General features: G+C 67.6%; 106 protein-coding genes, 1 pseudogene and 1 other annotated feature (1 of these 108 only partly in view). Of the genes and pseudogenes, 68 read left to right on the top strand and 39 right to left on the bottom strand.

The window, feature by feature from the left end; translation table 11 throughout:
* The 7 genes from KHC24_RS01915 to KHC24_RS01940 form a co-directional block, all read left to right on the top strand.
* The coding region (locus tag KHC24_RS01915; protein ID WP_271180502.1) for a pirin-like C-terminal cupin domain-containing protein at nt 1-169 on the top strand (169 nt) is incomplete at its 5' end.
* 165 nt (nt 170-334) lie between these two features.
* Entirely contained in the window at nt 335-505 is a 171-nt protein-coding gene (locus KHC24_RS24915) for a Clp protease/crotonase-like domain-containing protein (RefSeq protein WP_246546051.1), read from the top strand.
* Nucleotides 506-541: 36 nt separating this feature from the next.
* Nucleotides 542-1,168, top strand: a complete 627-nt coding sequence (locus tag KHC24_RS01920) for an enoyl-CoA hydratase/isomerase family protein (RefSeq protein WP_246546053.1) — start codon at nt 542-544, stop codon at nt 1,166-1,168.
* Between the two features lie 211 nt (nt 1,169-1,379).
* The gene (locus tag KHC24_RS01925) at nt 1,380-2,033 is read left to right on the top strand and encodes a hydrolase (protein ID WP_213358894.1); all 654 of its coding nucleotides are present in this window, start codon (nt 1,380-1,382) and stop codon (nt 2,031-2,033) included.
* A 250-nt stretch (nt 2,034-2,283) separates the two neighbouring features.
* Nucleotides 2,284-3,351 carry an Atu2307/SP_0267 family LLM class monooxygenase gene (locus KHC24_RS01930; protein ID WP_213358896.1) on the top strand — a complete coding sequence of 356 codons (1,068 nt, stop codon included), beginning with the start codon at nt 2,284-2,286 and terminating at the stop codon, nt 3,349-3,351.
* Nucleotides 3,351-5,126 carry a monovalent cation:proton antiporter-2 (CPA2) family protein gene (locus KHC24_RS01935; RefSeq protein ID WP_213358898.1) on the top strand — a complete coding sequence of 592 codons (1,776 nt, stop codon included), beginning with the start codon at nt 3,351-3,353 and terminating at the stop codon, nt 5,124-5,126. Before KHC24_RS01930 ends, KHC24_RS01935 begins: the two co-directional genes overlap by 1 nt.
* A gap of 210 nt (nt 5,127-5,336) precedes the next feature.
* Complete coding sequence (locus KHC24_RS01940; RefSeq protein ID WP_213358899.1) at nt 5,337-6,467, top strand: alpha/beta hydrolase; 1,131 nt, start codon at nt 5,337-5,339, stop codon at nt 6,465-6,467.
* Between the two features lie 631 nt (nt 6,468-7,098).
* Here the strand turns inward: KHC24_RS01940 and KHC24_RS01945 are convergent.
* Both KHC24_RS01945 and KHC24_RS01950 read right to left on the bottom strand, forming a co-directional pair.
* Nucleotides 7,099-7,275, bottom strand: coding sequence for a hypothetical protein (locus KHC24_RS01945; protein ID WP_213358900.1), 177 nt, complete (start codon nt 7,273-7,275; stop codon nt 7,099-7,101).
* A 194-nt stretch (nt 7,276-7,469) separates the two neighbouring features.
* Nucleotides 7,470-7,676 carry a type 1 glutamine amidotransferase family protein gene (locus KHC24_RS01950; protein ID WP_213358902.1) on the bottom strand — a complete coding sequence of 69 codons (207 nt, stop codon included), beginning with the start codon at nt 7,674-7,676 and terminating at the stop codon, nt 7,470-7,472.
* Between the two features lie 3 nt (nt 7,677-7,679).
* Between KHC24_RS01950 and KHC24_RS01955 the strand changes: the two genes are divergently transcribed.
* Nucleotides 7,680-7,835 (top strand): hypothetical protein, encoded by a 156-nt coding sequence (locus KHC24_RS01955; RefSeq protein WP_213358903.1) that lies wholly within the window; start codon nt 7,680-7,682, stop codon nt 7,833-7,835.
* Nucleotides 7,836-7,992: 157 nt separating this feature from the next.
* On the opposite strand, the gene KHC24_RS01960 is transcribed toward KHC24_RS01955, so the two are convergent.
* From KHC24_RS01960 to KHC24_RS01980, 5 genes are all read right to left on the bottom strand, one after another.
* A complete protein-coding gene (locus tag KHC24_RS01960; RefSeq protein ID WP_213358904.1) occupies nt 7,993-8,484 on the bottom strand; it encodes a hypothetical protein in 492 nt (163 codons plus the stop codon).
* 18 nt (nt 8,485-8,502) lie between these two features.
* Nucleotides 8,503-9,078, bottom strand: a complete 576-nt coding sequence (locus KHC24_RS01965) for a DUF924 family protein (protein ID WP_373878546.1) — start codon at nt 9,076-9,078, stop codon at nt 8,503-8,505.
* Complete coding sequence (locus KHC24_RS01970) at nt 9,075-10,880, bottom strand: monovalent cation:proton antiporter-2 (CPA2) family protein (RefSeq protein ID WP_213358905.1); 1,806 nt, start codon at nt 10,878-10,880, stop codon at nt 9,075-9,077. Before KHC24_RS01970 ends, KHC24_RS01965 begins: the two co-directional genes overlap by 4 nt.
* A 3-nt stretch (nt 10,881-10,883) precedes the next feature.
* Nucleotides 10,884-11,153 carry a hypothetical protein gene (locus KHC24_RS01975; RefSeq protein WP_213358906.1) on the bottom strand — a complete coding sequence of 90 codons (270 nt, stop codon included), beginning with the start codon at nt 11,151-11,153 and terminating at the stop codon, nt 10,884-10,886.
* Between the two features lie 80 nt (nt 11,154-11,233).
* Nucleotides 11,234-12,007 carry an SDR family oxidoreductase gene (locus KHC24_RS01980; protein ID WP_213358907.1) on the bottom strand — a complete coding sequence of 258 codons (774 nt, stop codon included), beginning with the start codon at nt 12,005-12,007 and terminating at the stop codon, nt 11,234-11,236.
* A gap of 142 nt (nt 12,008-12,149) precedes the next feature.
* Between KHC24_RS01980 and KHC24_RS01985 the strand changes: the two genes are divergently transcribed.
* Nucleotides 12,150-13,052 carry a LysR family transcriptional regulator gene (locus KHC24_RS01985; protein ID WP_213358908.1) on the top strand — a complete coding sequence of 301 codons (903 nt, stop codon included), beginning with the start codon at nt 12,150-12,152 and terminating at the stop codon, nt 13,050-13,052.
* Between the two features lie 233 nt (nt 13,053-13,285).
* On the opposite strand, the gene KHC24_RS01990 is transcribed toward KHC24_RS01985, so the two are convergent.
* Nucleotides 13,286-14,185, bottom strand: a complete 900-nt coding sequence (locus KHC24_RS01990; RefSeq protein ID WP_213358910.1) for a LysR substrate-binding domain-containing protein — start codon at nt 14,183-14,185, stop codon at nt 13,286-13,288.
* Between the two features lie 169 nt (nt 14,186-14,354).
* Here KHC24_RS01990 and KHC24_RS01995 point away from each other — a divergent pair, with 169 nt between their 5' ends.
* The 3 genes from KHC24_RS01995 to KHC24_RS02005 are packed head-to-tail and all read left to right on the top strand — an operon-like array spanning nt 14,355 to nt 16,093.
* Nucleotides 14,355-14,900 carry a sugar ABC transporter gene (locus KHC24_RS01995; RefSeq protein WP_213359031.1) on the top strand — a complete coding sequence of 182 codons (546 nt, stop codon included), beginning with the start codon at nt 14,355-14,357 and terminating at the stop codon, nt 14,898-14,900.
* 6 nt (nt 14,901-14,906) lie between these two features.
* Nucleotides 14,907-15,233, top strand: a complete 327-nt coding sequence (locus KHC24_RS02000) for a hypothetical protein (RefSeq protein WP_213358912.1) — start codon at nt 14,907-14,909, stop codon at nt 15,231-15,233.
* 17 nt (nt 15,234-15,250) lie between these two features.
* On the top strand, nt 15,251-16,093 hold the full coding sequence (locus KHC24_RS02005) for an MBL fold metallo-hydrolase (protein WP_246546056.1): 843 nt from the start codon (nt 15,251-15,253) through the stop codon (nt 16,091-16,093).
* A 52-nt stretch (nt 16,094-16,145) separates the two neighbouring features.
* Here KHC24_RS02005 and KHC24_RS02010 read toward each other — a convergent pair whose 3' ends face one another.
* Complete coding sequence (locus tag KHC24_RS02010) at nt 16,146-17,033, bottom strand: LysR family transcriptional regulator (RefSeq protein ID WP_213358914.1); 888 nt, start codon at nt 17,031-17,033, stop codon at nt 16,146-16,148.
* Nucleotides 17,034-17,134: 101 nt separating this feature from the next.
* On the opposite strand from KHC24_RS02010, the gene KHC24_RS02015 reads away from it, so the two are divergent.
* Both KHC24_RS02015 and KHC24_RS02020 read left to right on the top strand, forming a co-directional pair.
* Nucleotides 17,135-17,842 (top strand): type 1 glutamine amidotransferase domain-containing protein, encoded by a 708-nt coding sequence (locus tag KHC24_RS02015; RefSeq protein ID WP_213358916.1) that lies wholly within the window; start codon nt 17,135-17,137, stop codon nt 17,840-17,842.
* Nucleotides 17,839-19,038: an MFS transporter gene (locus tag KHC24_RS02020; protein ID WP_213358918.1), complete on the top strand. Its 1,200-nt coding sequence runs from the start codon at nt 17,839-17,841 to the stop codon at nt 19,036-19,038. The genes KHC24_RS02015 and KHC24_RS02020 overlap by 4 nt, the downstream gene beginning before the upstream one ends.
* Nucleotides 19,039-19,073: 35 nt before the next feature.
* Here KHC24_RS02020 and KHC24_RS02025 read toward each other — a convergent pair whose 3' ends face one another.
* A complete protein-coding gene (locus KHC24_RS02025) occupies nt 19,074-19,976 on the bottom strand; it encodes a LysR family transcriptional regulator (RefSeq protein ID WP_213358920.1) in 903 nt (300 codons plus the stop codon).
* 143 nt (nt 19,977-20,119) lie between these two features.
* Here KHC24_RS02025 and KHC24_RS02030 point away from each other — a divergent pair, with 143 nt between their 5' ends.
* Nucleotides 20,120-21,328 (top strand): MFS transporter, encoded by a 1,209-nt coding sequence (locus KHC24_RS02030; RefSeq protein WP_246546058.1) that lies wholly within the window; start codon nt 20,120-20,122, stop codon nt 21,326-21,328.
* A gap of 614 nt (nt 21,329-21,942) precedes the next feature.
* Here KHC24_RS02030 and KHC24_RS02035 read toward each other — a convergent pair.
* A pseudogene (locus KHC24_RS02035) lies at nt 21,943-22,642 on the bottom strand (IS3 family transposase); the annotation flags it as partial.
* Nucleotides 22,568-22,641 (bottom strand) — a sequence feature (AL1L pseudoknot). (Overlaps the previous pseudogene by 74 nt.)
* A 345-nt stretch (nt 22,643-22,987) precedes the next feature.
* Between KHC24_RS02035 and KHC24_RS02040 the strand changes: the two are divergent.
* Nucleotides 22,988-23,482: a hypothetical protein gene (locus KHC24_RS02040; protein WP_213358924.1), complete on the top strand. Its 495-nt coding sequence runs from the start codon at nt 22,988-22,990 to the stop codon at nt 23,480-23,482.
* Between the two features lie 371 nt (nt 23,483-23,853).
* On the opposite strand, the gene KHC24_RS02045 is transcribed toward KHC24_RS02040, so the two are convergent.
* The 3 genes from KHC24_RS02045 to KHC24_RS02055 form a co-directional block, all read right to left on the bottom strand.
* A complete protein-coding gene (locus tag KHC24_RS02045) occupies nt 23,854-24,138 on the bottom strand; it encodes an integrase core domain-containing protein (protein WP_246546060.1) in 285 nt (94 codons plus the stop codon).
* Nucleotides 24,138-24,551, bottom strand: coding sequence for a hypothetical protein (locus tag KHC24_RS24920; RefSeq protein WP_246546062.1), 414 nt, complete (start codon nt 24,549-24,551; stop codon nt 24,138-24,140). The genes KHC24_RS02045 and KHC24_RS24920 overlap by 1 nt, the downstream gene beginning before the upstream one ends.
* Nucleotides 24,552-24,880: 329 nt before the next feature.
* Nucleotides 24,881-26,212, bottom strand: a complete 1,332-nt coding sequence (locus tag KHC24_RS02055) for an MFS transporter (RefSeq protein WP_213358927.1) — start codon at nt 26,210-26,212, stop codon at nt 24,881-24,883.
* Between the two features lie 215 nt (nt 26,213-26,427).
* Here KHC24_RS02055 and cyoA point away from each other — a divergent pair, with 215 nt between their 5' ends.
* From cyoA to KHC24_RS02125, 14 genes are all read left to right on the top strand, one after another.
* The gene (gene cyoA / locus KHC24_RS02060; RefSeq protein WP_213358928.1) at nt 26,428-27,645 is read left to right on the top strand and encodes a ubiquinol oxidase subunit II; all 1,218 of its coding nucleotides are present in this window, start codon (nt 26,428-26,430) and stop codon (nt 27,643-27,645) included.
* Between the two features lie 8 nt (nt 27,646-27,653).
* On the top strand, nt 27,654-29,663 hold the full coding sequence (gene cyoB, locus KHC24_RS02065) for a cytochrome o ubiquinol oxidase subunit I (RefSeq protein WP_213358929.1): 2,010 nt from the start codon (nt 27,654-27,656) through the stop codon (nt 29,661-29,663).
* A 10-nt stretch (nt 29,664-29,673) separates the two neighbouring features.
* Nucleotides 29,674-30,300 carry a cytochrome o ubiquinol oxidase subunit III gene (gene cyoC / locus KHC24_RS02070; RefSeq protein ID WP_213358930.1) on the top strand — a complete coding sequence of 209 codons (627 nt, stop codon included), beginning with the start codon at nt 29,674-29,676 and terminating at the stop codon, nt 30,298-30,300.
* Nucleotides 30,297-30,680 (top strand): cytochrome o ubiquinol oxidase subunit IV, encoded by a 384-nt coding sequence (cyoD, locus tag KHC24_RS02075; RefSeq protein ID WP_213358932.1) that lies wholly within the window; start codon nt 30,297-30,299, stop codon nt 30,678-30,680. The genes cyoC and cyoD overlap by 4 nt, the downstream gene beginning before the upstream one ends.
* Nucleotides 30,677-31,438, top strand: coding sequence for an SURF1 family protein (locus KHC24_RS02080; protein WP_213358934.1), 762 nt, complete (start codon nt 30,677-30,679; stop codon nt 31,436-31,438). The genes cyoD and KHC24_RS02080 overlap by 4 nt, the downstream gene beginning before the upstream one ends.
* Nucleotides 31,432-32,706: an ATP-binding protein gene (locus KHC24_RS02085; protein ID WP_213359036.1), complete on the top strand. Its 1,275-nt coding sequence runs from the start codon at nt 31,432-31,434 to the stop codon at nt 32,704-32,706. The genes KHC24_RS02080 and KHC24_RS02085 overlap by 7 nt, the downstream gene beginning before the upstream one ends.
* A gap of 3 nt (nt 32,707-32,709) precedes the next feature.
* On the top strand, nt 32,710-33,288 hold the full coding sequence (locus KHC24_RS02090; RefSeq protein WP_373878547.1) for a response regulator transcription factor: 579 nt from the start codon (nt 32,710-32,712) through the stop codon (nt 33,286-33,288).
* 119 nt (nt 33,289-33,407) lie between these two features.
* Entirely contained in the window at nt 33,408-35,021 is a 1,614-nt protein-coding gene (locus KHC24_RS02095; RefSeq protein WP_213358936.1) for a methyl-accepting chemotaxis protein, read from the top strand.
* A gap of 16 nt (nt 35,022-35,037) precedes the next feature.
* On the top strand, nt 35,038-35,502 hold the full coding sequence (locus tag KHC24_RS02100; RefSeq protein ID WP_213358938.1) for a chemotaxis protein CheW: 465 nt from the start codon (nt 35,038-35,040) through the stop codon (nt 35,500-35,502).
* Nucleotides 35,499-36,800: a CheR family methyltransferase gene (locus KHC24_RS02105; protein WP_246546065.1), complete on the top strand. Its 1,302-nt coding sequence runs from the start codon at nt 35,499-35,501 to the stop codon at nt 36,798-36,800. The genes KHC24_RS02100 and KHC24_RS02105 overlap by 4 nt, the downstream gene beginning before the upstream one ends.
* Nucleotides 36,797-37,486: a chemotaxis protein CheW gene (locus KHC24_RS02110; RefSeq protein ID WP_213358939.1), complete on the top strand. Its 690-nt coding sequence runs from the start codon at nt 36,797-36,799 to the stop codon at nt 37,484-37,486. The genes KHC24_RS02105 and KHC24_RS02110 overlap by 4 nt, the downstream gene beginning before the upstream one ends.
* Nucleotides 37,483-39,747: a hybrid sensor histidine kinase/response regulator gene (locus KHC24_RS02115; RefSeq protein ID WP_213358940.1), complete on the top strand. Its 2,265-nt coding sequence runs from the start codon at nt 37,483-37,485 to the stop codon at nt 39,745-39,747. Before KHC24_RS02110 ends, KHC24_RS02115 begins: the two co-directional genes overlap by 4 nt.
* A gap of 33 nt (nt 39,748-39,780) precedes the next feature.
* Complete coding sequence (gene cheB, locus KHC24_RS02120; RefSeq protein WP_213358941.1) at nt 39,781-40,797, top strand: chemotaxis response regulator protein-glutamate methylesterase; 1,017 nt, start codon at nt 39,781-39,783, stop codon at nt 40,795-40,797.
* A 13-nt stretch (nt 40,798-40,810) separates the two neighbouring features.
* Nucleotides 40,811-41,824: a response regulator gene (locus KHC24_RS02125; protein WP_213358942.1), complete on the top strand. Its 1,014-nt coding sequence runs from the start codon at nt 40,811-40,813 to the stop codon at nt 41,822-41,824.
* Nucleotides 41,825-41,910: 86 nt separating this feature from the next.
* Here KHC24_RS02125 and KHC24_RS02130 read toward each other — a convergent pair whose 3' ends face one another.
* Nucleotides 41,911-42,369, bottom strand: a complete 459-nt coding sequence (locus KHC24_RS02130; protein WP_213359042.1) for a YbaK/EbsC family protein — start codon at nt 42,367-42,369, stop codon at nt 41,911-41,913.
* Nucleotides 42,370-42,565: 196 nt separating this feature from the next.
* On the opposite strand from KHC24_RS02130, the gene KHC24_RS02135 reads away from it, so the two are divergent.
* The 13 genes from KHC24_RS02135 (at nt 42,566) to KHC24_RS02195 (ending at nt 54,902) form a co-directional block, all read left to right on the top strand.
* Nucleotides 42,566-43,900 (top strand): ABC transporter substrate-binding protein, encoded by a 1,335-nt coding sequence (locus KHC24_RS02135; protein WP_213358944.1) that lies wholly within the window; start codon nt 42,566-42,568, stop codon nt 43,898-43,900.
* A 297-nt stretch (nt 43,901-44,197) separates the two neighbouring features.
* Nucleotides 44,198-45,133, top strand: a complete 936-nt coding sequence (locus tag KHC24_RS02140) for a carbohydrate ABC transporter permease (RefSeq protein ID WP_246546076.1) — start codon at nt 44,198-44,200, stop codon at nt 45,131-45,133.
* On the top strand, nt 45,130-46,107 hold the full coding sequence (locus KHC24_RS02145) for a carbohydrate ABC transporter permease (protein ID WP_213358947.1): 978 nt from the start codon (nt 45,130-45,132) through the stop codon (nt 46,105-46,107). Before KHC24_RS02140 ends, KHC24_RS02145 begins: the two co-directional genes overlap by 4 nt.
* The gene (locus KHC24_RS02150) at nt 46,104-46,310 is read left to right on the top strand and encodes a hypothetical protein (RefSeq protein WP_213358949.1); all 207 of its coding nucleotides are present in this window, start codon (nt 46,104-46,106) and stop codon (nt 46,308-46,310) included. The genes KHC24_RS02145 and KHC24_RS02150 overlap by 4 nt, the downstream gene beginning before the upstream one ends.
* 4 nt (nt 46,311-46,314) lie before the next feature.
* Nucleotides 46,315-47,457, top strand: a complete 1,143-nt coding sequence (locus tag KHC24_RS02155) for an ABC transporter ATP-binding protein (protein WP_213358951.1) — start codon at nt 46,315-46,317, stop codon at nt 47,455-47,457.
* Complete coding sequence (locus tag KHC24_RS02160) at nt 47,450-48,481, top strand: ABC transporter ATP-binding protein (protein WP_213358953.1); 1,032 nt, start codon at nt 47,450-47,452, stop codon at nt 48,479-48,481. Before KHC24_RS02155 ends, KHC24_RS02160 begins: the two co-directional genes overlap by 8 nt.
* A gap of 156 nt (nt 48,482-48,637) precedes the next feature.
* Nucleotides 48,638-50,287: a dihydroxyacetone kinase subunit DhaK gene (locus tag KHC24_RS02165; RefSeq protein ID WP_213358954.1), complete on the top strand. Its 1,650-nt coding sequence runs from the start codon at nt 48,638-48,640 to the stop codon at nt 50,285-50,287.
* Nucleotides 50,288-50,316: 29 nt separating this feature from the next.
* Entirely contained in the window at nt 50,317-50,931 is a 615-nt protein-coding gene (gene dhaL / locus KHC24_RS02170) for a dihydroxyacetone kinase subunit DhaL (protein WP_213358955.1), read from the top strand.
* Nucleotides 50,928-51,350, top strand: a complete 423-nt coding sequence (gene dhaM / locus KHC24_RS02175; protein ID WP_213358956.1) for a dihydroxyacetone kinase phosphoryl donor subunit DhaM — start codon at nt 50,928-50,930, stop codon at nt 51,348-51,350. The genes dhaL and dhaM overlap by 4 nt, the downstream gene beginning before the upstream one ends.
* Nucleotides 51,350-51,700: an HPr family phosphocarrier protein gene (locus KHC24_RS02180; protein ID WP_213358957.1), complete on the top strand. Its 351-nt coding sequence runs from the start codon at nt 51,350-51,352 to the stop codon at nt 51,698-51,700. Before dhaM ends, KHC24_RS02180 begins: the two co-directional genes overlap by 1 nt.
* Nucleotides 51,672-53,435: a putative PEP-binding protein gene (locus tag KHC24_RS02185; RefSeq protein WP_246546066.1), complete on the top strand. Its 1,764-nt coding sequence runs from the start codon at nt 51,672-51,674 to the stop codon at nt 53,433-53,435. The genes KHC24_RS02180 and KHC24_RS02185 overlap by 29 nt, the downstream gene beginning before the upstream one ends.
* Nucleotides 53,436-53,438: 3 nt before the next feature.
* Nucleotides 53,439-53,846, top strand: a complete 408-nt coding sequence (locus KHC24_RS02190; protein ID WP_213358958.1) for a hypothetical protein — start codon at nt 53,439-53,441, stop codon at nt 53,844-53,846.
* Between the two features lie 54 nt (nt 53,847-53,900).
* Complete coding sequence (locus tag KHC24_RS02195; RefSeq protein ID WP_213358959.1) at nt 53,901-54,902, top strand: dihydroxyacetone kinase subunit DhaK; 1,002 nt, start codon at nt 53,901-53,903, stop codon at nt 54,900-54,902.
* Here the strand turns inward: KHC24_RS02195 and KHC24_RS02200 are convergent.
* Complete coding sequence (locus KHC24_RS02200; RefSeq protein ID WP_213358960.1) at nt 54,851-55,483, bottom strand: NAD(P)H-dependent oxidoreductase; 633 nt, start codon at nt 55,481-55,483, stop codon at nt 54,851-54,853. The genes KHC24_RS02195 and KHC24_RS02200 overlap by 52 nt on opposite strands.
* 90 nt (nt 55,484-55,573) lie before the next feature.
* On the opposite strand from KHC24_RS02200, the gene KHC24_RS02205 reads away from it, so the two are divergent.
* On the top strand, nt 55,574-56,479 hold the full coding sequence (locus KHC24_RS02205) for a LysR family transcriptional regulator (protein WP_213358961.1): 906 nt from the start codon (nt 55,574-55,576) through the stop codon (nt 56,477-56,479).
* Between the two features lie 7 nt (nt 56,480-56,486).
* Here the strand turns inward: KHC24_RS02205 and dmeF are convergent, their stop codons facing one another.
* The 3 genes from dmeF to KHC24_RS02220 form a co-directional block, all read right to left on the bottom strand.
* The gene (dmeF, locus tag KHC24_RS02210) at nt 56,487-57,431 is read right to left on the bottom strand and encodes a CDF family Co(II)/Ni(II) efflux transporter DmeF (protein ID WP_213358962.1); all 945 of its coding nucleotides are present in this window, start codon (nt 57,429-57,431) and stop codon (nt 56,487-56,489) included.
* The gene (locus KHC24_RS02215; protein ID WP_213358963.1) at nt 57,428-57,700 is read right to left on the bottom strand and encodes a metal/formaldehyde-sensitive transcriptional repressor; all 273 of its coding nucleotides are present in this window, start codon (nt 57,698-57,700) and stop codon (nt 57,428-57,430) included. The genes dmeF and KHC24_RS02215 overlap by 4 nt, the downstream gene beginning before the upstream one ends.
* Before the next feature lie 100 nt (nt 57,701-57,800).
* Nucleotides 57,801-59,045, bottom strand: coding sequence for an MFS transporter (locus KHC24_RS02220; protein ID WP_213359044.1), 1,245 nt, complete (start codon nt 59,043-59,045; stop codon nt 57,801-57,803).
* A 187-nt stretch (nt 59,046-59,232) separates the two neighbouring features.
* On the opposite strand from KHC24_RS02220, the gene KHC24_RS02225 reads away from it, so the two are divergent.
* The 10 genes from KHC24_RS02225 to KHC24_RS02270 all read left to right on the top strand — a co-directional run bounded on the left by KHC24_RS02225 (nt 59,233) and on the right by KHC24_RS02270 (nt 73,328).
* Nucleotides 59,233-60,150, top strand: coding sequence for a LysR family transcriptional regulator (locus tag KHC24_RS02225; protein ID WP_213358964.1), 918 nt, complete (start codon nt 59,233-59,235; stop codon nt 60,148-60,150).
* Nucleotides 60,151-60,722: 572 nt separating this feature from the next.
* Nucleotides 60,723-62,285, top strand: coding sequence for an alkaline phosphatase family protein (locus tag KHC24_RS02230; protein WP_213358966.1), 1,563 nt, complete (start codon nt 60,723-60,725; stop codon nt 62,283-62,285).
* A gap of 297 nt (nt 62,286-62,582) precedes the next feature.
* Nucleotides 62,583-63,662, top strand: a complete 1,080-nt coding sequence (locus KHC24_RS02235) for an ABC transporter substrate-binding protein (protein ID WP_246546068.1) — start codon at nt 62,583-62,585, stop codon at nt 63,660-63,662.
* A 34-nt stretch (nt 63,663-63,696) separates the two neighbouring features.
* The gene (locus KHC24_RS02240; protein ID WP_213358970.1) at nt 63,697-64,869 is read left to right on the top strand and encodes a YncE family protein; all 1,173 of its coding nucleotides are present in this window, start codon (nt 63,697-63,699) and stop codon (nt 64,867-64,869) included.
* A gap of 10 nt (nt 64,870-64,879) precedes the next feature.
* The gene (locus KHC24_RS02245; protein ID WP_271180497.1) at nt 64,880-66,091 is read left to right on the top strand and encodes an isochorismate synthase; all 1,212 of its coding nucleotides are present in this window, start codon (nt 64,880-64,882) and stop codon (nt 66,089-66,091) included.
* Nucleotides 66,088-67,725 (top strand): (2,3-dihydroxybenzoyl)adenylate synthase, encoded by a 1,638-nt coding sequence (locus KHC24_RS02250; RefSeq protein ID WP_213358972.1) that lies wholly within the window; start codon nt 66,088-66,090, stop codon nt 67,723-67,725. The genes KHC24_RS02245 and KHC24_RS02250 overlap by 4 nt, the downstream gene beginning before the upstream one ends.
* Before the next feature lie 2 nt (nt 67,726-67,727).
* Nucleotides 67,728-68,375 carry an isochorismatase family protein gene (locus tag KHC24_RS02255; protein WP_213358974.1) on the top strand — a complete coding sequence of 216 codons (648 nt, stop codon included), beginning with the start codon at nt 67,728-67,730 and terminating at the stop codon, nt 68,373-68,375.
* Complete coding sequence (locus KHC24_RS02260; RefSeq protein ID WP_213358976.1) at nt 68,372-68,653, top strand: phosphopantetheine-binding protein; 282 nt, start codon at nt 68,372-68,374, stop codon at nt 68,651-68,653. Before KHC24_RS02255 ends, KHC24_RS02260 begins: the two co-directional genes overlap by 4 nt.
* A gap of 5 nt (nt 68,654-68,658) precedes the next feature.
* Nucleotides 68,659-72,612, top strand: a complete 3,954-nt coding sequence (locus KHC24_RS02265; protein WP_213358978.1) for a non-ribosomal peptide synthetase — start codon at nt 68,659-68,661, stop codon at nt 72,610-72,612.
* Complete coding sequence (locus KHC24_RS02270) at nt 72,552-73,328, top strand: 2,3-dihydro-2,3-dihydroxybenzoate dehydrogenase (RefSeq protein ID WP_213358980.1); 777 nt, start codon at nt 72,552-72,554, stop codon at nt 73,326-73,328. Before KHC24_RS02265 ends, KHC24_RS02270 begins: the two co-directional genes overlap by 61 nt.
* A 2-nt stretch (nt 73,329-73,330) precedes the next feature.
* Here the strand turns inward: KHC24_RS02270 and KHC24_RS02275 are convergent, their stop codons facing one another.
* Entirely contained in the window at nt 73,331-74,146 is an 816-nt protein-coding gene (locus KHC24_RS02275) for an ABC transporter ATP-binding protein (RefSeq protein ID WP_213358981.1), read from the bottom strand.
* On the bottom strand, nt 74,146-75,255 hold the full coding sequence (locus KHC24_RS02280) for a FecCD family ABC transporter permease (RefSeq protein ID WP_213358982.1): 1,110 nt from the start codon (nt 75,253-75,255) through the stop codon (nt 74,146-74,148). The genes KHC24_RS02275 and KHC24_RS02280 overlap by 1 nt, the downstream gene beginning before the upstream one ends.
* A gap of 237 nt (nt 75,256-75,492) precedes the next feature.
* On the opposite strand from KHC24_RS02280, the gene KHC24_RS02285 reads away from it, so the two are divergent.
* Complete coding sequence (locus tag KHC24_RS02285; protein WP_213358983.1) at nt 75,493-76,326, top strand: alpha/beta hydrolase; 834 nt, start codon at nt 75,493-75,495, stop codon at nt 76,324-76,326.
* Between the two features lie 156 nt (nt 76,327-76,482).
* Complete coding sequence (locus KHC24_RS02290; protein WP_213358984.1) at nt 76,483-77,004, top strand: disulfide bond formation protein B; 522 nt, start codon at nt 76,483-76,485, stop codon at nt 77,002-77,004.
* A gap of 66 nt (nt 77,005-77,070) precedes the next feature.
* Here the strand turns inward: KHC24_RS02290 and KHC24_RS02295 are convergent, their stop codons facing one another.
* From KHC24_RS02295 to KHC24_RS02310, 4 genes are all read right to left on the bottom strand, one after another.
* Nucleotides 77,071-77,628 carry an HNH endonuclease gene (locus KHC24_RS02295; protein ID WP_213358985.1) on the bottom strand — a complete coding sequence of 186 codons (558 nt, stop codon included), beginning with the start codon at nt 77,626-77,628 and terminating at the stop codon, nt 77,071-77,073.
* A gap of 157 nt (nt 77,629-77,785) precedes the next feature.
* The gene (locus tag KHC24_RS02300) at nt 77,786-78,469 is read right to left on the bottom strand and encodes an alpha/beta hydrolase (protein ID WP_213358987.1); all 684 of its coding nucleotides are present in this window, start codon (nt 78,467-78,469) and stop codon (nt 77,786-77,788) included.
* Nucleotides 78,470-78,477: 8 nt separating this feature from the next.
* A complete protein-coding gene (locus KHC24_RS02305) occupies nt 78,478-80,460 on the bottom strand; it encodes a M23 family metallopeptidase (protein ID WP_271180498.1) in 1,983 nt (660 codons plus the stop codon).
* A gap of 236 nt (nt 80,461-80,696) precedes the next feature.
* A complete protein-coding gene (locus KHC24_RS02310; RefSeq protein ID WP_246546069.1) occupies nt 80,697-81,869 on the bottom strand; it encodes a CE1 family esterase in 1,173 nt (390 codons plus the stop codon).
* Nucleotides 81,870-82,105: 236 nt separating this feature from the next.
* Between KHC24_RS02310 and sdhC the strand changes: the two genes are divergently transcribed.
* The 6 genes from sdhC (at nt 82,106) to KHC24_RS02340 (ending at nt 88,376) form a co-directional block, all read left to right on the top strand.
* The gene (gene sdhC / locus KHC24_RS02315) at nt 82,106-82,507 is read left to right on the top strand and encodes a succinate dehydrogenase, cytochrome b556 subunit (RefSeq protein ID WP_373878548.1); all 402 of its coding nucleotides are present in this window, start codon (nt 82,106-82,108) and stop codon (nt 82,505-82,507) included.
* Nucleotides 82,508-82,510: 3 nt separating this feature from the next.
* Entirely contained in the window at nt 82,511-82,918 is a 408-nt protein-coding gene (gene sdhD / locus KHC24_RS02320; RefSeq protein WP_213358988.1) for a succinate dehydrogenase, hydrophobic membrane anchor protein, read from the top strand.
* A 5-nt stretch (nt 82,919-82,923) separates the two neighbouring features.
* On the top strand, nt 82,924-84,780 hold the full coding sequence (gene sdhA / locus KHC24_RS02325; RefSeq protein ID WP_246546070.1) for a succinate dehydrogenase flavoprotein subunit: 1,857 nt from the start codon (nt 82,924-82,926) through the stop codon (nt 84,778-84,780).
* Between the two features lie 76 nt (nt 84,781-84,856).
* The gene (locus tag KHC24_RS02330; protein WP_213358989.1) at nt 84,857-85,639 is read left to right on the top strand and encodes a succinate dehydrogenase iron-sulfur subunit; all 783 of its coding nucleotides are present in this window, start codon (nt 84,857-84,859) and stop codon (nt 85,637-85,639) included.
* A gap of 386 nt (nt 85,640-86,025) precedes the next feature.
* Nucleotides 86,026-86,922, top strand: a complete 897-nt coding sequence (gene gluQRS, locus KHC24_RS02335; protein WP_213358990.1) for a tRNA glutamyl-Q(34) synthetase GluQRS — start codon at nt 86,026-86,028, stop codon at nt 86,920-86,922.
* A gap of 206 nt (nt 86,923-87,128) precedes the next feature.
* Entirely contained in the window at nt 87,129-88,376 is a 1,248-nt protein-coding gene (locus KHC24_RS02340) for a glycerophosphodiester phosphodiesterase family protein (RefSeq protein WP_213358991.1), read from the top strand.
* Nucleotides 88,377-88,502: 126 nt separating this feature from the next.
* Here the strand turns inward: KHC24_RS02340 and KHC24_RS02345 are convergent, their stop codons facing one another.
* From KHC24_RS02345 to KHC24_RS02365, 5 genes are all read right to left on the bottom strand, one after another.
* A complete protein-coding gene (locus KHC24_RS02345; protein WP_213358992.1) occupies nt 88,503-89,459 on the bottom strand; it encodes an AEC family transporter in 957 nt (318 codons plus the stop codon).
* A gap of 7 nt (nt 89,460-89,466) precedes the next feature.
* Nucleotides 89,467-89,775 (bottom strand): hypothetical protein, encoded by a 309-nt coding sequence (locus KHC24_RS02350; protein ID WP_246546071.1) that lies wholly within the window; start codon nt 89,773-89,775, stop codon nt 89,467-89,469.
* A 255-nt stretch (nt 89,776-90,030) separates the two neighbouring features.
* On the bottom strand, nt 90,031-90,615 hold the full coding sequence (locus KHC24_RS02355) for a disulfide bond formation protein B (RefSeq protein ID WP_213358994.1): 585 nt from the start codon (nt 90,613-90,615) through the stop codon (nt 90,031-90,033).
* Between the two features lie 9 nt (nt 90,616-90,624).
* Complete coding sequence (locus KHC24_RS02360) at nt 90,625-90,780, bottom strand: DUF5993 family protein (RefSeq protein WP_213358996.1); 156 nt, start codon at nt 90,778-90,780, stop codon at nt 90,625-90,627.
* Between the two features lie 148 nt (nt 90,781-90,928).
* Complete coding sequence (locus KHC24_RS02365) at nt 90,929-93,142, bottom strand: primosomal protein N' (protein ID WP_213358997.1); 2,214 nt, start codon at nt 93,140-93,142, stop codon at nt 90,929-90,931.
* A 105-nt stretch (nt 93,143-93,247) separates the two neighbouring features.
* On the opposite strand from KHC24_RS02365, the gene KHC24_RS02370 reads away from it, so the two are divergent.
* From KHC24_RS02370 to KHC24_RS25380, 3 genes are all read left to right on the top strand, one after another.
* On the top strand, nt 93,248-94,261 hold the full coding sequence (locus tag KHC24_RS02370; protein WP_213358998.1) for a tyrosine recombinase XerC: 1,014 nt from the start codon (nt 93,248-93,250) through the stop codon (nt 94,259-94,261).
* A gap of 2 nt (nt 94,262-94,263) precedes the next feature.
* On the top strand, nt 94,264-94,731 hold the full coding sequence (locus tag KHC24_RS02375) for a VOC family protein (protein WP_373878549.1): 468 nt from the start codon (nt 94,264-94,266) through the stop codon (nt 94,729-94,731).
* Nucleotides 94,732-94,840: 109 nt separating this feature from the next.
* Nucleotides 94,841-94,969 (top strand): hypothetical protein, encoded by a 129-nt coding sequence (locus KHC24_RS25380; RefSeq protein WP_271180500.1) that lies wholly within the window; start codon nt 94,841-94,843, stop codon nt 94,967-94,969.
* A gap of 97 nt (nt 94,970-95,066) precedes the next feature.
* Here KHC24_RS25380 and lpdA read toward each other — a convergent pair whose 3' ends face one another.
* The 7 genes from lpdA to zapE form a co-directional block, all read right to left on the bottom strand.
* Nucleotides 95,067-96,467: a dihydrolipoyl dehydrogenase gene (gene lpdA, locus KHC24_RS02380; protein WP_213358999.1), complete on the bottom strand. Its 1,401-nt coding sequence runs from the start codon at nt 96,465-96,467 to the stop codon at nt 95,067-95,069.
* A gap of 27 nt (nt 96,468-96,494) precedes the next feature.
* Nucleotides 96,495-97,136, bottom strand: a complete 642-nt coding sequence (locus KHC24_RS02385) for a LysE family transporter (RefSeq protein WP_373878550.1) — start codon at nt 97,134-97,136, stop codon at nt 96,495-96,497.
* Nucleotides 97,137-97,163: 27 nt separating this feature from the next.
* Entirely contained in the window at nt 97,164-98,426 is a 1,263-nt protein-coding gene (gene odhB / locus KHC24_RS02390) for a 2-oxoglutarate dehydrogenase complex dihydrolipoyllysine-residue succinyltransferase (RefSeq protein ID WP_213359000.1), read from the bottom strand.
* A gap of 86 nt (nt 98,427-98,512) precedes the next feature.
* Nucleotides 98,513-101,494 (bottom strand): 2-oxoglutarate dehydrogenase E1 component, encoded by a 2,982-nt coding sequence (locus tag KHC24_RS02395; protein ID WP_213359001.1) that lies wholly within the window; start codon nt 101,492-101,494, stop codon nt 98,513-98,515.
* 315 nt (nt 101,495-101,809) lie between these two features.
* Nucleotides 101,810-102,775: a malate dehydrogenase gene (mdh, locus tag KHC24_RS02400; RefSeq protein WP_213359002.1), complete on the bottom strand. Its 966-nt coding sequence runs from the start codon at nt 102,773-102,775 to the stop codon at nt 101,810-101,812.
* A 288-nt stretch (nt 102,776-103,063) separates the two neighbouring features.
* Complete coding sequence (locus tag KHC24_RS02405; RefSeq protein ID WP_213359004.1) at nt 103,064-103,795, bottom strand: DUF1003 domain-containing protein; 732 nt, start codon at nt 103,793-103,795, stop codon at nt 103,064-103,066.
* A gap of 52 nt (nt 103,796-103,847) precedes the next feature.
* Nucleotides 103,848-105,062 (bottom strand): cell division protein ZapE, encoded by a 1,215-nt coding sequence (gene zapE, locus KHC24_RS02410; RefSeq protein WP_213359006.1) that lies wholly within the window; start codon nt 105,060-105,062, stop codon nt 103,848-103,850.
* 399 nt (nt 105,063-105,461) lie between these two features.
* Between zapE and KHC24_RS02415 the strand changes: the two genes are divergently transcribed.
* The 3 genes from KHC24_RS02415 (at nt 105,462) to KHC24_RS02425 (ending at nt 109,558) form a co-directional block, all read left to right on the top strand.
* Nucleotides 105,462-106,103 carry a GNAT family N-acetyltransferase gene (locus KHC24_RS02415; RefSeq protein ID WP_213359008.1) on the top strand — a complete coding sequence of 214 codons (642 nt, stop codon included), beginning with the start codon at nt 105,462-105,464 and terminating at the stop codon, nt 106,101-106,103.
* Between the two features lie 175 nt (nt 106,104-106,278).
* A complete protein-coding gene (locus KHC24_RS02420; RefSeq protein WP_246546072.1) occupies nt 106,279-108,762 on the top strand; it encodes a DUF3772 domain-containing protein in 2,484 nt (827 codons plus the stop codon).
* A 160-nt stretch (nt 108,763-108,922) separates the two neighbouring features.
* Nucleotides 108,923-109,558 carry a CAP domain-containing protein gene (locus tag KHC24_RS02425; protein WP_213359010.1) on the top strand — a complete coding sequence of 212 codons (636 nt, stop codon included), beginning with the start codon at nt 108,923-108,925 and terminating at the stop codon, nt 109,556-109,558.
* Between the two features lie 68 nt (nt 109,559-109,626).
* Here the strand turns inward: KHC24_RS02425 and KHC24_RS02430 are convergent, their stop codons facing one another.
* A complete protein-coding gene (locus KHC24_RS02430; protein ID WP_213359011.1) occupies nt 109,627-110,769 on the bottom strand; it encodes a CobW family GTP-binding protein in 1,143 nt (380 codons plus the stop codon).
* 12 nt (nt 110,770-110,781) lie between these two features.
* A protein-coding gene (locus KHC24_RS02435) for a D-alanyl-D-alanine carboxypeptidase family protein (RefSeq protein WP_271180501.1) crosses the window boundary here: on the bottom strand, nt 110,782-112,062 show its 3' portion. It continues 201 nt past the right edge of the window; only the last 1,281 of its 1,482 coding nucleotides appear in the window; the start codon falls outside the window, past its right edge; the stop codon is at nt 110,782-110,784.

Here is a 112,062-nt window from a genome sequence, read left to right on the forward strand (position 1 = left end):
CGGCGGCGCGACCCTTTCGGGTCCCCGCTATATCTGGTGGAATTTCGTCGCGTCCTCAAAGCAGCGCATCGAAGCGGCCAAGGTCGAATGGCGCGCGCAGAACTGGGGAAAGGGCCGCTTCGATCTCCCGGCCGATGACCGGGACGAGCATATTCCCCTTCCGGACTAACCGGTGCAGGCGACCCGATCGCCGGACACGGCTTGGGCGGTCGAGGACACGGATCTTGCGGGATTAGGCTGAATCGGCGGGCGAATAACGTGGATTCCCGCCGGAGGTGGCCGTTAGCGCGTCAAAACAGGGCTCTGCAGCCCTTGAAAAATAACGAGATTCGCCATGACGGACACGGATTTCCGCACGCTTCGTATTTCTCGGGCCGGCGGCATCGCGACGATCACGATCTACAATCCATCGGTCAATGTCCTCGACGTTCCGTTGATGAGCGAGATTCGCAGCATTTTCCTCTTCCTGCGCGACGACCCGAACGCCCGCGTCATCGTGTTCTAGAGCGCAGATCCAGAGTTCTTCATCGCCCATGTCGACATGACATTGATCGACGAGCCGCACGCCTTCGACGACCTCGCGCGCGACGTGCCCGACGACCTCAATCCGTTCCAAGCGTTCGGGGAGCTTCTGCGCCAGCAGCCGCAGGTGACGATCGTCAAGCTCGCAGGGCTCGCCCGCGGCGGCGGCGCGGAGTTCGTCGCGGCAGCCGACATGGCGTTTGCCGCCGAGGGACATGCAGGGCTTGCTCAGTGCGAGGCGTTGATGGGCATCACGCCCGGAGGAGGCGCCACCCCATATCTGTCCCGTCGGATGACGCGCGGTCGTGCACTTGAAGTCATCCTCGGCAGCGAGCTGATCGACGCTACGACGGCAGAACGCTATGGCTGGATCAATCGCGCGCTGCCTGCGGCGGAGTTCGACGGCTTTGTTGATCGGCTGGCGCGCAACATTGCCGCCTTGCCCGAAGGCGTTATTGCAGCGGCCAAGAAGGCCGTGCCACTCGCGGACCTTGGAGACGGGTATCGTCGCGAGCACGACGCATGGGCGAGCCTCTTTCAGCGTCCCGCGGCTGAAAAGCTGATTCGAGGCGGGCTCAAGGCTGGAGCGCAGACCAGGGATGGTGAGCGAAATCTGGAAGGCTTGCTCCGTGCATTGGAGATCTAACGCGCTCCCCGCCGGCATCGGCCACGGCGACGAATGTCTGCAGATCCTCGATGTCCAAGTCGGCGTTCCTCGTTTCGCGACACAGTGTGCCGGAATATGGCACTACCTCGTCCCCTGACGGAACGGCAAGTTGCGCCCGGCAGCGTCGCCCGGCGGCGCATGTCTCCCGTGATCTCATCGCCGTCCGTGGCGGCAGAGAAAGGAAGCCTTGATGACTTTTCGTAACGGCCTCGCTTCGCTTCTTCGTCCCGAAGACTCGGTGCTCGTTCTGATCGACCACCAGCCCTACCAGCTCGCGAACCTGAACAGCCACGAGCCGCAGATGGTGATCAACAATACGGCGGCCCTTGCGAAGACCGCCAAGGCCTTCGGCGTCCCCACCATCCTGACCTCCGTGATCGCCGAGCGGGGCGGGCTTCTCTTCCCGCAGATCACCGACGTGTTTCCGGGCCAGGAGGTGATCGATCGCACGCTCATCAACACCTGGCAGGACCCAAAGGTGGTGGATGTGGTCAAGGCGACCGGCCGCAAGCAATTGATCATCGCCGGCCTGTGGACCGAGGTGTGCGTGGCGATACCGGTGATCCAGGCTCTCGGCGAGGGCTGGGATGTAACAGTGGTCACCGATGCGTCCGGCGGCGTTTCGGTCGAGGCGCACGAGGTCGCCATAAAGCGCATGATCGCCGCCGGCGCGAATGTGATGACCTGGATGGCTGTGGCCGGCGAATGGCAGCGCGACTGGGCCCGGCTCGATACGGCCGCCAAGCTGACCGAGGTGCTCGTGCAGCACGGCGGAGGCAGCGGCATCGCCTATTTGTGGGAGCAGCAGCTGCTCAAGACGCCGGTGTCGAAAGCCGCCGGCTGATCGAAGCGGCATCGGGATGACAAGCATCCTGCGCAAGGCATTCCGCTGGAACGGAATGCTCGGCAGGATCCGTCATCCCATCCCGAGGCTCAGCCGGAGTGGGCACGCCCGGCATGAATCGCATCCATCCAGCGAGAGCGGCTGGCGATTGCCGGTGACGTCAAACGACCGCTCCTGACATGCGGTCGCCCACTGCTCTCAACCTCGTCTTCCCTCTCCGCGCCCCTGGATGGCTCTGCAAGGATCACTCATGGAAATCGGTATCGACAGTTTCGCTGCCATCCTCCCCGACCCGGCAACGGGCAAGCTTCCTTCGGCAACCGATCGCATGGCTGATCTCCTCGAGGAGGTCGAGGTCGCCGACCGGTCCGGGCTCGATGTCTTCGGCATCGGCGAGCACCATCGCGCCGAGTTTCTCGATTCCGCGCCAGCAATCATCCTTGCCGCCACCGCGGCCCGCACCAGCCGGATCCGGCTGACGAGCGCCGTGACGGTGCTGAGCGCCGCCGACCCGGTCCGGATCTTCCAGGAGTTCGCGACCCTCGACCTGATCGCAAGGGGCCGAGCCGAGATCGTCGTCGGGCGAGGGTCGTTCGGCGAAGCCTATCCGCTGTTCGGTGCGGACCCGCGGGACTATGACGAGCTCTTCGCCGAGAAGCTCGCTCTACTCCTGAAGCTGAACGAGACGACCTATCCGATCTGGAAGGGTCGTTTCCGCGCGGCGCTGGAGGGACAGGGCGTCTATCCGCGTCCCCATCAGCCGCGGCTGCCGCTCTGGGTCGGCGTCGGCGGCACGCCGCAATCCTTCGCCCGCGCCGGCACGCTCGGCCTGCCGCTGATGGTGGCGATCATCGGCGGTACCTTCGAGCGCTTCCGCCCGCTCGTCGATCTCTACCGGGAATCCGGCACGAGCGCCGGACATGGCCCTGACAAGCTCAAGGTCGGCGTCCACGCGATGGGCTTCGTCGGCGAGACGAACACGGCGGCCAGGGAGGCGTTCTTCCCCGGCTGGGCGCATCTGACGGGGAGGATCGGCCGCGAACGCGGCTGGCCGCCGCCGTCGCGCCAGCAGTTCGACGCCATGGCGGGGCCGGAAGGCGCGTTCCTGATCGGCGATCCGGCGACGGTCGCAGCCAAGATGCTTCAGGCAAGCGAGGTGCTGGGCGGTGTCTCGCGCATCACCTTCCAGATGAGCACCGCCTCGCTCGAAACGGCGGCGATGAAGCGTTCGATCGAACTTCTGGGCACGGACGTCGCGCCGATCGTCCGCGCGGCCCGACCAACCGCTTCAATGCACGAAACCGAGAAGGCGACCTGATGGCTGAAGCGAGCTTGGGGCAGACGATCGCTCCTGCGATTGTCCTGATGGGAGCGGCCGTGGTAGCCGTGCCGCTGTTCCGACGGCTCGGCCTCGGTTCGGTCCTCGGTTACTTCGCCGCCGGCGTGCTGGTGGGCCCATCGGTGCTCGGCCTGTTCACCGATGCCCGGTCCATCCTGCATTTCTCGGAGCTCGGCGTGGTGATGTTCCTGTTCGTGATCGGACTGGAACTGCGCCCGCCCAAGCTCTGGGCCATGCGTGGCCAGATCTTCGGGCTGGGGCTTGCCCAGGTCGCCAGCGCGATCGCGGGCCTGGGGCTGACGGGCGCAGTGGTGTTCGGGCTGTCAGGTCCGGTCGCCTTCATCGCCGGGGCGGGCTTCGTCCTGTCCTCGACCGCCGTCATCATGTCGGTGCTGCAGGACCGTGGCGAGATTGCGAGTGCGGAAGGACAGAAGTCGGTCGCGATCCTCCTGTTCGAGGACCTGATGATCGTGCCGCTCCTGGCGATCGTCGCCTTCCTGTCACCTCTTGCTCAAGGACAGGCGGGATGGACCGGCGTTCTGATCGCGGCCGCCGCGCTGGTCGTGCTGCTGGCGGTGTCCCGCTGGGGGCTGAACCCGTTCTTCGCCCTGCTGGCGCGGGCGCGGACACGCGAAGTCCTGACGGCGGGCGCGCTGCTGGTGGTCCTCGGTGCAGCGCTGCTGATGGAGGTTGCTGGGCTGTCCATGGCGATGGGCGCGTTCCTCGCCGGGGTGATGCTGTCGAGTTCGAGCTACCGGCACCAGATCGAAAGCGACATCGAGCCGTTTCGCGGCCTGCTCATGGGGCTGTTCTTCCTGGCCGTAGGCATGTCGCTCGACCTCACCGTCGTCGCGGCCGAATGGGGACTTCTGCTGGGTATGCTGGCCGCCTTCACGGTCGCGAAGGGCGTCGTGGTCTATGCGGTCGCCCGGCTGTTCGGCAGCTCCAATCACCAGGCTCTGCACCGAACCTCGATGTTCCTGCAGGGCGGCGAGTTCGCTTTCGTGCTCTATGCCGCGGCGACGTCGGGCGGCGTGATCGATCCGCGGGAGAACGCGCTGTTCTCCACCGTCGTGATCCTGTCCATGGCACTGACCCCGTTGCTGATGATCGCGGCCGACCGGCTGCTGCGGGTCGGCATATCCATGGACGGCGTCGATGCCGCCCGCGACCTGAAGGGACGGATTCTGCTGATCGGCTTCGGCCGTTTCGGCCAGATCGCCTCGCAGGCGCTGCTGTCGAGGGGCGTCGACCTCGCCGTGATCGACAAGGAGCCCGACCGAATCCGCGATGCGGAACGATATGGCTTCAAAGTCTATTTTGGCGATGGCACGCGTCTCGACACCCTGCGGCACTCCGGCGCGGCCGAGGCCGATGCGATTATGATCTGCATCGACGACCCGAAGGCCGCGATGCAGGTCGTGGAACTGGCGCGGCATGCGTTTCCGCAGGCCAGGCTTTTGGTGCGCAGCTACGATCGCGGGCATGCCGTCGACCTGATCCGGGCGGGCGTCGACTATCAGGTCCGCGAGACGGTCGAGTCCGCCTATCTGATGGGAGCGGAAGGCCTGCGGGCGCTGGGCTTCGCCGAGGTCGACATCGACGAGGCTGCCGAGGATATCCGTCGACGCGATGCCGAGCGGCTGGCCGAGCAGGTCCAGGGTGACGCCATGTCGGGCCGCGACAGGTTGCTCCTCCAGCCCGTCCCGGAACCGCTGAGTGGAACGTCGGGTCAAAGTGGCCCTCACAACTGACGAACTGCACGACATTCAGGATTCGACGGGGAGCGTATCGGCTCGCCTCGATCCGGCGGTGCAGCGGTTGCTGGCGCGCGAAATGGCCGCCGCACGTGAGAAGCGAGAGGCCTGACGGTCGCAGGCTCACGGGGCTCTGGAAACACCGTGAGACAGGGGGGAGAGCGGAGAGCGACGATGACAAGGGGCCGGCGGCAATCCATGCGATACATGGCGGTCGCGCTGATCGCAATGCTGGCGCTCACGTTGGGCGCCTGCGCCTCGCGACCCGGCTCATCCGCCCTCACTCCGGTGGCCGGCATCGAGGGTGCGAAGCGTGTCACCATCTTCGTGGCGAGCACGCGAGCGGCCGAGCCGAGCGCATCAACCTTCTTGACCAATGGGATTGCGACGACAACCAACTACTTTCGCTATGTCGTCTCCATTCCGCCGATCCATCGGCCGACCGAGATCGAGTGGCCGACCGGTGTGCCGGACCCGGCCAGGCATTTCGCGGTCGTCTCGTCCGAGCGCCTCGATGAAAGGAGGTTCTTGGCGGAAGTCGGAGCCTCTGCCGCACGCGGGGAAGCGCTGGGTCGGGATGTAGCCATCTTCGTCCATGGTTTCAACAACAATTTCCAGGAGTCGCTGTTCCGTACGGCACAGCTCACCGTCGACGTAAATATCGCCCAGTCAGCGGTGCTGTTCTCATGGCCTTCAAAGGCCGCGGTTGCCGGCTATCTTGCAGACAAAGAAGCGGTGACCTTCTCGCGCGATGCGCTTGCCCGGTTGGTCGAGCGGGTCGCTGCCGACCGCCGTGTGAGGGGGGTGAAGCTTTACGCCCACAGTATGGGGGCGTGGCTGACGATGGAAAGTATTCGGCAAATACGCATCGCCAAGGACGGTCGCACCATCGCGAAGCTCCTCGACCTCACGCTCGCGGCGCCGGATATCGACGCCGAGGTGTTCCTTCAACAACTCCGGATCGTCGGCCGACTGCGCTCTCCTGTCACCGTTCTGGTCTCGAAAGATGATCAGGCGCTGTCGCTATCCAGGCTCATCGCCGGAGGGCAATTCCGCGCTGGCGCAGCCGACATCGACGACTCCCGAGTTTTCGTGGAGGCGCGGAATGCGAACCTCCGCGTGATCGACATAACTAGTCTGGCCACGCAGGCGGGGTCTGGCCACGATGGTTTCACGGCCTTCGCCTCGATCTACGGACGCCTCCCACAGAGCCCAGACGGACGAGTTGCTCCCGAGGTCGGTCCAGGCGCCTACACGCTCGATGTGTCCAACAGGCTCAAGACGCTCGACGCCCGGCTGGTCCAAAGGGTCGCCGGTCCAATGCCCACCGAACCTTAGCGCCCGGGTCAGCGAAGCGCGGGTCCCGCTCGGACATCTCGATCAGCAATTCGGTCAGTACTCCCGCGCCTCCTGCTGGAGAGGAGAAGTGGCAAAGACGGTGAGCGCGCTTTGCCGTGCAAGCGGACCATCGCCTCAGCGAGCCCGCGCGCGCCGACCTGTCATTGGCACTCTCCCATTTCGCTGACGGATGAGCACTGACGGCGGCTCGCTCGTCACAGAGAGCGAACGCGACCAATGAGAGAGGCGACGGCCAAAAACATGTCATATTTCGATATCTTATGGCCTATTTCCGGAGATCATTTTGGAGGGCTATAGCGTAAATGTAGCTATCATCCTCACCCGGTGCGGCGCGCCAAATACCGTCGATTGCCCTCCACAATACGCTGTAGCCGCCGAACGTACTCCTATGCATAGAACGAAGGACAGTCGGCGCGCGAGAAGGCGTAGAAACGACGGCGTTCGGCGGTAAAAAAGTTCGAATCGTTTACGGTCGAACTACACATTTGGCCCATCGCTGACACCGGGAATCTATGTGCATCGCCCCATCAGCACGCTGTCTGAGGTAGCTGAATGAGCGAACGGGTCGGATCCAGGCGCCGACCCCAATCCGTCGCTCGCGTAATCATCACTACTCGTCGAGCGCCTCCAGTACGAGTTCCGCCGTAAGCGCGCTGCTGTACTGCTGCTGGCCGGTGATGAGACGTCCGTCGCGAATGGCGAATGGTTCATTGGCACCGCGGCACAGGAAGCCGGTGCCCTTGATGCGAGCGGCCTCGCTCTGAATGGTGTATTCGTTCAGCGTCATGCCGAAGGCGGCGTTGACCTCCTCTTCCTCCTCGTCGGTGAAGCCGGTCCATTTCTTGCTGTCAGCCAGCAGCTTGCCGTCGGAGAGACGCGTCCACAGCAGAAGGCCGGAGCCGTGGCAGATCAGCGTGACGATTTTGACCTTCTCATAGAAGGACGCGATCAGGGCGTGCAGCGCGGTGTCATCCTTGAAGGTCAGCAGCGGCCCGCCACCCAGACCGCGTCATAGTCGTCCACCGACACGGCGCCGATCGGCAGGGTGTTCTTCAGCATCGCACCGAATTTCGCATGATGCATAAAGCCCAGGCTGATGAGGTCGTCGGCATAGGCGCCGCCCGGCGTGCGTGGATCGCTATGGGTGTCGAACGTCACCTCGCCGCCTTTCGGCGAGGCAAGATCCACCCGATGCCCGGCTTCCGTGAACATCAGGAAAGCCCGCGTCATTTCCTCGGCGAAGAAGCCGACCGGAAAGCCCTTGAGCTCGGTCGTGTTGGAAACGATCTACAGGATGCGACGTGGCTTGCGCTTAACGCCGATGCAGGTTTCGATTTTCAGGTCTGATGCTGGCATTTGAAAGGGCCTTTTCTTGTTTCGTTTTGCAGGATGGCCGGAGAGCGCCGTGCCGTGGTCATGGTTGCGGCGCGCGGGAAGCGCCCCTGAGCGTCGCACGAGGCTGCGATGGCCTCGGCATGCCCCCGAAAGCTATTTGTCAGCGATGCTATTTCAGCGTGAATGTGTCGGCACTGCACGCGCCTAAGGCGTCCGGCTTGTATTTGCGCCAGTCGTCGATGCTGAGCATCCCGATGCGAACGGCCCCATCACCGAGCTGATTGCTCATGTCCATAACGGTAAGCCATCGCACAGGCTGGTCGCAAAAGCCGTTCTTGCCCTTGTTCTGCGAGAAGAACGCGTCGGCGTTGAGGACCTTATATACATTTCCGCCGTAATCCGTGTCGTTTCCGTTGTTCCAGACGTCGGCATACTGGAGCGTCAGTTCTCCTTTAAGCTTCGAGAAACTCGCCGAGGTGCGACTGAGCTTCATTGTTCCCAAGGTCGAGGACGTGCCGTTGGACAGGGCGGAATAGGAGCGCGCGCTGTCGGTGGGCATGGGGTCGACTTTTGATTTTGCGGCGGCGCCGAAGGCCAACAGCAAGCCAACGGGAGCTGCGACGAGTAGGCCGGTCAACGTTCTGCGTCTGGATTTTGTCATGGATTTCCCTCTCTATCACTATCCCTGAAAGCCGCTTGCTTCGAGAAACCCTGCTTCCTGCGCAGTTGTGGCGCGGCCCAGCATGAAATTGCGGTGCGGAAAGCGTTCGAAACGGCGGACGATGTCGCGGTGGCCTTTAGCGTGATCGAGCCATGGCTGCCCCAATCGGGCATTGAGTTTCACCGAGATGTCCTGGTCGGCGATATCCTCCGAATGCGCGAAGGGCAGGCAGAAGAACAGCCGTAAATCCGGCTCGACCCGCTCCATGTGCCCGGCATCGAGCGCCAGACGGGCGAAGTGCCGCGCCAGAGGATCGGTCGCATACATGTGGCCGGTGCCACGAAACGCGTTGCGCGGAAATTGGTCGGTGAGGATCAGCAAGGCGAGCGCGCCTTTCGCGTTTTCGATCCAGTCGTCATATCGTCGCGCCGCCACCGCCATGTGAAGATCGAGGTAGCGGTCACGGAAGATGCGATCGAATCCCTCATCCTTGTCGAACCAATGACCTTGGGCACCGGCGTCCTTCCAGAAGCCGACGACGTCCGAAATCAGCTCCTCGTCTCCTCGGGGTCGCATCCTGAGCGCGGCGATCATGACGATGCCTCCGGCTCCATGGGCTGGCCCTTGCCTGGAGCATTGCCATGGATCAGTTCGCGGCCGGCACAGATGCCGTCGGCGGTCTCCAGAGCGAAGCGCTCGCTATCGCGTCGACGAATGTCCACCATCACGCGCCCATGTTCGTCCTCATCCACATCCATCAGTTCAAGCGCCTTCCGGCTGAGAGCCAGCGCCGATTCGAAGGCATCGCGGATCTGGAATTCCACGCCTGCATGGATCAGTTCGATGGCATGCTCGCGGTCGAAGGAGCGCGCCAGCACCGGAACCAGCGGGAACTCCGCCTTGACCAACTCGGCGACCTTCAGGCTCGCTTCGCGGTCGTAGACGGCGATGACGATGAGGCGGGCGTCGTGCGCGCCGGCAGCATGAAGGATGTCGAGGCGCGCGCCGTCGCCAAAATAGACCTTGAACCCGAAATCCTGCGCATCGCGAATGGTGTCGGTGTCGGTGTCGATGATGGAGATCGAGCAACCATTCGCCAGCAGAGGCTGGCTGACAATCTGGCCGAAGCGCCCGAATCCGATCAGCAGCACGCTGGCCGACAGGTTCTCCGCCGCCTCGACCCCCTCCATCGATGGCGCGGGCTTTGGCATCAGCCGGTCGTGCAGGATGATCATGAGCGGGGTGAGCGCCATCGAGACGATGATGGTCGCCGTCAGGATGGGGTTAGCTTCGCCGTCGATGATGCCGACCGATGCGGCCGCAGCGTAGAGGACGAAGGCGAATTCGCCGCCCTGCGCCATCAGCACGGCGCGTTCGATCGCTTCCCGGTTGCCAGCCCGGAATAGGCGGGCGACCGCATAGATGCCAATGGTCTTCAGCACCATGTACGCGATGACGGCGACGAGGATGAGGCGCCAGTTGGCGGCGATCACCGCAAGATCGAGCGACATGCCGACGCCGAGGAAGAACAGGCCGAGCAGGATGCCGCGGAACGGCTCGACATCGGCCTCGAGCTGGTGGCGGAAGGAAGATTCCGACAGCAGTACGCCAGCGAGGAAGGCGCCCATCGCCATCGACAGGCCGCCCAGTTGCATGGCGAGCGCAGCGCCGAGCACGACGAACAGCGCCGCTGCCGTCATCACCTCGCGCGCCCTGGCCTTGCCGAGAATACGAAACAGCGGGTCGAGCAGATAGCGGCCGGCGACGATCAAGCCAAGGATCGACGCGAGGCCGATGGTGACGCCAGTCAGCCGACTGGCGAGCGTGGCACTCTCGCCGCCGGGCGCCAGAAAGGCGACAAGCGCCAGCAGCGGCACGATGGCTAGGTCCTCGAGCAGCAGGATCGCAACGATCCGCCGGCCTTTCGGCAGCCCCATCGCACGGCGCTCCTCGAGCATCTGCATGACGATAGCAGTCGAGGTCAGCACGAAGCCCGTGCCCGCGACGAATCTCTGAGGCACCGAATAGCCGAGCGTCAGGCCGACACAGGTGAGCAGCCCGATGCACAACGCGACGTGGAGAAGGCCAAGACCGAAGATCTCGCCCCGCATCGACCACAGCCGCGAGGGCTGCATCTCCAGCCCGATGATGAACAGGAACATGACGACGCCGAGCTCGGCGACGTGCAGGATTGATTGCGTATTGGGGAACAGGCCGACGCCGAACGGTCCGATCACTAATCCCGCGGCAAGATAACCGAGCACGGAACCGAGGCCGAGCCGCTTGAACAGCGGCGCAGCGACGACCGCCGCGCCGAGCAACACGGCGACCGGAATGAGATCGAAGCCGCCATGGGAGGCGGCCTCAGTGGCGTGAGTGGCGGTCTCGGCGGCCATCGGTTAGCCTCTCGCCAGTCGCCAGGCGAAGAGCGCGGCAATGACAGCCGGCAGGGCGAAGACGACGAGGAGGATCGGCAGTTCCTGCACCATGGTGTATCCGGCCTTCGTCACGCCGATCCACATGTTGACGAGCGCCACGACCAGCCAGACAGGCACGAAGACCTTCGCCGCTGCGGCGACCCCGGCGACATCGCCGCCCCAGAGCTTCCCGAACAGGGCGAAAACGCCGAGCAAAAGGACGCCTCCGGTGATGACAAGCAGCATGTGCATGTGTGGTCCTTGCCCTCGTGACGGCAAAAGGAGCGGCCTGGCTTTTGGACAGGCCGCCCCGAACTGACTTGTCCGAAATCCTATTTGGTCGTGTAACCGCCATTGACGAGAATGGTCTGGCCGGTCATCCACCAGCCCTCCGAGACCATGAAGCGGATATAGGGCACGATGTCTTCGATATCGGTCAGCCCGGTCTTGGAGAAGTTGGAGAGCGCCGCGGCGGTCTTGTGATAGGCGACTGCATCCTCGCCCTCGGCCGGATAGAAGAAGGGCGTATCCATCGGGCCGGGGCCGATCGCCGTCACCGAGATGCCGCGCTCGCCGAACTCCTTGGACGCTGCCCGCGTGAAATGCTCGACTGGCGCCTTGGTGCCGGCATAGGCGGCGTAGAAGGGCGTAAAGGCGCCGAGCAGCGACGTGACCAGCGTGCAGACCTTGCCGTTGTCGTTGAGATGCTTGCCGGCTTCCTTGAGGAAGAAGAAGGCGGTCTTGGAGTTCACCGCGGTCATCTCGTCGTATTCGGCTTCCGAGACCTCGACCATCGGCTTCTTCAGCACCTTGCCGACGGTGTTGATGGCGATGTCCGGCTTGCCGATGGCGGCGACCGCATCGGCGAAGAGCTTCTCCATCGCCCCTGCCGTGGTGAGGTCGGCCTGGATGGCGACGGCCTCGGCTCCGGCGCCCTTGACGGCAGCGACTGTTGCGTCGGCATCGGCCTTGGTCGAGGCGCTGTTGTAGTGGATGGCGATCGCCTTGGCGCCATGGGCGGCGAGATCGCGTGCGATCAGTCCGCCGAGATTCTTCGCGCCGCCGGCGATGATGACGGTTTTGCCCTTGATGCTGTAGTCGGTCATGGGGTGGCCTCCTTTGCCAAAACGGCGACCACATCGGCCGTCGCTTTCGTTAGGGAAGCGTATCGTCTAGAATTGACTGATAAAGACGATCATTCTGACATCACCTGCCAGAATATCGGCACAATGAAGGGCCGCTCTCACATTGGATCGTATCGACCTGTTCCGTGTCTTCACCCGCGTCGTCGAATGTTCGAGTTTCACCCGCGCCGCTGACACGCTTGGTATCCCGCGCTCCTCCGTGTCGGCGGCCGTGCAGGAACTTGAGGGTCGCGTCGGCGCGCGCCTGCTTCATCGCACCACCCGCAAGGTCTCACCGACGCAGGACGGCATAGCCTTCTACGATCACTGCCTGCGGGTCATCGCCGATGTCGAGGATACGGAGAACCTGTTTCGGCAGACGGCGGCCCAACCGTCGGGCAGGCTACGGATCGACGTCCCTGGCCGCATTGGACGGCTCATCATCGCGCCGGCGCTTCCCGACTTCCTCGATTTCTATCCGCAGATTGATATCGACCTTGGCGTCACCGATCGCGCGGTGAACCTGGTCGAGGACAGCGTCGATTGCGTGCTGCGCGTCGGACCGCTCGACGATTCCGGACTGATCGCAAGGTCGATCGGCAAGCTGGCGCTGATCAATGTCGCCAGCCCCGCCTATCTGAAGCGTCATGGCAACCCCGAAAGCCCTGACGATCTCGGCGACCATTGGGCTGTCAACTATGCTTCGCCTTCCAGCGGCCGGATCGAGGACTGGGAATGGGTAGAGCATGGCGCGCTGCGCACTATGCCGATGCGTGGCCGCGTCACCGTCAACAGCGCCGAGGCGTACATCGCCTGTTGCCTTGCGGGCCTCGGCTTGATCCAGATCCCGGCTTATGACGTTCGCATCCATCTGGACGCAGGTGAACTGGTTGAAGTCATGCCGAGTCACCGGGCCGAGGCCATGCCCATGACATTACTCTATCCACACAGGCAGCATCTTTCGCGACGAGTGCAGGTCTTCGCCGATTGGCTTGAGGCGCTGCTCAAACGGCATCTCTTGAAATAGGCGGCCCGCTACGTGCAGTCCGATCACTGTCGACTACATTCGTGTGACAATAGAGGATGTTGGCGGAAGGCATTTCTTGAAAATGGCGAAGTCAGCCAAAATACGGGCCATGCCCGACGAAGATGCGCACTATGTCTACGCTATAGCCCCTAACGCCGCACGCAGTGTGCTGAGGGACCTGTCGTCTCAGTTTGTCAGGACTGAGTGGCGGGCCAAGGACACGTAGGCTGACATCAAGGGGTTGGATTTGACGATCGCGCTTCCTTGAGAAGCCAGTTAGCGAAAACCTGTATTGGCCCTTCACTCAGCCGGATCGGCTCCGGCAGGACGAGGCAGAAGGTCTTGGAGATCGACTGACCGTCAGGCCAAGGCGCGATCAGTCGCCCTTCCGCCAACTCGGTTTCGATATAGAGGCGCGGTACCAGCGCAACGCCGAGACCGGCCAGCGCGGCTTCGATCAGCATGGAGTGAAGATCATAACGGGGGCCGATTGCAGGATTGGTCAGCACGATCCCGGTTTCCTGCGCATAGCGTTGCCAGGCGTCCGGGTTCTGACGTCGATGAAGGCGCGGCAGTTCATCCAGGAAGACCGCTCCTTCACCTCTATCGAGAAGCGTCGGATGGCAAACCGGCACCAGCATCTCATGCAACAGGCGGTGCGTTCTCATTCCCGTCCAGGCAGGATGCTCGAAATGGATCGCAGCATCGAAACCACTTCCGGCAAGCACAAACGGCTCCATCCGTTCGGAAAGATGCACGATGATGTTTGGGTGCCTTTCCCGAAACCGCGCCAGGCGGGGAATGAGCCAGCGGACGGCAAATGTCGGGATGGTGGCGATGTCGAGGCTCGCGCCGTCGCTGGGCTGCCCCATCAGATATTGGCTGTCGCGCTCCAGCCGGTCGAGTGCCTCGCGGACCTGAGCGGCATAACGCTCTCCATTCGGCAAAAGCCGGACACGATTGCCGACCCGCTCGAACAACGTGACGCCAAGGAAAGCTTCCAGCCGGCCGATCTGGCGGCTGATTGCGCCTTCGGTCAGGGCCAGTTCGTCGGCTGCGCGAGCGAAGCTGCCATGACGAGCGGACGCCTCGAACGCCATGAGTGCGGAATTGCTGGGAATCTTGCGGCGCATTGACGGTTCCCGACAGGATGGTTCGGCCTCCGATCCGTCGCACCTTGATATTAGATCACTGAAGCATGACCCGATGTCAATATATAGCCGAATATAGGCAGTCTATCATGAGAAAATATCAACAAAAGACAAGGCCGGAAGCTTCATGCTTCCGGTCGAAGGTGGCGCAATGATCTATACGGTGGAATGCAGCTTTGCCGATCCCGGCAGTGAGGCGGAATGGAACGACTTCTACAGCCTGGATAAGCTGCCAGCCCTGATTTCGGTGAGCGGTTTCCATACCTCACAGCGTTTCAAGGCGTTGAGCCGCGGCTGCCCCGTCTATCTGGCCCTTCATTCGATTGATGGTCTCGATATTCTGACGGGCGAGGAGTACCAGCAGAAGGGCGGCGGCAATTTTGCACGCTGGCAGCAGCACATCACCGACTGGCACCGGAACCTCTATGGCGGCGTCGAGCGCGCTCCGGCCATTGGTGAGGGCGAATATCTGGCGTTGAGCGCCACAGGCCCCGAACCTCTGATCCGGTTGGGCCTCACCCCATATGCGATGCAGGCGGTCGCCATGGAGAAGTTCCCGGAACACCGCTGGCTCGCCAAGGTGGAGCGCGGCAATGTGCCTGACATCGGGCACTTACCGGAAGGCGTCCATGTCTATGCGCCGATGACGGCGCAGTTGACGCGTGACGGTGACGCCGCCTTCGGGAAGGCACGGTAGGCCCCAATGCCGAATGTCACGATCTACATCCCGGCAGACAGGATGCCGCCGGACGAAGCCCTCGCAGAGCTCACGGACCAATGCACCGAACTCTGCACCGGCATTCTCCGGGCTGCACTGGTGAATGTGCATGTCATCTATGTCGCTGTCCGGTACGGCCGGGGACACCCGGCCTTCGCGGAAATCCAATATCGCCTTGAGTCCTTTCGGACGCCGCCGGTCATGGAGCGGTTCATGGAAGGGCTGGACGACGCCATAAAGCGCACTATCGGCCTCACCGCGCGCATCCGTTGCTTTGGCTATGCAGCGTCGAGCATTCACGCGCGAAATTGAGCTAATTCTTAGAGAAAATGATGTCTAATACTGCATTTCCCAACCAACACATCGGTGACTTAACAATCACCGCTATCAACGATGGCTATCTCCACGCGAGTTTCGATTTCCTTGCGAATATCGACGCAGCCGATGCTTCCCGAATGCAGGAGAATGCGGGGATAGCGGATCATACCTCGATCCATATCAACTGCTACCTTGTGCGCGGCAGCGGTCGCACAATCCTGATCGACGCAGGAGCGGGTGGATTCAAACAGTGGGGCGGTCAATTAACTGCCAGCCTGCTACTCGCTGGCATCGAGCCTTCGGATATCGACGCGATCCTGTTGACGCATGCCCATCCCGATCATGTCGGGGGGCTGATGGACGCTTCAGGAGCAGCAGTCTTCCCGAACGCCGAACTTATTGCCCACCATCGGGAAGTCGCGTTCTGGCAGGATGACGGCAATCTGAGCCGCGCACCCGAGCGTGCCCGTGGCAACTTCCTCGTGGCGCGTCAGGCGTTCGACGGCTACCGCAACCGGCTGCGCACCTTCGATGCCGGTGAGGTGCTTCCCGGCATCACAGCAATGCCGCTGCCGGGGCATACCGCCGGACACACCGGCTATCGGCTCGATTCAGGGGACAAGAGCCTGCTGGTCTGGGGCGACATCGTTCATTTCCCGCAGATTCAGGTGCCGCGCCCGGAGGTGTCGATCGCGTTCGATCAGGATGCGCATCTCGCCGCCGATACGCGGTCGAGGCTCCTGGACTCGGTCGCTTCGGATCGGCTGCTGATCGCCGGTATGCACCTCGGCGAACCCGGCTTCGCGCGGATCGAGCGGAAAAAGCTGGCTTACAGCGTCGCATATGAGGAATGAGCGCGCGCCGCCGTCGGCGCGACCTGCGTTCGAAGCCACAGAGCTTCCACGCTTACGCGCTCAAAACCGCCCGCAGCAGAAAATCTCTGACATGCACAACACGAGGATGGCGCAGCGCCGTCTTGTTCCAGACGAGATAGAGCGTGTTGTCCGGCCCTGGCCGCGTCGTCGGCAGTTCAACGAGTTGCCCGCTCGCCAGAGCTTCGGCGCACAGATAGTCCGGCAGCACCGTCCATCCCGTTCCGGCCAGCGCCATGCCGATCAGGATGCGCAGGTCCGGCGCCGTCACCACGGCCTGCATGTGGGTGGCCTTGCCAAAGACGTGTTCGAAGAACGGCCGAAGCAACGGAAGGGTCTCATCATAAGCGATGCAGGGCAGCCCGCACAGGAACTCGGCCGTGACGGTGCGCGCCCTGGTCCGCTCTGCAAGAGCCGGTGCGGCGACCAGCACCAGGCGCTCCCGGCCCAGTTCGGCAAAGCCGTGGCTTCCGTCCGGCGGCGACGCGGTAACGGCAAGATCGGCATGGCCCTCATCCAGCGCCGCATAGATGCGCTCGCGGTTGCCGGTCTGGATGCGTAGCCGCAGGCCTTCCCCCACGAGCGGCGCCAAAGCGGGGCAGATGCGGGCGGAGAGATATTCCGCCGGGCCGACCAGATGGACGGTGCCGCTCAAATGGCTGGAGCGCGCCTGCGCCGCACCCATGGTCGCCTCGATCCCGTCGAGCTGGGAGGCGATCGAACGGGCGAGATCGTCGGCAGCGGCGGTCGGGGCAACCCCGCGCGCCTGTCGGATGAAGAGCGGCTTGCCCAGCATCTCCTCCAGAGCAGCGATATGGGCTGACGCTGCCGGCTGGGTGATACAGAGACGCACGGCCGCGCGGGTCAGCGAGCCGGCGCGGTAGGTGTCGAGGAAGGTGCGCAGATAGATGAGGTAGTTCATGAGCGTCAAGCCATAGCCATTTCTATGGCTGATGTCACATGGAATGATTTTTGTCGCGATCTCTCGTGAGGCATGTTCCGGGCAACAACCGGAGTGCCCCGATGAACGCCCATCTCAAGATTCTTATGATCCTCACCTCCAGCGCCACCATGGGCGAGGCCGGTGAGCCGACCGGCCTGTGGTTCGAGGAATTGGCCACGCCCTATTACGCCTTCGTCGACGCCGACGCGTTGGTCGCGCTGGCGTCGATCAGGGGCGGCCCGGCACCGATCGATTCCCGGTCTGTAAAAGCCAGGGGCGAGAACGAGGCCAATGTTGACCGCTTCCTTGTCGACGAGGCCGCGTCGAAGGCGCTGAACGAAACACTCCCCGTGCGCGCCATCGACATTTCGGAATATGACGCGGTGTTCCTGCCGGGCGGCCACGGTACCATGTGGGACCTGCCGGAGAGCGCCGAACTGGCCTTGCTGCTCGGCAAGGCATGGGCGGACGGAAAGGTTATTGCTGCTGTCTGCCACGGCCCGGCCGGACTGGTGAACGTCAAGGACGAAGACGGTATTCCGCTGGTGAGCGACCGCCGCGTCACTTGTTTCTCCGACAGCGAGGAACGCGCCGCTGGACTGGATGAGGCCGTACCTTTCCTGCTGGAAACCCGCCTGCGGGCGCTGGGTGGTCGTTACGAAAGCATCGCCGATTTCCAGTCCTTCGCCATTGCCGATGGCCGGCTCGTTACCGGCCAGAACCCGGCGTCCTCGGCTCTGACCGCCAGATTGACGCTGGAGGCGCTGAACAGCGGGGACGCACGATGAGCGCCCAGGAAAGGAACGACCTCGGATCGCAGGCTGCCCACATCCCGCTGGTCATCTATGTCTTCGCGCTCTCGGCCTTTGCTCTGGGATTCACTGAGTTCGTCACCATCGGTTTGGTCTCGGACATCGCCGCCGACCTGAAGGTGGATGTCGGTCAAGTGGGCGCCGCCGTCGCCGCCTATGCTATCGGCGCGACCATCGGCGCACCGATCCTGACGGCGCTGGCCGCGAGTTGGAGCCGAAAGCATCTTCTGCTGGTGGCGATGATCGTGTTCACCATCGGCAACTTCCTTGTCGGCCTGTCCGGAGATCTTCCTTCGTTGCTGGCGGCCCGGTTCGGATCGGGGCTGGGCCATGGTGTTTTCCTCGCCGTTGCTTCCAGCGCGGCAACGCGGTTGGTAGCCCCGGAACGGGCGGGAAGGGCGGTTGCCGTGGTCTTCGGCGGGCTGACGCTGGCGCTGGCCTTTGGCGTGCCGATCGGCACTTTCCTGGGTGGCATCTGGAGTTGGCAGACTATTTTCACGGGCGTGGCGATCTGCGGTGCGGTTGGCGTGGCCGGTTTGCTCCTTTTGATGCCAAACGCGCGGGATGGCGGCGAGGCTAGGGACGCACTCCACAATCTGCTGGCACTGATCGACCGCCGCCTGCTCGGCGCGGCGTTCATCACCGTGCTGGCCTATACCGGCTCCTTCTGCCTGTTCTCCTACATCTCGCCGCTGCTGATCGAAGTGACCGGGATGGATGCCGCCTGGGTCAGCTCGATGATGCTGGTCTATGGCGTCGCGGCGGCCATCGGCAATGTTGTCGGCGGTCGCATGACCGACAGGCTCGGCCCCGACAGGGCGGTGATGATTGTTCTGGTAGGCCTTGCCGTAGTGCTGGCCGCGATGTGGCCGGCGGTGCATTCCATCCCCGCCATGGCCGTGCTGATCGCGGCGCTCGGCGCGCTGACCTATGCGGCGGTACCCGCCTTGCAGGCCCGCGTCATCGGCATCGCCGAGCGTCAGGCCCCCAAGGCGCTTGCCGCCGCCGCCGGCCTCAATATCGCCGGGTTCAACTCCGGCATCGCGCTCGGCTCTCTGATCGGCGGCAGTGTGATCGGCGCGTTCGGATTGACCGCGACCGCCATCGTCGGTGCGGGAGCGGCAATCGCTGGACTCGTCGTGTTGACGCTTCAGAAAGGGAAAGGCGATTGATCGCATTCCCCGCACCAATCCCTGCACCTCACTGCTCATGTCTCCCAGGGAGCATTGCGCCAGAGCTGAGCCAGGAAATCACCGAAGACGCTGATCCGCTTCGGCACAGGTTCGCGCTTTGGACGAACAAAGCTGATCGGGCTGGCCTCTTCCTTCCAGGATGGCAGGATTTGCACCAGTCTACCCGCCTTCAATTCGTCGGTTACGTCCCAAAGCTCGCGCAACGAAATGCCAAGTCCCGCGACACACCATGTCTTCAACGTGATACCGTTGTCTGTCGCCAAGTCGCTCGAAACGGCCATTTCGACCGCTGTTTCGTCGTCGTGCAACGTCCAAATGTTTCGCAGGCCTGGATATGCGACGAGCAGGCAGGTGTGCCCGGCGAGGTCTTGTGGGTGTTCCGGCGTACCTCGCTCGGCAAGATAATCGGGCGTAGCGACCAGGATGCGGTGGTTGTCGGCAAGCCGACGTGCGATCAGGCGGGAATCGGCCAGCTTCGCCACGCGGATCGCCACGTCTATGTCGCCGGCATAAAGGTCCACGATGCGGTCGGTCAGGTGCAGTTCGAAGCCGACCTTCGGATGCTGCTTGCGAAAAGCGGCTGTCGCTGCCGCCACATAGCGGCTGCCGAACGGCACCGGGGCTTTCACGCGGATCGTGCCCGTCAATTCGCCTGATCCGGCGCGGGCGATCTCGGCGGCCTCATCGAGCAAGGCAAGAGCGACCCGTGCCCGCTCGGCCACAGCCCTGCCTTCCTCGGTGATCTTCAATTGGCGCGTGTTGCGCTCGAACAGGGTCGCGCCGAGCTGTCGTTCCAGCCGGGCGATCTGCTTGCTGACCGTGGTGGGCGCGAGGTCCATCGCGCGGGCAGCAGCCGAGAAGCTGCCGCATTCGGCCACGCGAACGAACACCGCCAGATCATCAAGGTTACGAACCATTTCTTCCAGCGCGCCATAAGTGCTCTCCCATTATGCAACTTTCTTACCATCAAGGCAAAGGACAAGGTGCCGCCGAAGCAATTGCGCCTGCCGGTTTCCGAGGTCCCGCAAGGAGCGGGCGGGCTTGTCTGGAAAGGTCGGCCATGCCTCCCGTCATCTATATTTTCTCGCTCTGCACTTTCGCCGTCGGTTTCACCGAGTTCATCACCATCGGCCTCGTCTCGGCGATGGCCGATGATCTTCAGGTCGATGTCACGCGCATCGAGCTGACCGTCACGACCTATGCGGCCGGCGTCGTGATCGGCGCGCCGGTTCTTACCGCGCTCGCCGCCCGCTGGTCGCGTAAGCGTCTGATCTTCGCCGCCATGCTGGTGTTCACCGCCGGCAACGTGATCGCGGGCCTCTCCGGCAGCCTGACGCCGCTGCTCTTCGCCCGGCTGCTCTCGGGCCTCGCTCACGGCGTCTTCTTCGCCGTCGCCTCCAGCGTGGCGACGCGGCTGGTCGCACCTGAACGCGCAGGTGCGGCTCTCGCCCTGGTCTTCGGCGGCGTGACGGTCGCAATGTCGCTCGGCGTCCCGGTGGGCACCTGGCTCGGCACCATCCTGCACTGGCAGGTCATCTTCCTCGTCATCGCCGCTTGTGACCTGATCGGCAGTCTCGGTATCGAAGTACTGATGCCGGCTGGATCGGGTGAAGCTGCGACGAAGGGCGCGGGTCTGCGTGATCTCGGCGTGTTCTTCGATCGCCGGCTGCTTGCCGGGGCGAGCAGCCCGATGCTTTCCTATACCGGCTCCTTCGCGCTCTATACCTTCGTCTCGCCGTTTCTGTTGCAGGTGACCAATGTCAGCGTCGGGACCGCGAGCTTGACGTTGCTCGCCTACGGCCTTGGCGCGGCAGTCGGAAATGTGATGGGCGGCCGCCTGACCGACAGGCAGGGCATGGACCGCGCCTCAATCATCCTGCTGACCGGCATCCTCCTGTCCTTCGTGTTGATCGCCTTTGCGCTCAATCAGCCTGCCGCGATGATCGGGCTGGTGGCGCTGCTGGGTCTGACGATCTATGGCGCGATCCCGCCGCTCCAGTCGCGTATTCTTATGCTGGCCGAACGCCACCAGCCACAGGCTATGGACGTGGCTTCAGGCATGAACATCGCCGCCTTCAATGCCGGCGTGGTGGTCGGCTCGGGGATCGGCGGCGCAGCCATCAGCGCCTGGGGCCTGCCGTCGCTCGCGCCGGTGGGGCCCGCCATCGCGGTGGTCGCATTTATCGCGCTTCTCTGGCAGATCGTCTTGCCTTCGATGAACGCGTCCCGGCGCGATGCTACGCCGGCCACGGCACACGAAGGGCATTGACATGACCCCTCCATCCGCAGACTGCCGCATTCCTGGCCGATTGGCGTTCGGATCTATACGCCACGGGGTGACCGGCCGTTTTCTCCGACGCCATCCACCCACGGCGGCGGCTTTTGCATCGGCTACGTCGATACGACGGACGGGCCGTGCTGCAATGGCTCGTGGAGCATCGCTGCGAGATCGGCGGCGACCCGTCCCGCACCGCCGTCGCCAGAAACAGCTCGGGCGACGGACAAGTCACGGGCGGCTACTTCGCCGATGCTGGAAGACGTCCCCGGCCTTCACCCGCGACCACCTTGAAGGAGGAAGCGAACGTCATTCGCGACATGGCGCACGCTCGAGCAAGTTCCTTCAGATGTATTCAGAGGGCAATCGGCGGCGTTCGGCGGAACAGGAGGGATTCGAATTTAGGTGTTCGCCTGCCCATCGATGGGAGCAACCAACAAGATAGGTCGGTGAGATAGCCCCAAGGAAGCGAACCTTCGCCATCCTGCAAAAGGAGGGCCTTAGAGGGCGATAGCGTAGACATAGTTCTCATCATCACCCGGTGCGGCGCGCCAAATTTTTCAAAGACTTAGCGAGAATCGGTTTTGGTTCGGAGGCGAATAGCGGATATCGCGGCCTGCACCGACGCTACTGACGGAGGGCTCGATGCCTGCCTCAGCGAGACGTTCGGTGTAGCGGATGCTCATATATTGTGAGCCGCGGTCGCTATGATGCACCAGGCCGCCCCTCGTGAAAGGCCTGCTCCAGGGCATCCAGCACGAAGCTGGCATGAGCGGTCCGGCTCACCCGCCAGCCGACGATACGGCGGGCGTAGGCGTCGATCACGTCAGCGTAAATGCAGAGCATTTGTCGCGTCGCGACGTAGACGAAGCCAGACCAGGTCGAGACATATGTGAAGTCCGACAGCCACAGCCTGTTCGGCGCCGGGGCATGGAAGACCCGGTTCACACGGTCGAGCGGGCTGGTGCCGCCTTGTCCGGGATGGTCGTGCGAACCGGCTTGCCGCGGATCACACCGGCAAGGGGCCCATGCTCCGCATCAGCCGTTCGAGGGTGCAGCGAGCCACGTCGCCCCCTCGCGCATCATCTGTCGCCAGACCTTGCGCACGCCATAGACCTCGAAGTTCTCGGCAAAGACCCGTGCAATCTGGGACCGCAAGGTCGCGTCCCGTAGCGCCCGTGCCGAGCACTTCAACGGATCGAGCCGCCGGGCGACATGCGCATGATAGGTCGATGGGGCGATCGGCAGCAGCTTGCAGATCGGCTCGACCCCATATGCATCGCGATGATCGTCGATGAATGCGATCAGCGGGTTCCAGGCTTGTAGCCTGGGCGGTCCGGCCGGGAGCGCGAACCATCCGGCGGTGACGGCACACCGGACGTCTGGCGACGCGCTCTATCCGGCGAGGAATCGGCGTTGCCCCGGACGTGGCGGGGTGCCGGGAGATCGGTCGGGGAAGTCGATGACGTAGCGTCATCGAATAGTACGATCAGCCTATCCGTCCGGTTGCCAGCGCTATGTCGATGCCGATTCGAGCCGGCTCGATATGAGCTCCCCCCAAGTGACTGGTGGCATTCTCGTCGCGCGAGCAGGCGAAGTCGCGGCTATCGTTTTGACACCGTCAATTCAACGGACAAATCAAAGAGATAAGCCATGTCGCTCAGATCTTCACTGTGCGCGGTCGCGCTCATTCTGGCTACCGCCTCCACAGCCTACGCCGAGAATAACAGAGGTTCGGTGTCGCAATCCGGCAGTCGCAATTCCGGCAGCATCGGCCAGGTCGGACGGGGCAACAGCGCCGACATGGCGCAACTCGGCCGTGGCCATAGCGCGCTGTCGTTGCAGGTCGGGGCGGACAACGTCGTCAACATCGCGCAACGCAACAAGAAGAATACCGCCGGCGTTGTGCAGTCCGGATGGGGCAACTGGGCCAAGGTCCAGCAGTTCGGATTGAAAAACAATGTCAGCGTCTCGCAGACCGGGCGCGCCAATCGGACGCGGATCGTCCAGATGGGCGAAGCCAACGTCGCGGTGATCGACCAGTCCGGCTGGGTCAACCTGGCGCAGGTGTTCCAGCTCGGCACCGGAAGTCAGGTGGTCAACAACCAGACCGGCCACCACAACGTCCTCGTCGCCGTGCAGCGCTGAACGGATGGCCGCCTATCCTATGGTTGGCCGGCGTGAAGCGCGCCGGCGCCAAGGCCCGGATATGCGGCGGCGGCGACCAGTAGTGCGGCGCGCCCGCGGACGCTTTCCCTGCCCGTCGGCCCGGTGGGGCCGATGGCGGAGGCGACCTCATGCGAATGAGATTGGCGCCGGTCGGCCGGCTTGGCTGACGGTGCCCCGTACGTGGAATGGAAAAGCTCCCGCCGGCTTGTGGCGGGAGCTTTGTCATGGAAGGATCGGCGGACGCGACAGTGAACGCTGGGGCGGCCACTTCGTCCCGGCCGGGATTCGCGAGCGTTCCTGCTTCGGCCAAACTGCGCCCGGCCCAAACCGCGCCGAGCTGTGAGTTCTGATCAGGTTGGTCCGGCGAGAGCCTGGGCGGGTGTCCTTGGGGCGAGGCTAGCATGAGGGCTCTGGTGATTGCGCCAGGCCAGCCATCGGGGCAGGTCAGTGGCTCTGCGATCGGAAGACTGGAGCGGGATGGCGTAGGCCCATTCGCGCAGCAGGGTCTGGATGAACCGCTCGGCCTTGCCGTTGGTTTTCAGCGTGTAGGGCCGGGTGCGGATATGCCGGATACCCAGCATCCTCAGCACTTTGCGGAACAGCCTGGCGATGTAGCTGGACCCATTGTCGGCCATTACCCGCTCGCCCCCGACGCCGCGCGCCCGGAACCAGCGCAGGGGGCGAATGAGGAAGCCCGTCGTCGATCCGCGCCGCTCGTCGGGCAGCATTCCACATAGGTAAGGCGGGTGGCGTCATCGATGGCCACATGCAGGAAGTCGTAGCCCGTGCCTTCACTGGCACCGCGCCGGTTGCCGGTGATGCGGTGGCCGACACCCGCGAAGCGGGCGAGCTTCTTGATGTCGAGATGGAGCAACTCGCCCGGCTGTTCGCGCTGATAGAGTCGCACCGGCTCCTTCGGCACCAGCGCGGTGAGGCTTCCGAGCCGCATCCGCGTCAGCCATGCGGCCGCCGTGGAACGGGCGAAGCCCAGCCGGACCGCAATCTCCTCGCCACTCAGCCGATAGTCCCGGCGCAGGCGGGCCGCCAACTCCCGTAGAACCGGCCAGCCTCATCGTCTGCGGCATGCGGCCGGGAGGAGCGGTTCTCAAGGCCTGCCGCCCCCTCTGCCCGCCAGCGGCGAGCCATTTGCGGGCTGTCCTTTCGCTGATCGCGAAGCCGGCCGCCACCTCGGAAACGGGCCGACCCTCCTCGACGATCCGCCAAACCGTCTCGGCCCGACCAAGCGGCGTCGTTCGCGCATTCGGGTGCGGATTGTTCATCCTCGTGTCCTGCGGTCGGTCGTGTCGCAACAACCACCTTCAGGCTCTCACGGGCGCTGAACAACCTCTCCAGAAGCCACAGCTAGCCGGAAGGCGTTCAGTCGCCGGAGGTGGCCATCTCGATGCGCTTATTGAAGCGCAGCGCCAAGAGAGTGCAGATCGCGCCGGAGAGCAGATAGGCGCCGGCGGCGAGCAGGCCGAAATTGCTGGCGAGCAGCAGCGCCGCCAGCGGCGCGAAGCCGGCGCCGAACAGCCAGGCGAAGTCGTTGGTCAGCGCCGAGGCGGTGTAGCGGAAGCGCGGCGCGAAATTCGAGGCGACGACGCCCGAGGACTGGCCGAAGGAGATGCCGAGCAGGATGAAGGCGAGGATCATGAACACCGACTCGCCGACGAAACCGCCGCTCAGCAATTGCGGCGCGAAGCCTGAAAACACCGCAATGGCCAACGCCGAGCCGCCGAGCAGGTTACGCCGTCCGATGCGGTCGGCGATCACGCCCGAGACGAACACCGCTATCAGGCCGCATATGGCGGCAACCGCCTCGATGATCAGGAAGTGGGTCGGCCCCTCGGTGGTGAACAGGAACACCCAGGACAGCGGGAACACCGTGACCATGTGGAATAGCGCGAAGGTGGCGAGCGGCGCGAAGGCGCCGACAAGGATGCCCTTGCCTTCGGCGCGCAGGGTGTCGGTGACGCGGGCGGGCTGCAGGTCGCCGCGCTTGAACAGCTCGACATAGTCCGGCGTCACCGCCATGCGCAGGCGGGCGAACAGCGCCACCACGTTGATGGCGAAGGCGACGAAGAACGGATAGCGCCAGCCCCAGCTGAAGAAGTCCTCGGCGGAGAGGTTGCCGAGGAAGTAGGCGAACAGTGCGCTGGCCACGATGAGGCCGATGGGCGCGCCGAGCTGCGGCAGCGCGGCATAGAAGCCGCGGCGCTGCTCCGGCGCATTGATGGCGAGCAGCGGCGCCAGGCCGTCCCAGGTGCCGCCCCAGGCAAGGCCCTGGCCGATGCGGAAGGCGGCGAGCAGCCAGATCACCAACGTGCCGAGGGTGTCGTAGCCCGGCAGGAAGGCGATGGCGACCGTCGAGGTGCCGAGCAGGAACAGCGCGACGGTCAGCTTGGCGCTGCGGCCGTAGCGGCGGTCGACCGCCATGAACAGCGCGGTGCCGAACGGGCGGGCGATGAAGGCGAGGGCGAAGATGGCGAAGGAGTAGAGCGTGCCGGTCAGCGGATCGACGAAGGGAAAGATCAGCTTCGGGAACACCACCACGGAGGCGATGGCGTAGACGAAGAAGTCGAAGAATTCCGAGGCGCGGCCGATGACCACGCCGACGGCGATCTCGCCGGGATCGACCTCGCCGTCCCGGTGGCCATCGGCATGGATTTGCCGCGCGTCGCGTTCAAGGGTCGACGTGGGAAGCGCCATCGTTCTCACTCAGATTCAGAACTGGACAAGGACTATAGTATCATAGGCCGGTGGTGAGGGGGCCGCGAGGCTTGCCGGACCACACGGCGCCGTTATTGCGTGCGATGCAGCAAGCCGGCATTGGACAAATTGTCCAATAGCCGCTTTGCTGCACCGCAGCTACCCGTTCGCCGTTTGGCAACGCCATTTTGGCAAGAACCATAGCAGGTTTCCCATTGCGCCGCCTCCGACTCCTCGCCCTGCTCCCGCTGATGGCCGCACTTGGCGGCTGCAAGTTCGAGGTGCTGGCCCCCACCGGTGATATCGCAGCGCAACAGCGCGATCTCCTGGTGATTTCGGTCCTCCTGATGCTGATCATCATCATTCCGGTGATGGCGCTGACCATCTTCTTCGCCTGGAAGTATCGGCAGTCGAATGCCGAGGCGCGCTACGAGCCGGAGTGGCACCATTCCACCCAGCTGGAGCTGGTGATCTGGGCGGCGCCGCTGCTCATCATCATCTGCCTCGGCGCCATGACCTGGATGGGCACGCATCTGCTCGATCCCTACCGGCCGCTCGACCGCATCGGCTCCCGAACGGTGCTGGCGGCCGAGGACAGGCCGCTCGAGGTGAATGTCGTCGCGCTCGATTGGAAATGGCTGTTCATCTATCCCGAGCAGGGGATCGCTACCGTCAACGAGCTGGCGGTGCCGGTCGATCGGCCGCTGCATTTCCGCATCACCTCCTCCTCGGTGATGAACGCGTTCTACGTGCCGACCATGGCGGGCATGATCTACGCCATGCCGGCCATGCAGACCCAGCTGCACGCGGTGGCCAACCAGCGGGTCGAATCGCGCGGCTTCTCGGCCAATTACAGCGGCGCCGGCTTCTCCAAGATGTTCTTCGCCTTCAAGGCGATGTCGGATTCCGAATTCACCTCCTGGGTCCGCGAGGCCAAGGGCGCGCCGGATCCGCTCACCCGCCAGGCCTATCTCGAGCTTGAGAAGCCGAGCGAGGCGGTGCCGGCGACATTCTTCAATGCCGTCGACCCGACGCTGTTCGATGCCATCCTCAATCTGTGCGTCGAGCCCGGCAAGATGTGCATGAAAGAGATGATGGCCATCGACGCCAAGGGCGGCGCCGGCCTCGAAAGCGCCGTCGCCAGCCTGCTGCCGCTCCTGCATGACAAGCATGCGCGGCGCGGCACCGTGTTCGGCGGTGCGCCGTCCTATGTGGTCGGCATCTGCACGCCGGAAGAGCTCGCCACCGCGCTGACCCTGTCCGCGGCCGGTTCCTCCGAGGCGGCGTCCCGCCGCGTCGACAGCGGCCCGGTCACCGGCGCCGGCCTGCCGATGCCCGGCGGCTTCTCCCCGGCGCTGCTGCCCGCCTTCACGTCGCCCCTTCTGCCGACGAGCGAGGCCGATATCGGTCCGCGCCGGCCTTCCAACAGCTGACGGCAGCCATGACAGAATCCCCTATCGTCGAATCGACTTTCCTGCTGGGCCGCTTCAACCTTCAGGCGATCCCCTATCACGAGCCGATCCTGGTCTTCACCTTCATCGGCGTCGCCATCGGCGGCGCCGCGGTGCTGGGCGCGCTCACCTATTTCCGCCTGTGGGGTTATCTGTGGCGCGAGTGGTTCACCTCGGTGGACCACAAGAAGATCGGCATCATGTACATGGTGCTCGGCCTCATCATGTTCCTGCGCGGCTTCGCCGACGCCATCATGATGCGCCTGCAGCAGGCCCTGGCCTTTGGCGGCTCCGAGGGCTACCTGCCCGCCCATCACTACGATCAGGTCTTCTCCGCCCACGGCGTGATCATGATCTTCTTCGCGGCCATGCCGTTCGTGACCGGGTTGATGAATTTTGTCGTGCCGCTGCAGATCGGCGCGCGCGACGTGTCCTTCCCCTTCCTGAACAATTTCTCGTTCTGGATGACGGTGTCGGGCGCGACGCTGGTGATGACCTCGCTGTTCGTCGGCGAGTTCGCGCAGACCGGCTGGCTCGCCTATCCGCCGCTCTCGGGCATCGCCTACAGCCCCTATGTCGGCGTCGACTATTACATATGGGCGCTGCAGATCGCCGGCGTGGGAACCACGCTGTCGGGCATCAACCTCATATGTACCATCGTGAAGATGCGTGCCCCCGGCATGGACATGATGAAGATGCCGGTCTTCACCTGGACCTCGCTCTGCACCAACGTGCTGATCGTCGCCTCCTTCCCGATCCTGACCGCCACCCTGGCGCTGCTGACCGCCGACCGCTATCTCGGCACCAACTTCTTCACGAACGATCTCGGCGGCAACCCGATGATGTACGTGAACCTTATCTGGATCTGGGGCCACCCGGAGGTCTACATCCTCATCCTGCCGGCCTTCGGCATCTTCTCCGAGGTCACCTCGACCTTCTCCGGCAAGAAGCTGTTCGGCTACACCTCGATGGTCTACGCCACGGTGGTCATCACCATCCTGTCGTACCTCGTCTGGCTGCACCACTTCTTCACCATGGGCTCCGGCGCCAGCGTGAACTCGTTCTTCGGGATCACGACCATGATCATCTCGATCCCGACGGGAGCGAAGATGTTCAACTGGCTGTTCACCATGTATCGCGGCCGCATCCGGTTCGAGCTGCCGATGATGTACACGGTCGCCTTCATGCTGATCTTCGTGATCGGCGGGATGACCGGCGTGATGCTCGCGGTGCCGCCCGCCGACTTCGTGCTGCACAACTCGCTGTTCCTGATCGCCCACTTCCACAACGTGATCATCGGCGGCGTGGTGTTCGGCGTGTTCGCCGGCATCGCCTTCTGGTGGCCCAAGGCGTTCGGCTTCCGGCTCGATCCGTTCTGGGGCAAGATGTCGTTCTGGTTCTGGGTGGTCGGCTTCTTCTTCGCCTTCATGCCGCTCTACGTGCTCGGCCTGATGGGCGTCACCCGCCGCCTGCGTGTCTTCGACGACCCCTCGCTGCACATCTGGTTCATCATCGCGGCCTTCGGCGCGGCGCTCATCGCCTGCGGCATCGCCTCGTTCATCATCCAGATCGGCGTGAGCATCCTGAAGCGCGACAAGCTGCGCGACACCACCGGCGATCCTTGGAATGCCCGCACGCTGGAGTGGGCGACCTCCTCGCCGCCGCCGGCCTACAACTTCGCCTTCACCCCGGTGGTCCACGACAGCGATGCGTGGTGGGACATGAAGCAGCGCGGCTACGTCCGTCCGCTGTCGGGCTTCAAGCCGATCCACATGCCGAAGAGCTCCGGCACCGGCCCGATTCTCGCGGCGATCAGCTTCGTGCTCGGTTTCGCGCTGATCTGGTACATCTGGTGGCTGGCGGCGGTGAGCTTCGTCGCCCTCCTCGCGGTCGCGATCCATCACACCTTCAACTACAACCGCGACTTCGACATTCCTGCCGAGGAAGTCGTCCGCACCGAGGAAGCGCGCACGCGTGTCCTCGCCCAGGCGAACGCATGAGCACCGAAGCATGAGCACGACCGTGACCGCCCCGAGCGAGGCGCCCGTCTTCTACGTGGTCGACGAGCACCCGCATCCCGAAGGCCACAGCACCGCGCTGGGCTTCTGGATCTACCTGATGAGCGACTGCCTCATCTTCGCGATCCTGTTCGCCACGTTCGGCGTGCTCGGCGGCAACTACGCCGCCGGGCCCGGCCCGCGCGACCTGTTCGACCTGAACCTGGTGGCGCTCAACACCACCATGCTGCTGCTGTCCTCCATCACCTATGGCTTCGCCATGCTGGCAATGGACAAGGACCGGGTGAAGGCGACGCAGTTCTGGCTGGTGATCACCGGCCTGTTCGGTCTCGCCTTCCTGTCGATCGAACTCTACGAGTTCCACCACATGATCGCCGAGGGCGCGACGCCGCAGCGCAGCGCCTTCCTCTCCGCCTTCTTCACCCTGGTCGGGACCCACGGCCTGCACGTCACCTTCGGCATCATCTGGCTGGTGACGCTGATGGTGCAGGTGCATCAGCGCGGGCTGGTGGTCGCCAATAAGCGCCGGCTGATGTGCCTGTCGATGTTCTGGCACTTTCTCGACGTGGTGTGGATCGGCGTCTTCACCTTCGTCTATCTGCTGGGGATGCTGCGATGAGCGCCAACGCCCATAACGATGCGCACGGGCACGATGTGCACGCCGAACTCGGCGTCGCCCACGGCTCGATGCGCAGCTACATGACCGGCTTCGTGCTGTCGGTCATCCTCACCGCCGTGCCGTTCTGGCTGGTGATGAGCGGCAAGATCGGCAACCCGACCTGGACCGCGGCGATCGTCCTGGTCTTCGCGGTGGTGCAGATCGTGGTGCACATGATCTACTTCCTGCACATGAACTTTAAGTCGGAAGGCGGCTGGAGCATGCTGGCGCTGGTGTTCACCCTCATCGTGGTGGGCATCGCCATGGCCGGCTCGCTGTGGGTCATGTACCACCTCAACACCAACATGATGCCCAGCCACGACATGAGGCAGATGCTATGAGCCGACCGCCCCACCGGGCGGACGACCATCCAAGGCCACAGGCGGGAAAGAGGGTCGCCCTCCTTCTCGCCTGTTGCATTATGGCCGCCCTGTTCGCCGCTCTCGGCGTCTGGCAGGTGCAGCGGCTCTCCTGGAAGCTCGACCTCATCGCCCGGGTGGAAGCGCGCCTGCAGGCCGCGCCGGTGGCGGCGCCGGCCGCCGTCTCCGCCGCCGACGAGTACCGGCGGGTGCGGCTCGAGGGCCGCTTCCTCAACGATCGCGAGACGCTGGTGCAGGCGGTCACCGAGCTCGGCGGCGGCTTCTGGGTGCTGACGCCGCTGGCGACCGACAGCGGCACTACCGTGCTGGTCAATCGCGGCTTCGTGCCGCCCGAGCGGCGTGATCCGGCCAGCCGCGCCGCCGGCCTGATCGAGGGGCCGGTCGCGATTACCGGGCTTCTCCGCCTCACCGAGCCGGGCGGCGGCTTCCTGCGCGCCAACGATCCTGCCGGCAATCGCTGGTTCTCGCGCGATGTCGCCGCCATCGCCGCCGCGCGCGGCCTCGGCGGGGCCGGGGCGCCGGTAGCGTCCTATTTCGTCGATGCCGACGCGACGCCGGTGCCCGGCGGCTTCCCGGTCGGCGGGCTCACCGTGGTACGCTTCGCCAACAACCATCTCGTCTACGCGCTGACCTGGTTCGCGCTCGCCGGCATGTGCCTGGCAGCGGCGGTGTTCGTGTGGCGTCGGCCGGCGGGGATGCGCGGGATACCGGCATCGTGAGCACGGCCGAGCGCGATACCGCCAACCGCGAGAACCTGTTCCTGCTGACGCAGCTGCGCTGGCTGGCGGTCGCCGGACAGGTCGTCACCATCCTCATCGTCCGCTTCGGCCTCGGCATCGAGCTGCCGCTCCAGGAAATGGGGATGGTGCTCGCCTGCCTGGTTGCGCTCAATCTCGCGACGCTGGTCTATCACGAACGGCGGACCGCGATCTCCGACACCGAGTTGCTGCTGGAACTGCTGCTGGACGCCGCGGCGCTTACCATGCAGCTCTATCTGGCCGGCGGCGCCTCCAATCCCTTTGTCTCGCTCTATCTGCTGCAGGTGGCGCTCGGTGCCGTGCTGCTGCCGAGCTGGTCGGCCTGGGTGTTGGCGGGCGTGGTGTTGAGCGGCTTCGTGCTGCTGATGCGGAAGTTCCGGCCGCTGCCGCTGTCGGAGGAACTGCATGGTGACCTGTTCACCCTGCATATCGGCGGCACGTTCATCTGCTTCGTGCTCGCCACGCTTCTGCTGGTGGCCTTCATCACCCGTATCGGCCGAAACCTGCGCGACAGCGACGCCCGCCTCGCCAGCTTGAACCGCCAGCAGGCGGAGGAGGGCCACATCGTGCGGATGGGTCTGCTGGCCTCCGGCGCCGCGCACGAGCTCGGCACGCCGCTCGCCACCGTCTCGGTGATCCTCAGCGACTGGCGGCGCATGCAGCTGCTTCGTGACCGGCCGGACCTCGCCGAGGACATCGCCGAGATGCAGCGTCAGCTCGACCGCTGCAAGGCCATCGTCTCCGGTATCCTGATGTCGTCGGGCGAGGCGCGCGGCGAAGGGACATTGCGCACCACGGCGGCGGCCTTCTTCGACGGCATGATGAGCGAGTGGCAGGCGCGGCGTTCGCCGCACGCGCTCGACTACCGGCGCGAGCTTGTCGACGACGAGGAGATCATCTCCGACATCGCCCTCAAGCAGATCGTCTTCAACCTGCTCGACAATGCGGTGGAGGCCTCGCCGGATTGGGTCGGCGTGTCGGTGCGGCGACACGACGATGTGATCGTGCTGGAGGTGCGCGACCGCGGCCCCGGCTTTACCAAGGACATGCTCGCCGCCTTTGGTACGCCATACAATTCCACCAAGGGCAGGCCGGGCGGCGGTCTCGGCCTGTTCCTGGTGGTCAATGTCGTGCGCAAGCTGGGTGGACATGTGGAGGCGGTGAACGAGGCACAGGGCGCCTGCGTCACGCTGACCCTGCCGCTCGAAGCCCTCTCGGCGGAGGCCTGATACATGAACGACATCCCCCCGCAGGCGGACATGTTCGGCGCCGATGCGCCCGATCCTGGCAAGCTCCTGCTCATCGTCGAGGACGACGCCGCCTTCGCCCGGGCGCTCACCCGTTCCTTCGAGCGCCGCGGCTACGAGGTGCGCACCAGCCAGAGCGTCGATGGCGTCGAGACGGCGCTCGACGGCGCCTTGCCCGGCTATGCGGTGGTGGACCTGAAGCTCGCCGGCGGCTCCGGCCTCGAATGTGTGAAGATGCTGCACGCCCGCGATGCGGCGATGAAGATCGTGGTGCTGACGGGTTTCGCCAGCATCGCCACCGCGGTGGAGGCGATCAAGCTCGGTGCCTGCCACTATCTCGCCAAGCCGGCCAACACCGACGACATCGAGGCCGCCTTCGCCCGTGCCGACGGCGATTCCTCGATCGCGGTGGCGGCGCGGCCGACCTCGCTGAAGACCCTCGAATGGGAGACCATTCACGAGACGCTGGTCGACACCGACTTCAACATCTCCGAGACCGCAAGGCGGCTCGGCCTGCACCGGCGCACACTGGCCCGCAAGCTGGAAAAGAAGCCGCTGCCCTGAGCCGCCGCCGCGCCGCCGCGCCGGGCGGCTTCAACCCTGTGGAAACCAATCGTCGCTAGAATGCCCCGTGCCCGATGGTCGCGCCGCGCGCCGCCTGCGGCTTGTGGGGGATCCGGACGATGAAGAACCTGACCATCCGCCAGCGGATTCTCGCGAGCTTCCTCGCCATCCTGCTGGTGCTCTCGGCCATGGCCGGATCCTGCTATTACTGGTTCCTGTCCGCGGAAAACGAGGCGCTGAAGGTCGAGACCAGCACCGTGCCGGCGCTCTCCACCAGCCTCCGGCTGATGACCGCCTGGACCCGCGCGCAGAGCCTGCTGCGGGCGCTGGCGCTGGAGGATACCCCCGAAGGCCGCAAGCAGGTGCTGGAGCGCATCAAGTCGAACCGCGACATCGCGAACGCGCTGCTGGCCAGCTACGAGCGGACGCTCGACAGCGATCAGGACCGCCGCAATTTCGCGACGTTCCGCGACGCGATCCTCCACTACGACCGGGTGCAGGAGACGGCGCTCGGCCAGTCTGACGACGAGCTGCGCGCCACCATCGCCCGCGACCTGGTGCCGTTGCTCACCCAGGTCCAGCAGGCGCTCGAAGATACGGTGGCGTTCAACCAGCAGGAGGCCAACGAATCGACCGCGACCATCGTCGCCATCGTGCGCAATGCCGAGTTCGGGCTCGCCATCGGCTTTGCGATCGCGGCGCTGCTGTCGGTGCTGTCCGGCTACCTGCTGTACCGCGCCATTGCCGGGCCGCTCGGCAAATTGCTGGCGATGGTCGGGGTGATGCGCGCCGGCGACTTCTCCGAACGGCTCGCACTCGAGCGCCGCGACGAATTCGCCACCCTGTCGGACGGCTTCAATGCCATGGCCGAGGAACTCACCGCCCTGATCGGGCAGGTGCAGAAATCGAGCATCCAGGTCAACACCTCGATCACCGAGATCGCCGCCACTTCCAAGGAGCAGCAGGCGACCGCCGGCGAGATCGCCGCCACCACCACCGAGATCGGCGCCACCGCCAAGGAAATCTCCGCCACCTCCAACGAACTGGTGCGCACCATGGGCGAGGTGTCGAGCGTCGCCGAGCAGACCGCCACCCTCGCCGGCGGCGGCCAGGCCGGCCTCGCCCGCATGGAGGCGACCATGCGCCATGTGATGGAGGCGGCCGGCGCCATCAACGCCAAGCTGGCGGTGCTCTCCGAGAAGGCCGGCAACATCAACCAGATGGTCACCACCATCACCAAGGTGGCCGACCAGACCAACCTGTTGTCGCTCAACGCCGCCATCGAGGCGGAGAAGGCGGGACAATATGGCCGTGGCTTCGCGGTGGTCGCCACCGAGATCCGCCGCCTCGCCGACCAGACCGCCACCTCCACCTACGACATCGAGCAGATGGTCAAGGACATCCAGTCGGCGGTCGCCGCCGGGGTGATGGGCATGGACAAGTTTTCCGAGGAAGTGCGGCGCGGCATGACGGAAGTGCAGGAGGTCGGCGGCCAGCTGTCGCAGATCATCGCCCAGGTGCAGGGCCTGGTGCCGCGCTTCGAGGACGTCAACGAGGGCATGCAGGCGCAGGCCACCGGCGCCGAGCAGATCAGCGAGGCCCTGTCGCAGCTCAGCGAGGCGGCGCAGCAGACGGTGGAATCGCTGCACCAGTCGACGCTGGCCATCGACGAGCTCAATCAGGTGTCCTCGGGATTGCGCAGCTCGATCTCGCGGTTCAAGCTCCGGGCATGACGGCGAGGCAGGCACGATGCTGTTCCTGATGTTCCGCATCGGCAAGGATCGCTACGTCCTCGACGTCGAGCAGATCGAGCAGGTGCTGCCGCTGATGCAGGCCAAGGCGCTGCCCGGCGCTCCGCCCGGCGTGGTCGGGGTGATCAACTATCGCGGCGAGCCGGTGCCGCTGATCGATCTCGCCGCGCTGGCGACCGGCCATCCGGTGGCGCCGGTGATGAGCACCCGCATCATCCTGGTTCGCTACCCGGCGCCGGGGGAGGGCGCGCATCGGCTGGCCCTCTGCGCCGAGCGGGTGATCGACACCATCCAGCGCGACCCCGGCGACTTCATCGCCACCGGCGTCGAGGCCGGCACGCCGGCCTGGCTCGGCCCGGTCGCCGCCGACGCCGACGGCTTCGTCCAGTGGGTGCGCGCCCCGGCACTGCTGAGCGACGACATCCGCGCCGTCCTGTTCCGCCCGGCCGGAGCGGATGCATGATCCTCGACGAGGTCGAGCAGCTGCTGCACGAGCGCATCGGCCTCGACGCCGGCACGGTCGGCGTCTCCGGGCTCAACTATGCGCTGAAGCAGCGCATGGCCGCCTGTGCCATCACCGATCCGTCGCTGTATTGGCGGCGGCTGGCCGTGACGCCGCAGGAGCAGCAGGAGCTGATCAACGCGGTCATCGTGCCGGAAACCTGGTTCTTCCGCGACCCCAAGGCCTTCGTCGCCATGACGCGCCAGGCGCTGGCGATGCGCGCCAAGGGCGAGGTGGCGGAGGGGCGCGCGCTGCGGCTGATCAGCCTTCCGTGCTCGACCGGCGAGGAGCCCTATTCCATGGCGATGGCGCTGTTCGACGTCGGCCTTGCCGCGTCGGATTTCGTCATCGACGCCATCGACATCTCCACCCGCAATCTCGCCGCCGCCGCACAGGCGGTCTATGGCCGCAATTCGTTTCGCGGTGCCGATCTCGAATTTCGCGCCCGGCATTTCAATGCCGTGGAGGGCGGCTACCGGCCGCATGCGGAAATCCGCCGCCAGGTGCGGTTCCGGCACGGCAATCTGCTCGATCCTTTGAGAATCGATGCCGAGCCCTACGATGTCGTGTTCTGCCGCAACCTGCTGATCTATTTCGACCGCGACACCCAGGAGCGGGCGCTCGACCGCCTGCACCGGATGCTGGCGCCGCACGGCGTGCTGCTGGTGGGTTCGGGCGAGGCCGGCTTGCCGCTGACGTGCGGATTTTCCTCGCTGCGCATCCCGATGGCGTTCGCCTTCGCCAAGCGGGGCGCCGCTGAGCGGCAACCCCAGCCGGTTCCGCCGCCCCTCGCCGCCGCACCGGCCGTGCGGAAGCCGCCGGCGCGGCCGGCACCGGCGGTACCGCTGCGCACCCGCACGCCGCCGTCGCGGACGGCACCGCCGCCGCATCTCACGCCATCCGCGCCGCCCGCCCCGGCGCCCGCCCCACTGCGCGATGCGGCGGACGAGAGCCTTGAGACCGTCGAGCGTGCGGCGAATGAGGGTCGGCTCGGCGAGGCTCGCCAGGCGGCACGCCGGCACATCGATGCCTTCGGCCCGTCGGCGGCCGCCTTATACCTGCTCGGCCTGGCCTGCGACGCCGACGGCGCGGCGGACGAGGCCGTCGAGGCCTATCGCAAAGTGCTCTATCTGGCGCCGGACCACCGCGAGGCGCTGGCGCATCTGGCGCTGCTGCTGCGTCAGCGTGGCGATCTTGCCGGGGCGAAGGCGTTCAGCGACCGTCTCGGCCGGCTAGAGAAGAGGAGTGAGCGGCGATGAGCGCCGGAGCCGATGACAGGCCGTCCGGCCACCCCGCCAATGCCGCGGCACCGCCCAAGGCAGCCGCGCGTCAGGATACCTCGAGCCACGAGACTTCGCGTCATCAGGCGGCCAGCCGTCTGCTCGATCGTCCCCTGCCGCCGGGATACCGGGAGGAATGGGCGCGCTATTTCGCGGAGGTCGCCGACGCCGATCGGGAGGAGACCTCCGCCAGCGAGGGCGGCGAGGCGCGCCGCATCCTGGTGTTCCGGCTTGCCGATGAGTGGCTGGCGCTTCCCGCCGACCTGGTGCAGGAGATCACCGAGCCACGCCCGCGCCACACGCTGCCGCACCGGCGCGACACACTGGTGCTCGGCGTGGTCAATATTCGCGGCGAATTGCTGGTCGAGGTCTCTCTCGCCTCGCTGATCGGCATCGGCGCGCCGCAGGGCGACGCGCGCGAGAGCGGCACCGCCGCCTTTGCCCGCCTGGTGGTGATCGGCCGCGAGGGCCGACGGGTGGCGTTCCGCGCCGATGAGGTGCACGGCCTGCTGCAATATGCGGCGCGCGATCTCGTCGAGCTGCCGGCGACGATCGGCAAGTCGGCATCCAGCTTCGCGACCTCGATGGTGGGCTGGCAGGGCCGCCTGCTCGGCCGTCTCGACGGCGGCCTGGTGCTCGACGCCATCGACCGGGGCATCGCATGAGCACCCCGGATTACGGCAGCTTCTCCATGCTCGACCTGTTCCGGGCCGAGCTCGACATGCAGTCGCAGGCGCTCACCAACAGTCTGCTGGCGCTGGAGCGCGATCCGGTTGCCGCGGCCGAGCTGGAGGCGGCGATGCGGGCGGCGCATTCGCTCAAGGGCGCGGCGCGGATCGTCGAACTGATGCCGGCGGTGCAGGTCGCCCACGCGATGGAGGAATGCCTCGTCGCCGCGCAGAACGGGCAGTTGCGGCTGCGGCAGGGCCATATCGACGCCTTGCTCAAGGGGGTCGATCTGCTGGCGCTGGTCGCCACGGACGAGGCCGCCGGCGCGGCCGCCGGACCGCGGATCACCGCCTTCCTGCACACGCTGGAGGCGGCGTCGACGGCGGGGGGAGGGGACGGCGTCGACGAGCCTACCCCACCGGAGCCGGAGCCCGCCCTCGCCACCCTTGTCGCCGACGCCGCGCCACCCACCGCCCCGCTCCCGCCTCCCGACGCCTCGTCGATTGGTGCGGACCGCATGATCCGCATCACCTCGCAGAGCATGACGCGGCTGCTCGGCCTCGCCGGGGAATCGCTGATCGAGGCCCGGCGCCTGCGGCCGTTCGCCGACAGCCTGCAGCGCCTGCGGCGCCAGCAAGCCGAGCTCGCCCGCGCGCTCGATACCGTGCGCGCCGGCCTGCCGCCGGACGCGGAAGAAGGCCCGGCCGCCCAGGCGCTCGCCCTCGCCCGCGCCACGCTCGGCGAGAGCCGGGACTATCTCGCCACGCGGCTCGCCGAACTCGATTCCATCGATCGGCGCGGCACCGATCTCGCCAATCGCCTCTATGCCGAGACGCTGGAGAGCCGCATGCGTCCGTTCGAGGACGGCGTGCGCAGCTATTCCCGCACCGTGCGCGACCTCAGCCGGGCGCTCGGCAAGCAGGCGCGGCTGGCGATCCTCGGCGGCGCAACCGGCATCGACCGCGACATTCTCGACCAGCTCGACGCGCCGCTCGGCCATTTGCTGCGCAACGCCATCGACCATGGGCTGGAGACGCCGGAGGAGCGCCGCGCCGCCGGCAAGCCGGCCGAGGGCCTCATCCGCCTCGAGGCCCGGCATACGGCGGGCCTGTTGCAGATCATCATCGCCGATGACGGGCGCGGCATCGATCTCGACGGGCTACGCCGCGCGGTGGTGGAGCGCCATCTGATCGCCGCGGACGCCGCCGCCCGGCTCAGCGAGGCGGAGCTGCTGGAATTCCTGTTCCTGCCCGGCTTCTCGATGAAGCCGACGGTGAGCGACGTTTCCGGTCGCGGCGTCGGCCTCGATGCGGTGCAGACCACGGTGAAGGAGGTGCGCGGCCGCGTCAGCGTCACCACGCGCGCCGGCGAGGGCACGCGCTTCCTGTTGGAACTGCCGCTCACCCTCTCGGTCATCCGTACCCTGCTGGTCGAGGTCGACGGCGAGCCCTATGCGCTGCCGCTGGCCGGCATCACCCGCACGCTCAAGCTGGCGCGGGACGCCATCGAGACGCTGGAGGGGCGCCCGCATTTCCGCTTCGGTGCCCGGCCGGTCGGGCTGATCACCGCCCATGAGCTGCTGGAGCGCGGCGCGGCGCGGTCGGATTCGGCCGAGCTCGCCGTGGTGGTGATCGGCGAGGACGACGGCGCCTATGGGCTGATCGTCGACCGCTTCCTCGGCGAGCGCGAGCTGGTGGTGCGCCTGCTCGATCCGCGGCTGGGCAAGATCAAGGACATCAGCGCCGCGGCGCTGATGGAGGACGGCGCGCCGGTGCTGATCGTCGACATGGACGATCTGCTGCAATCGGCCGACAAGCTCGCCATGGCCGGGGCGTTCCGCACCCTGCGGCAGAGCCTGGCCGCCACGGCGCAGACCCGGCGCAAGCGGGTGCTGGTGGTCGACGATTCGCTCACCGTGCGCGAGCTGGAGCGCAAGCTGCTCGACCAGCACGGCTATGCCGTCGAGATCGCCGTCGACGGCATGGATGGCTGGAATGCGGTGCGCTCGGGGGCTTTCGACCTGGTGGTCACCGATGTCGACATGCCGCGCATGGACGGCATCGAGCTGGTGACGCTGATCAAGCACGATCCACGGCTCAACCGGCTGCCGGTGATGATCGTGTCCTATAAGGACCGTGAGGAGGACCGGCGCCGTGGCCTCGACGCCGGAGCGGACTATTATCTCACCAAGGGCAGCTTCCACGACGAAACCCTGATCCACGCGGTCGAGGATCTGATCGGCGCGGCGGTGGAGTGAGGCGGAGCGGCGCAACACGATGTGGGACGCGACATGAGGATCGGCATCGTCAACGATCTGCCATTGGCGGCGGAGGTGCTGCGGCGGGCGGTGGTCTCGGCGCCGGAATATGAGGTGGCCTGGATCGCGGCCAACGGGCGCGCCGCGGTCGAGGCCTGCCGGCGCGACCTGCCCGATCTGGTGCTGATGGATCTGGTCATGCCGGAAATGGACGGGGTGGAGGCGACGCGGCAGATCATGAGCCAGACGCCCTGCGCCATCCTGCTGGTCATCGCCAGCGTCGACGGCAACATTCCCGGCGTCTACGAGGCGATGGGCCATGGCGCGCTCGATGCCGTCGACATTCCCTCGGTCAGCCGCGCCGACGACATGTCGATCCAGGCGAATGTGCTGCTGGCCAAGATCGCCACCATCGGCAAGCTGGTCGGCGACGGCCGCTCGCCGCGCCCGGGGCCGTCCTTTCCGGCGCCGTCCGGCCTGACGCCGCCGCTGGTGGCGATCGGCGCCTCGGCCGGCGGCCCGGCGGCGGTGGCGAGCCTGCTCGGCGGCCTGCCGGCCGACTTCCCGGCGGCGCTGGTTCTCGTCCAGCACGTGGACGAGAAATTCGTTCCGGGCCTCGCCGCCTGGCTCGGCCAGCACACCGCGCTGAAGGTGCGCCCGGCGCTGGAGGGCGACCGGCCGGAGGTCGGCACGGTGCTGATCGCCGCCTCGGCCGACCACCTCATCCTCACCGCCTCGGGCGCGCTCGCCTACACGCCGGAGCCGATCGCCTATCCCTACCGGCCTTCGGTCGACGTGTTCTTCAAGAGCGTTGCCCGGCTGTGGCGGGGCGAGACGATCGGGGTGCTGCTCACCGGCATGGGGCGCGACGGGGCGGTCGGCCTCAAGATGCTCCGTGACGCGCATCACCACACGATTGCACAGGACAAGCAGAGCAGCGCGGTTTACGGAATGCCGAAGGCCGCCGCCGCGCTCGGTGCGGCCGTCGAAATTCTTCCCCTCGACCTGATCCCCGGCCGGCTGACAGCGGCTTTCGGGCGATCGCAATGACGGGCATAGTGCTATGAGCAATACCGGCGCCTTCCCGGGCAGCGTGCCGCATCTGGCGGAAACCTATCTCTCGCTGGTGCTGCTGGTCGATGACCAGGTGCTGATCTGCGAAGCGGTCCGGCGCTCGCTGCTGGGCGAGGGCGACATCGATCTGCATTACTGCACCAACGCCCATGATGCGATCCGGGTCGCCGGCGAGCTGAAGCCGACGGTCATCCTGCAGGATCTGGTCATGCCGGGCATCGATGGCCTGGCTCTGGTGCGTCAATACCGGGAAAATCCGGCGACCCAGTCGGTGCCGGTCATCGTGCTGTCCGCGAAGGACGAGGCGGCGACCAAGAGCGCGGCGTTCCAGGCCGGCGCCAACGATTATCTCGTCAAGCTGCCCGACCGCATCGAGCTGATCGCCCGCATCCGTTACCATACCCGCGCCTATCTCGATCATCTCCAGCGCGACGCCGCCTATGCGGCGCTGCGCGAAAGCCAGCGCCAGCTGATGCAGGCCAATCTGGAGCTGGAGCGCCTCACCCGCATCGACGGGCTGACCAGCCTCGGCAACCGGCGCTATTTCGATGAATACATGCTGGCCGAATGGCGGCGCGCGCTGCGCAGCGACCTGCCGCTGTCGCTGCTGATGATCGATGTCGATCAGTTCAAGGACTACAACGACACCTATGGCCATCTCGCGGGAGACGAGGTGCTGCGGCGGGTGGGCAACGCCATTCGCCTGAGCGCCGGCCGGGCCGGCGACCTTGCGGCGCGTTTCGGCGGCGAGGAGTTCATCGTCGTGCTGCTGAACACCGAGATCGACGGGGCGCGGGTGGCTGCCGAGCGGTTGGTGCAGAATGTGCGCGACCTCGACATCCCGCATGGCAACGGACGGGTCACGGTCAGCGTCGGGGTCGCCTCGATGCGGCCGGAGGGCGATTCGCCGGAGGTGATCATGACCGCCGCCGACCTGGCGCTGTTCCGCGCCAAGGCGGCGGGCAAGGACCGCTACGAGCTGAGCGTCCCGACGGATCGCTAGGCGCGGGCGCCGCCAGCCATGCCCCCGCCCACGGCCATGCCCCCGCCCACGGCCATGCCCCCGCCCACGGCCATGCCTCGACGCCCTTACTTGCAGACGTCGACCCAGACCGCGCCGGTGAGCGCGGCCATGCGGTCGGGCGCGATCCGCAGCGCCGCATGCGGCGAGCCGGCGGCCGGCACCACCTCGTCGAAAGCCTTCAGCGACAGGTCGCAATAGACCGGCAGCGGCGTCGCGAGGCCGAACGGGCAGACGCCGCCGATCGGGTGGCCGGTCAGCGCCGTCGCCTCCTCGGCCCCGAGCAGGCTGGTCTTGCCGCCGAAGGCCGCCTTGGCCTTGGCGTTGTCGAGCCGCGCCTCGCCGCCGGCCACCAGCAGGAAGGCGCGCTCGCCCACCCGCAGCGACAGCGTCTTGGCGATCTGCGCCGGCGCCACCCCATGCCCGGCCGCCGCCTCGGCGACCGTCGCGGTGCGTACTGCCAGCTCGATGACGGCGATGTCGGGCGCCGTCGCGGACAGAAAATCCCGCACCGATTGCACGCTCATGTCCCGCTTTGCTCCCAGCTTGCCGACGGCCGCGAACATGCCCGATTCGTCCATTGCGGCGCAGCATCGAATTACCCTTGCGTTGTTGAGCAAATTGAACATAACTAAACACAAAGCTAAACGCGGCCGGACGCCACCGGCACGCAAATGCCAACCGAGGGGGCAAAAGACCCGCCTCGTTCTCTGGGAGGAGAGCATGCTGAAGACGTGGAGGCCCCTTCTCGGGGCGGCGGTAGTCTGCGGGTCGCTCGGTGGAGCGCTCGCCGTGCCGCAGGCGGCGCAGGCCGAGCAGCTGACCCTGTGCTGGGCGGCATGGGATCCGGCCAATGCCTTGGTCGAGCTGTCGAAGGATTTCACCGCCAAGACCAAGATCGACATGAAGTTCGAGTTCGTCCCGTGGACGAGCTATGCCGACCGCTTCCTCAACGAGCTCAACTCGCAAGGCAAGCTGTGCGATCTGATCATCGGCGACAGCCAGTGGGTCGGCGGCTCGGCGGAGAACGGCCATTACGTCAAGCTGAACGACTTCTTCGCCAAGGAAGGCATCAAGATGGATGACTTCGTGCCGGCGACCGTCGTGGGCTATTCCGAATGGCCGAAGAACACGCCGAACTATTGGGCGCTGCCGGCGATGGGCGACGTGGTCGGCTGGACCTACCGCAAGGACTGGTTCGAGAAGCCGGAGCTGCAGAAGGAATTCAAGGCCAAGTATGGCTGGGATCTCGCCGCGCCCAAGACCTATGACCAGCTCAAGCAGATCGCCGAATTCTTCCAGAAGCGGCAGATCGACGGCAAGACCGTCTATGGCGCCTCGATCTATACCGAGCGCGGCTCGGAAGGCATCACCATGGGCGTCACCAACGTCCTCTATGACTGGGGCTTCATGTATGAGAACCCCAAGAAGCCCTATGAGATGCAGGGCTATGTCAATTCGCCGGACGCGGTGAAGGGGCTGGAATTCTACAAGTCGCTCTATGATTGCTGCACCCCGCCGGGCGCTTCCAACGTCTACATGGTGGAATCCGCCGATGCCTTCAAATCCGGCCAGGTGGCGATGCAGATGAACTTCGCCTTCACCTGGCCCGGCCTCTACAAGGACGAGAAGGTCGGCGGCAACCGCATCGGCTTCTTCCCCAATCCGGCGGAGAAGTACCATTTCGCCCAGCTTGGCGGGCAGGGCATCTCGGTGGTGTCCTATTCCGACAAGAAGGGCGCGGCGCTGCAATACATCAAGTGGTTCGCCCAGCCCGACGTGCAGGCCAAGTGGTGGCAGCTCGGCGGCTTTTCCTGCCTGAAGGCGGTGGTCGACGCCCCCGGCTTCAAGACCAGCCAGCCCTACGCGCCGGCCTTCCTGGAATCCATGGCGATCGTCAAGGATTTCTGGGCCGAGCCGAGCTATGCCGAACTGCTCCAGGCCATGCAGAAGCGGGTGCATGACTATGTCATCGCCGGCAAGGGCACGGCGAAGGAAGCCCTCGACGGCCTGGTGAAGGACTGGACCGAGGTGTTCAAGGACGACGGCAAGATCTGACGGCGGATGGCGGGGAGGGGGCGTGCTCTCCCCTTCCCCGCCGGAGAGAGATCTTCGACCAATCCGTCCCGAACGCCTCCTTGTTCTTCCCTCCCCACGTTGGGGAGAGGTGGCCCGCGCAGCGGGTAGGTGAGGGGGTACGCGATGGCGAAGCCTGAGAAGACCCCTCACCCCAGCCCTCTCCCCCACGGGGAGAGGGAGCTGCCGGGCCGCATTCGGTCCTCCGCTCCGGCCCAACCCGCTCATCCATTCAGGTGAGAGACCGTGACCGCTTCACACGACACCTTCTCCGAAAAGATGGCTGATGCCGCCATCCGGGCCACGCCCGAGCCGCTCGCCGTGCGGGTGCGCGGCCTGTCGGACCGCGCCATCGCCTGGCTGTTCATCGCCCCGACCATCGTGCTGCTGCTGGCGATCAACATCTTCCCGCTGTTCTGGGCGATCTACCTGTCCTTCACCAATTTCCGCGCCAACCGGCCGAACGCGGTGGTGCAGAATGTCGGGCTCGGCAATTACTCGCGCATCCTCAACGATCCCGACATCTGGGCGTCGATGCAGACCACGGCGCATTTCGTGTTCTGGACCATCGTGCTGCAGACGCTGATCGGCTTCGCGCTCGCCTATCTCATCGACCGCAAGTTCCGCGGCCACGCCTTCTGGACCACACTCATCCTCATTCCGATGATGCTGTCGCCGGCGGTGGTGGGCAATTTCTGGCGCTTCCTCTACGAGCCGCAGATCGGGCTGTTCGCCTATGCCGTCTCCTTCGTGTCGGGCATCCCGACCTCCGACATCCAGATGCTCGGCAACGTCCATCTCGCGCCCTGGGCGATCATCATCGTCGATACCTGGATGTGGACGCCCTATGTGATGCTGATCTGCCTCGCCGGGCTGCGCTCGATTCCCGACTACATCTATGAGGCGGCCGAGGTCGACCGCGCCTCGCCCTGGCGGCAGTTCTGGTCGATCACCGTGCCGATGGCGCTGCCCTTCATCATGCTGGCGGTGCTGTTCCGCGGCATCGAGAACTTCAAGATGTTCGACATGGTGAACCTGCTCACCGGCGGCGGGCCCGGCTCGACCACCGAGGTCGCGTCCATCGCGCTGAAGCGCGACGCCTTCGAAGCCTGGGCCACCGGGCGCTCCTCGGCCTTCGCCATCGTGCTGTTCGTCGCGGTGTTCGGCCTCGCCAACATCTATGTGAAGGCGCTCAACAAGGTGAAGCAGAGATGAGCTCCGCCAAATCCGCTGCCACGGCAACCGCCAGCTCCGCCCATTCCGTCGTCGAGCCCAGCCCGACCTCGAAGCGCGTCGCCGGCGCCATCGTCATCCTCTATGCGCTGATCACCCTGGTGCCGCTGGTGTGGATCTTCCTCACCAGCATCAAGTCGCCGCCGGATTCGATCTCCTACCCGCCGAAGATCCTGTTCACGCCGTCGCTGGAAGGCTACTGCAACCTGTTCACCACCCGCACGCGGCAGACGCCGGACTACATCGCCGCGCTGCCGCCGCCGTCCGGCGTGTGCGACGCGGTGACCCGCGAGCGCAACATGGTGATCGCCGGCGCGTCCAACTTCCTGCCGCGCTTCGCCAATTCGCTGATCATCGCCTTCGGCTCGACCTTCCTCGCCGTGTCGCTCGGCACGCTGGCGGCCTATGGCTTCTCGCGCTTCAAGGTGCCGCTGGCCGACGACCTTTTGTTCTTCATCCTGTCGACGCGGATGATGCCGCCGATCGCCGTCGCCATCCCGATCTACCTGATGTACCGGCAGCTCGGCCTGTCCGACACCGCGCTGGGCATGATGCTGCTCTACACGGCGGTCAACGTCTCGCTCGCGGTCTGGCTGCTCAAGGGCTTCATCGACGAGATCCCGCGCGAATATGAGGAGGCGGCGATGATCGACGGCTACACCCGGTTGCAGGCCTTCTTCAAGGTGGTGCTGCCGCAGGCCACCACCGGCATCGCCGCCACCGCCATCTTCTGCCTGATCTTCGCCTGGAACGAATACGCCTTCGCCTCGCTGCTCACCTCGGGCAGCGCCCAGACCGCGCCGCCCTTCATCCCCACCATCATCGGCGAGGGTGGGCAGGACTGGCCGGCAGTGGCGGCGGGCACCACCATCTTCCTGGTGCCGATCCTGGTCTTCACCATCCTGCTGCGCAAGCAGCTCTTGCGCGGCATCACCTTCGGGGCGGTGCGCAAATGACCGACCACACGCTCACCCACAAGAAACCCCGCCGCCCGGTCTTCCTGCGCCGCGGCCCGATGGAGGCGTTGGCGGTTGCCATCATCGCGCTCGGCTTCCTGATGCTGTTCCAGCCCTTCGTGCTGGTGCTCTACACCTATTCCTTCATCACGCTTCTCGCCGGCACGGTGATGTTCACCATCGTGTCGAAGTTCCCGGAGTAGGCTCATGGCCGAGATCAGGGTCGATCACCTCCGCAAGGCCTTCGGCGATTTCGTCGCGGTGCAGGATTCCTCCTTCACCGTCGAGGATGGCGAGTTCCTCGCCCTGCTCGGTCCGTCGGGCTGCGGCAAGACCACCACGTTGCGGATGATCGCCGGGCTGGAGCTGCCCACCGGCGGCGGCATCCATCTCGGCGGCGACGACGTCACCTACAAGCGCGCCAGCGAGCGCGACATCGCCTTCGTGTTCCAGCTGTTCGCGCTCTACCCGCATATGAACGTGCGCAAGAACATCGGCTTCCCCTTGCTCTCGCAAGGTGTGCCGAAGGCGGAGATCAAGCGGCGCGTCGAAGAGACGGCGAAACTGCTCCAGATCGACCACATCCTCGACAAGTCGGTCTCCGGCCTCGCCGGCGGCGACCGCCAGCGGGTGGCGCTGGGCCGCGCCATCGTGCGGCGGCCGAAATGCTTCCTGATGGACGAGCCGCTCGGCACGCTTGACGCCGAATTCCGCGACGTGATGGTCCGCGAGCTGCGCGAACTGCACAACCGCATCCACGCCACCACCGTCTACGTCACCCACGACCAGATCGAGGCGATGGCGATGGCCGACAAGATCGCGGTGATGAACCACGGCATCATCGAGCAGTTCGCCACCCCGCGCGAGATCTACAACCGCCCGGCCTCGATGTATGTCGCCGACTTCATCGGCTCGCCGCCGATGAACTTCCTGCGCTTTTCCGCCGGCCTGCCGAAGGGCGCCCGCATCGCCCGCATCGACGGGGCCGATGTGCAGATGCCGGAGCTGCGCGCCGATGTCGCCCCCGGCGAGCTGGCGCTCGGCGTGCGCCCCGAGCACATCCGCTTCTCGGATGCCTCGCCTTTGCGCGGGGCGATCTATGGCGCCGAATATCTCGGCACCAACCAGATCGTCACGGTGGAGACGGCGGGCGGCCTCGTCCGCGCCCGGCTTCCCGCCGAGCGCAGCTACCGCATCGGCGACCGGGTCGGCCTCAGCTTCGTCGCCGACCGGCTGTCGCTGTTCGATTGCCGCAGCGGCCGCGCCATCCCGTCGACGCTGCACGAGGGCACGCTCGCCCGCGATACCCGCCACCGCGAGGTGCGAGATCTGGAGGTCGGCCATGGCTGATGTCGCGCTGAAAGGCGTCACCCGGAGCTTCGGCGACAAGCGTGCGGTCGACGGCCTCGACCTCCACATCGCCGATGGCGAATTCGTCGTGCTGCTCGGCCCCACCGGCGCCGGCAAGACCACGACGCTGCGGCTGATCGCCGGGCTGGAGAAGCCGGATGCCGGCACGGTGGAGATCGGCGGCCGGCCGATGAACGGCGAATCCGCCGCCGGGCGCGACGTCGCCTTCGTGTTCCAGCAATATTCGCTCTACCCGCATCTCACCGTCTACGAGAACCTCGCCTTCCCGCTGCGCTCGCCGGCGCGGCGGATGGACAAGGCCAGCCTCGACGCCCGCGTGCGGCAGGTGGCGAAGATGGTGCGCATCGACCACAAGCTGGAGAACCGCTCCACCCGGCTCTCCGGCGGCGAGATGCAGCGCGTCGCCATCGGCCGGGCGCTGGTCCGCCGGCCGTCCATCTATCTGATGGACGAGCCGCTCTCCTCGCTCGACGCCAAGCTGCGCGGCGAGCTCAGGCTTGAGCTCAAGCGCATCCAGAAGGAGCTCGGGGCGACGCTGCTCTACGTCACCCACGACCAGATCGAGGCGATGACCATGGCTGACCGCATCGGCATCCTCGCCGAGGGCAGGCTGGTGCAGATCGGCACGCCGCGGGAGATCTATGCCAACCCCGCCAACCTCCACGTCGCCGCCCGGCTCGGCCAGCCGCACATCAACCTGATGCCGGCCGACCTGCTGCCCGGCGTCGCGGCGCCGGCCGGCACCCGCACCATCGGCGCGCGCACCGAGCATCTGGAGATCAGTCGCGCCCGCCAGGGCAGCGCTGGCCTCGGTCCCGACGGCAATGCCGAGGTCGATTGGATCGAGCATCTCGGCGACCAGAACCACCTGCACATCAAGGTCGGCGGCCACAAGCTGGTGACGCTCGCCGATCCCGACCTGCCGGTCGAGGCCGGCGACCGGATCAGCGTGCGATTGAAGCAGCCGCTCTATTTCGGTGGCGACGGGCAGCGGCTCGCGTGACATGAAGGGGGAGGCGCCGCGCGTCGCCGCGTCGCCTCCAAGCGTCGGCCAGGGCCTTTCTCCGATCGGGTGGACTCACTTGATCGGAAAGAAAATGCTCTGGATTCAAGAGTTTGAGCTAGATCTGGACGGATCGGGCTCGGGGATCGGAAGGCAATGACGAAACATTTCTTCAACCGCCGCGAGGCCATCGTCACCGAGGCGCTGGACGGGCTGCTGCGCACCACTCCGCCCGGCCGGCTGGCGCGGCTGGACAGCTATCCCGACATCAAGGTCGTCATCCGTGCCGATTGGGACAGGCGACGTGTGGCGGTGGTCTCGGGCGGCGGTGCCGGCCATGAGCCCTCGCATGCCGGTTTCGTCGGCCGCGGCATGCTGACCGCCGCGGTGTCGGGCGAGATCTTCGCCTCGCCGAGCGTCGAGGCGGTGCTCACCGCCATCCGCGCCGTTACCGGCGAGCCGGGCTGCCTGCTCATCGTGAAGAACTACACCGGCGACCGGCTGAATTTCGGCCTCGCCGCCGAGCGCGCCCGCGCCGAGGGCTTCAAGGTGGAGATGGTGATCGTCGCCGATGACATCGCCCTGCCGGATCTTCCGCAGCCGCGCGGCATCGCCGGCACGCTGTTCGTTCACAAGATCGCCGGCCATCACGCCGAGGCAGGCGAGGACCTCGCCGGCGTGGCGGCGGCGGCGAAGGCGGCGGCGCACGACATCGCCTCGCTCGGCGTGTCGCTGTCCTCCTGCTCGATTCCCGGCCAACCTTTCACCGAGCGGCTCGGCGAGAATGAGGGCGAACTTGGCCTCGGCATTCATGGCGAGCCGGGCGTGGAGCGCATCGCGGTGCAGCCGGCCGATGCCCTCGTCGCGCTGATGGAGCAGCACCTGGCGCCGAAGTTGGCGCCGAAGCTGGCGGCGGATGCCGCCTATGCGCTGATCATCAACAATCTCGGCGCGGTGCCACCGCTGGAGATGAGCCTGATCGCCGACAGCGTGCTCCGCTCCCCGCTGGGCGCCAATGTGAAGCTGGTCATCGGTCCGGCGGCGCTGATGACGGCGTTGAACATGAACGGCTTCTCGCTGTCCTTCCTCAAGCTCGACGCCTCGCGCGAAGCCGCCCTCACATCGGCCGTCGAGCCGCTGGCCTGGCGCCCGGCGATTGCCGCCAGCCCGGTCGCCGTGGTGCCGGCTCCCGCCGCGCCGCATGCGGCGGCGCCGCCGTCCAGCGCCGACCCGACTGCCGAGGCGGTGATCCGCACCGCCTGCACCACCCTTATCGGGCTGGAGCCCGAGCTGAACCGTCTCGACGCCAAGGCGGGCGACGGCGACACCGGCTCCACCGTCGCCACCGGCGCCCGCGCCGTCGAAGGCAAGCTCGCGAGCCTGCCGCTGGCCGACACCGCCGCGACGCTCGCAGCCATCGGCGAGACGCTGGCCACCGCCATGGGCGGGTCGAGCGGCGTGCTGCTCTCCATCTTCTTCACCGCGACCGCCAAGGCGACCGCCGAAGGCAGGGACCTGCCCGCGGCGCTGCTCGCCGGCCTCGACCGCATGACCTTCTATGGCGGCGCCACCCCCGGCGCGCGCACCATGGTCGATGCGCTCGATCCCGGCCTGAAGGCGCTGGCGGCGAGCGGCATTGCCGATGCGGCGGCGGCGGCCGGCGCCGGCGCCGAGGCCACCAAGGCGATGATCCATGCCCGCGCCGGTCGCGCCGCCTATGTCGCGGCGCGCGATCTCGAAGGGTCGCCAGATCCCGGCGCGGTGGCGGTCGCTGCGGTATTCGCGGCACTGGCGACGCGGGGATAGCCGGGTCGAACCGGGCAAGGGAGGAGCCGATGCATCTCGACGCCACCGACCTTGCCGCGCTGATCGGGCTGTGCCGGGCGGAGATCGACCGGCATGGCGAGCATCTGAGCGCGCTCGACAGCGCCATCGGCGACGGCGATCACGGCGCCAATATGCGGCGCGGCCTGGAAGCGGTGTTCGCCGAGCGCGACGCCATCGCCGCGCTGCCGCTGCCGGCGGCGCTGGAGCGGATCGGCCTGGTGCTGGTGATGAACATTGGCGGCGCCGCCGGGCCGCTTTACGGCACGCTGCTGATGGAGCTGGGGCGCGGCCTCGGCATCGCCGACACGCCGGAGGCGTTCGCCGCGACGCTGGAACATGCCATCGCCGCGGTGGCGCGGCGCGGCCGCTCCGGGCCCGGCGACAAGACGCTGCTCGACGTACTTTACCCCGTGCAGGCCGAGGTGGTAAGGCGCTCGGCGCCCGGGCGCATCGCCGCCTGCGCCCGCTCGGCGGCCCATTCCACCGAGGCGATGCAGGCGCGGCGCGGCCGGGCGTCGTTTCTCGGGCCGCGCTCCATCGGCCACGAGGATCCCGGCGCCTCCAGCTGCGCCCTGCTCACCGCCGCCATCTGCGGCTATTTCGAGGAGCACCGCCCGTCATGAACGCGCGTGCCGCCCAGCCCGCCTCTCCCTCCTCGGCGAATGTCGGCATCGTCATCGTGTCGCACTCGCCGCTGGTGGCGAAAGGCGCTGCCGACATGGTGCGCCAGATGGTCGGCGACTGCGTGCCGCTGGCCTGGACCGGCGGCAACGCCGAGGGCGGGCTCGGCACCCATGTCGCCGGTATCGCCGCGGCGATCGAGGCGGCGTGGTCGGAGGCGGGGGTGGCGGTGTTCGTCGATCTCGGCGGCGCCGAGACCAATAGCGAGATGGCGGTCGAGCGGCTGGATCCGGCGCGGGCGGCCCGCGTCGCCATCTGCAATGCACCGCTGGTCGAGGGGGCGGTGGTGGCCGCCGCCGAGGCATCGGGCGGCTCCAGCCTCGCCAAGGTGGTGGCCACCGCCGAGGAGCTCGCCCCCTGATGAGCGAGTTCAGTCCCGCCTTCCCGCGCGAGCGCAGCGGCACTCGCTGGCAGACCGAGGTGGAGGTCACCCACGGCATCGGCCTGCATGCGCGGCCCTCGGTCGCCTTCACCCGCCTCGCCAAGAGCTTTCCCTGCGCCATCGAGGTGGCGGTGGACGGCTCGGCCGACTGGCTGAACGGCAAGAGCATCGTCAAGATCATGGGAGCCCGCATCCGCCGCGGCACCCGCCTGCGCATCCGCGCCGAGGGGGCCCGCGCCGAGGAGGCGATCGTCGCGCTCGGCGAGCTGGTGCGGCGCAATTTCGATGAGGACCGCAAACATGGCCGCCCCGATGGCCGGCCCGCGTGAGCTGCGCGGCAAGCCGGCGTCGCCCGGCCGGGCGCTCGGGCCGGCGTTCCGCGCCCCGGCCGCAGCGGCGCCGTCGCTTCCCGCCGGCGGGGATGCCCGCGCGGCGCTCGCCGCCGCCGTGACGCTGGCGATCGAGGAATTGCGGGTGCTCGCCGCCGGGGCGGATGCGCAGAGCGCCGGCGTGCTCGATTTCCAGATCGAGATGCTGCTCGATGAGGACATGCTGGAGCCGGCGCTGCGGCGCATCGCCAGGGGGGAGGGCGCGGCGCTGGCCTGGGCCGGCGCCATGGACGCTCATATCGCGACATTGGTCGCGGATTCCGAGGCCCACGACAAAGACGCCTTTGCCGAAAGTGTTGAGGAGTGCAGCGCCGGCGAAGACGCCTTCGCCGAAAATGTTGAGGAGCGCGCCGCCGGCGAAGACGCCTTCGCCGAAAATGTTGAGGAGCGCGCCGCCGGCGAAGACGCCTTCGCCGAAAATGTTGAGGAGCGCGGCTCCGGCGAAGACGCCTTCGCCGCGCGGGCCTCCGATCTCGCGGACCTCAAGCAGCGCGTGCTCGACGCGCTCGCCGGCCGGGCGCGAGCGGATTTTCCGGAAGCCGCCATCTATGTCGGCCAGGACATGCCGCCGAGCCTGTTCCTCGCCCATGACTGGTCGAAGGGCGGCGGCATCGCGCTGGCGGCCGGCAGCACGGTCAGCCATGTCGCCATGCTCGCTCGCGCCCGCGGGGTGCCGATGGTGATCGGCCTCGGGCCGCTGGCCATACCAAGCGGCCAGCCGCTGCTGGTCGATGGCAGCGAGGGGCTGGTGCGCCTCGATCCCGGCGAGCCGGTCGCGGAGGTTCTCATCCCGCCCGCCATCCCCGCCGCTGCGTCTGTCCCGCCCCGCGCGGAACCGGCAGTTGATGCTTTCCGGCTCAGCGTCAATCTCAACAGCCTCACCGATCTCGATGCCGTCGATCCCGCCGCGGTGGACGGCGTCGGGCTGGTGCGCAGCGAGTTCCTGTTCCTCTCGCCGGCGGAAGCGCTGAGCGAGGAGCGGCATGTCGCCTGCTATCGCCGCATCGTCACGCGCTTCGCCGGTCGCCCGGTCACTCTGCGCCTGCTCGATCTCGGCGGCGACAAGGCGTTGCCCGGCCTGATCGAGGGCGGCCCGGCCTCGCTGCTCGGCGAGCGCGGCATCCGCTTCCTGCTGGCGCATCCCGAGCTTGCCCGCATCCAGGCGCGGGCGATCCTGCGCGTCGCCGCGCTCGGCCCGGTCAGCGTGCTGCTGCCGATGGTGACGCTGCCGGCGGAGGTGACGGCGATGGCGAAGCTGTTCGACGAGGAGGCGGCGCGCCTTGCCCGGCTCGGCGTGCCGGTCCGCCGCCCGCCGCTCGGCATCATGGTGGAGGTGCCGGCGGCCGCCCTGACGCTCGACCTGTTCGCCGAGGCGGCGTTCTTTTCGGTGGGGACCAACGACCTGATGCAGTATCTGTCGGCGGCGGCGCGCGACAATCCCGCCGTCGCCCCGCTCAACACCGGCTCGGAGACCGCCTTGTTCCGCCTGTTGGCCCAGATCAGCACCGCCGCCCATGCGCTCGGCAAGCCGGTGTCGGTCTGCGGCGATCTTGCCGGCGATCCCGAAGCGGTGGCGCGGCTCATGGCGCTCGGCTTTCGCGATTTCTCGGTGGCGCCCTCGCGGCTGCCCGCTTTGCGCGCGTTGCTGCGCCGGCCCGCCATGGCGGAGGGCTGAGCGTTGGCGCGGGAGACCGACGAGGCGGTGATCGCCTACAAGACCATTCTCGCCGGTCTGCTCGACAACCGGCCCTCCGGCACCCGCCAGCGGCTGGCGAGCGCGCTCGGCAAGCACCGCAGCTTCGTCACCCAGGTGACCAGCCCGACCTATGACACGCCGCTGCCGGCGCGGCATCTGCCGACGATCTTCCGCGTCTGCCATTTCAGCCCGGCCGAGCAGGAACGCTTCCTTTCCGCCTATGAGGCGGCGCATCCCGGCAAGCTGCCGGATGTCGGCGGCGGCGACAAGCTGCGCGCCTTGACGCTGATGGCGCCGGATTTCGCCGACGAGAAGAAGAACCGCCAGTTCGACGACGCCGTCGCCGAGTTCGTGCAGAAGATGGCGGCGCTGGTGAATGGCGGTGAGTGAGCGCCCCTGCCATAGCGGCGGCCGCCGCCGGATTCCGCACCGGAGCGCCGGGCGATGAAGAAGATCATGAACGCCCCGGAGCGTTTCGTCGCCGAGAGCCTTGAGGGGCTGGTGCGCGCGCATGAGGATCTCGTCGTCTTCGGCGGCGAGCGCAAATTCATCCGCCGGCGCCATCTCGCGCCCGGCAAGGTGGCGGTGATCTCCGGTGGCGGCGCCGGCCACGAGCCGCTGCATTCCGGCTTTGTCGGGCACGGCATGCTGGATGCCGCCTGCACCGGCCATGTCTTCACCTCGCCGACCCCGGACCAGATCGTCGCGGCGATGGACGAGACCGATACCGGCGCCGGCTGCCTGCTCATCGTCAAGAATTACGACGGCGACGTGATGAATTTCGAGATGGCGGCGGAGATGGCCGCCTCCCGCCACGCCATCGAGACGGTGATCGTGGAGGACGACGCCGCCACCGGCCCGGCGGTGCGCAGCCGGGGCCGGCGCGGCGTCGCCGGCACCATCGTGGTGGAAAAGCTGCTGGGCGCCGCCGCCGAGCGCGGTGCCGAGCTCGGCGCGCTGAAAGAGCTCGGCGAGGGCCTCAATGCCCGCATCCGCTCGATGGGCGTCGCGCTGCGCGGCGTGGCGATGCCGAACAATCCGCGCGAGACCTTTGACCTCGGGCCGGAGGAAATGGAGATCGGCGTCGGCATCCATGGCGAGCCCGGCCTCACCCGCACCGGCTTTGCCGATGCCGATGCGATCATCCGCCGGCTCGGCGAGGCGATCCTCGCCGAACTTCCCCCCGAGTTGCTTGGCGACCCGGACCTGCGGCCGCTGCTGCTCGTCAACGGCTTCGGCGGCACCCCGCCGATCGAGCTCTATCTCGCCTATGGCCTTGCCCGCCGCTTCTTCGAGGCGCACGGCATCGTGCCGGTCCGCTCGCTTACCGGCACCTTTGTCACCTCGCTCGACATGGCCGGCCTGTCGCTGACGCTCGCGCTGCTTACCCCGGATCAGCTGGCGCTCTGGGGGGCGCCGGTGGCGACGCCGGCGCTGAGCTGGTGAGAATGCGCCGCCGGCGGCGTCGCGGCGATCCAGTCCGCGAGCCGCGCGGCATAGGCCTCGGCGGCGGCGTCCAGCTCCTCCACCGGCACCTTGTCGGCGCCGTAGACGACGAACGGCGCGGCCAGTTCGAAGCGGCAGCGATGCGCGGTGGCGCGCAGCGGCGCCAGCAGTGCGTCCAGCGCGAAGGGATTGTCGGCACCGGGCCGGTAGGCCTCGGCGGGGCCGCCGGCGGTGAGGGCGAGCAGCAGCGGCAAGCCCTCGATCCGCCGTCCCTCGCTCTCATAGGCGAGATAGAACATGCGGGTCAGCACCGCGTCCTGCCACGCCTTGAGCAGCGGCGGCGTCGCATACCACTGCACCGGGAATTGCAGCACCAGGCGATCGGCGGTGATGAGGCGCGCCGCTTCGCGGGCGCCGTCGGCCTCCATGTCCATGCCGTGCGGATAGTGGGCGGTCATGTCGACCACCTCGACATCCGGCAGCCGCGCCGCCGCCCTGGCCAGCCGGGCATTGGCGCGCGAGCGGCCGGGATCGGGGTGGAACAGCAGGATCAGCGTGTTGCCGGCGGGGGTGTCGCGCATGGTCGTCTCCGTGATGCGGTGTCGACGGCACGATGCGCGCGGCCAGAAAATCATTCCAATCGATTATAGATATAGCTAATTATTCGTCTGATGAATTTACGTTCGCTCGATCTCAACCTGCTGGTGGTACTGGACGCGCTGCTCGACGAGGCCCATGTCGGGCGGGCCGCCGAGCGGGTCGGCCTGTCGCAGCCTGCCGCCTCGGCGGCGCTCCAGCGCTGCCGCCATGTGTTCCGCGATGCCCTGCTGGAGCGCGGGCGCGGCGTCATGCGCCTCACGCCGCGGGCGCAGGCGCTGCGCGCGCCGCTGAAATCGCTGCTTGCCGAGGTGGCGACGCTGGTCGATACCGCGCCGGTGCCGCTGCACGAGCTGCGGCAGACGCTGCGCATCGTCATGACCGATTATCCGGCATTGTTCGTGCTCGCCCCGCTCGCCGCCCGGCTGCGCGACACCGCCCCCGGCCTCGATCTGGTGGTGCAGCCCTGGCTCAGCGCGGATGCGGCGCGGCGGGCGCTGGCCGAGGGCAGCGCCGATCTCGCCGTCTCGGTCTTCGCGCCCGGCGAGGATGGGCTCGGCTACGAGCATCTGCTCGACGAGCATTATGTGGTGGCGATGCGGCCCGACCATCCCGCCGCCGCCGGCTTCGATCGCCAGCTCTGGCTCGCCAGCCCGCACATCGTCGTCTCCGGCCGTGGCGAGCGCACGACGCCGGTGGACGAGGAACTGGCGCGGCGCGGCCTCGCCCGGCGCGTCGGCCTGGTGGTGCCGGGATTCCAGATGGTGCCCATCCTGCTGCGGCAGACCGACATGATGGCGCTGCTGCCGTCGCGGGTCGCCGCGGCGGAGGCCGGGCTCGTCACCTTTCCGCCGCCGGTGCCGGTGCCGGGCTTCCCGCTGCACCTCGCCTGGCACCGGCGCCGCGCCGGCGATGTCGGGCTGCGCCATGTCGCCGGCCTGCTTGCCGAGCTTCTGCGCGCCACGCGGCCGATGGACTGACCGCGGCTCAGGCGGCGGCGCGAGGTTCGACCTCCACCGTCACATGCGACAGGTCGTGGATGTGGGCGAGCTTGGCGCGGTAATAGGCCGGCGGCTGCGGATCGGCGCTGCGCAGCGCCACGATGGCGCCGTGATGGCCGGGGCCGAGCTGCCAGACATGCAGGTCGGTGATCTCGTCGCCATCGGCCTCCACCGCCTCGCGGATCTCGTCCGGCAGGTCCTCGCCGGGCTCGACATAGTCGATCAGCACCGCGCCAGCATTCCGGATCAGGCCGAAGGACCAGCGGGCGATGACGAGGCCGCCGACGATGCCCATCGCCGGATCGAGCCACAGCCAGCCATAGAGGCTGCCGAGCGTCAGCGCCGCGATGGCGAGCACCGAGGTCAGCGCGTCGGTCAGCACGTGCAGATAGGCGGCGCGCAGATTGAGGTCGTGCGCCGGGGCGTCGCCGTGATCATGGCCATGATGATGTCCATGCCCGTGATGATGCCCGTGGTCGTCGCGCAGCAGGAAGGCGCTGGCGAGGTTCACCGCCAGGCCGAGCACCGCCACCGCGATGGCCTGCGGAAAGTCGATGGCGGTCGGGCTGTAGAGCCGCACCAGGCTTTCCCAGCCGATCAGCAGCGCGATCAGCGCCAGCACCACCGCGCTGGCGAAGGCGGCGAGGTCGCCCAGCTTGCCGGTGCCGAAGCTGAAGCGCGGATTATGCGCATTGCGCCGGGCATAGAAATAGGCGAGGGCGGTGATCAGCATCGCCGCCGCATGGGTCGCCATGTGCCAGCCATCGGCGACCAGCGCCATCGAGCCGAAGACGCTGCCGGCGACGATCTCGCCGACCATCATCGTCGCGGTGAGGGCGATCACCAGCCAGGTGCGACGCGCGTTGCGGTCATGGTTCTCGCCGAGGAACACATGGGTGTGCGGCGAGGCAAGGCGGGCGGCATCGCTCATTTCATATAGGTCCGGATGACGTCGATCAGCTGCCGGGCGCCCGCCTCGCGGGCCGCCGGGTCCTCGACGCCGAGCACATGCTCGTGGATGTGGTCTTCGATCAGCTCGGCGGTCAGGCCGTTGATGGCGCCGCGCACCGAGGCGACCTGGTTCAGCACCTCAGTACAGGGCGCCTCCGCCTCCAGCGCGCGCTCGATCGCCTCCATCTGGCCCTTGAGCCGGCGGATGCGGGCGATCAGCTTGTCCTTGTTCTTCGTCGTATGGCTCATAGGTGATAGGGGTATCCCCTATATGGAGCGCACGCAAGCCCCGTCCGTCCGTCGGTGGATGGCCAGGGCGTGGGAATGTTCCGAACCTGCCTCGGCGGCTTCAGCGCGTGGTGGCGGGCCGGGCCTCGCCGCGGCGGCCAGCGAGGGAGAGCAGCGCGCCGACGAGCGCCAGCCCGCCGGTGAGGGCGACGATCGAGGTCCAGCCGCCATGCTCCCAGAACCAGCCGCCCATCGAGCCGGTGAGGCTGGAGCCGATATAGTAGAACAGCAGGTACAGCGAGGCGGCGTGGCCCTTGGACATTCCGGCCAGCGGGCCGACCGAGCTCGAGGCCACCGAATGGCCGATGAAGAAGCCGGTCGCCACCAGCGCCACCCCGCCGGCGATCGCCACCAGCGAGGCCGACAGCGTCAGCAGCACCCCCGCCAGCATGATCAGGAAGCCGGCGACCAGCAGCGGCCGGCGCCCGAAGCGGTCGGCGAGGCTGCCGGCCAGCGAGGAGGAGACGATGCCGAAGCCGAAGGCGAGGAACAGCATGCTCACCGCCGACGGGCTCAGCCCGTAAGGCACGCCGGACAGCCGGAAGGTGGCGTAGTTGAACAGTGTCACGAAGATGCTGGTGAGCACGAAGCCGATGGCATAGACGCGGATCAGCGCGCGGTTGCGCAGGTGTCCGCCCCAGGCGGCAAGGTGGAAGCCTAGGCCGAGGCCGCGCTGCGGCTGGAAGTTGCGCGAGGGCGGCAGCAGCAGCACGAAGCCGATCGCCGAGGCGACGCACAGTGCCCCGAGCACCCCGAGCGCCACCCGCCAGGAGGCGAATTCGGTGGTCAGCCCCATGCCGACGCGGCCCATCATCGCCCCGAAGGCGGTGCCGCCAATATAGAGCCCCATTGCCTTGCCGAGATGCCTGGGGGCGATCTCCTCCGCCAGATAGGCCATGGCCACCGCCGGCACGCCGCCGAGCACGAAGCCCTCCAGCGCGCGGGCGAGCAGCAGCGTCGGCCAGCTCGGCGCGAAGGCGGCGGCGAGGTTGAACGCCGCCGCCAGCGCCATGGAGCCGAAGATCAGCCCGCGCCGGCCCAGCACCTGCGAGAACGCACCGGCCAGCACGATGGAGACCGCGAGCAGCCCGGTGGTGAGCGACAGGGCCAGCGAGCTCTGCGCCGGGCTCAGCGCGAAGCTGCGCGCGAAATCCGGCAGCAAAGGCTGCACGCAATAGATCAGCGCGAAGCTGGCGAAGCCGGCGAGGAACAAGGCGAGGCCGGCGCGGCGATAATCCGCCGTGCCCCGCTCGATCCAGGCCGGCGCCGGCGCCACATCGAGCCCGATTCCGTCGGGCACCACCATGTCCGGTGCGGCGCGCAGGGCCGTGGCGGAGGCGGCACGGTCGAGGAAGGCGGGCGAGGCGGCAGCGGCAGGCGAGGACATTGGGGCGATCCGTAGGGGCAATCCCGGTTTCGCCACGGAGATAACCATGCCCGGATCATCTGTCTAATATATGGAAATGTTATTCTTCATATGTAATACGTATGGGATGGAACTGCGCCACATCCGCTATTTCATCGCCGTCGCCGAGGAGCGGAACTTCACCCGCGCCGCCGCCCGCCTCGGCATCGGCCAACCGCCGCTGAGCTCGCAGATCAAGGATCTGGAAGCCGAGATCGGCACCCAGCTGTTCCACCGGGTTGCCCATGGAGCCGAGCTGACGCCGGCCGGCACGGCGTTCCTCGCGACGGTGCGTTCGATGCCGGACACCGCCGCCGCCGCCGTCCACGCCGCCCGGCGCGCCGCGCGCGGCGAGACCGGCGAGCTGAGCGTCGGGCTGACCGGCACCGCGGCGCTCAACCCGCTGTTTCCCGCCGCCATCCGCTCGTTCCGCCGCACCTATCCCGATGTCGAATTGAGGATCGTCGAGGCGAATTCGGTGGTGCTGCTGTCGAGCCTCGTCGAGGGGCGGCTCGACGTCGCCATACTGCGCCCGGCCGAATCCGATCCCGAGGAACTGCGCGAGGAGCGGCTGATCGACGAGCCGCTGGTGGCGGCGCTGCCGGCCGGCCATCCTGCCGCACAGGGCGACAAGGCGGCCGCTTCCCGCCCGCTCGATCTGCTCGTGTTGAAGGAGGAGCCATTCATCCTCACCCCGCGCTCGGTCGGCACCAGCCTGCACGATGCCGCGCTCGCCGCCTGCCGCGCGGTCGGTTTCGAACCCCGGCTCGGCCAGCCGGCGCCGCAGATCGCCTCGATCCTGTCGCTGGTGGCCGCCGAGTTCGGCGTCTCGCTGGTGCCGGCCTCGCTGGGCGATCTCAACGTGCCGGGCGTAGCGTTCCGCCGCCTGCGCGCGCTGGAGCCGCATGTCGGGCTGGTGGTGGCCTATCGCAGGCACCGCCCGCCGCAACTGGTGCTCAACTTCGCCAAGGTGGCGCGGGAGGCGCGGTCACTCACGCTGCCATGATGGGGGCTCCCATGGGCCTTCTCGCGCTCTGAGGCATGGCGCGCCCAGCGAGATGTCCGGCAGGGCATCGAGCCATGGGTCGGCTGCGTCGCCGTCGAAGGAGAATCGTCCGCCGAGGAAGACGTAGCGCCGGCGTGCGCCATTGCTGAGCGGATATTCGACGCCGGTGGGCACATCTAGCGGCTGAACAACAATGCCGGCATCATGGCCTGTCCGGAGGCACGGGTCGGGCTGGGCGGCGACAGTTCGGCACCCGTCATCGTCCTTTGCGCTGACAACCCGCCTTGGCTGGCCCTTTCCGGTGGGGAGGGGTTCGCCTCTGCATTCTCCGCCGTTCTTCGTTAGTCGGCGGGGCTTTGGGACGATGCGCGGTTTCGGTGCGCCTCACTCGACCGGCTGGGGCAAGCTGCTGGCAACAGGGCGCTCCCGCTGCACCCCGGCAAGTTCCCCGCCGGCGCGGGACAAGGCCGGTGCGGTTTGCCGCAGCGAGCGGCGGCAATTTCTCCTATGCTGCCGGCGGTGGCGCGCCCGCGTCGCCGTCCAGCCTTCGCCAGCCCGTGACGGCCCTCCCCATGATCCAAGCTGCTTCCGCAGGCGCGCCGGCGCCCGACCGTCGTCCCAACATCCTGCTGATCACCGCCGACCAGTGGCGCGGCGACCTGATGGCGGCCGGCCGCCCCTTCGGCGGCCTGACGCCCAATCTCGACGCGCTGGCCGCCGCCGGCACCAGCTTCGCCGGCCATTTTTGCCAAGTCTATCCCTGCGGCCCCTCGCGCGCCTCGCTCTATACCGGGCTCTATGCCCACAAGCACCGCTCGGTGGCCAACGGCATGCCGCTCGATGCTCGCCATCCGACGCTGTTCACCGAGCTGCGCCGCGCCGGCTATCTGCCGACGCTGTTCGGCTATACCGACACCACGCTCGATCCTCGCGGCCGGGCGCCACGCGACCCCGATCGCGGCACCTACGAGAATCTGTGCCCCGGCATCGCCGCCGGGCTGGTGCTCACCGAGCGGGCGACGCCATGGCTGGCGCATCTCAAGGCGAACGGCTACCGCGTTGAGGATCCCGATGCCGGCCGCGAGGCGATCTTCGCCCAGCGTCGCTTCGGCGAGCCGGCGGTGTTCGCCGCCGAACATTCCGAGACCGCCTTCCTCACCGACCGCTTCCTCGACTGGCTTGGCGTTGCCGGCAAGGCGCCGTTCTGCGCCCACCTGTCCTTCATCGCCCCGCATCCGCCCTTCGGGGCGGCGGATCCCTATCATCGTCTCGTCGACCCCGCCGACATGCCGGCGCCGGTGCGCGGCGCTGACCCTTCGGTCGAGGCCGGCCAGAGCCCGCTGATCGCTGCACTGATCGGTCGGATCGGCCTCACTGCACACCTCATCGGCCTCACCGGGCGCGCCGCCGACATGGATGACGACCTCATCCGACGCATGCGCGCCATCTATGCCGGCCTCGCCCATGAGGTGGACCACCATCTCGGCCGCATCTTCCGGGCGTTGAAAGAAAATGGCTTATGGGACAATACCTTGATCGTCTTCACCGCCGATCATGGCGAGCAACTCGGCGACCATTGGCTGCTCGGCAAGACCGGCTATTACGACCAGTCCGCCCATATCCCGCTGATCATCCGCGACCCACGCCCCGCTGCCGATAGCGGGCGAGGCAAGTCACTGGATTCGCTCACGGAATCGATTGACCTGCTGCCGACTGTGCTGGAGGCGGCGGGCGTGCCGGTGCCACGTAATTGTGATGGCCGCAGCCTTCTCTCCCTCTGCGCCGGTGAGGCGCCTCCCGCGGATTGGCGCGATGCCGTGCAATGGAGTTTCCATTTCGGCGATATCGCCGAGCGACGGATGGAGCATGCCCTCGGCTTGCCCACCCGCCTTTGCCATTTGCAGGTCATTCGAAGCAAATCTTTGAAATATATCGCTTTTGCTGGGCTTCCGCCGGTGCTGTTCGACCTCGCCGCCGATCCCGCGGAGCTGACGGATCGCGCCGCCGATTCCTCGGCGGCATCGCTGCGGCTGGAAGGAGCCGAGCGTCTGCTCCGCTTCCGCCAGCATCACGAGGAGGAAACCCTCACCGGTTATCTGGCGAAGGATGGGCAGTTTCATGAGGAGGTATCATGAGGGCGTCCAACGGCGGCAGCGCAGGTCGGGCGGCGAGTTGACGTTGCGCGTATCGGGTTTTGCCGGTGATCGGAGCTATAGAATTAAATTAGAATTATTAAAATATTTGATCATGGCGCGTGTTGTGATCTTCATAGCTAGAATCGTTTAAAAGTAAGTATTAATAATTGTTTAGTTGACATGGATGGCTTGGCGGGCGGATAGGCAGCTCAGTTCTTGCTCTGTCGGTGACGCCGATCCATGTCCGCCTCCGGTCTCTCGCCTGTCTTGCCCCGCCGCCGCGATGTACTCGGCCTCATGGCACTGACTGTGGTCGGATGCCATGCCTTCGTCCGCCCGGCGGCAGCGGCGATCGCGCTGAAGGACGTCACCGGACGTGAAGTGACGCTCGCCAAGCCGGCCTCCCGGATCGTCATTGGCGACGGACGCTTTCTGCTGGCGCTGGCGCTGATCCATCCCGATCCGGTCTCGCTCATTGCCGGCTGGCCACGCGACATCAATCGTATCGGCCGCGCCGCCTATGCGGCCTGGCAGAAAAAATTCCCGACTATCAACGACATACTCCAGACGTCGGCCGCCAATGCGGCGATTTCGGTGGAGCGGATCATCGCGGCGCAGCCGGACCTTGCGGTGTTCTCGCTCGGCGCCCAGCCCTCCGACGAGGAGCGCGTGCGGCTGGAGGCGGCGGGCGTCCCGGTGGCGGTGGTCGATTTCTTCGTCAAGCCGCTCGACAATATGGAAGCGAGCCTGCGTCTCATCGGCGGGGCGATCGGGCGCGAGGCGCAGGCGGAGGCGTTCATCGCCTTCCGCCGGGCGCATTTCGATGTTGTGCGCACCCGAGTCGCCCAGCTGCCACCCGAGAAGAAGCCGCGCCTGTTCTTCGAGGCGCATGCGGCAATGACCGCCGATTGCTGCAACTCCCCTGGTCGCGGTAATATCGGCGAGGTGATCGAGGCGGTCGGTGCGACCAATATTGGTGCCACGGTGATTTCCGGCGCCTTCGGCAAGCTGAACCTGGAATATGTCATCGCGCAGGACCCGCAGGTCTATGTCGCGACCGGCGGCAGCCACATGGAAGGCACTGCCGGCCTGTTGATCGGCCCGGAATATAGTGTGGAGCGAGCGCGGGAGACGTTGGCCGGCCTGATCCGCCGTCCGGGCTTCGAAGGCATGAGCGCGGTCCGCAACCACCGCGTCTACGGCCTCGCTCACCAGATGCTCAACTCGCCGCTCGACGTGCTCACCCTCGAGGTGCTGGCGCGCTGGGCGCATCCCGAGCTGTTCGCCGATCTCGATCCCGACGCCACCCTCGCCGAGATCAACACGCGTTTCCTCGCCGTGCCTGTCACCGGGCCGAACTGGATCGCTCTCGACTGACCGCTTCTTCGCCATCACGAAACGGAGACTTCCTATGCGCCTCGCCGCCCGGACCAGCCGATTCCTCGCCGCTCCCTCGCTCCGGGTGCTTCTGATGGGCACGGCGCTGCTCATCGGCGTCGGTGCGGCGCAGGCGGAGCCGGAATTCGTGCGCTCGGTGAAGCCGGGGCCGGGTGTCTACGAACTCGTCTATAGCGCGCCGATGAACCGGGTCTATGTCGCTTCCGCCGGCACCCGCGGCTCGACCGAGGCCAAGGTGCTGGCGCTCGATCCGGTGACGCTGGAAACCAAGGAAACCATCGACTTCGGCTCGGAAGCCGCCTTCGGCCTCGGCATCAACAACACGACCAAGAAGCTCTACGCCACCCAGACCCGCATCGGCGCGGTGGCGGTCGTCGATCTCGCCAGCGGCAAGGTGGTGGCGACGGTGAAGAAGGGCGACAAGGCGCATGTGCGCGAGGCGGTGGTCGATGAGGCCAGCAACCGCATCTATGTCACCGTGATGGGGCGGGACGACGACAGCGCGGTGTGGATCATCGACGGCGCCACCGACAGTCTCGTCGGCAGCATCGACAATCTGCCGGGCAGCGTGACCGGCGTCGCCGTCGACCAGAAAGGCAACCGCCTCTTCGCCTCCGCGATGAAGAGCAACCAGGTGCATGTGATCGACCTGGCGACCGGCAAGGTGGTCAAGAGCTTCGCCTCGGGCGGCGAGAACGCGATCAACCTGGTCTATGACGCGAGCGGCGACCAACTGTTCGTCGCGCATCAGGGATCCGGCGAAGTCGTGGTGCTCGATCCCAAGGATGGCTCGGTCATCAAGAATATCCCGACCGGTCCCGGCGCGCTCGGCGTCGCCATCGATCCGGCGCGCAGCCTGGTCTATGTCGCCAATCGCGTTGGTGGCTATGTCACGCTGATCGATACCAAGACGCTGGAGCCGGTGGCGAATGTGGTGACGGGCTCGATGCCGAACACCGTCGCCATCGATCCGTCGACCGGCAATGTCTATGTCACCAACAAGTCGAAGACGACCCCGCGCCCGCGTCCGGCCCAGCCTCCGGCGGCTGCGGCTGCGGCACCTGCGGGTGCCGCGCCGGTCGCGGCGGCGCCGGCCGGAGGCGCTCCGGGTGGCGGTGCTCCGGGCGGGCGTCCGGTGCCGATGGTCGATCCCTTCGGCGACACCGTCGCCGTGATCAAGCCATGACACGCCGGCCGTGACCAAAGCCTTGGTGATGAAAACGCCGGAGATGACGGGCGACGAGGCCGGCGCTGTCGCGCCCTCCGTTGTCGCGCCCTCGTCCTTCGTTCTCGTCGGTGTCGGCGAGACGGTGGTGGCAAATGGCTGCCGGCCGATTCCGGCGGCGGCGGGGGCGTCTCTGGCGCGACAGGTCTCCGAGGCGCTGGTAGGCGCCGCGGCGCTGGTAGGCGCGCTGCCCTATGAGCGCGCGCGACCGGCGCATCTCCTGCGTCCAACCGAATGGTCGCGTCTGCCGGGGCGCTTCACGGCGCGGGCATTCGGTCCGCCGGTACTGCTACGCGGCGGCGATACTCCGCATTGGCAGGTGACGGCGGAGCCTTCTCTTGCCGCCTACCGTACCTCGGTCGCCGAGGTGCTGCGGCGGATGGAGAACCGGCCCGAGCTGCGCAAGGTGGTGCTTTCCCGGGCGCTGCGTCTGTCGGGTGACCGGCCGATCGATCCCCGGGCGCTGCTCTCCCGCCTCGCCGAAGACCCGGCCGCCACCGCTTTCTCTGTGCCGCTGCCGTCGACGGACGGCGCCACGCGCCTGCTGGTGGGGGCGACGCCGGAACTGCTGGTCTCGCGGCGGGGCGAAGCGATGTTCTCGCATCCGCTGGCTGGTTCCGCCCGTCGCTCTTCCGATCCGGCCCGCGATCGCGAAGCGGCCGAAAACCTTGCCGCCTCGACCAAGGATAGCCGTGAGCACAGGGAGGTGGTGACCGCCATCCTCGATCTGCTGGCACCGTATTGCCGCGAGCTCAGCACGCCGGAGGGCACGCAGCTGGTCTCGACCGCCAGCATGTGGCATCTCGGCACGCGGATCGTCGGGCGGCTGCGTGACACGACGTTGTCGAGCCTCGAACTCGCCGCTCTGCTGCACCCGACCCCGGCGGTTTGCGGCACGCCGCGCGATGCGGCGGCTGAACTCATCGCCGAGCTCGAAGGACATGATCGCGGCTTCTATGCCGGAGCGGTTGGCTGGTGCGACGCGGCCGGCGACGGAGACTGGCATGTCGCCCTGCGCTGCGCCGAGATTTCCGGCGGCGAGGCGTGGCTGCATGCCGGGGCCGGCATCGTGCCGGGATCCGATCCGGTGGCGGAGGGCGAGGAGACGGCTGCGAAATTCGCCGCCATGCTGCGCGCGCTAGGCCTCGACGAGGCCATCGCCTTCGAGGGAGCCGCCGCATGATCCCGCTGCTGCAACCCTTTCCGACGGATGCCGCCGAACGTTACCGGCGGGCCGGCCATTGGCGCGGCGAAACCTTTCCCGGCATGCTGCGGCAGCTGGCCTCGCGCCATTCGTCGCGGACGGCGGTGGTCGGCGGCGAGCAGCGTTGGACCTATGCCGAGCTTGCCATCCACGCCGAGCAGGCGGCGGCCGGCTTTCTCGCGCTGGGGCTAAATCCCGGTGATCGGGTTGTGGTGCAGTTGCCGAACATTCCCGAGTTCCTGTCGGTGGTGTTCGGTCTGTTCCGCGCCGGACTGATCCCGGTCTACGCGCTGCCGGCGCATCGGGCGGTTGAGGTCGTGCATTTCGCCCGCACGGCCGAGGCGCGCGGCTATGTGATCGCCGAGCGGCACGAGGGCTTCGATTATCGCGACCTTGCCGAGGAGGTCTGCCGCCAGGTGCCGGCGCTCGACACGGTGGTGGTGGTCGGTGAGGCCGGGCCGTTCACGTCCTTCGCCGGGCTCGATGGCGCGGTGGTGGCGCTGCCGGGTGATCCCGATCCGTCATCGGTCGCCTTTCTGCAGATCTCCGGCGGCAGCACCGGATTGTCGAAGCTCATTCCGCGCACGCATGACGACTACATCTACAGCTTCCGCGCCAGCGCCGAGATCTGCGGCCTGACGCCCGATAGCATCTATCTGGCGGCGCTGCCGGTGGCGCATAACTTTCCGATGAGTTCGCCCGGCGTATTCGGCGTGCTGTATGCCGGTGGCACGGTGGTCATGTCGCCGTCGCCGAGCCCGGAGGTGGCTTTTCCGCTGATCGCGCGCGAGAAGGTGACCATCACCGGCCTGGTGCCGCCCCTCGCCTTGTTGTGGATGCAGGCGGCACGGAAGCGGACATATGACCTGTCCAGCCTCGAGGTGCTGCAGGTCGGCGGCGCCAAGTTCATGCCGGAGGCGGCGCGCCGGGTGCGCCCGACGCTCGGCTGCACGTTGCAGCAGGTGTTCGGCATGGCGGAGGGACTGGTCAATTATACCCGCCTCGACGACGCGGAGGAGATCATCGTCTCCACGCAGGGGCGGCCGATCAGCGAGGATGACGAGGTGCTGATCCTCGACGATTCCGGCCAACCGGTGCCGGAGGGCGAGGTCGGCAACCTGCTGGCGCGCGGGCCCTACACCATCCGCGCCTATCACAATAATGACGGCGCCAATGCCCGTTCCTTCACCCCGGACGGCTTCTACCGTACCGGCGACATGGTGAAGCGCACGCCGGAGGGGTATCTCGTCGTGCAGGGCCGCGCCAGCGACCACATCAACCGCGCGGGGGAGAAGATCTCCGCCGAGGAGATCGAGGACCATCTGCTGGCGCATCCGAGCGTGTTCGATGCCGCCGTCGTATCGCTGCCGGACGAGTTTCTCGGCGAGCGCAGTTGCGCCTTCATCATCGCCCAGGGAGAAAAGCCCAAGGCGGCGGCGCTGAAGGCGTTCATGCGCACGCGCGGCCTTGCCGATTTCAAGGTGCCGGACCAGATCGTCTTTGTGCCGGCCTTCGAGATTACGGCGGTTGGCAAGGTAAGCCGCAAGGAGTTGCGCGCCGCGCTGCGCCGGCAGTTCCTCGCCGAACAATCGGCCGTGCCGCCCGGAGAATGACGATGTCTGAAAAGCCGGGATTGCCCCGTATCGCGTCCTATGCGTTGCCGACGCCGGCCGAGCTGCCGGCTTCGCGGGCGCCGTGGGTGCTGGCGCGGGAGCGGGCGGCGCTGCTGATCCACGACATGCAGGGCTATTTCGTTGCCGCCTTTGCTTCTGGTGAGGCGCCGATAGCGCTTGCCATCGCCAATATCGCCGCGCTGGCGAGCGCGGCGCGTGCCGCCGGGGTGCCGGTGTTCTATACGGCGCAGGAGGGCGACCAGGACCGGCGTGATCGCGGCCTGCAAGCCGACCTTTGGGGGCCGGGCATGAGTTCGGCGCCGGAGCACCAGCCGATCATCGCCGAACTGGCCCCGAAGCCGGGCGACTTCGTGCTGGTGAAGCACCGCTACAGCGCCTTCCAGCGCTCCAACCTCGAGACGCTGATGCGCGTACGTGGCCGCGACCAGCTCATCGTCACCGGCATCTATGCCCATATCGGGTGCCAACTCACCGCCGCCGAGGCGTTCATGCGCGATATCGAGCCGTTCTTCGTCGCCGATGCGCTCGCCGATTTTTCCCGCGCGAAGCACGAGACCGCGCTCGCTTATGTTGCTTCAACCTGCGGCGTCGTCGCCGCCGCAGCCGCGTTGATGGAGGCGCTGCGATGATCGACCCTACCCAGATCCGCCGCATCGCCGAGCCCGCCGAGCCGCTGACGATGGAGCGCATGCGCCGCGACATCGCCGCCATGCTGCATGAGGATCCCTCCGAGATTGGCGAGGGCGACAGCCTTCTCGATCTCGGCCTCGATTCCATGCGGGCGATGAACCTTGTGCTGCAATGGAGCCAAGGCGGGCTCGACCTCGAATTCTCCGAATTCGCCGAGGATCCGACTCTCGCCGGCTGGTGGGCGATCGTCGCGCGGCGACAGGCGCAGCGTGGCTGACCGCGATGCCGGTATCGCCCGATAGCCCCGGCTGGCCGCTGACCGAGGCGCAGAGCGGCCTGTGGTACGCGCAGCGGCTCGATCCGACGAATCCGCTGTTCAATACCGGCCAGTACATCGAGCTCACCGGCGCGCTGGACCTCGACGCCTTCCGATCTGCTGTATCGACGGCAGTGGAGGAGGCCGAGGCCCTGGCGCTGTGCATGTTCGAGGCGGCGGACGGCCCGCACCAGCTTCTTGATCCCGCCCGGCGGCCGTCGTTGGAGGTGATCGATCTCTCGGGTGCGGTCGATCCGCTCGCCGCCGCCGAGGCCGACATCGCCCGTGACATGGCGACCCCAATCGACCCGACGCGGGATCCGCTCGCGGCCGAGCGACTGTTCCGCCTCGGCCCGGAGCGCTTCGTCTGGCAGCAGCGCATCCATCACCTCGCCATCGACGGTTACGGCATGATCCTGCTCACCCAGCGGGTGGCCGATCTCTACAATGCAAGCCGGCGCAGCACCGCACCTGGCCCGGCATTGCCGGGGCTCGACGTGGTGCTGGCCGAGGATGGCGCCTATCGTGCCTCGGACAAGCGCAAGGCCGATGCCGTCTACTGGCGCGAAGCCTTCGCCGACCAGCCGGAAGTGGCGAGCCTCGCGGCCGGTGCGCCGGTGAGTGCCTTCAGCTTCCACCGCAGGGCGGTGGAGGTCGATGCCGTCACCATTTCCCGCCTGCATGCCCTGGCGCAGGAAAGCACTATTCCCTGGCCCGATCTCCTCACCGCCTTCTGTGCCGTCTATTGCCAGCGCCATACCGGCACGGCGGAAGTGGTGCTCGGTGTGCCGCATATGGGCCGGCTCGGCAGCAAGGCGGCGCGGGTGCCGGCGATGCTGATGAATGTGCTGCCGCTTCGGGTGGCGCCGGCGCGGGGGGCGACGCGGGCGGATTTGCTCGCCTCGGTGGCACGCAGCCTGGTGAAGGCCCGCCGCCATGGTCGCTATCGCAGCGAGCAGTTGCGCCGCGACCTCAAGCTGATCGGCCGCCAGCGCCGCCTGCACGGACCGCTGGTCAATGTGCTGCCTTTCGACGAGACGCCGCACTTCGAGGGCCTCGATGCCCGTCTGGAGGTGCTTAGCGCCGGGCCGGTGGACGACATCACTTTCACCTTCCGTGCCCATGGCTCCAAAGGGTTGCGGCTCGAAATCGATGCCAATCCCGATCTCTATTCCGCCGACGAGGCGCTCGCCCATGCCCGCCGGCTCGACGCCTTCATCGCGGCGGCGCTTACGGCCGAACGGCTCGACGACGTGCCGACCGCCACGCCTGATGAGGCGCAGCGCCATCTCGTGGAGATGAACGCCACAGCGCACGAGGTGCTGGATGTCACGCTCGTCGAACTGATCGAGGCGACCATGCGCCGGCAGCCGCAGGCGCCGGCGGTGCGTTTCGACGGCATCGAACTCAGTTATGGAGAACTCGACCGGCGCAGCGCAGCGCTTGCCGCGCGGCTGGCGGAAGCCGGTGCCGGGCCGGGAGGCATCGTTGCGGTGGCGCTGCCGCGTTCTCTGGAATTGATTGTGGCGCTGGTGGCGGTTCTCAGGGCCGGCGCCGCCTATCTGCCGCTCGACCTTGCCCATCCCGATGAGCGGCTCGCACGCATTCTCGGTTCGGCGAAGCCATGCATCGCCCTCGCTTTCGACGGCGATGCCGGTCGGCTGCTGCCGCATGTGGCCGTGCTCACGCCCGATGCCTGGCCGATCGCATCCGGGAGCCTGCCGTCGCCGCTGCCCGGGCCGGACGATGCGGCTTATGTCATCTACACCTCCGGTTCCACCGGCGAGCCGAAGGGGGTGGTGATTGAGCACCGCGCCATCGTCAACCGCCTCGAATGGATGCGCCAGCACTACGGGATCGGACCGGATGCGCGCATCGTGCAGAAGACGCCGGCCACCTTCGATGTCTCGGTGTGGGAGTTCTTCCTGCCGCTCATTTCCGGCGCGCTGCTGGTGGTGGCGCCGCCCGAGGCGCATCGCGATCCCGTGGCGCTGGCGCGGCTGTTCCGCGCCGAGAAGGTGACGACCGCGCATTTCGTGCCTTCCATGCTGGCGGCGTTCCTAGCCGAGCCGGCGGTGCGGAGGCTGGAACTGCGGCAGGTCTTCTGCTCCGGCGAAGAATTGCCGGCCGATCTGCGCGATCGCTTCCACCGCACCTTGAGCGCCGAACTGCATAATCTCTATGGGCCGACCGAGGCGGCGGTGGATGTCAGCTACTGGCCGGCAGGTCCCGACGACCGTGCCCGGCCGGTGCCGATCGGCTTTCCGGTATGGAACACCCGGCTCTATGTCCTCGACGAGGCCATGCGTGCGCAGCCGCCGGGCGTGCCGGGCCATCTCTTCCTCGCCGGGGTGCAACTGGCGCGCGGCTATCTCGGCCGGCCGGACCTGACCGGCGAGCGCTTCCTCGACGATCCCTTCGTGCCGGGCGAGCGCATGTATCGCTCGGGCGACCTTGCCTACTACCGGCCGGACGGGGCGGTGGTGTTCCTCGGCCGATCCGATCATCAGATCAAGATCCGCGGCCTGCGTGTCGAGCTCGGCGAGATCGAGGCGGCGATCATGCAGAGTGGGCTGGCCCGGCAATGCGCTGTCATCGCTTCTCACGATGCGGTGGGTGCCCAGCGTATCGTGGCTTATGCCGTGGGCGTCGCGGATGTGGCGGTCCTGCGCGAGCGGCTGGCGGCGCGCTTGCCGGACTACATGGTGCCTTCCGCCCTCATCGTGCTCGACGCGCTGCCGGTGACGGCGAATGGCAAGCTCGACCGCGCGGCGCTGCCGGCGCCGGAATTTACCGGTGCGGAAGGACGTCCGCCGGAAACGCCGAGCGAGCGGCTGGTCGCACGATCGTTCCGCGAGGTGCTGGGGCTGGACGCGGAACCTTCGGCCGAGGACGATTTCTTCACGCTGGGCGGCGATTCGCTGCAGGCGGTGGCGCTGCTGCTGCGCCTCCGCGAGGCGGTCGGACGGGATCCCGGCCTCGGGGCGCTGTTCGCCGCACCGAGCGTGGCCAGCCTCGCTGCGGCGCTGGACGAGCACGGCGTGCCGGCCGATTTCGGCCTTGAGCCCGTCGTTCGGCTGATGGAGGGCGATCCCGACCTGCCGCCGCTCTTCGCCATCCATCCGGCCGGCGGGCTTTCCTGGTGCTATGGCGGCCTTGCGCGGACGCTGGCTCCGCGCCGCAGCGTCTACGGCCTGCAGGCGCCGGCTCTGTCGCCGGATCGGCCTTTACCGCCAAGCCTCGCCGACCTCGCCGCCGATTATGCCGGACGTATCCGGGCGGTGCGGCCGAACGGCCCCTATCATCTTCTTGGCTGGTCGGTCGGCGGCATCCTTGCACAGGCGGTTGCGGTGGAGTTGCAGCGGCAAGGTGGCGAGGTCGGCGTCGTGGCGCTGCTCGACGCCTATCCGAGCGATTGCTGGCGTGCGGAACCGGAGCCAGCGCCTGACGCGGCGCTGAAAGCGCTGCTGGCGATTGCCGGACACGATCCCGACCGGCTGCCCGCGCTGGCCCTCAGCCGCGCCTCGGTCGTTGCCTTCCTGCGGGCCTCCGATAGCCCGCTCGGCACGCTTTCCGACGCCGCTCTCGACGGGGTGGTACGGGTGGTGGCGGGCAACAACCGGCTGGTGCGCGGCCATCACCACGCCGGTTTCGACGGCACGCTCACCTTCTTCCGCGCCGCATTGGATCACGAGGGGCGCGATCTCACGCCTTCCAAATGGGCGCCCTATGCGGCTCATATCGACGTCATCGACATAGCCAGCCTGCACGCGCATCTCACCGGCCGCGAGGCGAGCGCCGCCATCGCACCGGTGCTGGCTGCCGCACTGGCTACCTGCGAGCAAGCGAAGGAAAACACATGCGCGACAATGGCCTCAGCGGACGCATCGCCTTCGTCACTGGTGCGGGCGGAGGCATAGGCCGGGCGGTGGTCCGGCTGCTGGTGGAGGAAGGCGTGCGCGTCGTCGCCACCGATCGCGAGGCTGCGCTGCTGGCGCCGATCGTCGCGGAGTACGGCGCCGGGGTGCGGACGGAGCTTCTCGATATCCGCTCCACCGAGGCGGTGGAGGCGGTAGTCGCGCGCATCGAGGCGGAGGAGGGGCCGATCGACCTCGGCGCCAGCGTCGCCGGGGTGCTGTCCTGGCAGACGGTGGTGGAGACCTCCGACGAGGAATGGAGCCGGGTGTTCGACATCAACGCCAAGGGGGTGTTCCGCCTCGGCCGGGCGCTGGCTCGCCGCATGCAGCCGCGCCGGCGCGGGGCCTTGGTGACGGTCGCCTCCAACGCCGCCGGGGTGCCGCGCCACGCCATGGCCGCCTATGCGGCTTCCAAGGCGGCGGCGGCGATGTTCACCCGCTGCCTCGGCCTCGAACTTGCTCCGCACGGCATACGCTGCAACATCGTGGCGCCGGGCTCGACGCTGACGCCGATGCAGACCGGCATGTGGGCGGATGAGAGCGGCGCGACGCAAGTCATTGCCGGAGCACCGGAAATCTTCAAGGCCGGCATCCCGCTCGGCAAGCTGGCGACGCCGGAGGACGTGGCGGAGGCGGTGGTGTTCCTGCTCTCCGCCCGCGCCGGGCACATCACCATGTCCGACCTCTATGTCGATGGTGGCGCTACCCTAAGGGCGTGAGATCAGCCGGCCCGTGCCGAATCATCCCTCGCCGAGCCGTCTCTCACCGCGTCGACCATCACCTGCACGAAGCCGTGCGAGCAGCGCTCGACGCGGGCCTCGACGCCATATACCCCGGCCAGCATCGCCGGGGTGATCGCCTGCGCGGGCGTGCCGTCGGAAACTATATGTCCTTGAGATAGAACGACAATTCGGTCGCACCAGCGGGCGGCGAGGGCGATGTCGTGCAGCACCACCACCACCACGATGCCGCGCTCGCGCGCCACGTCGCCGGCCAGCTTCATCACGGTGAGCTGGTGGCGGATATCAAGGGCGCTGGTGGGCTCGTCGAGCAGCAGCACCCTGGGCTGGCGCACCAGGCACTGGGCGAGGCCGGCGAGCTGGCGCTGGCCGCCGGAGAGCTCGTCGAGGCCGCGCATGGCGAGATCCGCGATGCCGAGACGGCGCAGGACATCGAGAGATTTTTGTTTCGGATCAGTATCTTGCGCCGAAGGCGTCGATTGCAGCGCGCTCAGCGTCGCTTCGAAGACCGAGAGCGAGACGCGCGGCGGCAGCGTCTGCGGCATATAGGCGACCTCGCGCGCATAGCCGGCCGGATCGAGGCCGGAGAGCTCGCGGCCATCGAGGCGGATCGAGCCGCGGGACGGGATCAGCCCGGCCATGGCGCGCAGCAACGTGGTCTTGCCGGCGGCGTTCGGTCCGACCAGTGCGGTGACCGATGAGGCCAGAATCCCGCCCAAGTCCAGCCCGTCGATGATCCGGCGCGCGCCATAGCCGACCGTGAGCCCGGCAAGGTCCAGTCGCGAGGCCGCCGCCATCACAGCCGCTCCCGCCGCGACAGGATGAGTGCCATGAAGAACGGTATCCCGATAAGCGAGGTGACGATGCCGACCGGCAGCAGCGTGCCGGGCACGATCAGCTTGCTGGCGACGGAGGCGAACGACATCAGCCCGGCCCCTGTCAGCGCGCTCGCCGGCAGGTGGAAGCGATGGTCCTCCCCGACCAGCAGCCGGGAGATGTGCGGGGCGACCAGCCCGATGAAGCCGATGGTGCCGACGAAGGCGACGCAGGTGCCGGCGAGCAGGCTCACCCGCAGCAGCGAGGCGAAGCGCAGCCGGCCGAGCGCGATGCCGAAGCTGCGCGCCCGGTCCTCGCCGAGGCGCAGCGCGGTCATCCGCCAGCTGTCGCGGAGGGCGAAGGGCATGACGATGGCGAGCACCGCCGCCAGCACCCCGAGCTTGGCCCAGGTGGCGCGGGCGAGCGAGCCCATCGACCAGAACACCAGCTGCTGCAGCGCTTCCTGGCTGGCGATGAACTGCACAAGTGCCACCAGCGCGTTGAAGGTAAACACCATGGCAATGCCGAACAGCACCAGCGTCTCCACCCCGGTGCCGCGCATGCGGGCGAGCGCCTGCAGCAGCAGCACCGAGCCGAAGGCAAGCAGGAAGGCGAAGAGCGGCAGGTTCCAGTTGCCCGGCAGCCCCGGGATGGCGAGGCCGAGCACGATGGACAGCGCGGCGCCGAAGGCGGCGGCGGAGGAGACGCCGAGGGTGAAGGGGCTGGCCAGCGGGTTGTTGAGGATGGTCTGCATCTCGGCGCCGGACAGCGCCAGCGCCGCGCCGACCAGCACCGCCATCAGCGCCGCCGGCAGCCGCACCTCCCAGACGATGACCCGGGTGCCGGCATCGGCGGCGGCGGGGTCGAGGAGGGTATGGATGACGGTGCCGATGGACAGGCCGGACGGCCCGGTTGCGATGTCGACCAGCATCCCCACCGCCATGATGGCGAGCAGGCCGGCAAGAAGGGCGAGCCGCCGGCGCTGGCGGCGGGCATAGGCGTCGAGGGCGGTTGCATCACCAAGGGCGGCGCCGGCCGGCGCTTGCGGGAGGCTCTGCCCCGGCGGGGCCTGCGGCGACAATTCGGTCATATCCGTCCCACTCGGCCTCGCCCCCGCCGCGTTGCGTTGCGCGACGCGGCGGGCCATGGGGCGCGGGCGGGCGGGTATCGCGACGGCGAACCGGGTTCATGCCCGAGCCATTCCAGCCGGTCAAGTTTCTGTTCCCGTTCGATAAATTAGAATCGTTTCAGTATCTTCAGCCTTGCTTGCATCGGTCGGCCGGTGATTTAGATGCCCGAAGCAAATCGGCGGAGGCAGGTGAGGCGGATGCAGCCGGGCATCGTCATCGAGGACAGCTCCTGGTTCGACCTCGCGCCGTGCGGCGGCGGGGCGCCCTATCGCATCCTGCTCGCCATGCCCAAGGGGCCGGCGCCGCCGGCGGGATTTCCGGTGCTTTACCTGCTCGATGCCAATGCCAGCTTCGCGACGCTGGTGGAGGCGCAGCGGCGCGGCGCCGAGCGGCCGGCTGGCACCGGCATCGGCCCGATGGTGCTGGTCGGCATCGGTCATCCGGCCGACGGCCTCTATGACCGCGCCCGGCGGATCTTCGACTACACCGCCGGGCCGTGCCGCGAAGAGGGCGAGACCCGCGCCACCGGCGGGCGCGACGGCTTCCTCGTCTTCCTGCGGCAGGTGCTGGGGCCGGCAGTGGCGGCGCGGGCGCCGGTCGATGCGCGGCGGCAGACGCTGGTCGGCCATTCGCTGGCCGGCGGCTTCGTGCTCGACGTGTTCGGCCGCGACAGCGGGGCGTTCGCCAATTATGTCGCGGTGAGCCCGTCGATCTGGTGGGACGAACAACGGCTTACCGACGGGCTGGCGCGGATTGAGGGCGCGCCGCGGCTGGCGCTCATCGTCGGCGAGTGGGAGGAGGCGCTGCCGCCGTGGCTGGCGGCGCAGCCGGGCGCGGCGACGATCGCCGAGCGCCGCGCCCGCCGGGCGATGGTGCATCGGGCTCGGGCTTTCGCCGAGCGGGCGCGGGCGGCCCTCGCCGGGCGCGGCGCGGCCGAGTTCGAATGCCTCGCCGGCGAGGACCATGCCTCGGTGGTGGCGCCGGCGCTGACGCGGGCGTTGCGGTTCGCGCTCGCCGATGCCGATGGGTAAGGCGGCTCTGGCGACGAGGTGTTCGCCAAACTGTGATCGCCGCAGATGCCGTGCCGCCGTCGGCGCGCTGGATTTGCACGGCCTTCTGGTGGCGACGGCGATTTCCCGGCAGCCAAAACGGCTTTAAGGAGAGCGCGTTATTCGCGGAGCCACGAGATGCCGAATCCCGATATGTCCAGCCTGGACGCGACCGCTGGTTTTCGCCGCCCGCTGGTGCTCGCGGCGTTGATCATCGCCGCCGGCGCGGCGGCGACGCTCGCCGGCGCCTGGTTCTTCCAGCTGGTGATCGGGCTGGCACCGTGCCCGCTCTGTCTGGAGCAGCGGCTGCCCTATTACGCGGCGGTGCCGCTGGGGCTGGTGGTGGCGATGGTGGCGCGGCAGGGTCATGTGGGGATGGCGCGCGCGGGGTTGACGCTGCTCGGGCTGCTGATGCTGATCGGCTTCGGGCTGGCGCTTTATCATGCCGGGGTCGAATGGCACTGGTGGCAAGGGCCGACCGCCTGCTCCGGCGGCGCGCCGGCCACCTCGGCCAACCTGTTGCAGGATCTTCAGCAGGCGCGGGTGGTGCGCTGCGACGAGGCGCCGTGGCGCTGGCTCGGGCTGTCGCTGGCCGGCTGGAACGTGCTGATAGCCGCCACGCTGACGCTGGCGGCGGCGTGGGGCGTGCGCCGGCGCTGAGGGCGGAAGTGGTTGGGAGCGGCGACCCTCTCCCCGAGGGGGAGAGGGAGCCTGTCGCGCGGGAGACTACGGGTCGAGCTCGGTATCCCAGTAGAGATAGTCGACCCAGCTTTCATGCAGGTAATTGGGCGGGAAGTGCCGGCCGTTCTGGTGCAGGTCGAACACCGCCGGTTGGAAGGGCTTCTGCCGCGGCACCATTTTCGCTTCCGCCGGCATCAGGCTGCCCTTGCGCAGATTGCAGGGCGAGCAGGCGGCGACCACATTCTCCCAGGTCGTCAGCCCGCCGCGCGAGCGCGGGATGACGTGGTCGAAGGTGAGGTCGTCGCGCGAATCGCAGTACTGGCAGGTGAAGCGGTCGCGCAGGAACACATTGAAGCGGGTGAAGGCCGGCTGGCGGGCCGGGCGGATGAAGCTCTTGAGCGAGACGACGCTCGGCAGCCGCATCTGGAACTGGGCGCTGGAGACCTGCCGCTCGTAATATTCGACGATGTTCACCCGGTCGAGGAAAACCGCCTTGATGGCGTCCTGCCATGACCAGACCGAGAGGGGGTAATAGCTCAACGGGCGATAATCCGCGTTGAGCACGAGGGCCGGCCAGGCACCTGGGGACAAAGTCGCCGTCAAGCACTTGCTCCCTTACCGGAGCGACTCACGACGGCTCGGCGCCGTGGGACGCACGGCGATACTCTATAGGTAGCGTGTCAGTCTTGTGAAGCACCGCGATGCGGCATCGGCTTCACGAATGCGGCCGACGACGGGGCTGCGGCGGGGCCAGGTGGGCTCAGCGGAGTGGCGGCAGGCACTCGGCGAGGAAGGCGCCGCCGAGCAGCAGGCCCTCGCTGTCGATGCCGTGGCCGAGGCCGCGCGACAGATGCCCGCGCACCGGCACGCCGGCCGCCTCAAGGCTCGCCAGCGCGCGGGGCAGCGCCTGCGGCGGGATGACCTCGTCGGCATCGCCATGGATCAGCAGCACCGGCGGACGGCTGGCGATCACCGGGCCGGCAATGTCGGCGGCACGGCCTTCCGGCACCGCATGCAGGCCGGAATAGCCGAGGATGCCGGCCAGCGGCACCGGCCGGGCAAGGCCGGTGTGCAGCGCCATCATCGTGCCCTGGCTGAAGCCGACCAGCGCCAGCCGGCCGGGCGGCAGGCGGTGGCGGGCGAGCTCGGCGTCGAGGAAGGCGTCGAGCGCGGCATGGGCCGATTGCACGCCGGTCCAGCGCTCGCGGTCGTTGCGCTCGACATAGGCGAACCACTGACGGCCGACCGGCGCGATGCCGAGCGGCTCAGGCGCATGGGGAGAGACGAAGGCGGTGCGCGGCAGCTTGTCGCCCCACAATTCGCCGAGGTCGATGAGGTCGCGCCCGTCGGCGCCGTAGCCGTGCAGCAATACCACCAGCGAATCGGGGGCGCCGCCGGAGCGGGGGGCGAGGCGCGGGCCGTCGAGGAGGGGCGTGGCGGCCATGGCGGGACTCAGTTGGTGGCGTCGTCGCCGCGGCCATTGCCGGCGACCTTGGGGCTGGCGCTGTGGTTGAGCAGCGCGTCGATGCGCGAGCGCTCGCCATCGAAATCGGCAAGGACCTTGCCGTCGAGGGCGCGGCCGCGCGGCAGGCGCACGCGCATCGGATCGACGAAGCGACCGTTCACCAGCACCTCATAGTGCAGGTGCGGGCCGGTGGAGAGGCCGGAGGAGCCGAGATAGCCGATGAGCTGGCCCTGGCGCACCCGCACGCCCTCGCGGATGCCCTTGGCGAAGCCGGACTGGTGCGAATAGGTGGTCACATAACCGTTGGCGTGCTGGATTTCCGTGTGCCGGCCATAGCCCGAGCTCCAGCCGGCCTTGCGGATGACGCCATTGCCGGCGGCATAGATCGGCGTGCCGACGCGGTCGGCCCAATCGACGCCGGAATGCATGCGCGAGAAGCCGAGGATCGGGTGGCGGCGCATGCCGAAGCCGGAGCGCAGCGTGCCGCCGGCGATGGGCTTGCGGACCAGGAACTTCTTCGCGCTCTTGCCGGTCTCGTCATAGAAGTCGAGCACGTTGTCGTCCGGCGTCTGGTAGCGGTAGTAGCGCCGCTCCTCGCCGCCGACGGTGAGGCCGGCATAGAGCACGCCGGCGGTGCCGCCGCCTTCCTCGGGATCGAACAGCACCTCGAAGCTGTCGCCCGTCCGCACCCGGCGCTGGAAGTCGACGTCGAAGGAATAGATGCGGATCAGGTTCTCGACCACCGGGCGCGGCACGTCGTGGCGCAGCGCGGTCTCCCAGATGCTCTCATAGAGCGTGATGCCGCCGCGCCCGCCGCTCTCCTCGTCGGCGTCGTCGGAGGGCATGTCGGCGACCTCGACCTCGTTGGGTTCCTCCACCGCGAGGAAGGTGCCCATGTCGGAGAGCGCGATGGTGCCCTCATGGCCCTCGTCGCTGAACACGCCGACGCGTAGCGGCACGGTGGCGCCGCCCGACGGGTCGAGCAGCACCCGCAGCCGCAGGCCGGGGGTGAGCGGGCCGCGCAGCTGCGGCGTGGCGAAGGCCGCCGCCGCCGCCTTGGCGGAAACCTCGGCGACGCCGAGATCCTCGAGGATGGAGGCGATGCTGTCGCCCTTCTTGGTGACGACGGCGCGCTCGGTCCACTCATTGCCGCCGGAGGCTTCGCCGGCGGACTTGCCGAAGGCGCTCATATTGTCCGGCGCGTTCGCCTGGGCCGCCGGGTCGGCCGGGGCATTGGCGGGAGCATAGCCGAGGGCTCCGCCGCCGAAGCTCGCCAGCGCCGGCACCGCGGCTTCGGTGAGCGGCATGCTGAATTCGGCGGTCTCGCGCACCTTCATCAGCACGTCTTCCATCGACAGCTCGGCGGCGAATTTCGTCGAGGGCGGCAGGCTGGCGAGGTCGCGCACCATCAAGGTGAGCTCGCCGGTGGGCTCGGCCTGCGGGGTGTCGTCGCCCTGATCGTCGGCGGAGGTGTCGGCGATCAGCTTGGCCGGGTTGAAGCGCGGCACGTCGGACGAGACCGAGGTGACCGACTGGGCGAGATTGGTGTTCACCCGCGTCACCGCCCGCACCTTGATCACCTCGCGGTCGCCATCCTTGGTGGTGGTGGACAGGCGCAGGGTCTGGCGAGCGTTGAAGCTCTCATTGATGATCGACATGCGGTCGCCCTTGCGGGCGACGTTTGACGGCCGCTCGCCGGCGGCCAGCGCCCCGCGCAGGGCGGAGCGCACCGTCTCGGGCGACTGGGCGAAGCGGTATTCGTTGTCGAGCGCGGCATAGACCGCGCCGCCCATCAGCGCGGCGCCGCAAATGCCGGTGAGCAGGGTGGCCATCAGCCAGCGGATGGAGATCCGGCGGCGGTTGATCGGCTCTTCGGTATCGCCGTCAACGCCCAGCGGCGGCTCGTCGCCGAGATCGACCGCCGCGCCGCGCCAACGTCGCAGGCCGTTTGGTCCGAGCCGCGTCTCCACCAACAGATTCTATCCCCGTGTCTCGCGGCGCTCCCAAGGCCGCCACTCAGAAATCCCGCGTCCGTTGGCCGGACGTCGCTCGCGCCTGACGGCTATCCCAGACCGCGGCGGGCGGGACGATGCCGTCCCGGCAACGCGGCGTCAACCCGGCGCGAATTCCGGCGACGCCTGAGCGTCGTGACGGATGTAGATCGCCGTCTCGCGGCGAAACCATGGCGGGAGCGGCATTTGTCCCGTCATTCGGCGCTGGCCGACTTGCGGCGCAGCGGCGAAGCCAGCGGCAGCGGCACGCTGGCGAGCGTGGTGGCGGCGCGGGTGGCACCGGGCCGGGCCGCGCCAACGCCCGCCGCGCCGGGGCGCAGCGGCAGCGGTTCGGCGGCGGCGGCCAGCCGGCCGGCAGCCGGGACGTCGGCCGCGAGGGTGCCGGCGGTGCCAGGCGCCGGCTCGTCCGGAACCGGCTGGCCGGGCGTGCCATAGCGCTTGAAGAACGACCAGATCTCGTTGGGCGCATCGATGCCGCTGCGGCGCGGCCCGAGCAGCAGCGCGGCGAGGGCGTCGCCGGCATCGATGGACTGGGGCGGCGGCTGGTGGCCGCCGGCAATCTCGTAATAGGCGACCGCCGCGCCGCCGGCGCAGCTGTTGAAACGGAAGATGACGGCGTTCGGCGCCTCGCTGACCTCGGGCGAGGCGCAGCCGTCGATGCGGGCGAAAAGCTGGGCGCTCTCCCGCGCCGACATCAGCCGGGCGCCGGGGGTCGGGCGGCCGAACATCGGCACGATGGGATCATAAGTGCCGTTCATCATCAGGATCGGCACCGGCCGGGACGGCTTGCAGCTCTCGGCATAGCCGACCGGCACCGTCATCATCATGGTGGCGAAGGCGGCGAAGCCATCGGCATGGCGGCAGGCGATGAAGGCGGTGAGGAAGCCGCCATTGGAAAAGCCCATCAGATAGGCGCGGCCGGGATCGGCCAGGCCTTCGGCGACGAGCTGGTCGCGCACCGCCAGCACGAAGCCGGCATCGTCGCGGGCGTGAAGGATCGGCAGGAAGCCGGCGACGGAAGCGCGCCCGTCGTTCCAGATCAGGTTGATGCCCTTGGGATAGGCGACGACGAAGCCCTCGCGATCGGCGACCGCGTCGAGATCGAGATAGCGCTGCATGATGCCGGCCGATTGCAGCGCACCATGCAGGGCGATGACCAGCGGCCGGGGACCGGGCGGAATATTCTTCGGTACATGCAGGATGTAGTCGCGCGTCGTGCCCTGGAAGGCGAGGGAGCGCTGCTGCGCCTGCGCCGCCGCGAACGGCCCCAGCAGGGCCGGAGCCACGAGCAACGCCGCCACGGCGACAACGAATCGGCTCATTTCCGACAGCCGGCCCGACAGCCGGGCAAATACTGCAAGCCGCATGCCGGCCCTCGCTCACGCCACCATCCGGCGGTCATTGACGCCGCCATTCCGTCAATTAGATGGCAAAGATGGTTAATCGTCGGTGACCGGGGCGATTGCCTCCTGACAAGACCGACCGGCGGCGATAGGTTCCGCTTGCTGCGACGCACCCAAAAACCTATAGACGTCGCCTTTGGAATGATTGCGAACTGCTATCGTTTCCGCTACGCACACCGCATAGACTGAAGGACCCCGCGATGTCCGACATGCAGGGCGCTGCCCGACGGCCGCTTTCGCCGCATCTCCAGATCTACCGGCCGATGCTCACGATGATGATGTCCATCGTGCACCGCATCACCGGCGTGGCGCTTTATTTCGGCACCTTCCTGCTGATCGTCTGGCTGGTGGCGGCGGCAAGCTCCGACGACGCCTTCGCCACGGTGAACGCCGTCTATGGCAGCTGGATCGGCCTCATCGGCCTGTTCGGCTTCAGCTGGGCGCTGCTGCACCACATGCTGGGCGGGCTGCGCCACTTCATCTGGGACATGGGCCACGGCTTCGGGCCGCAGGCGCGCGAACTGATGGCCAAGCTGACCATCGGCGGCTCGGTGGTGCTCACCGTGCTGCTGTGGATCGTCATCTACGCGGTGAAGGGCTGAGGCATGAGCGGATCTTCCGAATTCCCGGGTTCCTCGCTGCGCACGCCGCGCCGCCGTGTCGCCGGTCTCGGCGCCGCCCATTCCGGCACCCATCATTTCTGGCTTCAGCGCGTGACCGCGCTCGCCAATGTGCCGCTGACCCTTGCGTTTCTCGCAGTGCTGATCTGCGTCGCCGGCGAAAGCCCCGAGCGGGTGCTGGCCACCATCGGCCACCCGGTCGTGGCGATCATCCTCATCCTCGCCATCATTTCCATCACCACCCATATGCGTGCCGGCATGCAGGTGGTGATCGAGGACTACGTGCATGGGGAGGGCGCCAAGGTGCTCTCGCTCGTCGCCAACACCTTCTTCTGCGCCGCCATGGGCTGCGCCGGGGTGTTCGCGATCCTCAAGATCAGCTTCGGAGGCTGAGTTCCATGGCCGAGACGCACTCTGCAAACGGATCTGCCGCCAATGGCGCGACCCCGCATGCCGCCCATCTGAACGGCGCCTATCCGATCACCGACCATACCTATGACGTGGTGGTGGTCGGCGCCGGCGGCGCCGGCCTGCGCGCCGTGGTCGGCTGTTCCGAGGCCGGGCTGCGCACCGCCTGCGTGACCAAGGTGTTCCCGACCCGCTCGCACACCGTGGCGGCGCAGGGCGGCATCGCCGCCTCGCTCGGCAATATGGGCACCGACGACTGGCGCTACCATATGTACGACACCGTCAAGGGGTCGGACTGGCTGGGCGACCAGGACGCCATCGAATATCTGGTGCGCCATGCGCCGGCGGCGGTCTATGAGCTGGAGCACTGGGGCGTGCCGTTCTCGCGCACCGAGGCCGGCAAGATCTACCAGCGCCCGTTCGGCGGCATGACCATCGACTACGGCAAGACCCCGGCGCAGCGCACCTGCGCCGCTGCCGACCGCACCGGCCACGCCATCCTGCACACGCTCTACGGCGCGGCGCTGAAGCACAATGCCGAGTTCTTCATCGAGTATTTCGCCCTCGACCTGATCATGGACGAGGACGGCCGCTGCCGCGGCATCGTGGCGCTGAAGATGGACGACGGCACCATCCACCGCTTCCGGGCGCAGACGGTTATCCTCGCCACCGGCGGCTATGGCCGCGCCTATTTCTCCGCCACCTCCGCCCATACCTGCACCGGCGACGGCAACGCCATGGTCCTGCGCGCCGGCCTGCCCTTGCAGGACATGGAGTTCGTGCAGTTCCACCCGACCGGCATCTACGGCTCGGGCTGCCTGATCACCGAAGGCGCACGCGGCGAGGGCGGCTACCTCACCAATGCCGAGGGCGAGCGCTTCATGGAGCGCTACGCCCCCTCGGCCAAGGACCTCGCCTCGCGCGACGTGGTCTCGCGCTCCATGACCATGGAGATCCGCGAGGGCCGCGGCGTCGGCAAGAGCAAGGACCACATCTTCCTGCACCTCGACCATCTCGACCCGGCGATCCTGCACGAGCGCCTGCCGGGCATTTCCGAGAGCGCCAAGATCTTCGCCGGCGTCGATGTGACCAAGGAGCCGATCCCGGTGCTGCCGACGGTGCACTACAACATGGGCGGCATCCCCACCAACTTCCACGGCGAGGTGGTGACCAAGAAGGACGGCAACCCCGACCACGTGGTGCCCGGCCTGATGGCGGTGGGCGAATGCGCCTGCGTGTCGATCCACGGCGCCAACCGCCTCGGTTCCAACTCGCTGACCGACCTGGTGGTGTTCGGCCGCGCCGCGGCGCTGCGCTGCGCCGAGCTGCTCACGCCGGGCGACAAGCAGCGCGAATTGCCGGCGGATTCGGCCGAGCTGGCGCTGTCGCGGCTCGACCATTTCCGCAACGCCGATGGCGGCACGCCGACCGCGGATCTGCGCCTGTCCATGCAGAAGGTGATGCAGAACAACTGCGCCGTCTACCGCACCGGCGAGGTGCTGGAAGAGGGCCGCAAGCTGATCGCCGACGTGTTCGCCGGCACCGACGACATCGACGTCACCGACCGCTCGCTGGTGTGGAACTCCGACCTCATCGAGACGCTGGAATATGACAACCTGATCTGTCTCGCCTCGGTGACGATGGAATCGGCCGCCGCTCGTACGGAAAGCCGCGGCGCCCATGCGCGCGAGGATTTCCCGGACCGCGACGATGCCAAGTGGATGAAGCACACGCTGGCCTTCGTCGATTTCGACAAGCGTTCGGTGAAGCTCGACGACCGTCCGGTGCACACCTACACGCTCTCGAACGACATCCAGTACATCGAGCCGCGCAAGCGGGTTTACTGACAAGCCGGCGGCATCGGTCGCCGGTATTTACCGACAGGCCTGCGGCAGCGGCCGCAAGCGGAGATGAAGGCCGAACATGGTCCAGCTGACGCTTCCGAAGAACTCCCAGCTCGTCGACGGCACGGTGTGGCCGAAGCCGGAAGGCACCAACCGGCTGACCGAATACCGCATCTATCGCTGGAACCCGGATGACGGCAAGAACCCGCATGTCGACACCTATTATGTCGACCGCGACGATTGCGGGCCGATGGTGCTGGATGGCCTGATCTACATCAAGAACAAGATCGACCCGACGCTGACCTTCCGCCGCTCCTGCCGCGAGGGCATCTGCGGCTCCTGCGCCATGAATATCGACGGCACCAACACGCTGGCCTGCCTCAAGAGCATGGACGACGTGACGGCGAAGTCGGTCAACATCTACCCGCTGCCGCATATGCCGGTGGTGAAGGACCTGGTGCCGGACCTCACCCAGTTCTACGCCCAGCACGCCTCGGTGGAGCCGTGGCTGCACACCAAGACCCCGGCGCCGGAAAAGGAATGGCCGCAGGGCCGCCAGGACCGCGAGAAGCTTGACGGGCTGTATGAGTGCATCCTGTGCGCCTGCTGCTCGACCTCCTGCCCGAGCTACTGGTGGAACGGCGACCGCTATCTCGGCCCGGCCGCGCTGCTGCAGGCCTATCGCTGGCTGATCGACAGCCGCGACGAGGCGACCCCCGAGCGGCTCGACGACCTCGAGGATCCGTTCCGGCTGTATCGCTGCCACACCATCATGAACTGCGCCAAGGCCTGCCCGAAGGGTCTGAACCCGGCCAAGGCGATCGCCGAGATCAAGAAGATGATGGTCGCCCGCCAGTTCTGAGGCGGCTTCTTTCTTTCCGAAGGATCGACATGGCCGGGATGAGCCCGGCACGTGTTTGGTTTCAGCGGGGCCGGGCTCGTTCCGGCCATGTGTTTGATTTCAGCATGGCCGGGCTCGTCCCGGCCATGCGCGTTTCGGGGGCGTGTGAGAGGTGTCGGGGCGTCTCGCCCCCTCACCCGGCGCTGCGCGCCGACCTCTCCCCGACGGGGAGAGGTGAAGGAAGGTGTCGCCGCGCGTCATGCCGGGAGCGGCACGGGCATCCGTCTCACGAGCACTGTCGCGGCGGATAAGTGGCTCGCTCCCCCCGCGGGAGACGCGGGCGGGATGAGAGTGCTTCGCCGGCATCCCTCTCGCCTTGCGCGGCGCTCCTGGCGTAGAGAAGGTCGATGCCGCGCTCCGATCCCCGCCCCGTCTTCCGCTTCGCGCCGAGCCCGAATGGCTGGCTGCATCTCGGCCATGCCCGTTCGGCGCTGATCAACGCGCAGATGGCGTGGGAGACCGGCGGGCGGCTGCTGCTGCGCATCGAGGATATCGACGCCACGCGCTGCCGGCCGGAATACGAGGCGGCGATCTATGAGGACCTCGCCTGGCTCGGCCTCGACTGGGAGCAGCCGGTGCGCCGGCAATCCGAGCACATGAACGCCTACCGCGCGGCGCTGGAGCGGCTTGAGGCGATGGGCCTCGTCTATGCCAGCTTCGAGAGCCGTGCCGAGATCCGCGCCGAGGTCGCGGCCCGGCCGGGCTGGCCAAGCGACCCGGACGGGGCGCCGCTGTTCCCGTTCGCCCGCGCGGCGACCGGCGAGGCGGAGGGCCGCGGCGGGCCGGCGGCGGGAGAGTCCCAACCCCAACTCCAACCCCCGTCCCATTCCCAGCCGCATGCGTTGCGGCTCGACATGGCCCAGGCAGTGGCGCGGGCCGGCGGGGGGCTGTGCTGGCGGGAATGGGGCGTGGCGGAGCCGGTGATCGCCGACCCCGGTGCCTGGGGCGACGTCGTCCTTGCCCGCAAGGAGACGCCGACCAGCTATCACCTCTCGGTCGTGGTCGACGATGCGCTGCAAGGCGTGACGCATGTGGTGCGCGGCACCGACCTGAAGGCGGCGACCTCGGTGCACCGGCTGCTCCAGCGGCTGCTCGACCTGCCGGAACCGCTTTATCACCATCATACGCTGGTGCTGGACGCCGAAGGGCGCAAGCTTTCCAAATCGATCGGCTCGGAAAGCCTGCGCGAGCTGCGCGCGCGGGGCGTGAGCGCCGCCGAGGTGCGGAACATGGCGCTCGGCTAGAGCAGTTCCGGCGAAATCCGGTTCACCGGAATCGCTCGAGCGCTTTGTTTGTACGCAATTCTTTTCGCAAACCCGCGGCGCACTTTTGCGGGCATTGCTCTAGGCATCGCCGCGCCGTTCCCGCAACCTGTCGCGCTGCGTCAAGCCGATGTCATCGGCGGCGGCTATCCCTTCGCCGTCACTTGCCGGGGGAAGGGAAACCGCCAATGCCGCTGTTCATGTCGATCCGCCTGCCGCTTGCCGCTCTCGCTCTGTCGCTGTCCGTCGTGCCGCCGGTCGCCGCGCAGGAAGTTAGCCGGCTTGCCGATGTCGGCCCGCGTCCGTTCCATCTGGTCGATACCATGAAGGACGGCCCGCTGAAGGACCAGCTGGCGCAGTGCAAGGGGCCGTTCACCACCAAGAACTTCTCGATCTCGCATCGCGGCGCGCCGCTGCAGTTTCCCGAGCACACCCGCGAGGGCTACCTCGCCGCCGCCCAGATGGGCGCCGGCGTCATCGAGTGCGACGTCGCCTTCACCAAGGACCGCGAGCTGGTGTGCCGTCACGCCCAGTGCGACCTGCATACCACCACCGATATCCTCGCCCGTCCGGAACTCGCCTCGAAATGCTCGCAGGGCTTCCAGCCGGCCGACCCGGTGACCGGCCGCAAGGCCAGCGCCAAATGCTGCACCAGCGACCTGACGCTCGCCGAGTTCCGCTCGCTGAAGCCGAAGATGGATGCCGGCAACCCCAACGCCACCACCGTCGCCGACTACATGAACGCCACGCCGCGCTGGCGCACCGACCTCTATGTCGACCGGGCGACGCTGATGTCGCACAAGGACTATATCGAGCTGGTCAAGTCGCTCGGCCTCAAATTCACCCCGGAGCTGAAGGCGCCGGAAGTGACGATGCCGTTCGAGGGCAGCTACACGCAGCAGGACTATGCCCAGCAGCTCATCAATGAATACAAGGCGGCCGGCATCGACCCGAAGGACGTCTACGCCCAGTCGTTCCAGCTCGACGACGTGCTGTACTGGCTGAAGGCCGAGCCGGCCTTCGGCGCCCAGGCGGTCTATCTCGACGGCCGCGACGAGACCGACACCGGCTTCGACAACATGAAGGCCGAGACCTGGAAGCCCTCCATGCAGGAGCTGGCCGACAAGGGCGTGAAGATCCTCGCCCCGCCGCTGTGGATGCTGGTGACCGCCAAGGACGGCAAGATCGTGCCCTCGCTCTATGCGCAGGAAGCCAAGAAGGCGTCGCTGGGACTGATCGCCTGGTCGCTGGAGCGCTCCGGCCCGCTGAAGGATGGCGGCGGCTACTACTACCAGTCGATCAAGTCGGTGACCGACCGCGACGGCGACACGCTCAGCCTGCTCGACGTGCTGGCGCGCGACATCGGCGTGATCGGCGTGTTCTCCGACTGGCCGGCGACCACCACCTTCTACGCCAACTGCATGAAGCTGAACTGATCCGGGGCCGGCATCGATCCGGCCTTGGCAGGGGTGTGACCCCCGCCGTACGGCGTCCGATCCGCCGGCGGCGGGCTTCACCCTGGCAGCCCGTTCGACGCATTTTCGTCCGTACTTCGGACGGGTTCAGCCGACGCCGAGAATCAGGAACCACACCGAGACGGTGAACAGGCTGAGCGCGGTCGACAGCGACACCGCGCTCGCCGAGGCGGTGACGCCGACGCGGTAGCGCTGGGCCAGCAGATAGGCGTTGATGCCCGACGGCATCGCCGCGAACACCACCGCGACGTCGGCCCACACTTTCGGCATCGGCAGCACCTGCACCAGCGCGAACACCAGCGCCGGATGCACCACCAGCTTCAGCGCGGTGATCAGCGCCGCCGGGGCGAGGTCGCCGCGGATCGGGTAGCGGTGCAGCGCCAGGCCGAGCGAGACCAGCGCGCAGGGCGAGGCGGACGCGGCCAGCATGTCGAGCGTCTGCTTCAACAGTCCGCCCGGCATGTAGCCGAGCAGCTTGGCGATGCCGCCGGCATAGATGCCGAGCAGGATCGGGTTGAAGGCCAGCTGGCGGCCGAGCTTCTTCAATCCGGAGAGGGAGAGGCCGGAGGCGGCGCCCTCGGTGAGCACCGTCGCCACCACCATCATCACCGGCAGGTGGATGGCGATCAGCAGGAACAGCGGCACCGCGCCTTCCGGCCCGAAGGCGTTGAGGATGAGCGGCACGCCGACGAAGACGGTGTTGGCCTGGCCGGAGGTGAAGCCCTGGATCACCGCCTCGGTATGGTCGCGGCCGAACAGCTTGCGCGCCGCCAGCATGCCGAGGCCGAACACCGTGAAGGCGCCGGCGAAATAGGCGATCCAGTAGCCCCAGGGCTGGCCTTCGGCCGGCAATTCGGCCTCGGCCAGCGTCTTGAAGATGAGCACCGGCACGGCGAGGCCGAACACATATTCGGACAGGCCTTCCGCCGCCTTCTCACGCAGCAGCCCGCCGCGGCTGGCGGCATAGCCGAGGCCGATCAGGCCGAAGACCGGCGCCACCAGGAAAGCGATGCCCCCAAGCTGGGCGCCGAGCTGTGCGAGCATGTATGTCTCAGGCCGCCGCTTCCGAGAAGGCGGTGGAGACGAGGTGCGAGGAACGCACCGGCACCATCACATCGATGCGCGACCACAGCCGCTCCGCCACCTCGACCGGCGCGGTGAAGGCGATTTCGGCGCGCATCTGCCCGAGATCGGCCATGTCGATGACGCCGTCGGCCGGGCCGTCCATGCGCAGCCTGGTGGGCTGCACGTCGTGCACGGCGAAGGGTTCGAGCAGGCGGAGCATGAGATTGGGATGGGCATCGGCCTCCACCACGAGGCGATGGCGAAGAAGACCGTGATTCAGGCTAGGGGCAGTCATGGCAGCGGGTCCGCGAATGACGAGGGAAGGGCAGGCGCGTCAGACCTCCCGGCCGAACGGATCGGCAAGCAGGGGTCAGGAAACCCGGCCGATAAAATCGGCCGGGCGGCGAATTCGCCGCCCCTCGCGGATGCGCTTGCTGGTCATCGTCGTCGTCATGCCGGTGAAGCTAGGCGTCCGCCGCGCCAACGTCAATATGACGAAAGTGCGCCGCAGCCGTGCTTTGTCGCGGGCCTGGGCTTGCTGCCGCGGGGTTCAGGGCGTCGCGGGGTGGGCGGGCAGCAACTCATAGCCGGTCGGATCGTCCGGGCAGAGGCCGGCGCCGCATTCGAGCACGGTGGAGATGCCATTGACGAAGGTCAGCGCCGCCATCAGCACCAGCGCCGCCATGGCGAGGGTGCCGGATGGCCGGGCGTCCGGGGATGGGACGTCGAACTGGCGATCGAACATCAGCAGGACGGCGCAGCCGCCGATGATGACGACATAGAGCAGCAGCGCCCATGAATAGAAATGCAGGCCGAGCAGCGCGTCGCCATAGCTGCCGGTGCCGGGCACGATATGCAGCAGCACCTGCCGCACCGAGACCAGGGCGCCGGCCATCGCCGAGAGGATGGCGACGGCGTAGTGGCTCGGCCGCGCTCCGAATCGCAGGTTCAGGGCCAGGCCGAGGCCGACGCCGCAGAAGCCGACCCGCTGCAGGATGCAGAGCGGGCAGGGCAGGTCGCGATAGAGGATCTGGTCGAGCAGGGCGAAGAGCAGCACCGCCGCCACGGCGAACAGGCCGAGCGTGTTCAAGAGCCGCGAGCGGGCGGGATCGAGAATCGCGGGGCCGGTGCTCATCGACGCCTCTCACAGCACGATGTTCAGCGCGTCGGTGGCGTGCTGGCGGAACAGCAGCGCCAGCACGGTCATCGACAGCGCCCAGGCCAGCATGGCGGTGCCGCGCCAGCCGGCGATGGCGAGCACCAGCCCGGCGAACAGGCCGAAAAACGGAATGCTCATCATCGGCGGAGCGTCCTCAAGCAGCAGAGGCGGAGCGCAGAGGCGTGACGGCAGAAGCTTGACGGCGGCTGATGCCGCATTGTGAGCAGGAATCGCCGCCGCTGTCATGACGCGCTGCGGTGGTTCGGGCGGATCACTGGAAGCTCTCGAATTACAGGAAGCTCTGCGGATCGATGTCGATCTCCACCTTCACATTGCCGCGCGGGCGCGGCGCCGACGCCATCCAGTCGCGTACATAGTTCGAGAGATCGAAGGCGCGGGGCGCGCGCGCCAGCAATCGCAGCCGGTGGCGCCCGCGCAGCAGCGAGATCGGCGCCTCGGCCGGGCCGAGCACGCGCACGCCCTCGACGATCGGCGCCGAGGCGGCGAGCGCCTGGGCATGGCGCTGCGCCTCGTGCTGCTCGTTCGCCGACACGACGAGGGCGCAGAAGCGGGCGAAGGGCGGCAGGCCGGCCTCCTCGCGCACCCCGATCTCGCGGTCGTAAAAGGCGTCGCGGTCGCCAGCGATCAGCGCCTGCATCACCGGGTGCTCGGGCATGTAGGTTTGCAGCAGGGCGCGGCCTTCCAGCTTGTGACGGCCGGCGCGGCCGGCGACCTGGTGCAGCAGCTGGAAGGTGCGCTCGGCCGCGCGGGGATCGCCGTGCCCCAGTCCCACATCGGCATCGACGACGCCGACAAGGGCGAGGCCGGGGAAATTGTGGCCCTTGGCGACCAGCTGAGTGCCGACAATCACGTCCACCTCGCCATCTTCGATGGCCTTGATCTCGGCGCGCAATCGCTCGACGCCGCCGGCGAGATCGGAGGACAGCACCTGTATGCGTGCGTCCGGCATCAGCGCGGCGATTTCCTCATGCAGCCGCTCGACGCCGGGACCGCAGGGAATGAGGCTGTTCGGCTCGTGGCAGGAGGGGCAGGCCTCCGGCACCGGGCTCGCATAGCCGCATTGATGGCATTCGAGCCGGCGGCGGAAGCGGTGCTCGACCAGCCAGGACGAGCAGGAGGGGCAGCGGATGCGATGGCCGCAGGAGCGGCACAGCGTGAGCGGGGCGTAGCCGCGGCGGTTGAGGAACAGCAGCGCCTGCCCGCCGCGCGCCACCGTGTCGGTGATGTCGGCGACGAGGCGCGGGGCGATCCAGCGGCCCTTGGGCGGCCCTTCGCGGCGCATGTCGATGGGCTCCAGCCGCGGCACCCGGGTGCCGGCGAAGCGTTCCGGCAGCGCGAGGCGGCGGTAGCGGCCACGTCGGCCATTCACCTCGGTCTCGAGCGATGGCGTCGCCGAGGCGAGCACCACCGGCGCGCCGGCGAGCCGGGCGCGCACCACCGCCATGTCGCGGGCGTGGTAGTGGACGCCGTCCTCCTGCTTGTAGGCGCTGTCATGCTCCTCATCGACGATGACCAGGCCGAGATCGCGGTAGGGCAGGAACAGCGCCGAGCGGGCGCCGGCCACCACGCTGACCTCGCCGGAGGCGACGCCGGCGAAGACGCGGGCGCGGCGCTTGGTGCCGACCGCCGAATGCCACTGCGCCGGGACGACGCCGAAACGCCGGGCGAAGCGGTCGAGGAAAGCCTGCGTCAGGGCGATTTCCGGCATCAGGATCAGCACCTGCCGGCCGTCGCGGATCGCCTGCGCCACACCCTCGAAATAGGTCTCGGTCTTGCCGGAGCCGGTGACGCCATCCAGCAGATGCACGCGGAACTCATGCGCCGCCACCGCCTCGCGCAGGACATCCGCCGCCGCCTGCTGGCCGGGCAGCAGCTCGGGCACCGCGTGATCGGGGTCCGGCGGCTCGGCGGCGGGCTCGGGCGGCAGGGTGACGGTCTCCAGCACCCCCTCGTCGATCAGGCCGTCCACCACCGAGGGCGAGACGCCGGCCTCGCGGGCGGCATCGCCCTTGGGGCGCAGGAAGCCATCGGCCAGCGCCTCGACGACCTTCTCGCGCGCGCTCGTGCGGCGCTCCGGCCGCTTGTCGGTGAGCCGCACCCCGACGCGCTCGCGCTGCGGACCGGCGGCCTCGTCATGCCGGAGCGCAAGGCGCAGCACCATGCCGGGCGACGAGACGGTGTAGTCCGCCATCCACTCGATGAAGGCGATCATCTGTGCCGACAGCGGCGGGGCGGCATATTTGCGGATCACCGGCTTCAGCTTCGCCGGATCGACCGGCTTCGCCACGGCGGCGGGATCGCGCGGCCAGACGCAGCCGAGAATGTTGCGTGGCCCGAGCGGCACCACCACCACGTCGCCGGGCGCAAGCTGCATGCCTTCCGGCACGCGATAGGAATAGGCCGAGCCCACCGCGACGGGCAGCAGCACGTCGACGGTCTCGATGGCGCCGGAGAACATGTCGGCGGGTGGTTCAAAAGCCATTTAATCGGAAGCCATGGCGACGCGGGCGGCTGGATCGGGAATCGGAGCTTTCATTAAGCCACATATGGCATGTTTGCCGGACGAAACGAGGAGGAACCGCGCGCCATGGCGATGACCGACAGCGAGAGAGCGGCGCGGGCGGAGCTGGCGCTGCTCGCCGGCGCGGCCCCGGACGTGGCGGCGGCGCTGAAGGGCTGGCTGGCACGGCTCGGCAATGAGCGGCGGCTCTCGGCCAAGACCCGCGAGGCCTATGCCCGCGACATGACGGGTTTCCTCGGCCATCTGGCACGGCATCTCGACGCGCCGCCGGACCTTGCCGCCTTCGAGGCGCTGGCGCCGCGCGACGTGCGGGCGGTGATCGCCGCCAAGCGGGCGGAGGGCATCGAGCCTCGCACGCAGATGCGCTTCCTCGCCGCCGCGCGCTCCTTCGGCCGGCACCTCGAGCGCGAGGGGCTGGGCAAGGTGGGGGCGCTGACGGCGGTGCGCGCGCCGCGCATCGCCCGCACGCTGCCGCGGCCGATCTCGGTGGCCGACGCCAGGAAGCTCGCCGATCCCGACCTTCGCGCCGGCGAGGCGCGCGAGACCTGGGTGCTCCAGCGCGACGCGGCGGTGCTGGCGCTGCTCTACGGCTCCGGCCTGCGCATTTCCGAGGCGCTGGGCCTCAGGCGGCGGGAGATGCCGGCGCCGGGGGAGGGCGACCACATCACCGTCACCGGCAAGGGCGGCAAGACCCGCATGGTGCCGGTTCTGTCCAATGTGCTGCAGGCCATCGCCGCCTATGTGCAGGCCTGCCCGTTCGCGCTGGAGCTCGGCGGGCCGCTGTTCGTCGGCGAGAAGGGCGGGCCGCTGTCGCCGCGCATCGTGCAGCGGGTGGTGGAGCAGCTGCGCGGGGCGCTGGGGCTGCCGGATTCGGCGACGCCGCATGCGCTGCGCCACTCCTTCGCCACGCATCTGCTGGCGCGCGGCGGCGATCTGCGCTCGATCCAGGAACTTCTCGGCCATGCCTCGCTTTCCACCACGCAGATCTACGCCGCCGTCGACGCCTCGGCGCTGATGGCGAGCTGGCGGGCGGCACATCCGCGCGCCACTCTGGGCGAGAGGAGCGGCAAGGGAGGGTGAGCATGGACGACCGGTTGACGGCGACGCTGCAGCCGATCCTGCCGATGATCGACCACATGTCGATCGGGGTCGGCGATCTCGCGCGTTCGGTGGCGTTCTACGACGCGGTGCTGGCGCCGCTCGGCTTCGTGCGGGTACGCCACTACGACGCTTCGCAGGATCCGGGCGGCGGGGCCGCCTGCTGGGGGCGGCCGGGGGAAGCGCCCTCGCCGGATGGCGCAGCGGGGGCGGCGCCGTTCTGGATCCAGCGCCGCGCCGGCATGGTGACGCCGCAGCCCGGCTGCCATTTCTGCCTGCTGGCGCCGGACCGCGAGGCGGTGCGGACCTTTCACGCCGCCGGCCTCACCCATGGCGGCAGCGACGGCGGGGCGCCAGGGCTGCGGCCGCATTACGGCGAGGGGTATTATGCGGCGTTCCTGCTCGATCCTGACGGCTGGAAGATCGAGGCGCTGACCTACACGCCTGCGTGAGACCAGGGTGATTTGCCTGACTTTAGGTCATCTGGCACCACCGCCGCACTTTTCATCAGGAAGATCCTGCGTAGACTGGCTGCGGTTTAATAGCCAGAGGAGATCTGACATGAAGAAGATCGTGACGGCCCTGTGTGCGCTTTCCCTCACGGTGGCCGTTTCGGGCGCCGCGTTTGCCGACTGCACGCCGGGCCATGCCTCGGTGAAGCAGCCGACGACCAGTTCGCAGGGCACCTGATCCTGCTCGTCCCCCCGCCAAAACGGAACGGCCCGGAGAGACATTCTCCGGGCCGTTTTCGTTGACGGGTTGAGGCTTCGGGGCCGAGGCCGCGGCCTCACATATGGATGGCGCGCTTTTCCACCGCCATCGCCGCTTCCTTCACCGCCTCTGAGCGGGTGGGGTGGGCGTGGCAGGTTCGGGCGAGGTCCTCGGAGGAGCCGCCGAACTCCATCAGCACCGCGCATTCGTGGATCATCTCGCCGGCCTCGACGCCGATGATATGGGCGCCGAGCACCTTGTCGGTGGCGGCGTCGGCGAGGATCTTCACGAAGCCCTCGGTCTGGTCGTTGGCCTTGGCGCGGCCATTGGCCAGGAACGGGAACTTGCCGACCTTGTAGTCGATGCCGGCCGCCTTCAGCTCCTCCTCGGTCTTGCCGACCGAGGCGACTTCCGGCGAGGTGTAGACCACGCCCGGAATGACATCGTAATTCACGTGCCCGGCCTGGCCGGCGAGCAGCTCGGCGATGGCGACGCCCTCGTCCTCGGCCTTGTGGGCCAGCATCGGGCCGGCAATGGCGTCGCCGATGGCGAAGATGCCGGGAACGTTGGTGCGGAAATAATGGTCGGTGACCACGCGGCCGCGCTTGTCGGTCTCGACGCCGAGCGCCTCCAGGCCGAGGCCTTCGGTGTAGGCGACGCGGCCGATGGCGACCAGCACCACATCGGCTTCCAGCGTCTCGGCGGCGCCGCCGGCGGCGGGCTCGATGGAGGCCTTCAGCGTGGCGCCGGAGGTGTCGACGCCGGTGACCTTGGCGCCGAGCTTGAAGGCGATGCCCTGCTTTTCGAGGATGCGCTGGAACGACTTGGCGACCTCGCCATCCATGCCCGGCAGGATGCGGTCGAGATACTCGACGACCGTCACCTCGGCGCCGAGGCGGCGCCACACCGAGCCGAGCTCAAGCCCGATGACGCCGGCGCCGACCACGATCAGCTTGCCCGGCACCTTTTCCAGCGCGATGGCGCCGGTGGAGGAGACGATGCGGGTCTCGTCGATCTCGATGCCCGGCAGCTTCGCCACATCCGAGCCGGTGGCGATGACGATGGCCGTGCTCTCAAGCGTCTGCGCGCCGCCGTCGGCGAGGGCGACCTCCACCTTGCCGGGTGCCGAAATGGTGGCGGTGCCGTGATAGGTGTCGATCTTGTTCTTCTTCATCAGGAAGGCGACACCCTTGGTGTTGCCGTCCACCGCCTTGTCCTTGAAGCCGAGCAGCGCCGGCAGGTCGAGCTTCGGCTTGTCGACCACGATGCCCATATTGGCAAAGGAGTGGCCGGCCTCCTCGAACAGCTCGGAGGCGTGCAGCAGCGCCTTGGAGGGGATGCAGCCGACATTGAGGCAGGTGCCGCCGAAGGTGGCGCGCTTCTCCACCACCGCGACCTTGAGGCCGAGCTGCGAGGCGCGGATGGCGCAGACATAGCCGCCCGGGCCGGTGCCGATGACGATCAGGTCGTAGGACATGGAGGTTTCCTTGAATTCCGAAAGCGATCAGCCGGCCTTCTGGGCGGCAAGGCGTAGGCCGAGCAGCACGAAGGTCGCCCCGGTGATCCGGTTGAACCAGCGACCGCCCGCCGCGAAGCGTGCCCGCACGGCGGGATTGGTGAAGAACAGCGTGACGCCGGCGAACCAGGCGATCAGCGCCGCCGCCATGCCGATGCCATACAGGAAGGTGACGGCGGCCGGCGTCTCGTGGCTGACCAGCGCCGAGAACAGCGACAGGAAGAACAGCACCGGCTTGGGATTCAGCGCATTGGTGAGGAAGCCCATGCCGAAGCACATCGGCAGCGACAAGCGGCGAGCGGCCCTGGCCTCACCGGCCAACGCGGTCTCGTCGAGGCTGAACGGCTTCTCGAAGAAGGAGCGGATGCCGAGATAGACCAGATAGGCGACGCCGCACCACTTGATCAGCGCGAACAGCGCCAGCGACTGCGAGACCACCAGCCCGATGCCGAGAATGGTGTAGCTGATGTGGAAGAGGAGCGAGGCGCCGATGCCGAAGCTGGTGACCAGCGCCGCGCGGCGGCCATGCACCACGCTCTGGCGCACGACGAGGGCGAAATCCGCCCCCGGCGCCACGATCACCACCGCGAACACGGCCATGATGGTCGCGAATTCGCCGAGATAGCTCAACGCCCCCTCCGCCTCAGTGAGTTGCGATCACAGGTCCAGCACGAGGCGGGTCGGATCTTCCAGAGCTTCCTTGACGCGGACGAGGAAGGTGACCGCACCCTTGCCGTCGACGATGCGGTGATCGTAGCTCAGCGCCAGATACATCATAGGCCGGATGACGACCTGGCCCTTGATCGCCACCGGGCGCTCCTCGATGCGGTGCATGCCGAGAATGCCGGACTGCGGCGCATTGAGGATCGGCGTCGACATCAGCGAGCCGTAGATGCCGCCATTGGTGATGGTGAAGGTGCCGCCCTGCATGTCGTCGATGCCGAGCTTGCCGTCGCGCGCCTTGCGGCCATAGCCGGAGATCGTCTTCTCGATGCCGGCGATGGAGAGCGCATCGGCGTCGCGCACCACCGGAACCACCAGGCCCTTATCGGTACCGACCGCGATGCCGATATTGTAGTAGTTCTTGTAGATCAGGTCCTGGCCGTCGATCTCGGCGTTCACCTCCGGCACGTCCTTCAGCGCCTGGATGACCGCCTTGGTGAAGAAGCCCATGAAGCCGAGCTTCACGCCGTGCTTCTTCTCGAACACGTCCTTGTACTGCGCGCGTAGGCTCATCACCGCCGACATGTCGACATCGTTGAAGGTGGTGAGCATGGCGGCGGCGTTCTGCGCGTCCTTCAGCCGCTTGGCGATGGTCTGGCGCAGCTTGGTCATCTTGACCCGCTCCTCGCGGACCGCGTCGCCCGGCGTCGAGGGCACGCGGGCGACGACCGGCGCAGCGGGCGCTTGAACGGCGGGCGCGGCGGCAGGCGGGGCGGAGATGGCGGCGAGCATGTCGCCCTTGGTCACGCGGCCGTCCTTGCCGGAGCCGGCGAGCAGGGCCGGGTTGATGCCGGTCTCGGCGGCGAGCTTGGCGACCGCCGGGCCGTTCGCACCGGCCGGGGCGGCGGCGGCGACGGGAGCCGGAGCCGGCTTGGGCGCTTCGGTCTTGGGCGCCTCGGTCTTGGCCGGCGCGGGAGCCGCCGTGGCCGCCGCAGCCGGAGCCGCGGCCTGGGCGCCCGAACCGGCGCCGATCGAACCGAGCAGCGCGCCGACGCCGACGGTCTCGCCATCCTTGGCGACGATCTCGGACAGCACGCCGGCAGCGGGAGCCGGCACCTCGATCGTGACCTTGTCGGTCTCAAGCTCGACAATCGGCTCGTCGGCGGCGACGGCATCGCCAGCCTTCTTGAACCACTTGCCGATGGTCGCCTCGGTGACCGATTCGCCCAGCGTCGGAACGCGGATCTCGGTGGCCATGCTCGTTTTCCCTTACCTACCCATTAGCCGACCGCGTGGCCGGCGCTCCCTCGTTCGTCAATGCGGCCCGTGCAATCCGAGGCGCCTCAGTCCAGCGCGTCGGCAAGGAATGCCTTGAGCTGGGCGAGGTGCTTCGACATCAGGCCGGTGGCGGTGGCCGCCGAGGCCGGCCGGCCGGCATAACGCGGCCGCGCCGAGGCCGAACTCGCCTGCTCCAGCACCCATTCCAGATAAGGCTGCACGAAGGCCCAGGCACCCTGGTTCTTCGGCTCTTCCTGGCACCAGACGATCTCCGCCTGCTTGAAGCGCGACAATTCCTGCACCAGCGTCTTGAGCGGGAACGGGAACAACTGCTCGATGCGCATCAGATAGATGTCGTCGATGCCGCGGCGCTCGCGCTCCTCGAACAGGTCGTAATAGACCTTGCCCGAGCACAGCACGACGCGGCGGATCTTGTCGTCGGCCTGAAGCGTGACCGATTCCGGCCCCTTCACCACATGCTCGTTCTGGGCGTCGTCCCACAGCACGCGGTGGAAGGTGGTGCCGGCGCCGAACTGCGCCAGCGTCGAGACCGCCCGCTTGTGGCGCAGCAGGCTTTTCGGCGTCATCAGGATCAGCGGCTTGCGGAAGTCGCGCTTCAGCTGGCGGCGCAGGGCATGGAAGTAGTTTGCCGGCGTCGTCAGGTTGGCGACCTGCATGTTGTCCTCGGCGCACATCTGCAGATAGCGCTCGAGACGGGCGGAGGAATGCTCCGGCCCCTGGCCCTCATAGCCGTGCGGCAGCAGGCAGACCAGGCCGGACATGCGCAGCCACTTGCGCTCGCCGGAGGACAGGAACTGGTCGAACACCACCTGCGCGCCATTGGCGAAGTCGCCGAACTGCGCCTCCCACAGCACCAGCGCATTGGGCTCGGAGAGCGAGTAGCCGTATTCGAAGCCGAGCACCGCCTCTTCCGAGAGCATCGAGTTGATGACCTCGTAGTGCGCCTGGCCCTCCCGCACATGGTTGAACGGCGTGTAGCGGTCCTCGTTCTGCTGGTCGATCAGCACCGAATGGCGCTGCGAGAAGGTGCCGCGCTCGCAATCCTGGCCGGACAGGCGCACCGGGTGGCCGTCGAGCTGCAGCGTGGTGAAGGCCAGCGCCTCGGCGGTCGACCAGTCGATACCGGCGCCGTCCTCGACGATCGCCTTGCGGCGGGAATCGAGAAAGCGCTGGATGGTGCGGTGGACCTGGAAGCCCTCCGGCACGGTGGTGATCCGGGTGCCGATTTCCTTCAGCTCGTCGATGGCGACGCCGGTATTGCCGCGGCGCGGATCGTCGGCGTCGGCGGCGGCCTTGAGGCCGGCCCAGCGGCCGTCGAGCCAGTCGGCCTTGTTCGGCTTGTAAGCCTGGCCGGCGTCGTATTCGGCGTCGAGGCGCGCGCGCCAGTCGGCCTTCATGCGGTCGAATTCGGCGGCGTCGACGACGCCCTCGGCCGCGAGCTTCTTCGAGTAGATCTCCAGCGTCGACGGGTGCTGCTTGATCGCCTTGTACATCAGCGGCTGGGTGAAGGCGGGCTCGTCGCCTTCATTGTGGCCGAAGCGGCGGTAGCAGAACATGTCGATGACCACCGGCTTGCGGAAGCGCTGGCGGAACTCGATAGCGATCTTGGCGGCGAAGGTCACCGCCTCCGGGTCGTCGCCGTTCACGTGGAAGATCGGCGCCTCGATGGTCTTGGCGACGTCCGACGGATAGGGCGAGGAGCGCGAGAAGCGCGGATAGGTGGTGAAGCCGATCTGGTTGTTGATGATGAAGTGGATCGAGCCGCCGGTGCGGTGACCCTTCAGCCCGGACAGACCGAGGCACTCGGCCACCACGCCCTGGCCGGCGAAGGCGGCGTCGCCGTGCAGCAGCAGCGGCAGCACCTGCACGCGCTCGGTGTCGCCCAACGCGTCCTGCTTGGCGCGGCACTTGCCGAGCACCACCGGGTCGACGATTTCGAGATGCGACGGGTTGGCGGTGAGCGACAGATGCACCTTGTTGCCGTCGAACTCGCGGTCCGAGGAGGCGCCGAGATGGTACTTCACGTCCCCGGAGCCCTCGACCTCGTCGGGGGCCCAAGAGCCGCCCTTGAACTCGTGGAACAGCGCGCGGTGCGGCTTGCCCATCACCTGGGTCAGCGTGTTGAGGCGGCCGCGATGAGCCATGCCGAACACGATGTCGGTGACGCCGAGCTGGCCGCCGCGCTTGATGATCTGCTCGAGCGCCGGGATCAGGCTCTCGCCGCCGTCGAGGCCGAAGCGCTTGGTGCCGGTGTAGCGGACGTCGAGGAACTTCTCGAAGCCCTCGGCCTCGACCAGCTTGTTGAGGATGGCCTTCTTGCCCTCGCGGGTGAAGGAGATCTCCTTGTCGACGCCCTCGATGCGCTCCTGGATCCACGCCTTCTCCTCGGGCGAGGAGATGTGCATGAACTCCACGCCGAGCGTGTTGCAGTAGGTGCGCTGGAGGATGGACACCATCTGGCGGACGGTGGCGAATTCGAGCCCGAGCACATGGTCGATGAAGATCGGCCGGTCGAGATCGGCCTGCGTGGTGAAGCCGTAGGAGGCGGGGTCGAGCTCGGGCGCGGGATGCTCCGGCTCCAGACCCAGCGGATCGAGCCGGGCGTGAAGGTGGCCGCGCATGCGGTAGGCGCGGATCATCATCAGCGCCTTGACGGAATCGCGGGTGGCCTGCTGCACCTCGGCGGAGGAGAGCTCGACACCGGCCTTCTGCGCCTTCTCGACGGTCTTGGCCTCGACCTTCTTGCCGACCGTCTTCTCGACCTCGATCCAGTTGCCGTCGAGGGCGGAGACCAACTCGCCATTGGCAGTGAGCGGCCAGTTGTCCCGCTTCCAGGAGGCGCCGCGGGCGCTCTTCTCGACGTCGGCGGGCGAATCCTTCAGCGCCGCGAAGAAGGCCTGCCACTCGGGATCGACCGAGGTGGGATCGGCTTCATAGCTGGCGTAGAGCTGCTCGATCCAGGCCGCATTGGCGCCGTAGAGGAAGGAGGTGTTCAGGAAGGCTTCGTTCGTGTCCGCGCGCGACATTGTCGGCTCCTGAGGGACCGCTGTGGTCCGGTGGAGGCGCTTTCTCACCGGCCGGTCATCCTGCCTGGCGACACAAGGACCGGTACGATGCCCCGTTATGGGGACGAAAGCTGTGGTCTTCAGTCTATATAGGCTCGTCTTGACGTCATGAATGCCGCGAGATTGCGGCGCGGGCCTGCAAAAAACGATGATCTCGCCCGATCTTGACCGAGACACGACGGCCTCGGCGCAACCACGTCGCCCGGCCTCATCGGCACAAGCAAGATAGGTACCGCAATCCCCGGCGACCAGATGCCGCCGGAGATTGCAAGCGCGTCACGCCGCGAGGCCGGGCGCGATCTTCTGGCACTCGGCGATCAGTTCCTTCACCGAGGCGACCGACTTGTCGAGCATGGCCTGCTCGTTGGCATCGAGGGCGATCTCGACGATCTTCTCCACGCCGCCGGCGCCGATCAGCACCGGCACGCCGAGATAGAGGCCGTCGAGGCCGTACTCGCCCGACAGATAGGCGGCGCAGGGCAGCAACCGCTTCTTGTCGCGCAGATAGGACGCCGCCATTTCGATCGCCGAAGCCGCCGGGGCGTAGAAGGCCGAGCCGGTCTTCAGCAGGTTGACGATCTCGCCGCCGCCCTTGCGGGTGCGCTCGACGATGGCGTCGACCTTTTCCTGCGTCGTCCAGCCCATCTTGACCAGGTCCGGCAGCGGGATGCCGGCAACGCCGGAATAGCGCACCAGCGGCACCATGTCGTCGCCGTGGCCGCCGAGCACGAAGGCGGTGACGTCCTCCACCGAGACCTTGAACTCGTCGGCGAGGAAGTAGCGGAAGCGGGCTGAATCCAGCACGCCGGCCATGCCGACGACCTTGTTGGTCGGCAGGCCGGAGGCCTTCTGCAGCGCCCACACCATGGCGTCGAGCGGGTTGGTGATGCAGATCACGAAGGCGTCGGGGGCATATTCCTTGATGCCCGCGCCGACCTGCTGCATGACCTTCAGATTGATGTCGAGGAGGTCGGAGCGGCTCATGCCCGGCTTGCGCGGCACGCCGGCGGTGACGATGATGACGTCGGCACCCGCGATCGCCTCATAGCTGTTGACGCCGGTATAGGCGGCATCGAAGCCGAGCACCGGGCTCGCTTCGGCGATGTCGAGGCTTTTGCCCTGCGGAACGCCTTCGACCACGTCGAAGAGGACGATGTCCCCAAGTTCCTTGAGACCCGTGAGGAGGGCGAGCGTGCCCCCGATCTGACCGGCCCCGATCAGTGCAATCTTTGCTCGAGCCATGAGATTTCCTGACGTTCCGTGGGATAGGGCGGCGAAGTGCCGCGCCGGCTTCCGATAACGCTTCTCGCCGGAGGGTTCAAGCGAGGATGGCCGGTAGTGTAAACATTGACGTCTACGACTTTACGACGATGTTCCTGGCATATGGCATGCCGAATACCTGCTCTCTGTTTTCCGCATAACTATCGCGTGATCGCGCGACGATCATCGGGCTCCGGCAAGATGCGATGACGGGCCGATGACAGACCAATGACACGGGCGGTCGGAGACTTGCGGAACGCTGCAAAAGGGTCAGCGACGGCGCTGGAGCACCTCTTCCATCAGCTCGATCTGGATCGACTGGATCTCGGCGAGGCGCTCCCACTGCCGCGTCAGCATGTGGTCGATCTTCTCCTGCAGATGCCGGATCTCCAGCTCCGCCTTGAGATTCACGCGGTAGTCGTTCTCCGAGCGCCTGCGGTCCTTCGCCTCCTGCCGCTTCTGGCTCATCATGATGACCGGCGCCTGCAGGGCGGCGATGCAGGAGAGCACGAGATTGAGCAGGATGAACGGGTAGGGATCGAAGGCACCGGCGGCGAGCAGCGCGGTGTTGACGATCATCCACACCACCAGCAGCCCGCAGAAGCCGATGATGAAGGTCCAGCTGCCGCCGAAGCTGGCGATGTGGTCGGCGGCGCGCTCGCCGAGGGTGCGGTTCTCGTCCAGCTCCTCCTCGACGTTTTCGGCGAGGGTCTCGTGGCGGGCGAGGCTCTCGATGACGTCGCGCTCGATCTGCGAGAGGTCGCCGCGCTCGGCCTGCAGCGTCTCGGCGATCATGTTGGCGCGCTCGGCCGCGAGCGCCTCGCGGGAGATGAAGGCGTCGTCGGCGATGTCCGGGTGGGCGGCACGGATATGGGCGGCGAGCGCCGGACGCAGCATGTCCAGCCGCTCGCCATCATGCTCGGAGACGATGGCGCCGGTGAGGGCGCAATGATGCCGGATGCGGTGCCGGTCCGGGGCGCTGGCGGGTCCGTGATGCGTCATGGCTGCGCTCCTGCGCTCCTGCGATCCGCCGTCCGGCTTTCCGCCTCGCCGATCAGGTCTCGACGAGGCCGGTGGTATCGCCACTGGCCTGGGAATCGCCGCGTCCATGCGGACGGGCGAGGTAATCGGCCGAGCGCATCTCGTGCAGGCGCGAGACGGTGCGCGCCCATTCGAAGGCCTCGGCGCCCTGGGTGCCGCGATAGAGGTCGTCCGGCTCCGCCTCCGCCGAGGCGACCAGCTTGACGCCCTTGTCGTAGAGCTCGTCGATCAGGGTGATGAAGCGCTTGGCTTCGTTGCGCCGATCCTGTTCCAATACCGGCACATGCTCGATGACCAGCGTATGATAGCTGCGGGCAAGGCGCAGATAGTCGGAGGCGCCGAGCGGTGCCTCGCACAGATCGGCGAAGGTGAAGCGCGCGGCGCCGCCGCCGGCCTTCGGCACGCGGAGATTTCGCCCGCCGGAGACCACGATCGCCGGGGCGCCGCCATCGACGCCGGCAAGGCGGTGCCAGATCTTCTCGACCTCGCGGTCGATTTCCGCCGGGGTGCCATGCTCGCCGGGCACATACCAGATGCGGGCGCCGCCGAGCTTCTCCATTCGGTAGTCGGTTGGCGAATCGATGCGCACCACGTCCATATGCGCTTCGATCAGCTTGATGAAAGGCAGGAACAAAGCGCGGTTGAGCCCGCCCTCATAGAGGTTTTCCGGCGCTACGTTGGAGGTGGCGACGATGACGACGCCGGCGTCGAACAGCTTCTCGAACAGCCGGCCGAGGATCATCGCATCGGTGATGTCGGTGACGTGGAACTCGTCGAAGCACAGCAGCCACGCCTCTTCCGCCAGCGCCTTGGCGACGACGGAAATGGGATCGGCGTCCTTGAGCCTGCCGGCCTTCATGTCGTTGCGCACCTGGAAGATACGGGCGTGGACATCGGCCATGAATTCATGGAAATGCGCCCGGCGCTTGCGCTTGCGCACGGCGACGCATTCATAGAACAGATCGACCAGCATCGTCTTGCCGCGCCCGACCGAGCCATGGATGTAGAGCCCGCGCGGCGGCGGCTGCTGCACGTCCCGCTTGGCGAACAGCCAGCCCAGCGCCGACGACTTGCGGGCCAGGCGCCGCGTCGCGATGCGCTGCTCCAGCGCGGCGAGCGCCGAGACCACCTTGGCCTGGCCGGCATCGGGGGCGATGTCGCCGGCAGCCATGCGGGCGACATAGCGAGCCGCCAGCACCGACCCGCCTGCTTCTGCCGCAAGCTCCATCTGGCCGATCTCCTCAATTTGTGCCGCGCACACCTAGCGAGGCGAGGGCGGTACAGCAAGGAGGCGTGAGGCGGTCTTGGACGAAGGTTCGGTTGTTTTCGTGCGGGACTGCAATGGTGAGGCCGGCCGGCCGGCGATGTGCGGGATAATCCGCAAATCCGACCGCCGGCGGCTGCGAGTCGGCGGCTTACGCAACCTTCCCGACTTGACCCCTCCCGCCAGGTTCCACAAAGTCCCGGTGCGGTTCGCGGTCGGGCATGCCGGGCGGGTGGTGCGACGGCACCACAGGCGCGCGCATGCCGCATGCGAGCCATGCAGGGCTGCCGGTTGTGTGATGTTGCAGTGCGAATATGTATGTCGCACCGCAATGTAGCGGTGGATGCGATGCCCGGAACACCGATGATCGATACGCTCGAGCCCCGGAAGACTGCCGGCGAGGCGACCGCCTCGCGGGCCGCCGCCGTTGCCGAGGGCGCGATCCGCAGGATCGTGCCCGCCGAGCGGCAGGCCTTTCTCGACCATCTGCTCCGCCTGGATCCGCTGAGCCGCTTCATGCGCTTCGGCGGCGTGGTGTCCGACGCCGCACTCGCTCGCCACGCTAGCCGCGCGGTCGGGGGCGACAAGCTGCTGGTCGGTTATTTCCACGATGGCGAATTGCGCGCCGTCGCCGAGCTGCACCCGCTGCCGAAGCGGGCCGGCAAGCCGGTCGCCGCGGAAGCCGCCTTCAGCGTCGAACGCGACTGGCAGGGCAAGGGCATCGGCTCGGCGCTGATGCGCCATCTGGTACTGCTGGCGCAGAATCGCGGCATCGAGGATCTCGAAGTGGTGTTCCTGCCCAATAATGGGCGGATGAAGAGCATCGCGCTGCGCCACGACGCCGATTTCTCGCTCGACGAGACCGAGATGGTTGGCCACATGCGCACGCCGCGTGCCACCCCGTTCTCCTGGATACGGGAAATGATCAGTGACGTTTCCGCCGTGTTCTCCGCGGCGTTCGAATTGCAGGATCGCCTGCTGCCGCGCCAGCATCGCGGCCATTGAGACGGTCTGCCGGTTTCCCGCGGCGGGGCGGCGGCGCCGCCTGAAGGCCACGACCGAGGGCCGGCGCTGCCGGATCGCCTTGACGAGTTGCCTTGACGAGTTGCCTTGACGAGTTGCCTTGACTTGGCCGTGATCGGGCGTGAGACAGGGCCGTCCTCATCAAATGCGCCCGTTCATGCTTATTTCCCGTCGCCTTGCTCCTGATGCCGCGATCGGCATCCTCCTGCGCGCCGTGGTGGCGTCGCTGCTTCTCGCGCTGCTGTTTGCCGCCGGTGCCCACGCCCAGACGGTGCTCGACGTCAAGACCGCGCATGACCGCCTGGAGGGGCAGCGGGCGGTGGTCGACAGCGTCGAGGGCGGATTGGGGCGCGACGGGCTGCGCTCGCCGGATCTCGACGAATTGCGCGGGCGGCTGGACCCGGTCCGCACCGATCTGACGGCGGCGATCGAGCTGCTCGAGCCGGTGCTGGCCGACCTCAACCACCGCATCCAGGAGCTGGGGCCGAAGCCGGCCGCCGACGCGCCGCCGGAAAATGCCTCCATTACGACCCAGCGCGACGAGCTCACCGCCCAGGCCGCCGAAGTGGAGGGGCTGACCAAGCAGGTGCGGCTGCTCAATACCCGCGGCGACCAGCTGTCGGACCGCATCACCAGCCGCCGCCGCGCGCTGTTCACCGACCAGTTGCTGGCACGCTCCTATTCCATCCTCAATCCGGAGTTGTGGCTGGCCTCGGCCAGCGCCATGGCCATGGAGGCGCGGGGCATCCGCTACCTGCTCAGCGACTGGCAGGCCTATGCCGGCAGCCGCGTGCCGCTCTGGGGCCAGTTGCTACTGGCGCTTGGCGTCGTCGGCATCGGCGTGCTGGCGACGATGCTGCGCCGGCTGCTGGCGCGGCCGCTGCGCCGGCTGAAGCGGGAGATCGGCGAGGAGCCGCTGCCGCGCCTCAAGGCCTGCATCGCCTCGATGCTCACCGGCGTCGTCGCCATCGTGCCGGCGATCCTCGCCGTTTTCGCGTCGATCGCGCTGCTCGACGGCTTCGACGTGCTGCCCGCCCGCATGCTCGAAGTGATGCAGGGCGTGCTGCTGGCGGTGACGGTCGTCTCTACTGGGCGTGGCATGCTGCTCGCCGCGCTGGCGCCCGACGAGCCCTGGCGGCGCGCGGTGCCACTGGGTGACCAGGTGGCGACGCTGCTCTACCGGCATATCGTCACCGGCATCTGGCTGCTGGGCCTCGCCGCCTTCCTCGGCAATCTGCACCGGGCGCTGGTGGCGCCGGTGGCGCTTACCGTCACGACCAACGCCCTGCTGGCGCTTGGCCTCGCCGCCATCGCGGTTTCAACGGTGCGCGCGCTGGCCGCCGACGACGAGCCGGTGATGGAGGACGCGCCGGCGGGGGGCGAAAAGCCGGGAAGCGACAAGCCGGAGGGCGCGCTCGCCGCCGCTTCCGCCACCGCGCTGCAATGGGCGCGCTTTCCGTTCTGGGTGCTGAACTTCGTCGTCCTCGGCGCGCTGTTGGCCGGCTATGTCGGCCTCGCCAGCTACCTCGCCAGCCGCTCGCTGCTGGCGGTGGTGTTCGCGCTGTTCGTCTATGTGCTGCTGGCGCTGATCAACGCCTTCTTCATCGAGGGCATCGCGCAGGGCCACAAGGCACGGATGGCCGCCCGCACCCTCGGCGTGCGCCCGGCCAGCCTCGAGCTGATCGCGGTGCTGGTCGCCGGCGTGCTCAAGGTGGTGGTGGTGATGTTCGCCGTCGTCATCGTGGTGGGCACCTGGGGCACCTCCACCGCCGACCTGCGCGACGTGGTCAGCCGCGTCACCTTCGGTTTCACCATCGGCACCTCGACGGTGACGATCGGCGACATTCTCTATGCCGTGCTGTTCCTGGTGGCCGGCATCGTCATCGCCCGCGCCATCCAGCGCTGGTTCTCGGTGGCGATCCTGCCGCGCACCGCCTTCGATCCCGGCCTGCAGAACTCCATCGCCACCATCATCGGCTATGTGATCTCGCTGGCGGTGATCGCCATGGCGATGGGGCAGATCGGGCTCAACCTGCAGAACATCGCACTGGTCGCCGGTGCGCTGTCGGTCGGTATCGGTTTCGGCCTGCAATCGATCGTGTCGAACTTCGTCTCCGGGCTGATCCTGCTCGCCGAGCGGCCGATCCGCGTCGGCGACACCATTTCGGTGAAGGGCGAGGAAGGCTATGTGCGCCGCATCTCGGTGCGCGCCACCGAGATCGAGACCTTCGACCGCGCGGCGGTGCTGATCCCGAATTCCGACCTGATCACCGGCCTCGTCAAGAACTACACCCATGCCAACACCACTGGGCGCATCATCCTGCAGATCAACGTCGCCTACGATTCCGATGCCGAGGAGGTGCGCGACCTGCTGATCGGCTGCGCCTGCGACCATCCGCAGGTGCTGCGCTCGCCGCCGCCGCGGGTGTTCCTGGTCAAGTTCGGCGACAGCTACCTGCAGTTCGAGCTGCGCTGCGTGGTCGCCAATGTCGATTATGCGCTGACGGTGAAGAGCGACCTGCATTTCGCGGTGCTCGACCGCATGAAGCAGGCGCGCATCGGCATCCCGTTCACGCCGTGGAACATCTATCGCGGCGGTTCGCTGCAAGCCCCGGATCCCACCGCCGGCGAGGACGGCTAGTCCCTCGACCGGCCCGGCCGAGGCCGGCCGAACGGGGAGAGCCCTCGGTTTCGATTGTCCCGCCGGGCGGTGGCGCGCAAAGGTCTCTCAACCTTTGCGGCACATGCTCCAGCCTCCCGTGCCGATTCGCGCCTTCCTCCTCCTGCCCCGAGAGGCACCCATGCCTGGTTTTCCGATCCCGCGCCGTGCGATCCAGCGTCTGCTGGCCGGCGCACTGCTGCTGCCGCTGGCGCTGGCGGGTTGCGCCACGCCGCCGCCGGTGGCGACCGATCCGACCTTCTATGCCGACCTCTCCAAGGGCGGCCGGCTGGACCCGGATGCGGCGGCCTCGCTGGTGAGCGACTATCGGCGCGGACGCGGCCTGCCGGCGGTCAGCCTCGACCCCGTGCTGATGCGGGTAGCCGAGCAGCAGGCCAAGGCCATGGCGGCGGCGGACGAGCTCTCCCACTCGGTGGGCGGGCGCGGCTTCGTCACCCGGCTGAAGGCGGCCGGCTGGACCGGGCTGACCGCGGTGGAGAATGTCGGCGCCGGCTATCACACGCTCGCCGAGGCGTTTTCCGGCTGGCGGGATTCACCCTCGCACAACAAGAACATGCTGACCCCGCGGGCGACCCGGATCGGCATCGCCGCCGTGGCGGTGCCGAGGAGTCGCTACCGCGTCTACTGGGCCATGGTGCTCGGCACGCCCGATCCGAAGGTCGAGGCGGCGGTCGCGGCGCAGGCGCAGGCCGCGTCCGCCGCTCCCGCCCCGACGGATTCGGTGACGATCAATGGCGCGCCGCTGCCGGGACAATGAGGCTCCCGCCAATGAGCCGCTGCCAATGAGGCTCCGCCAGCTCCGTCCCGGCGCCCGGCGAGGCCGCCTCAGCGCCGCATCGTCGCCGGGGCGAGCGGGTTGTCGGTGAGGGCGGCGCCATCCGGCTGGTCCGGCGCCGGCAGGCCCATGAAGGCATCGAACAGCCGGCGGATCACCGCCGGCTCGACATCGCGCACGATCATCACCAGGCGGGTGCGGCGGTCGTCGTCCGGCCAGTCGGGCAACTGGCTCGGCGGGTGCAGCACATGCTGGACGCCGTGCAGCACCACCGGGCGCGCCGGATCCTCGACGAGGCGCACAATGCCCTTGAGGCGCAGCAGCTTGTCGCCGTGCATGCCGCGGACCAGTTCCAGGAACATGTCGAGCGCCGCCGCCGGCACCGCCGCCTCGGTGGCGACGGTGAAGGCGCGGATGCGGTCGTCATGCCGGTTGGCGTCGTGCGCAGATCCATGTTGGGAATGGCCGCGCTGCGCGGCCTCCGCCGCCTCGACCGCCTCGGCGTTCAGCCAGCTTTCGACATCGGGGATCTTGTTCGCCGGGTTGTAGAGGCCGGCATCGAGCAGCGCCGCCGGCGTCGCCTCGCCCTTCGCCGCATCGAGCCGCACCGCGCCGGGGGCGAGGCGGTCGAGACGGGCATTCAGCGACGCGAAGCCAGCCTGCCGCTCGGGCGTGTCGAGCAGATCGGTCTTGGCGAGGACGATGCGGTCGGCGATGGCCGCCTGCTTGACGGCTTCGGGATGGGCGTCGAGCGTCGACAGCCCGTTCACCGCGTCGATCACCGTCACCACCCCGTCGAGGCGGAAGCGCATGACCAGATAGGGGTGCATCATCAGCACATGCAGCACCGGCGCCGGGTCGGCGAGGCCGGTGGTCTCGATCACCACCCGCCGGAACGGCGGGATGACGCCGTTATCCATGCGGCGCAGCAGGTGCTCCAGCCCTTCGACGAGGTCGCCGCGCACCGTGCAGCACAGGCAGCCCGAGGCGAGAAGCACGGTGGCATCGTCGAAATGCTGCACCAGCAGATGATCGAGCCCGATCTCGCCGAACTCGTTGATGAGCACGGCGGTGTCCTTGAGATCGGGATCGGACAGCAGGCGGTTGAGCAGCGTCGTCTTGCCGGCGCCGAGAAAGCCGGTGAGCAGCGTGACCGGGATCGGGTCCGGCTGCCGGCGCGTCTGGTCGATCATGATGGTGCCAAGCTACTGCGCCGCGGCGGCGGGATTGGGCGCCGGCACCGGCGCCAGAATGATGGTCGGCTGCGAGGCGGACTGCGCCGCCGGCTTTGCCGGTTTCGCCGCCGGTTTGGCGGCCGGCTTCGGCTGGGCGGAAGCGGTCGGCTTGGCCGCCGGCTTGGCGGCAGGTTTGGCTGCCGCGGGCTTGGCTGCGGCGGGCCTGGCTACCGGCTTCGGCGCCGGGGCGGCGTCGCCGGTGGGATCGGCCATCACCGTCGTCTCCGGCTTGGTTCCCGGCTTGGCGGCGGATTTGGAGCCGGGCTTGGGCAGCGCGACCGGAATGGCCACCTGCTTGGCGCCGGTTATCTTCTTGTCCTTGGCGGGTGTCTTCTTCTGCGGCGGCGGCGGATAGGCGGCGGCCAGCGCTGCCGGATCGGGCGTGGGGCCGACGAATACCTCGACCGGCGGCATGGAAGGCGGCAGATTCTGCAGCAGGCTGGCGCCGGTCACCTCGGCGCCGAGCCCACCCATGCCGGCGGCGGCAAAGCCGGTCGGCGTCGGGCCGCTGTCATCCTCGGATTCCGAGGCGGTGTTCTTGCGCTTGCCGCCGCAGACCTGGGCGCGCATGTCGGTCGGCGGGCCGCTCTGGTTGCGCAGCGAATCCACCGTCGGGGCGACGGCGCCGAAGATCTGCCAGGAGTGGTTGAAGCCCCGCTCCAGCAGCAGCGCCGCCTGCTCGGTGCGCTCCTTGCCGGAATTGGTGCCGAGCACGATGGCCAGCAGACGCTTGTCGCCGCGATGGGCGGTGGCGACGAGATTGAAGCCGGAAGCGCAGATGAAGCCGGTCTTCATGCCGTCGGCGCCGGGATAGCGGTCGATCAGCTTGTTGTAGCTGCGCACCACCGCCGGGCCGATCTTCATCGCCGGGATGCGGAACAACTGCTCATGCTCGGGATATTCGAGCGCGATGGCGCGCACCAGAACCGCGAGGTCGCGGGCAGTGGTGACGTTGTTCGGATCGGGCAGCCCGTTGGGATTGGCGAAATGCGAGCCGGTCATGCCGAGGTCGCGCGCGGCCTGGTTCATCTCCTCGACAAAGGCCGGCACCGAGCCGCCAACGCCTTCCGCGATCACCACGGCGATGTCGTTGGCCGACTTGATCAGCATCATCTTCAGCGCGTTGTCGACGGTGATGCGGGTCCCCGGCACGAAGCCCATCTTGGAGGGGGCCTGCGAGGCGGCAAGCGGGGAGACGGTGATCAGCGTGGTCTCGGTCAGCCGCCCGGCCCGCAGGGCGCGGAAGGTGAC

The sequence above is a fragment of the Ancylobacter defluvii genome (genome assembly GCF_018390605.1).
Taxonomy (GTDB): Bacteria; Pseudomonadota; Alphaproteobacteria; order Rhizobiales; family Xanthobacteraceae; genus Ancylobacter; species Ancylobacter defluvii.

What these genes read in the sequence shown, in the direction of transcription:
- KHC24_RS24915 (WP_246546051.1), top strand. Translation starts at nt 335, where the DNA reads ATGACGGACACGGATTTCCGCACGCTTCGTATTTCTCGGGCCGGCGGC.
- KHC24_RS01920 (WP_246546053.1), top strand. Translation starts at nt 542, where the DNA reads ATGACATTGATCGACGAGCCGCACGCCTTCGACGACCTCGCGCGCGAC.
- KHC24_RS01925 (WP_213358894.1), top strand. Translation starts at nt 1,380, where the DNA reads ATGACTTTTCGTAACGGCCTCGCTTCGCTTCTTCGTCCCGAAGACTCG.
- KHC24_RS01930 (WP_213358896.1), top strand. Translation starts at nt 2,284, where the DNA reads ATGGAAATCGGTATCGACAGTTTCGCTGCCATCCTCCCCGACCCGGCA.
- KHC24_RS01935 (WP_213358898.1), top strand. Translation starts at nt 3,351, where the DNA reads ATGGCTGAAGCGAGCTTGGGGCAGACGATCGCTCCTGCGATTGTCCTG.
- KHC24_RS01940 (WP_213358899.1), top strand. Translation starts at nt 5,337, where the DNA reads ATGGCGGTCGCGCTGATCGCAATGCTGGCGCTCACGTTGGGCGCCTGC.
- KHC24_RS01945 (WP_213358900.1), bottom strand. Translation starts at nt 7,275, where the DNA reads ATGACGCTGAACGAATACACCATTCAGAGCGAGGCCGCTCGCATCAAG.
- KHC24_RS01955 (WP_213358903.1), top strand. Translation starts at nt 7,680, where the DNA reads ATGCCCGGCTTCCGTGAACATCAGGAAAGCCCGCGTCATTTCCTCGGC.
- KHC24_RS01960 (WP_213358904.1), bottom strand. Translation starts at nt 8,484, where the DNA reads ATGACAAAATCCAGACGCAGAACGTTGACCGGCCTACTCGTCGCAGCT.
- KHC24_RS01965 (WP_373878546.1), bottom strand. Translation starts at nt 9,078, where the DNA reads ATGATCGCCGCGCTCAGGATGCGACCCCGAGGAGACGAGGAGCTGATT.
- KHC24_RS01970 (WP_213358905.1), bottom strand. Translation starts at nt 10,880, where the DNA reads ATGGCCGCCGAGACCGCCACTCACGCCACTGAGGCCGCCTCCCATGGC.
- KHC24_RS01975 (WP_213358906.1), bottom strand. Translation starts at nt 11,153, where the DNA reads ATGCACATGCTGCTTGTCATCACCGGAGGCGTCCTTTTGCTCGGCGTT.
- KHC24_RS01980 (WP_213358907.1), bottom strand. Translation starts at nt 12,007, where the DNA reads ATGACCGACTACAGCATCAAGGGCAAAACCGTCATCATCGCCGGCGGC.
- KHC24_RS01990 (WP_213358910.1), bottom strand. Translation starts at nt 14,185, where the DNA reads ATGCGCCGCAAGATTCCCAGCAATTCCGCACTCATGGCGTTCGAGGCG.
- KHC24_RS01995 (WP_213359031.1), top strand. Translation starts at nt 14,355, where the DNA reads ATGATCTATACGGTGGAATGCAGCTTTGCCGATCCCGGCAGTGAGGCG.
- KHC24_RS02000 (WP_213358912.1), top strand. Translation starts at nt 14,907, where the DNA reads ATGCCGAATGTCACGATCTACATCCCGGCAGACAGGATGCCGCCGGAC.
- KHC24_RS02005 (WP_246546056.1), top strand. Translation starts at nt 15,251, where the DNA reads ATGATGTCTAATACTGCATTTCCCAACCAACACATCGGTGACTTAACA.
- KHC24_RS02010 (WP_213358914.1), bottom strand. Translation starts at nt 17,033, where the DNA reads ATGAACTACCTCATCTATCTGCGCACCTTCCTCGACACCTACCGCGCC.
- KHC24_RS02015 (WP_213358916.1), top strand. Translation starts at nt 17,135, where the DNA reads ATGAACGCCCATCTCAAGATTCTTATGATCCTCACCTCCAGCGCCACC.
- KHC24_RS02020 (WP_213358918.1), top strand. Translation starts at nt 17,839, where the DNA reads ATGAGCGCCCAGGAAAGGAACGACCTCGGATCGCAGGCTGCCCACATC.
- KHC24_RS02025 (WP_213358920.1), bottom strand. Translation starts at nt 19,976, where the DNA reads ATGGTTCGTAACCTTGATGATCTGGCGGTGTTCGTTCGCGTGGCCGAA.
- KHC24_RS02030 (WP_246546058.1), top strand. Translation starts at nt 20,120, where the DNA reads ATGCCTCCCGTCATCTATATTTTCTCGCTCTGCACTTTCGCCGTCGGT.
- KHC24_RS02040 (WP_213358924.1), top strand. Translation starts at nt 22,988, where the DNA reads ATGTCGCTCAGATCTTCACTGTGCGCGGTCGCGCTCATTCTGGCTACC.
- KHC24_RS02045 (WP_246546060.1), bottom strand. Translation starts at nt 24,138, where the DNA reads ATGGCCGACAATGGGTCCAGCTACATCGCCAGGCTGTTCCGCAAAGTG.
- KHC24_RS02055 (WP_213358927.1), bottom strand. Translation starts at nt 26,212, where the DNA reads ATGGCGCTTCCCACGTCGACCCTTGAACGCGACGCGCGGCAAATCCAT.
- cyoB (WP_213358929.1), top strand. Translation starts at nt 27,654, where the DNA reads ATGACAGAATCCCCTATCGTCGAATCGACTTTCCTGCTGGGCCGCTTC.
- cyoC (WP_213358930.1), top strand. Translation starts at nt 29,674, where the DNA reads ATGAGCACGACCGTGACCGCCCCGAGCGAGGCGCCCGTCTTCTACGTG.
- cyoD (WP_213358932.1), top strand. Translation starts at nt 30,297, where the DNA reads ATGAGCGCCAACGCCCATAACGATGCGCACGGGCACGATGTGCACGCC.
- KHC24_RS02080 (WP_213358934.1), top strand. Translation starts at nt 30,677, where the DNA reads ATGAGCCGACCGCCCCACCGGGCGGACGACCATCCAAGGCCACAGGCG.
- KHC24_RS02090 (WP_373878547.1), top strand. Translation starts at nt 32,710, where the DNA reads ATGAACGACATCCCCCCGCAGGCGGACATGTTCGGCGCCGATGCGCCC.
- KHC24_RS02095 (WP_213358936.1), top strand. Translation starts at nt 33,408, where the DNA reads ATGAAGAACCTGACCATCCGCCAGCGGATTCTCGCGAGCTTCCTCGCC.
- KHC24_RS02100 (WP_213358938.1), top strand. Translation starts at nt 35,038, where the DNA reads ATGCTGTTCCTGATGTTCCGCATCGGCAAGGATCGCTACGTCCTCGAC.
- KHC24_RS02105 (WP_246546065.1), top strand. Translation starts at nt 35,499, where the DNA reads ATGATCCTCGACGAGGTCGAGCAGCTGCTGCACGAGCGCATCGGCCTC.
- KHC24_RS02110 (WP_213358939.1), top strand. Translation starts at nt 36,797, where the DNA reads ATGAGCGCCGGAGCCGATGACAGGCCGTCCGGCCACCCCGCCAATGCC.
- KHC24_RS02115 (WP_213358940.1), top strand. Translation starts at nt 37,483, where the DNA reads ATGAGCACCCCGGATTACGGCAGCTTCTCCATGCTCGACCTGTTCCGG.
- cheB (WP_213358941.1), top strand. Translation starts at nt 39,781, where the DNA reads ATGAGGATCGGCATCGTCAACGATCTGCCATTGGCGGCGGAGGTGCTG.
- KHC24_RS02125 (WP_213358942.1), top strand. Translation starts at nt 40,811, where the DNA reads ATGAGCAATACCGGCGCCTTCCCGGGCAGCGTGCCGCATCTGGCGGAA.
- KHC24_RS02130 (WP_213359042.1), bottom strand. Translation starts at nt 42,369, where the DNA reads ATGAGCGTGCAATCGGTGCGGGATTTTCTGTCCGCGACGGCGCCCGAC.
- KHC24_RS02135 (WP_213358944.1), top strand. Translation starts at nt 42,566, where the DNA reads ATGCTGAAGACGTGGAGGCCCCTTCTCGGGGCGGCGGTAGTCTGCGGG.
- KHC24_RS02140 (WP_246546076.1), top strand. Translation starts at nt 44,198, where the DNA reads ATGGCTGATGCCGCCATCCGGGCCACGCCCGAGCCGCTCGCCGTGCGG.
- KHC24_RS02145 (WP_213358947.1), top strand. Translation starts at nt 45,130, where the DNA reads ATGAGCTCCGCCAAATCCGCTGCCACGGCAACCGCCAGCTCCGCCCAT.
- KHC24_RS02150 (WP_213358949.1), top strand. Translation starts at nt 46,104, where the DNA reads ATGACCGACCACACGCTCACCCACAAGAAACCCCGCCGCCCGGTCTTC.
- KHC24_RS02155 (WP_213358951.1), top strand. Translation starts at nt 46,315, where the DNA reads ATGGCCGAGATCAGGGTCGATCACCTCCGCAAGGCCTTCGGCGATTTC.
- KHC24_RS02160 (WP_213358953.1), top strand. Translation starts at nt 47,450, where the DNA reads ATGGCTGATGTCGCGCTGAAAGGCGTCACCCGGAGCTTCGGCGACAAG.
- KHC24_RS02165 (WP_213358954.1), top strand. Translation starts at nt 48,638, where the DNA reads ATGACGAAACATTTCTTCAACCGCCGCGAGGCCATCGTCACCGAGGCG.
- dhaL (WP_213358955.1), top strand. Translation starts at nt 50,317, where the DNA reads ATGCATCTCGACGCCACCGACCTTGCCGCGCTGATCGGGCTGTGCCGG.
- dhaM (WP_213358956.1), top strand. Translation starts at nt 50,928, where the DNA reads ATGAACGCGCGTGCCGCCCAGCCCGCCTCTCCCTCCTCGGCGAATGTC.
- KHC24_RS02180 (WP_213358957.1), top strand. Translation starts at nt 51,350, where the DNA reads ATGAGCGAGTTCAGTCCCGCCTTCCCGCGCGAGCGCAGCGGCACTCGC.
- KHC24_RS02185 (WP_246546066.1), top strand. Translation starts at nt 51,672, where the DNA reads ATGGCCGCCCCGATGGCCGGCCCGCGTGAGCTGCGCGGCAAGCCGGCG.
- KHC24_RS02195 (WP_213358959.1), top strand. Translation starts at nt 53,901, where the DNA reads ATGAAGAAGATCATGAACGCCCCGGAGCGTTTCGTCGCCGAGAGCCTT.
- KHC24_RS02200 (WP_213358960.1), bottom strand. Translation starts at nt 55,483, where the DNA reads ATGCGCGACACCCCCGCCGGCAACACGCTGATCCTGCTGTTCCACCCC.
- KHC24_RS02205 (WP_213358961.1), top strand. Translation starts at nt 55,574, where the DNA reads ATGAATTTACGTTCGCTCGATCTCAACCTGCTGGTGGTACTGGACGCG.
- dmeF (WP_213358962.1), bottom strand. Translation starts at nt 57,431, where the DNA reads ATGAGCGATGCCGCCCGCCTTGCCTCGCCGCACACCCATGTGTTCCTC.
- KHC24_RS02215 (WP_213358963.1), bottom strand. Translation starts at nt 57,700, where the DNA reads ATGAGCCATACGACGAAGAACAAGGACAAGCTGATCGCCCGCATCCGC.
- KHC24_RS02220 (WP_213359044.1), bottom strand. Translation starts at nt 59,045, where the DNA reads ATGGTGGTGCCCGACGGAATCGGGCTCGATGTGGCGCCGGCGCCGGCC.
- KHC24_RS02225 (WP_213358964.1), top strand. Translation starts at nt 59,233, where the DNA reads ATGGAACTGCGCCACATCCGCTATTTCATCGCCGTCGCCGAGGAGCGG.
- KHC24_RS02230 (WP_213358966.1), top strand. Translation starts at nt 60,723, where the DNA reads ATGATCCAAGCTGCTTCCGCAGGCGCGCCGGCGCCCGACCGTCGTCCC.
- KHC24_RS02235 (WP_246546068.1), top strand. Translation starts at nt 62,583, where the DNA reads ATGGCACTGACTGTGGTCGGATGCCATGCCTTCGTCCGCCCGGCGGCA.
- KHC24_RS02240 (WP_213358970.1), top strand. Translation starts at nt 63,697, where the DNA reads ATGCGCCTCGCCGCCCGGACCAGCCGATTCCTCGCCGCTCCCTCGCTC.
- KHC24_RS02250 (WP_213358972.1), top strand. Translation starts at nt 66,088, where the DNA reads ATGATCCCGCTGCTGCAACCCTTTCCGACGGATGCCGCCGAACGTTAC.
- KHC24_RS02255 (WP_213358974.1), top strand. Translation starts at nt 67,728, where the DNA reads ATGTCTGAAAAGCCGGGATTGCCCCGTATCGCGTCCTATGCGTTGCCG.
- KHC24_RS02260 (WP_213358976.1), top strand. Translation starts at nt 68,372, where the DNA reads ATGATCGACCCTACCCAGATCCGCCGCATCGCCGAGCCCGCCGAGCCG.
- KHC24_RS02265 (WP_213358978.1), top strand. Translation starts at nt 68,659, where the DNA reads ATGCCGGTATCGCCCGATAGCCCCGGCTGGCCGCTGACCGAGGCGCAG.
- KHC24_RS02270 (WP_213358980.1), top strand. Translation starts at nt 72,552, where the DNA reads ATGCGCGACAATGGCCTCAGCGGACGCATCGCCTTCGTCACTGGTGCG.
- KHC24_RS02275 (WP_213358981.1), bottom strand. Translation starts at nt 74,146, where the DNA reads ATGGCGGCGGCCTCGCGACTGGACCTTGCCGGGCTCACGGTCGGCTAT.
- KHC24_RS02280 (WP_213358982.1), bottom strand. Translation starts at nt 75,255, where the DNA reads ATGACCGAATTGTCGCCGCAGGCCCCGCCGGGGCAGAGCCTCCCGCAA.
- KHC24_RS02285 (WP_213358983.1), top strand. Translation starts at nt 75,493, where the DNA reads ATGCAGCCGGGCATCGTCATCGAGGACAGCTCCTGGTTCGACCTCGCG.
- KHC24_RS02290 (WP_213358984.1), top strand. Translation starts at nt 76,483, where the DNA reads ATGCCGAATCCCGATATGTCCAGCCTGGACGCGACCGCTGGTTTTCGC.
- KHC24_RS02300 (WP_213358987.1), bottom strand. Translation starts at nt 78,469, where the DNA reads ATGGCCGCCACGCCCCTCCTCGACGGCCCGCGCCTCGCCCCCCGCTCC.
- KHC24_RS02310 (WP_246546069.1), bottom strand. Translation starts at nt 81,869, where the DNA reads ATGCGGCTTGCAGTATTTGCCCGGCTGTCGGGCCGGCTGTCGGAAATG.
- sdhC (WP_373878548.1), top strand. Translation starts at nt 82,106, where the DNA reads ATGTCCGACATGCAGGGCGCTGCCCGACGGCCGCTTTCGCCGCATCTC.
- sdhD (WP_213358988.1), top strand. Translation starts at nt 82,511, where the DNA reads ATGAGCGGATCTTCCGAATTCCCGGGTTCCTCGCTGCGCACGCCGCGC.
- sdhA (WP_246546070.1), top strand. Translation starts at nt 82,924, where the DNA reads ATGGCCGAGACGCACTCTGCAAACGGATCTGCCGCCAATGGCGCGACC.
- KHC24_RS02330 (WP_213358989.1), top strand. Translation starts at nt 84,857, where the DNA reads ATGGTCCAGCTGACGCTTCCGAAGAACTCCCAGCTCGTCGACGGCACG.
- gluQRS (WP_213358990.1), top strand. Translation starts at nt 86,026, where the DNA reads ATGCCGCGCTCCGATCCCCGCCCCGTCTTCCGCTTCGCGCCGAGCCCG.
- KHC24_RS02340 (WP_213358991.1), top strand. Translation starts at nt 87,129, where the DNA reads ATGCCGCTGTTCATGTCGATCCGCCTGCCGCTTGCCGCTCTCGCTCTG.
- KHC24_RS02345 (WP_213358992.1), bottom strand. Translation starts at nt 89,459, where the DNA reads ATGCTCGCACAGCTCGGCGCCCAGCTTGGGGGCATCGCTTTCCTGGTG.
- KHC24_RS02350 (WP_246546071.1), bottom strand. Translation starts at nt 89,775, where the DNA reads ATGACTGCCCCTAGCCTGAATCACGGTCTTCTTCGCCATCGCCTCGTG.
- KHC24_RS02355 (WP_213358994.1), bottom strand. Translation starts at nt 90,615, where the DNA reads ATGAGCACCGGCCCCGCGATTCTCGATCCCGCCCGCTCGCGGCTCTTG.
- KHC24_RS02360 (WP_213358996.1), bottom strand. Translation starts at nt 90,780, where the DNA reads ATGATGAGCATTCCGTTTTTCGGCCTGTTCGCCGGGCTGGTGCTCGCC.
- KHC24_RS02365 (WP_213358997.1), bottom strand. Translation starts at nt 93,142, where the DNA reads ATGGCTTTTGAACCACCCGCCGACATGTTCTCCGGCGCCATCGAGACC.
- KHC24_RS02370 (WP_213358998.1), top strand. Translation starts at nt 93,248, where the DNA reads ATGGCGATGACCGACAGCGAGAGAGCGGCGCGGGCGGAGCTGGCGCTG.
- KHC24_RS02375 (WP_373878549.1), top strand. Translation starts at nt 94,264, where the DNA reads ATGGACGACCGGTTGACGGCGACGCTGCAGCCGATCCTGCCGATGATC.
- KHC24_RS25380 (WP_271180500.1), top strand. Translation starts at nt 94,841, where the DNA reads ATGAAGAAGATCGTGACGGCCCTGTGTGCGCTTTCCCTCACGGTGGCC.
- lpdA (WP_213358999.1), bottom strand. Translation starts at nt 96,467, where the DNA reads ATGTCCTACGACCTGATCGTCATCGGCACCGGCCCGGGCGGCTATGTC.
- odhB (WP_213359000.1), bottom strand. Translation starts at nt 98,426, where the DNA reads ATGGCCACCGAGATCCGCGTTCCGACGCTGGGCGAATCGGTCACCGAG.
- KHC24_RS02395 (WP_213359001.1), bottom strand. Translation starts at nt 101,494, where the DNA reads ATGTCGCGCGCGGACACGAACGAAGCCTTCCTGAACACCTCCTTCCTC.
- mdh (WP_213359002.1), bottom strand. Translation starts at nt 102,775, where the DNA reads ATGGCTCGAGCAAAGATTGCACTGATCGGGGCCGGTCAGATCGGGGGC.
- KHC24_RS02405 (WP_213359004.1), bottom strand. Translation starts at nt 103,795, where the DNA reads ATGACGCATCACGGACCCGCCAGCGCCCCGGACCGGCACCGCATCCGG.
- zapE (WP_213359006.1), bottom strand. Translation starts at nt 105,062, where the DNA reads ATGGAGCTTGCGGCAGAAGCAGGCGGGTCGGTGCTGGCGGCTCGCTAT.
- KHC24_RS02415 (WP_213359008.1), top strand. Translation starts at nt 105,462, where the DNA reads ATGATCGATACGCTCGAGCCCCGGAAGACTGCCGGCGAGGCGACCGCC.
- KHC24_RS02420 (WP_246546072.1), top strand. Translation starts at nt 106,279, where the DNA reads ATGCTTATTTCCCGTCGCCTTGCTCCTGATGCCGCGATCGGCATCCTC.
- KHC24_RS02425 (WP_213359010.1), top strand. Translation starts at nt 108,923, where the DNA reads ATGCCTGGTTTTCCGATCCCGCGCCGTGCGATCCAGCGTCTGCTGGCC.
- KHC24_RS02430 (WP_213359011.1), bottom strand. Translation starts at nt 110,769, where the DNA reads ATGATCGACCAGACGCGCCGGCAGCCGGACCCGATCCCGGTCACGCTG.